Source organism: Bacillus halotolerans (assembly GCF_004006435.1).
In the GTDB taxonomy this organism is placed as follows: domain Bacteria; phylum Bacillota; class Bacilli; order Bacillales; family Bacillaceae; genus Bacillus; species Bacillus halotolerans.
Genome location: NZ_CP029364.1, coordinates 173,015 through 288,357, shown reverse-complemented (window position 1 = coordinate 288,357; position 115,343 = coordinate 173,015). Strand labels below are relative to the sequence as shown.

General features: G+C 42.6%; 105 protein-coding genes and 2 pseudogenes (2 of these 107 running past the window's edge). 104 read left to right on the top strand and 3 right to left on the bottom strand.

All coding sequences use genetic code 11. The annotated features are described in order from the left end of the window. The 83 genes from DIC78_RS01235 to DIC78_RS00830 all read left to right on the top strand — a co-directional run. A protein-coding gene (locus tag DIC78_RS01235; protein WP_024121399.1) for a MotE family protein crosses the window boundary here: on the top strand, positions 1 to 494 show its 3' portion. The gene continues 121 nt to the left of window position 1, outside the view; the window shows 494 of its 615 coding nt (coding positions 122–615); its start codon lies beyond the left edge, outside the window; its stop codon occupies positions 492 to 494. 11 nt (positions 495 to 505) lie between these two features. Then, positions 506 to 1,972 (top strand): flagellar hook-length control protein FliK, encoded by a 1,467-nt coding sequence (locus DIC78_RS01230; protein ID WP_127695229.1) that lies wholly within the window; start codon positions 506 to 508, stop codon positions 1,970 to 1,972. Next, on the top strand, positions 1,969 to 2,394 hold the full coding sequence (flgD, locus tag DIC78_RS01225) for a flagellar hook assembly protein FlgD (protein WP_024121401.1): 426 nt from the start codon (positions 1,969 to 1,971) through the stop codon (positions 2,392 to 2,394). The genes DIC78_RS01230 and flgD overlap by 4 nt, the downstream gene beginning before the upstream one ends. A 21-nt stretch (positions 2,395 to 2,415) precedes the next feature. Next, positions 2,416 to 3,210 (top strand): flagellar basal body rod protein FlgG, encoded by a 795-nt coding sequence (gene flgG / locus DIC78_RS01220; protein WP_024121402.1) that lies wholly within the window; start codon positions 2,416 to 2,418, stop codon positions 3,208 to 3,210. 39 nt (positions 3,211 to 3,249) lie between these two features. After that, the gene (gene swrD / locus DIC78_RS01215) at positions 3,250 to 3,465 is read left to right on the top strand and encodes a swarming motility protein SwrD (protein WP_010334253.1); all 216 of its coding nucleotides are present in this window, start codon (positions 3,250 to 3,252) and stop codon (positions 3,463 to 3,465) included. Continuing rightward, a complete protein-coding gene (gene fliL / locus DIC78_RS01210) occupies positions 3,462 to 3,884 on the top strand; it encodes a flagellar basal body-associated protein FliL (RefSeq protein ID WP_024121403.1) in 423 nt (140 codons plus the stop codon). The genes swrD and fliL overlap by 4 nt, the downstream gene beginning before the upstream one ends. Before the next feature lie 33 nt (positions 3,885 to 3,917). Beyond that, complete coding sequence (gene fliM, locus DIC78_RS01205; protein ID WP_010334255.1) at positions 3,918 to 4,916, top strand: flagellar motor switch protein FliM; 999 nt, start codon at positions 3,918 to 3,920, stop codon at positions 4,914 to 4,916. Beyond that, the gene (gene fliY, locus DIC78_RS01200; RefSeq protein WP_106020705.1) at positions 4,906 to 6,042 is read left to right on the top strand and encodes a flagellar motor switch phosphatase FliY; all 1,137 of its coding nucleotides are present in this window, start codon (positions 4,906 to 4,908) and stop codon (positions 6,040 to 6,042) included. Before fliM ends, fliY begins: the two co-directional genes overlap by 11 nt. Before the next feature lie 27 nt (positions 6,043 to 6,069). Further along, positions 6,070 to 6,432, top strand: coding sequence for a chemotaxis protein CheY (gene cheY, locus DIC78_RS01195; protein ID WP_010334256.1), 363 nt, complete (start codon positions 6,070 to 6,072; stop codon positions 6,430 to 6,432). 14 nt (positions 6,433 to 6,446) lie between these two features. Next, the gene (fliZ, locus tag DIC78_RS01190) at positions 6,447 to 7,106 is read left to right on the top strand and encodes a flagella biosynthesis regulatory protein FliZ (protein ID WP_044155883.1); all 660 of its coding nucleotides are present in this window, start codon (positions 6,447 to 6,449) and stop codon (positions 7,104 to 7,106) included. Then, positions 7,099 to 7,764 carry a flagellar type III secretion system pore protein FliP gene (gene fliP / locus DIC78_RS01185; RefSeq protein WP_024121406.1) on the top strand — a complete coding sequence of 222 codons (666 nt, stop codon included), beginning with the start codon at positions 7,099 to 7,101 and terminating at the stop codon, positions 7,762 to 7,764. The genes fliZ and fliP overlap by 8 nt, the downstream gene beginning before the upstream one ends. A gap of 14 nt (positions 7,765 to 7,778) precedes the next feature. Continuing rightward, positions 7,779 to 8,048, top strand: a complete 270-nt coding sequence (fliQ, locus tag DIC78_RS01180) for a flagellar biosynthesis protein FliQ (protein WP_127695227.1) — start codon at positions 7,779 to 7,781, stop codon at positions 8,046 to 8,048. A gap of 7 nt (positions 8,049 to 8,055) precedes the next feature. After that, the gene (fliR, locus tag DIC78_RS01175; RefSeq protein WP_024121407.1) at positions 8,056 to 8,835 is read left to right on the top strand and encodes a flagellar biosynthetic protein FliR; all 780 of its coding nucleotides are present in this window, start codon (positions 8,056 to 8,058) and stop codon (positions 8,833 to 8,835) included. After that, positions 8,835 to 9,917, top strand: coding sequence for a flagellar biosynthesis protein FlhB (flhB, locus tag DIC78_RS01170; RefSeq protein ID WP_127695225.1), 1,083 nt, complete (start codon positions 8,835 to 8,837; stop codon positions 9,915 to 9,917). Before fliR ends, flhB begins: the two co-directional genes overlap by 1 nt. Positions 9,918 to 9,949: 32 nt before the next feature. After that, positions 9,950 to 11,983 carry a flagellar biosynthesis protein FlhA gene (flhA, locus tag DIC78_RS01165; protein WP_127695223.1) on the top strand — a complete coding sequence of 678 codons (2,034 nt, stop codon included), beginning with the start codon at positions 9,950 to 9,952 and terminating at the stop codon, positions 11,981 to 11,983. Then, positions 11,983 to 13,080, top strand: a complete 1,098-nt coding sequence (locus DIC78_RS01160) for a flagellar biosynthesis protein FlhF (RefSeq protein ID WP_101863335.1) — start codon at positions 11,983 to 11,985, stop codon at positions 13,078 to 13,080. The genes flhA and DIC78_RS01160 overlap by 1 nt, the downstream gene beginning before the upstream one ends. Next, positions 13,071 to 13,967: a MinD/ParA family protein gene (locus tag DIC78_RS01155; protein WP_106020709.1), complete on the top strand. Its 897-nt coding sequence runs from the start codon at positions 13,071 to 13,073 to the stop codon at positions 13,965 to 13,967. The genes DIC78_RS01160 and DIC78_RS01155 overlap by 10 nt, the downstream gene beginning before the upstream one ends. 1 nt (position 13,968) lies before the next feature. Beyond that, positions 13,969 to 15,036: a protein-glutamate O-methylesterase CheB gene (gene cheB, locus DIC78_RS01150; protein ID WP_106020711.1), complete on the top strand. Its 1,068-nt coding sequence runs from the start codon at positions 13,969 to 13,971 to the stop codon at positions 15,034 to 15,036. A 5-nt stretch (positions 15,037 to 15,041) separates the two neighbouring features. After that, on the top strand, positions 15,042 to 17,054 hold the full coding sequence (cheA, locus tag DIC78_RS01145; protein WP_106020713.1) for a chemotaxis protein CheA: 2,013 nt from the start codon (positions 15,042 to 15,044) through the stop codon (positions 17,052 to 17,054). Positions 17,055 to 17,075: 21 nt separating this feature from the next. After that, positions 17,076 to 17,546: a chemotaxis protein CheW gene (gene cheW, locus DIC78_RS01140; protein ID WP_024121414.1), complete on the top strand. Its 471-nt coding sequence runs from the start codon at positions 17,076 to 17,078 to the stop codon at positions 17,544 to 17,546. Between the two features lie 18 nt (positions 17,547 to 17,564). After that, a complete protein-coding gene (gene cheC, locus DIC78_RS01135) occupies positions 17,565 to 18,194 on the top strand; it encodes a CheY-P phosphatase CheC (RefSeq protein WP_024121415.1) in 630 nt (209 codons plus the stop codon). Then, on the top strand, positions 18,191 to 18,691 hold the full coding sequence (cheD, locus tag DIC78_RS01130; RefSeq protein WP_106020715.1) for a chemoreceptor glutamine deamidase CheD: 501 nt from the start codon (positions 18,191 to 18,193) through the stop codon (positions 18,689 to 18,691). Before cheC ends, cheD begins: the two co-directional genes overlap by 4 nt. 22 nt (positions 18,692 to 18,713) lie before the next feature. Continuing rightward, complete coding sequence (gene sigD / locus DIC78_RS01125) at positions 18,714 to 19,478, top strand: RNA polymerase sigma-28 factor SigD (protein WP_010334270.1); 765 nt, start codon at positions 18,714 to 18,716, stop codon at positions 19,476 to 19,478. Between the two features lie 29 nt (positions 19,479 to 19,507). Then, entirely contained in the window at positions 19,508 to 20,011 is a 504-nt protein-coding gene (locus DIC78_RS01120) for a Swarming motility protein SwrB (RefSeq protein WP_106020717.1), read from the top strand. 143 nt (positions 20,012 to 20,154) lie between these two features. Further along, entirely contained in the window at positions 20,155 to 20,895 is a 741-nt protein-coding gene (gene rpsB, locus DIC78_RS01115) for a 30S ribosomal protein S2 (RefSeq protein ID WP_024121418.1), read from the top strand. Positions 20,896 to 20,994: 99 nt separating this feature from the next. After that, a complete protein-coding gene (tsf, locus tag DIC78_RS01110; protein WP_024121419.1) occupies positions 20,995 to 21,876 on the top strand; it encodes a translation elongation factor Ts in 882 nt (293 codons plus the stop codon). Positions 21,877 to 22,021: 145 nt separating this feature from the next. Beyond that, complete coding sequence (pyrH, locus tag DIC78_RS01105; RefSeq protein ID WP_010334275.1) at positions 22,022 to 22,744, top strand: UMP kinase; 723 nt, start codon at positions 22,022 to 22,024, stop codon at positions 22,742 to 22,744. A 1-nt stretch (position 22,745) separates the two neighbouring features. Further along, a complete protein-coding gene (gene frr / locus DIC78_RS01100) occupies positions 22,746 to 23,303 on the top strand; it encodes a ribosome recycling factor (protein WP_024121420.1) in 558 nt (185 codons plus the stop codon). A 130-nt stretch (positions 23,304 to 23,433) separates the two neighbouring features. After that, positions 23,434 to 24,216, top strand: coding sequence for an undecaprenyl pyrophosphate synthase (locus DIC78_RS01095; protein WP_024121421.1), 783 nt, complete (start codon positions 23,434 to 23,436; stop codon positions 24,214 to 24,216). Positions 24,217 to 24,219: 3 nt separating this feature from the next. Next, positions 24,220 to 25,029 (top strand): phosphatidate cytidylyltransferase, encoded by an 810-nt coding sequence (gene cdsA, locus DIC78_RS01090; protein ID WP_081638302.1) that lies wholly within the window; start codon positions 24,220 to 24,222, stop codon positions 25,027 to 25,029. A 60-nt stretch (positions 25,030 to 25,089) separates the two neighbouring features. Continuing rightward, positions 25,090 to 26,241, top strand: a complete 1,152-nt coding sequence (gene dxr / locus DIC78_RS01085; RefSeq protein WP_024121423.1) for a 1-deoxy-D-xylulose-5-phosphate reductoisomerase — start codon at positions 25,090 to 25,092, stop codon at positions 26,239 to 26,241. 6 nt (positions 26,242 to 26,247) lie between these two features. Next, positions 26,248 to 27,516, top strand: a complete 1,269-nt coding sequence (rseP, locus tag DIC78_RS01080; RefSeq protein ID WP_127695221.1) for an RIP metalloprotease RseP — start codon at positions 26,248 to 26,250, stop codon at positions 27,514 to 27,516. A gap of 32 nt (positions 27,517 to 27,548) precedes the next feature. After that, positions 27,549 to 29,243, top strand: coding sequence for a proline--tRNA ligase (proS, locus tag DIC78_RS01075; protein ID WP_127695219.1), 1,695 nt, complete (start codon positions 27,549 to 27,551; stop codon positions 29,241 to 29,243). A 107-nt stretch (positions 29,244 to 29,350) separates the two neighbouring features. Further along, positions 29,351 to 33,664, top strand: a complete 4,314-nt coding sequence (locus DIC78_RS01070) for a PolC-type DNA polymerase III (protein WP_127695217.1) — start codon at positions 29,351 to 29,353, stop codon at positions 33,662 to 33,664. 332 nt (positions 33,665 to 33,996) lie between these two features. Continuing rightward, entirely contained in the window at positions 33,997 to 34,467 is a 471-nt protein-coding gene (rimP, locus tag DIC78_RS01065; protein ID WP_024121427.1) for a ribosome maturation factor RimP, read from the top strand. A gap of 33 nt (positions 34,468 to 34,500) precedes the next feature. Beyond that, entirely contained in the window at positions 34,501 to 35,619 is a 1,119-nt protein-coding gene (gene nusA, locus DIC78_RS01060) for a transcription termination factor NusA (protein ID WP_095713844.1), read from the top strand. Between the two features lie 13 nt (positions 35,620 to 35,632). Continuing rightward, complete coding sequence (rulR, locus tag DIC78_RS01055; protein WP_010334283.1) at positions 35,633 to 35,908, top strand: RNase P modulator RnpM; 276 nt, start codon at positions 35,633 to 35,635, stop codon at positions 35,906 to 35,908. Position 35,909: 1 nt separating this feature from the next. After that, positions 35,910 to 36,212, top strand: coding sequence for a YlxQ family RNA-binding protein (locus DIC78_RS01050; RefSeq protein ID WP_101863326.1), 303 nt, complete (start codon positions 35,910 to 35,912; stop codon positions 36,210 to 36,212). Between the two features lie 19 nt (positions 36,213 to 36,231). After that, positions 36,232 to 38,382: a translation initiation factor IF-2 gene (infB, locus tag DIC78_RS01045; RefSeq protein ID WP_024121430.1), complete on the top strand. Its 2,151-nt coding sequence runs from the start codon at positions 36,232 to 36,234 to the stop codon at positions 38,380 to 38,382. Further along, positions 38,379 to 38,657 carry a DUF503 domain-containing protein gene (locus tag DIC78_RS01040; protein ID WP_003220950.1) on the top strand — a complete coding sequence of 93 codons (279 nt, stop codon included), beginning with the start codon at positions 38,379 to 38,381 and terminating at the stop codon, positions 38,655 to 38,657. Before infB ends, DIC78_RS01040 begins: the two co-directional genes overlap by 4 nt. Before the next feature lie 16 nt (positions 38,658 to 38,673). Then, positions 38,674 to 39,027 (top strand): 30S ribosome-binding factor RbfA, encoded by a 354-nt coding sequence (rbfA, locus tag DIC78_RS01035; protein ID WP_010334286.1) that lies wholly within the window; start codon positions 38,674 to 38,676, stop codon positions 39,025 to 39,027. Positions 39,028 to 39,111: 84 nt separating this feature from the next. Beyond that, positions 39,112 to 40,041, top strand: coding sequence for a tRNA pseudouridine(55) synthase TruB (gene truB, locus DIC78_RS01030; protein ID WP_059335786.1), 930 nt, complete (start codon positions 39,112 to 39,114; stop codon positions 40,039 to 40,041). Positions 40,042 to 40,059: 18 nt separating this feature from the next. Next, positions 40,060 to 41,010 carry a bifunctional riboflavin kinase/FAD synthetase gene (gene ribF, locus DIC78_RS01025; protein WP_106020724.1) on the top strand — a complete coding sequence of 317 codons (951 nt, stop codon included), beginning with the start codon at positions 40,060 to 40,062 and terminating at the stop codon, positions 41,008 to 41,010. Positions 41,011 to 41,166: 156 nt separating this feature from the next. Beyond that, positions 41,167 to 41,436, top strand: a complete 270-nt coding sequence (gene rpsO / locus DIC78_RS01020) for a 30S ribosomal protein S15 (protein WP_003154182.1) — start codon at positions 41,167 to 41,169, stop codon at positions 41,434 to 41,436. A gap of 173 nt (positions 41,437 to 41,609) precedes the next feature. Continuing rightward, a complete protein-coding gene (gene pnp / locus DIC78_RS01015) occupies positions 41,610 to 43,727 on the top strand; it encodes a polyribonucleotide nucleotidyltransferase (protein WP_127695215.1) in 2,118 nt (705 codons plus the stop codon). Between the two features lie 115 nt (positions 43,728 to 43,842). Beyond that, the gene (locus tag DIC78_RS01010; protein ID WP_024121435.1) at positions 43,843 to 44,802 is read left to right on the top strand and encodes a polysaccharide deacetylase family protein; all 960 of its coding nucleotides are present in this window, start codon (positions 43,843 to 43,845) and stop codon (positions 44,800 to 44,802) included. Between the two features lie 38 nt (positions 44,803 to 44,840). Beyond that, on the top strand, positions 44,841 to 46,070 hold the full coding sequence (locus DIC78_RS01005) for a M16 family metallopeptidase (protein ID WP_024121436.1): 1,230 nt from the start codon (positions 44,841 to 44,843) through the stop codon (positions 46,068 to 46,070). Positions 46,071 to 46,148: 78 nt separating this feature from the next. After that, positions 46,149 to 46,406, top strand: a complete 258-nt coding sequence (locus DIC78_RS01000) for a YlmC/YmxH family sporulation protein (protein ID WP_024121437.1) — start codon at positions 46,149 to 46,151, stop codon at positions 46,404 to 46,406. A gap of 191 nt (positions 46,407 to 46,597) precedes the next feature. After that, positions 46,598 to 47,491 (top strand): dipicolinic acid synthetase subunit A, encoded by an 894-nt coding sequence (gene dpaA, locus DIC78_RS00995; RefSeq protein ID WP_024121438.1) that lies wholly within the window; start codon positions 46,598 to 46,600, stop codon positions 47,489 to 47,491. Positions 47,492 to 47,493: 2 nt separating this feature from the next. Next, positions 47,494 to 48,096, top strand: coding sequence for a dipicolinate synthase subunit B (gene dpaB / locus DIC78_RS00990; protein ID WP_106020730.1), 603 nt, complete (start codon positions 47,494 to 47,496; stop codon positions 48,094 to 48,096). A gap of 125 nt (positions 48,097 to 48,221) precedes the next feature. Beyond that, positions 48,222 to 49,262, top strand: a complete 1,041-nt coding sequence (asd, locus tag DIC78_RS00985) for an aspartate-semialdehyde dehydrogenase (protein WP_024121440.1) — start codon at positions 48,222 to 48,224, stop codon at positions 49,260 to 49,262. Positions 49,263 to 49,353: 91 nt separating this feature from the next. Then, positions 49,354 to 50,568, top strand: a complete 1,215-nt coding sequence (gene dapG / locus DIC78_RS00980; protein WP_024121441.1) for an aspartate kinase — start codon at positions 49,354 to 49,356, stop codon at positions 50,566 to 50,568. Between the two features lie 30 nt (positions 50,569 to 50,598). Then, positions 50,599 to 51,471: a 4-hydroxy-tetrahydrodipicolinate synthase gene (gene dapA / locus DIC78_RS00975; protein ID WP_024121442.1), complete on the top strand. Its 873-nt coding sequence runs from the start codon at positions 50,599 to 50,601 to the stop codon at positions 51,469 to 51,471. 177 nt (positions 51,472 to 51,648) lie between these two features. After that, entirely contained in the window at positions 51,649 to 53,316 is a 1,668-nt protein-coding gene (gene rnjB, locus DIC78_RS00970) for a ribonuclease J2 (protein WP_101861229.1), read from the top strand. Positions 53,317 to 53,431: 115 nt separating this feature from the next. Further along, positions 53,432 to 54,169: a translocation-enhancing protein TepA gene (tepA, locus tag DIC78_RS00965; protein ID WP_127695213.1), complete on the top strand. Its 738-nt coding sequence runs from the start codon at positions 53,432 to 53,434 to the stop codon at positions 54,167 to 54,169. After that, positions 54,166 to 54,378 (top strand): YlzJ-like family protein, encoded by a 213-nt coding sequence (locus tag DIC78_RS00960; protein WP_024121444.1) that lies wholly within the window; start codon positions 54,166 to 54,168, stop codon positions 54,376 to 54,378. Before tepA ends, DIC78_RS00960 begins: the two co-directional genes overlap by 4 nt. A gap of 129 nt (positions 54,379 to 54,507) precedes the next feature. Next, entirely contained in the window at positions 54,508 to 56,877 is a 2,370-nt protein-coding gene (locus tag DIC78_RS00955) for an FtsK/SpoIIIE family DNA translocase (protein WP_127695211.1), read from the top strand. 133 nt (positions 56,878 to 57,010) lie between these two features. Then, complete coding sequence (locus DIC78_RS00950; RefSeq protein ID WP_059292764.1) at positions 57,011 to 57,736, top strand: GntR family transcriptional regulator; 726 nt, start codon at positions 57,011 to 57,013, stop codon at positions 57,734 to 57,736. A 134-nt stretch (positions 57,737 to 57,870) separates the two neighbouring features. Further along, positions 57,871 to 59,079 carry a bacillibactin exporter BcbE gene (locus DIC78_RS00945; RefSeq protein WP_240671156.1) on the top strand — a complete coding sequence of 403 codons (1,209 nt, stop codon included), beginning with the start codon at positions 57,871 to 57,873 and terminating at the stop codon, positions 59,077 to 59,079. A gap of 238 nt (positions 59,080 to 59,317) precedes the next feature. Next, entirely contained in the window at positions 59,318 to 60,595 is a 1,278-nt protein-coding gene (yfmF, locus tag DIC78_RS00940) for an EF-P 5-aminopentanol modification-associated protein YfmF (protein ID WP_127695209.1), read from the top strand. After that, a complete protein-coding gene (yfmH, locus tag DIC78_RS00935) occupies positions 60,592 to 61,878 on the top strand; it encodes an EF-P 5-aminopentanol modification-associated protein YfmH (RefSeq protein ID WP_044155844.1) in 1,287 nt (428 codons plus the stop codon). The genes yfmF and yfmH overlap by 4 nt, the downstream gene beginning before the upstream one ends. Positions 61,879 to 61,929: 51 nt before the next feature. Continuing rightward, a complete protein-coding gene (gene ymfI / locus DIC78_RS00930) occupies positions 61,930 to 62,658 on the top strand; it encodes an elongation factor P 5-aminopentanone reductase (protein WP_127695206.1) in 729 nt (242 codons plus the stop codon). A gap of 79 nt (positions 62,659 to 62,737) precedes the next feature. Continuing rightward, positions 62,738 to 62,995: a DUF3243 domain-containing protein gene (locus tag DIC78_RS00925; protein ID WP_024121451.1), complete on the top strand. Its 258-nt coding sequence runs from the start codon at positions 62,738 to 62,740 to the stop codon at positions 62,993 to 62,995. A 129-nt stretch (positions 62,996 to 63,124) separates the two neighbouring features. Next, a complete protein-coding gene (locus tag DIC78_RS00920; RefSeq protein ID WP_024121452.1) occupies positions 63,125 to 63,916 on the top strand; it encodes a DUF3388 domain-containing protein in 792 nt (263 codons plus the stop codon). Positions 63,917 to 63,934: 18 nt separating this feature from the next. Next, complete coding sequence (gene rodZ / locus DIC78_RS00915; protein WP_127695204.1) at positions 63,935 to 64,849, top strand: cell shape determination protein RodZ; 915 nt, start codon at positions 63,935 to 63,937, stop codon at positions 64,847 to 64,849. A gap of 49 nt (positions 64,850 to 64,898) precedes the next feature. Continuing rightward, positions 64,899 to 65,480, top strand: a complete 582-nt coding sequence (pgsA, locus tag DIC78_RS00910; protein ID WP_010334305.1) for a CDP-diacylglycerol--glycerol-3-phosphate 3-phosphatidyltransferase — start codon at positions 64,899 to 64,901, stop codon at positions 65,478 to 65,480. Between the two features lie 18 nt (positions 65,481 to 65,498). After that, positions 65,499 to 66,749 (top strand): competence/damage-inducible protein A, encoded by a 1,251-nt coding sequence (locus DIC78_RS00905; protein WP_101861306.1) that lies wholly within the window; start codon positions 65,499 to 65,501, stop codon positions 66,747 to 66,749. A 172-nt stretch (positions 66,750 to 66,921) separates the two neighbouring features. Further along, the gene (gene recA / locus DIC78_RS00900) at positions 66,922 to 67,968 is read left to right on the top strand and encodes a recombinase RecA (RefSeq protein WP_010334307.1); all 1,047 of its coding nucleotides are present in this window, start codon (positions 66,922 to 66,924) and stop codon (positions 67,966 to 67,968) included. Between the two features lie 173 nt (positions 67,969 to 68,141). Further along, entirely contained in the window at positions 68,142 to 69,320 is a 1,179-nt protein-coding gene (locus DIC78_RS00895) for a serine hydrolase domain-containing protein (RefSeq protein ID WP_127695202.1), read from the top strand. A 286-nt stretch (positions 69,321 to 69,606) separates the two neighbouring features. Beyond that, on the top strand, positions 69,607 to 71,169 hold the full coding sequence (gene rny, locus DIC78_RS00890) for a ribonuclease Y (RefSeq protein WP_010334309.1): 1,563 nt from the start codon (positions 69,607 to 69,609) through the stop codon (positions 71,167 to 71,169). A gap of 61 nt (positions 71,170 to 71,230) precedes the next feature. Beyond that, positions 71,231 to 72,025 (top strand): 2',3'-cyclic-nucleotide 2'-phosphodiesterase, encoded by a 795-nt coding sequence (gene ymdB / locus DIC78_RS00885; protein WP_003245138.1) that lies wholly within the window; start codon positions 71,231 to 71,233, stop codon positions 72,023 to 72,025. A gap of 199 nt (positions 72,026 to 72,224) precedes the next feature. Continuing rightward, positions 72,225 to 72,485 carry a stage V sporulation protein SpoVS gene (spoVS, locus tag DIC78_RS00880; protein WP_003154135.1) on the top strand — a complete coding sequence of 87 codons (261 nt, stop codon included), beginning with the start codon at positions 72,225 to 72,227 and terminating at the stop codon, positions 72,483 to 72,485. A gap of 261 nt (positions 72,486 to 72,746) precedes the next feature. Next, the gene (gene tdh, locus DIC78_RS00875; RefSeq protein ID WP_103671424.1) at positions 72,747 to 73,790 is read left to right on the top strand and encodes an L-threonine 3-dehydrogenase; all 1,044 of its coding nucleotides are present in this window, start codon (positions 72,747 to 72,749) and stop codon (positions 73,788 to 73,790) included. A 13-nt stretch (positions 73,791 to 73,803) separates the two neighbouring features. Further along, positions 73,804 to 74,982 carry a glycine C-acetyltransferase gene (locus tag DIC78_RS00870; RefSeq protein ID WP_024121458.1) on the top strand — a complete coding sequence of 393 codons (1,179 nt, stop codon included), beginning with the start codon at positions 73,804 to 73,806 and terminating at the stop codon, positions 74,980 to 74,982. Between the two features lie 143 nt (positions 74,983 to 75,125). Then, positions 75,126 to 76,655, top strand: a complete 1,530-nt coding sequence (miaB, locus tag DIC78_RS00865; RefSeq protein WP_024121459.1) for a tRNA (N6-isopentenyl adenosine(37)-C2)-methylthiotransferase MiaB — start codon at positions 75,126 to 75,128, stop codon at positions 76,653 to 76,655. A gap of 1 nt (position 76,656) precedes the next feature. Continuing rightward, complete coding sequence (gene ricA, locus DIC78_RS00860; RefSeq protein WP_024121460.1) at positions 76,657 to 77,088, top strand: regulatory iron-sulfur-containing complex subunit RicA; 432 nt, start codon at positions 76,657 to 76,659, stop codon at positions 77,086 to 77,088. A gap of 255 nt (positions 77,089 to 77,343) precedes the next feature. Next, positions 77,344 to 77,889, top strand: coding sequence for an outer spore coat protein CotE (gene cotE / locus DIC78_RS00855; protein WP_024121461.1), 546 nt, complete (start codon positions 77,344 to 77,346; stop codon positions 77,887 to 77,889). 131 nt (positions 77,890 to 78,020) lie between these two features. Beyond that, complete coding sequence (gene mutS, locus DIC78_RS00850; RefSeq protein WP_127695200.1) at positions 78,021 to 80,618, top strand: DNA mismatch repair protein MutS; 2,598 nt, start codon at positions 78,021 to 78,023, stop codon at positions 80,616 to 80,618. Positions 80,619 to 80,633: 15 nt separating this feature from the next. Then, entirely contained in the window at positions 80,634 to 82,517 is a 1,884-nt protein-coding gene (gene mutL / locus DIC78_RS00845; protein ID WP_127695198.1) for a DNA mismatch repair endonuclease MutL, read from the top strand. Positions 82,518 to 82,702: 185 nt separating this feature from the next. Beyond that, positions 82,703 to 82,849 (top strand): hypothetical protein, encoded by a 147-nt coding sequence (locus DIC78_RS21510; RefSeq protein ID WP_164848132.1) that lies wholly within the window; start codon positions 82,703 to 82,705, stop codon positions 82,847 to 82,849. Positions 82,850 to 82,889: 40 nt separating this feature from the next. Continuing rightward, positions 82,890 to 83,087: an XtrA/YqaO family protein gene (locus DIC78_RS00840; protein WP_106020749.1), complete on the top strand. Its 198-nt coding sequence runs from the start codon at positions 82,890 to 82,892 to the stop codon at positions 83,085 to 83,087. Between the two features lie 42 nt (positions 83,088 to 83,129). Continuing rightward, the gene (locus tag DIC78_RS21715; RefSeq protein WP_223203915.1) at positions 83,130 to 83,810 is read left to right on the top strand and encodes a hypothetical protein; all 681 of its coding nucleotides are present in this window, start codon (positions 83,130 to 83,132) and stop codon (positions 83,808 to 83,810) included. After that, entirely contained in the window at positions 83,716 to 83,979 is a 264-nt protein-coding gene (locus DIC78_RS00830) for a hypothetical protein (RefSeq protein ID WP_106020751.1), read from the top strand. The genes DIC78_RS21715 and DIC78_RS00830 overlap by 95 nt, the downstream gene beginning before the upstream one ends. A gap of 35 nt (positions 83,980 to 84,014) precedes the next feature. On the opposite strand, the gene DIC78_RS00825 is transcribed toward DIC78_RS00830, so the two are convergent. Then, the gene (locus DIC78_RS00825) at positions 84,015 to 84,281 is read right to left on the bottom strand and encodes a hypothetical protein (RefSeq protein ID WP_059292755.1); all 267 of its coding nucleotides are present in this window, start codon (positions 84,279 to 84,281) and stop codon (positions 84,015 to 84,017) included. Positions 84,282 to 84,738: 457 nt separating this feature from the next. On the opposite strand from DIC78_RS00825, the gene DIC78_RS00820 reads away from it, so the two are divergent. The 9 genes and pseudogenes from DIC78_RS00820 (at position 84,739) to DIC78_RS00785 (ending at position 90,225) form a co-directional block, all read left to right on the top strand. After that, positions 84,739 to 85,203: a hypothetical protein gene (locus DIC78_RS00820; protein WP_106020753.1), complete on the top strand. Its 465-nt coding sequence runs from the start codon at positions 84,739 to 84,741 to the stop codon at positions 85,201 to 85,203. 160 nt (positions 85,204 to 85,363) lie between these two features. Further along, a complete protein-coding gene (locus DIC78_RS22115) occupies positions 85,364 to 85,573 on the top strand; it encodes a poly-gamma-glutamate hydrolase family protein (protein WP_106020755.1) in 210 nt (69 codons plus the stop codon). Between the two features lie 139 nt (positions 85,574 to 85,712). Next, positions 85,713 to 85,842, top strand: a pseudogene (locus tag DIC78_RS22110) (hypothetical protein). 15 nt (positions 85,843 to 85,857) lie between these two features. Next, on the top strand, positions 85,858 to 86,307 hold the full coding sequence (locus DIC78_RS00810) for an ArpU family phage packaging/lysis transcriptional regulator (RefSeq protein WP_127695196.1): 450 nt from the start codon (positions 85,858 to 85,860) through the stop codon (positions 86,305 to 86,307). Further along, positions 86,307 to 86,849, top strand: coding sequence for a tyrosine-type recombinase/integrase (locus tag DIC78_RS00805; protein WP_127695194.1), 543 nt, complete (start codon positions 86,307 to 86,309; stop codon positions 86,847 to 86,849). Before DIC78_RS00810 ends, DIC78_RS00805 begins: the two co-directional genes overlap by 1 nt. A gap of 232 nt (positions 86,850 to 87,081) precedes the next feature. Beyond that, positions 87,082 to 87,819, top strand: a complete 738-nt coding sequence (locus tag DIC78_RS00800) for a hypothetical protein (protein WP_127695192.1) — start codon at positions 87,082 to 87,084, stop codon at positions 87,817 to 87,819. A gap of 235 nt (positions 87,820 to 88,054) precedes the next feature. Then, positions 88,055 to 88,759 (top strand): hypothetical protein, encoded by a 705-nt coding sequence (locus DIC78_RS00795; RefSeq protein ID WP_127695190.1) that lies wholly within the window; start codon positions 88,055 to 88,057, stop codon positions 88,757 to 88,759. 624 nt (positions 88,760 to 89,383) lie between these two features. Beyond that, on the top strand, positions 89,384 to 89,572 hold the full coding sequence (locus DIC78_RS00790) for a hypothetical protein (RefSeq protein WP_024121464.1): 189 nt from the start codon (positions 89,384 to 89,386) through the stop codon (positions 89,570 to 89,572). Positions 89,573 to 89,736: 164 nt separating this feature from the next. Then, entirely contained in the window at positions 89,737 to 90,225 is a 489-nt protein-coding gene (locus tag DIC78_RS00785) for a putative periplasmic lipoprotein (RefSeq protein ID WP_127695188.1), read from the top strand. A 423-nt stretch (positions 90,226 to 90,648) separates the two neighbouring features. Here the strand turns inward: DIC78_RS00785 and DIC78_RS00780 are convergent, their stop codons facing one another. Further along, entirely contained in the window at positions 90,649 to 91,095 is a 447-nt protein-coding gene (locus tag DIC78_RS00780; RefSeq protein ID WP_024121467.1) for a YrvL family regulatory protein, read from the bottom strand. Positions 91,096 to 91,343: 248 nt separating this feature from the next. Further along, the gene (locus tag DIC78_RS00775) at positions 91,344 to 91,901 is read right to left on the bottom strand and encodes a hypothetical protein (protein WP_095713862.1); all 558 of its coding nucleotides are present in this window, start codon (positions 91,899 to 91,901) and stop codon (positions 91,344 to 91,346) included. Positions 91,902 to 92,020: 119 nt separating this feature from the next. Between DIC78_RS00775 and DIC78_RS00770 the strand changes: the two genes are divergently transcribed. The 12 genes and pseudogenes from DIC78_RS00770 to DIC78_RS00720 form a co-directional block, all read left to right on the top strand. After that, positions 92,021 to 92,623 (top strand): TetR/AcrR family transcriptional regulator, encoded by a 603-nt coding sequence (locus tag DIC78_RS00770; RefSeq protein ID WP_024121469.1) that lies wholly within the window; start codon positions 92,021 to 92,023, stop codon positions 92,621 to 92,623. Positions 92,624 to 92,801: 178 nt separating this feature from the next. Continuing rightward, complete coding sequence (locus tag DIC78_RS00765) at positions 92,802 to 93,476, top strand: MBL fold metallo-hydrolase (protein ID WP_024121470.1); 675 nt, start codon at positions 92,802 to 92,804, stop codon at positions 93,474 to 93,476. Positions 93,477 to 93,653: 177 nt separating this feature from the next. Further along, positions 93,654 to 93,776, top strand: a pseudogene (locus DIC78_RS21710) (hypothetical protein); the annotation flags it as partial. A 73-nt stretch (positions 93,777 to 93,849) separates the two neighbouring features. After that, a complete protein-coding gene (gene fabD, locus DIC78_RS00760; RefSeq protein WP_127695186.1) occupies positions 93,850 to 94,716 on the top strand; it encodes an ACP S-malonyltransferase in 867 nt (288 codons plus the stop codon). A 450-nt stretch (positions 94,717 to 95,166) separates the two neighbouring features. After that, complete coding sequence (locus DIC78_RS00755; RefSeq protein WP_127695184.1) at positions 95,167 to 96,132, top strand: acyltransferase domain-containing protein; 966 nt, start codon at positions 95,167 to 95,169, stop codon at positions 96,130 to 96,132. Positions 96,133 to 96,137: 5 nt separating this feature from the next. Further along, positions 96,138 to 98,441 (top strand): ACP S-malonyltransferase, encoded by a 2,304-nt coding sequence (gene fabD, locus DIC78_RS00750; protein ID WP_127695182.1) that lies wholly within the window; start codon positions 96,138 to 96,140, stop codon positions 98,439 to 98,441. Between the two features lie 93 nt (positions 98,442 to 98,534). After that, on the top strand, positions 98,535 to 98,783 hold the full coding sequence (locus DIC78_RS00745; protein ID WP_024121473.1) for an acyl carrier protein: 249 nt from the start codon (positions 98,535 to 98,537) through the stop codon (positions 98,781 to 98,783). Next, positions 98,761 to 100,008 (top strand): polyketide biosynthesis malonyl-ACP decarboxylase PksF, encoded by a 1,248-nt coding sequence (locus DIC78_RS00740; RefSeq protein ID WP_127695180.1) that lies wholly within the window; start codon positions 98,761 to 98,763, stop codon positions 100,006 to 100,008. The genes DIC78_RS00745 and DIC78_RS00740 overlap by 23 nt, the downstream gene beginning before the upstream one ends. Then, positions 100,009 to 101,271 (top strand): hydroxymethylglutaryl-CoA synthase family protein, encoded by a 1,263-nt coding sequence (locus DIC78_RS00735; RefSeq protein ID WP_106020778.1) that lies wholly within the window; start codon positions 100,009 to 100,011, stop codon positions 101,269 to 101,271. It abuts the gene before it with no gap. Beyond that, a complete protein-coding gene (locus tag DIC78_RS00730) occupies positions 101,259 to 102,041 on the top strand; it encodes an enoyl-CoA hydratase/isomerase (protein ID WP_106020780.1) in 783 nt (260 codons plus the stop codon). The genes DIC78_RS00735 and DIC78_RS00730 overlap by 13 nt, the downstream gene beginning before the upstream one ends. A gap of 43 nt (positions 102,042 to 102,084) precedes the next feature. Next, complete coding sequence (locus DIC78_RS00725; protein ID WP_106020782.1) at positions 102,085 to 102,834, top strand: polyketide synthase; 750 nt, start codon at positions 102,085 to 102,087, stop codon at positions 102,832 to 102,834. Between the two features lie 63 nt (positions 102,835 to 102,897). Continuing rightward, positions 102,898 to 115,343 carry the 5' portion of a non-ribosomal peptide synthetase gene (locus DIC78_RS00720; protein WP_127695178.1) on the top strand. 2,707 nt of this gene lie beyond the right edge of the window, so the window shows 12,446 of its 15,153 coding nt (coding positions 1–12,446); its start codon is at positions 102,898 to 102,900; its stop codon lies off the right edge, out of view.

Sequence of the window (115,343 nt, the reverse complement as noted above, 5' to 3'; positions counted from 1 at the left end):
TAAAGCCGATACAGGAAGCTGCAGCCAAAACGCCAGTTCTTAAAGAATTGGTTCCTGAGACCGAAGATAAAAAAGATACATCATCAACAGCTAAGAATAACAGTAATACGGCGGCTCTGGAAAAAACCATTAAGGATCAAAAAAGTGAGATCAGTATATTGAATAAGGATTTGGATACAAGCAAATCTGAAATAGACAGGCTGAATCAAAAGATTCGTTCTCTTGAAAAAACAGCGGAAGACCAAAAAAAGACACCGAAGGATAACACAGAAGATTCATCAAGTTCTGATAAAGCTTCTGATGATAAAGTCATCAGTGTTTATAAAAGCATGGACAGCGGAAAGGCTGCCAAAATCATTGCCCAATTAAAGGAGAAAGAAGCGCTGAAAATATTGAATGGACTGAGCAAAAAGCAGCTTGCTGAAATTTTGGCAAAAATGACTCCTGAGCAAGCGGCAACATATACAGAAAAAATTGCTGCCAGCCAAGAATAGGGGGAATAAAGGTGAAGCTGCTTGAATTAGCCGGACCTCGGCTGCAAACTACAGCAGGGACAGCTGCTAAAACAATCAAAAATAGCCAGGGAGTTTTTCAAAATTGGCTTATGTCTGAAGCCGGCTCGAAAGAACCTTCATCACAAGGAAATGGGACTCTGACTGTCGATCAGCTTTTAAAAGATGCATGTAAAAAGATCAGTGATTGGCTAAATGCAACTCCTGAAAATCAAGACAAGGAAAAAGCCGATCTTCTGCAAACGTTAAGTAAACTAACAGGAAAACAGCTGGATGAATCCGCTCAGCAAATGTTACAGAATCTGCTGCAAGCAGTTGAATTAAAATTGGCTGACGGAACTGATCAACTGCACATGGGGCAAATACTTGCAGACAAAACCATTTCTGAAGAGAAAACTGCTCTGACTGCAAAGAATTCAGCTGGTGATGCCGCTACTAATGAACTCAAGTCTGACAGAGAGCAAGAAGTTCAGGAAAATGAGGCATCAGCAGAAGATGATAAAACGCTTATTCATATCCAAATGCTTATCAGTGAGCTTTTAGAAGGAAATAAAATGACTGACCGTGATCATCAAGCTCATACTGTCTACAAAAATGGAGATGAATTTCTTTCGGCATTAGAAAAAAAAGGCATATCTGAACAGCTTATTCAGGATCTTAAACAGCAGATAGTTACAAAAGACGAGTCAAGTTCAAAGCTTTATAAGATGTCAAAGTCAGAGCTGAAAAGTTTTCAAAGCTTAATGGAACAGATGTCAGTGCTTCCTCAAAAAGGGACGAAGGAATGGAATATAGCTGAAAGTCAGCTGAAAGCTTTTTTGTTATCGAAATCATCCGAATCGTCACTAGAGGTCGGAAAACGTGCCCTTTCGCCGGACACTCTGACGTCAGGTAATAAAAGTGCGGCAGATTCCTCTGTAAGTATTCAGCCTATTGATAGTAAGTCAGGAATTCAAATGATGTTTTCAGGCTACCGGAGCACCGGAGGAGTTCAGACACTCGATTTGCAGCTCTCATCTGATTTGCATGCAGCCGATACGAAAACGGTTGCTGATCAAGTGATCAGTGCATGGAAGCAGATGAAATATACACCCTTTGGGAGGTCAACCGGCAGTTTTACAATTCGGCTGAACCCTGAACATTTAGGATTTGTCACAATTAAGCTGACAAATGAAAATGGAATGTTCCAGAGTAAAATCATTGCATCCAGCCAATCTGCAAAAGAGCTGCTCGAACAACATCTGCCTCAGCTGAAGCAATCACTGCCGAATATGGCTGTCCAAGTTGACCGTTTTACATTGCCGATTCAAAGCGGAGACCAGCCGATATATGGCCAGCTTGCTGATGAACAGAAACAGCAGCAAGAGGGACAGAAGCAGCAAAGACAGAAAAAGCAATCAAACGAGTTTGGAGACTTGCTTGATGAAGTGTCAATGGTTGAATTGGAGGAAGAAGAATGACATCAATAAGCTCAGAATATAAATTGCCTGAAAAAACAAGCAGCACTGCCGCTGCAAGCAACAGCAGCCTTGGAAAAGACGAGTTTTTAAAAATATTAATGACTCAAGTCCAAAACCAAGATCCGCTTAATCCGGTTGATGACAAAGAATTTATCAGCCAGATGGCGACTTTTTCAAGCCTGGAACAGATGATGAATCTGAATACGACGATGACTAAATTCGTTGAAAACCAAGATCCGTTTACAACGTATGTTGATTGGATGGGAAAAGAAGTATCTTGGACTGATGGTAAAAGTGCAACAGATAAAACAGGCACCGTAAGCTCTGTTAAACATTCTAAAGGAAATTATTATCTTGTTCTTGATGATGGGACCGAGATCAGTCCGGCGAATGTCATGTCTGTGGGACAATCATCTAAATAAAAACATCTGGGGGAATATATTATGTTACGTTCACTTTATTCTGGAATCAGCGGTATGAAAAACTTTCAAACAAAACTTGATGTTATCGGCAATAACATTGCCAACGTAAATACAGTGGGATTCAAAAAGAGCCGGGTTACCTTTAAAGATATGGTAAGTCAAACGATTGCCGGCGGTTCTGCTGCTGGTGCAACAATCGGCGGAACAAACTCTAAGCAGATCGGTTTAGGTTCATCATCTGGCACAATTGATACCATCCATTCAACAAGCGCGACACAAAGCACAGGAAGAACGCTTGATTTAGCGATTGACGGAGACGGTTATTTTCAAATCGATACAGGTGATGGAACGGCTTACACAAGAGCCGGAAACTTCTATTTAGATAATACCGGAACATTGGTGACTGGTGACGGCTACCATGTGTTAAATATGACGGGAGGAACAATAAAAATTCCTCTAGATGCTCAAAGCTTTAGTATCGGATCTGATGGAAAAGTGTCAATTGTTGATGCTGGCGGTAAACCACAAGATGGCGGTCAGATCGGGATTGTTACTTTTGCAAACAGTGACGGTTTAGATAAAATCGGAAGCAACTTGTATCGTGAATCTTTGAACTCTGGAACTGCTAGTGCAGCTAATCAGCCTGGTGATGGCGGTACAGGTGCCTTGAAGTCAGGATTTATAGAAATGTCTAACGTTGATTTAACTGACGAGTTTACCGAAATGATTGTTGCTCAGCGCGGGTTCCAATCAAACTCCAAGATTATTACAACATCGGATGAAATCCTTCAAGAGCTGGTTAACCTTAAACGTTAAGGAGGGAGGGGAGGCGAGTAATCGCTTCTCCGCTGTTTTATGATTAAAGTAACCCGTTTAAATGGGCAGCCCTTTACGCTGAATGCGTTATTTATTGAACAGATTGAATGCTTTCCGGATACTACAATCACACTGTCGAACGGTAAGAAGTTTGTAGTAAAAGAAGATGAAGAAGCTGTTCTGGAGAAGATTGTGTCTTTCTATCAAAAAATACAAATATTTTCAATGGACCATGGAATAGAGGAACCGGAATGAAGAAAAAATTATTGATCATTTTACTAATTATTCTTATCGTAATTGGTGCTCTCGGGGCGGCGGCTTATTTTGTTTTAGGCGGAAAGTCCGAAAAAAGTGAGGCAAAACGAAGTATTGATGAAATCGTTGCATCTTCTGTTGATGTAGCAGAAATCACAACGAATTTAAAATCCGATAACATTATTCGCTTAGCGATTAAACTTGAAACTGACTCTGATAAATCAAAAGAAGAGCTTGAAAAACGTGATTTTCAAGTGAAAGATGCTGTTATATCACTGCTGGCTGATACGAATGCTGATGAGATTGAGGGAGACAAGGGAAAAGAAACCTTTAAGAAGGAACTAAAAGATAAAGTGAATAGCTACCTCCAAGAAGGAAAAGTAGAAAAAGTGTATATTACCTCTTTTAATCTGCAATAAAGCATAATTTGACAGAATACGGAGGTGAGGAAAATGTCAGGAGAAGTTCTCTCCCAAAATGAAATAGATGCACTGCTTTCTGCAATATCAACGGGTGAAATGGATGCTGAAGAGCTGAAAAAAGAAGAAAAAGAGAAAAAAGTAAAGGTTTATGATTTCAAACGCGCGCTGCGGTTTTCTAAAGACCAAATCCGCAGTTTAACAAGAATTCATGACAATTTTGCAAGACTTCTTACAACTCACTTTTCTGCTCAGCTCAGAACGTATATCCATATATCGGTCAGCTCTGTTGATCAGGTTCCATACGAGGAATTTATCCGATCCATACCGAATATGACGATCCTGAATTTATTCGATGTCCATCCGATGGAAGGCAGAATTATGATGGAGGTTAACCCGACAATTGCCTATACGATGATGGATCGTGTGATGGGGGGCATCGGGATCAGTCATAATAAGGTTGATAGTTTAACAGAAATTGAAACAAAAATTATTTCTAATTTATTTGAAAATGCACTGGGAAATTATAAAGAAGCTTGGCAGTCCATTGCTGATATTGAACCCGAAATGACTGAGTTTGAAGTGAATCCGCAATTTGTTCAGATGGTATCTCCTAATGAAACGGTTGTTGTTATTTCACTCAACACCCAAATCGGCGAAATCAGCGGTGTCATTAATCTTTGTATCCCGCATATCGTCCTCGAGCCGCTCATACCAAAGCTTTCGGTCCATTATTGGATGCAATCAGAAAGAAATGAACCGAAACCTGAGGAAACAAAGTCGCTTGAAAAACGTATCATGACAGCACAAATACCTGTCGTGGCCGAACTCGGCACATCTGAACTGACAATAGAAGAGTTTTTAAGTTTAGAAGTCGGAGACTGCATAACTTTGGACAAATCAGTAACAGATCCTCTTACTGTATTGGTCGGAGATAAGCCGAAATTTTTAGGACAAGCCGGCCGGGTGAATCGAAAACAGGCAGTGCAAATTTTAGACCACGACATAAGAGGTGAACAAGATGGAGAATAACAGATTATCTCAAGATGAGATTGACGCGCTTCTTAACGGCACGAGCAGCACACCTGACGAGCCTGAGGCTACGGAAGTGCATGACTTATCGGACATGGAGCGTGATGCGATCGGTGAAATCGGAAATATTTCATTCGGCAGTTCAGCGACAGCTTTATCCACGCTTTTAAATCAAAAAGTTGATATTACGACTCCAAACGTAACTGTCATCCCAAGAAGCAAAATCAGTGATGCGTTTCCTGAACCGTATGTTGCAATTGAAGTGAATTATACGGAAGGTTTCAGCGGCAGCAACCTGCTAGTCGTCGAACAAAGTGACGCGGCGATTATTGCGGACCTAATGATCGGGGGAGACGGGAAAGGTGCAGATCCTTCACTTGGAGAGATCCATTTGAGCGCGGTTCAAGAAGCGATGAACCAAATGATGGGGTCGGCAGCAACGTCAATGTCTACTGTATTCAGTAAAAAAATTGATATTTCACCCCCGCGTGTAGAACTGCTTGATGTAAATGAAGAAAAAGGAACAGACCGTATTCCTGCTGATGAAATGCTGGTTAAAGTTTCTTTCCGCTTGAAGGTGGGCGAGTTAATAGACTCTAACATCATGCAGCTATATCCGCTGACATTTGCTAAAGATTTGATCTCGAGCCTTATGAACACGGAGGAAAGTCCAGCTGAAGAAACAACGCCGGAGCCTGAGGTTACATATGAACAGCCGAAAGAGCCTGTGATGCCCGAGCCGCGGAACGAACCGCAGCAGCAAGCGCCGGCTAAAAGGCAGGGGAAACCGAAGAAAGCCGCGCCTGTTCAAGTTTCACCAGTGGAATTTTCATCATTTGATCCAAATGAGAGCTCACAAGCTCCTATAAACAATCTGGATATGCTTTTGGATATCCCGCTTTCGATCACTGTTGAACTCGGCAGAACGAAAAGAAGCGTAAAAGAAATTTTAGAACTTTCAGCCGGAAGTATTATTGAGCTTGATAAATTAGCCGGTGAGCCGGTAGATATTTTAGTGAATCAGCGTATCGTCGCCAAAGGCGAAGTCGTGGTCATTGAGGAAAACTTCGGAGTAAGGGTCACTGACATATTAAGCCAGGCAGAACGCATTAATAATTTAAAATAAAGAAACACGAGGAGAGAGAAAAAAATTATGGCACATAGAATTTTAATTGTAGATGACGCAGCATTTATGAGAATGATGATCAAAGATATTTTGGTAAAAAACGGTTTTGACGTAGTGGCAGAAGCCGAAAATGGCGCTCAGGCTGTAGAAAAATTTAAAGAGCATTCTCCTGACTTAGTTACAATGGATATCACAATGCCAGAAATGGACGGTATTACTGCACTAAAAGAAATTAAACAAATTGATGCTCAAGCTAAAATCATTATGTGTTCTGCCATGGGACAGCAATCAATGGTTATCGATGCTATTCAAGCCGGTGCTAAGGATTTTATCGTGAAACCTTTCCAGGCGGACCGTGTACTTGAAGCAATCAACAAAACATTAAGCTAAAGGGTGTACGACTGTTGAAAAAGAGTCAATGTTTCATTGCTTTTATATGTTTTTTCATTTTATTCAGTGTGCATCCGCTTGCTGCTGATGCGGCGGCATCTGATGATTCAACTGTAAACGAATGGTTTCAAAAGAAAGAGGAAAAGACCGCAGATAAGCCAGAGCAAAAGAAAGAAAAAACGACACAAACTGCTGATGAGACGGAGGGAGCTGCTGCTCCTTCTGTTTCAGCTTTTGATTTTGTGAAAATGATTTTCGCTTTATTGTTTGTCATCGCGCTGATTTACGGGCTTGTTAAGCTTATGAACAAAAGAAACCGGCTGCTAAAGCCTTTTCAATATGTTGAAAATATCGGCGGAACATCGGTTGGCCAAAACCGATCTATCCAATTGATTAAAGTCGGCAACAGTGTTCTCGTCGTTGGGGTAGGAGAGACGATCCAGCTCCTTAAAGAAATTGAGGATGAAAAGGAAATCGAAGTCATACTCAGCCAGCATGAAGAGGCGATGTCAAGCAAAATAGAGTGGCAAAAGCTTGTCAAACCCCTAAAGGGTTCTGAGAATCAGCCGCAGCAAAAGCTGCCTTCATTTTCAAAAGCATTAAAAGAGCAGCTTGAAGAGCTAAAACAAAACCGTTCAGAAGGAAAAAAGAAAGGCCCACGTCATCATGAATGAGTTTATAAATATTTTCAGTTCTAGCGATCCGGGTAACGTCAGTTCAACTGTTAAATTACTATTATTGTTAACTGTATTTTCAGTGGCGCCTGGAATATTGATTCTTATGACTTGTTTTACCCGCATCGTCATCGTTCTGTCGTTTGTCAGAACTTCACTGGCGACGCAATCAATGCCGCCCAACCAGGTCCTTATCGGCCTTGCGCTATTTTTAACATTTTTTATTATGGCTCCTACTTTTTCAGAGATTAATAAAGAAGCGCTGACACCATTGATGGACAATAAAATCAGTTTGGACGAAGCGTATACAAAAGCTGAGGAACCGATTAAAGAATTTATGAGTAAGCACACAAGGCAGAAGGATTTGGCACTGTTTATGAATTACGCGAAAATGGATAAACCCGAATCATTAAAAGATATTCCTCTTACAACGATGGTTCCCGCTTTTGCCATTTCGGAGCTCAAAACAGCGTTTCAAATAGGCTTTATGATTTTTATCCCCTTTTTAATTATTGATATGGTAGTGGCGAGCGTTCTGATGTCAATGGGGATGATGATGCTCCCTCCAGTTATGATTTCTCTGCCCTTTAAAATTTTACTTTTTGTTTTAGTAGACGGCTGGTATTTAATTGTGAAATCTTTGCTTCAGAGCTTTTAGGGTAGGTGCTAAACGTGAATTCAGAATTTGTAATTTCTATGGCGGAAAAAGCCGTATATGTAACGCTGATGATCAGCGCGCCTCTGCTTGCGATCGCTTTAGTGGTCGGATTAATCGTCAGCATCTTTCAGGCGACAACTCAAATCCAGGAACAGACTTTGGCGTTTATTCCCAAAATCGTGGCAGTCCTCTTGGCACTGATTTTTTTCGGGCCATGGATGCTGTCGACCATCCTTTCGTTCACAACAGAGCTGTTTTCTAATTTAAATCGTTTTGCAGGGTAATACAGTGATGAATTCGATTATTGATTTATTTCCTGCTTTTTTATTGGTTTTTATTAGAATCTCTGCTTTTTTTGTAACGGTTCCGCTATACGGCCACAGAAACGTTCCGGCTGTTCATCGTATCGGATTTGCTTTTTTTCTTGCAGTCATTTGCTTCAGCACGATTGATAAACCTCCGTCTTTGGAGGTTGACGAGCAATATATGCTGCTGGCGTTTAAAGAAGCTTTGGTGGGTCTGTGTCTTGGTTTGATTGCTTATATGATGATTGCTGCCGTTCAGATAGCCGGTTCATTTATTGATTTTCAGATGGGTTTTTCAATTGCGAACGTTATCGATCCGCAAACGGGCGCACAGAGTCCATTGATCGGCCAGTTTATCTATACGATGGCTCTTTTGTTTATGCTGAGTGTCAATGCGCATCATTTGCTGCTGGACGGTATTTACTACAGCTTTCAGTATATTTCGGTTGATCAGGCATTTCCGAATTTTGGCGATGAAAAGTTTGCTTATCTTATCGCCAAAAGCTTTAATGCAATGTTTATTATCGCATTTCAAATGTCGGCGCCGGTTGTGGCCAGTTTGTTTCTTGTGGATCTTGCATTAGGCATCGTGGCCCGGACAGTTCCGCAATTAAATGTATTTGTCGTCGGTCTGCCTTTAAAGATTGCCGTCAGTTTTATCATGCTCATCGTATGTATGTCCGTTATCTTCGTCGTTGTTCGGAATGTTTTCGGCTTAACGATTGAAACGATGCGGAATCTTTTAGCATTGGTCGGTGTTTCTTAATGAAGCTAAGAATTGACCTCCAATTTTTTGCGGGAGAAAAAACAGAGAAAGCCACTCCGAAAAAACGGAAGGATACTAGAAAAAAAGGGCAGGTTGCAAAAAGCTCTGATGTGAATACCGCCGCTTCATTATTAGTCATCTTCCTTTCGTTTATTGCGATCGGCCCGTATATGAGAGACAGGCTGCTGTCATTTATAGAGACATTTTACACGGAGTCACTCACAATGAAGCTCTCAGAATCAAATGTGCATATCCTGTTTATCAGCTTATTAAAGGATACTGGCATTGTACTTGCTCCGATTCTGCTTGTTGCCCTTGTTGCAGGAGTTGTAAGCAACTATATGCAGGTGGGATTTTTATTTTCTACGGAAGTGATCCAGCCTAAGCTTGAAAAATTGGACCCGATAAAAGGCTTTAAACGGATATACAGCATGAGGGCGATTGTAGAGCTGCTTAAATCGATACTGAAAATTGCTGTTGTAGGGTTTGCGGCGTTTGTTGTGCTTTGGATGCACTATGGAGAAATTCTCCGCCTTCCGCTTCTGACACCTGAAGAAGCACTTTCCTTTGTTTCAAAACTCACCCTGTGGATGGGGCTGAGCGGAGCAGGGGCTTTGTTGATTCTTGCCGGACTCGATTATTTGTATCAGAGATTTGACTATGAGAAAAATATCAAAATGTCAAAGCAGGATATAAAAGATGAGTACAAAAAATCTGAGGGAGATCCGATTATTAAGTCTAAAATTAAGCAACGACAGCGGGAAATGGCGATGAGGCGGATGATGCAGGAAGTGCCGAAAGCTGATGTCATCATCACAAACCCGACTCACTATGCGATCGCACTTAAATATGACGAAGAAAAAATGGACGCGCCATACATTGTTGCAAAAGGTGTTGACCACCTTGCATTAAAAATAAGGAAGATAGCTAAAGAGCATGATGTCATGATGGTAGAAAACAGGCCGCTTGCCCGTGCGTTATATGATCAGGTTGAAATTGACCAGGCAGTACCGGAAGAGTTTTTTAAAGTCTTGGCAGAAATCTTGGCTTACGTATTTAAAACGAAACAAAAAGTAAATTGAATTTTACGATTCAAAAGGAGAGAAAAAACAGCATGTCAACAAGAGATTTATCCGTTTTAATAAGTGTTGTCCTCATTGTGGCAATGCTGGTGATACCATTTCCTCCATGGCTGTTAAGTATTTTGATCATTATTAATATTTCTCTTGCGTTGATCGTGCTTCTCACCACAATGAATATGCAAGAACCGCTGCAGTTTTCGATTTTTCCGTCACTGCTGCTGCTTTTGACCTTATTTCGTCTGGGCTTGAATGTGTCAACGACGCGTTCGATCCTTTCGCACGGCGAAGGAGGGAAGGTTGTTGAGACCTTCGGTAACTTCGTTGTCGGCGGAAATGTTTTAGTCGGACTTGTTGTATTTATTATCTTAATTATTATTCAGTTTATCGTCATCACAAAGGGCGCGGAACGTGTTTCCGAGGTTGCGGCAAGATTTACGCTTGATGCAATGCCAGGGAAGCAGATGAGTATTGATGCTGATTTAAACGCAGGCATGATTAACGAACAGGAAGCGAAACACCGCCGTGAAAAAGTAGCTCGAGAAGCAGACTTTTACGGTGCGATGGACGGTGCCAGCAAATTTGTGAAAGGTGATGCAATTGCCGGAATTATTATTGTGATGATCAATATCATTTTCGGAATCATTATCGGTATGCTGCAGCAAGGCATGGCGATACAAGAGGCAGCCTCTCATTTTACGATGCTGACTGTAGGAGATGGAATTGTATCGCAAATTCCGGCGCTGTTAATTTCTACAGCTACAGGTATTGTCGTGACAAGAGCAGCCTCCGAAGGAAACTTAGGTCATGACATCACAGGCCAGCTGTTCGCTTATCCAAAGCTCTTATATGTTACAGCAGCAACTATTCTGCTTCTTGGCTTGTTTACTCCAATTGGTATTCTCCTAACAGGGCCGCTTGCAGGGCTGCTTGCTTTTGGCGGTTATACGCTATCTAAAACAGGTAAGGAAAAAGAAGAAGTGGAAGAGATTCTTGAGGAAGAGGCTGAAATTGACGAGCTCAAAAGCCCCGAAAGTGTTGTGCAGCTTCTGCATATAGATCCGATAGAATTCGAGTTTGGCTATGGTCTGATTCCGCTGGCGGATGCTAATCAGGGCGGGGATTTATTAGACCGAATTGTGATGATTCGCCGTCAGCTGGCGCTTGAACTTGGGCTTGTCATTCCTGTCGTGCGTATCAGAGACAATATCGCTTTGCAGCCTAATGAATACCGATTGAAAATTAAAGGAAATGAAGTAGCAAAAGGCGAGCTATTACTAGATCATTATCTAGCAATGTCGCCTACGCCTGAAGACGACCTGATTGAAGGGATCGAAACAGTAGAACCGTCGTTTGGACTTCCAGCCAAATGGATTGGCGAATCGGTGAAGGATGAAGCTGACATGCTGGGCTATACAGTTGTAGATCCGGCTTCAGTTGTCTCAACACATATTACAGAGAAAATTAAGCAGCATGCTCATGAATTAATCGGCAGACAGGAGACGAAACAGCTTATTGATCATTTGAAAGAAACGTATCCGGTCCTGGTGGAAGAGGTTACGCCAAATCCATTATCTGTCGGAGATATTCAGAAAGTGCTGGCTAAACTGTTAAAAGAAAAAGTTTCAATCCGCAATTTGGTAACCATTTTTGAAACGCTTGCCGATTATGGAAAACTGACAACGGACTCTGATCTTTTGACAGAGTACACAAGACAGGCACTTGCTAAGCAAATTACTGCCCAGTTTGCCAAAGAAAATGAAGTGTTAAAAGTGATCACTTGTTCCGGCCGTGTAGAAAAGGCAATTGCTGACGGTGTACAGCAAACAGAACATGGGAACTATTTGTCGCTTGAACCAGATGTGTCGGAAAGCATTGTGCGCTCTGTTGCAAAAGAAGCCGAACAGCTCTCAATACGGCAAGAGACTGCGATTCTTCTTTGCTCGCCTCCTGTAAGGATGTATGTGAAACAGCTTCTGGAACGATATTTTCCGGATCTTCCTGTTCTTTCTTATAACGAGCTTGAGGCTAATGTCGAAGTTCAAAGCATTGGAGTGGTGGATATTTAATGAAAATCAAAAAATTTACTGCTGCTTCAATGCAAGAAGCGGCACAGCTTATCAGAAAAGAACTAGGCAATGAAGCGGTTATACTAAATTCCAAAAAAATCAATAAGCGTAAATGGTTCGGGCTTTTAAAAAAACCGGCTGTTGAAGTGATTGCCGTATTGGATCAAGATTTTCTTGAGAAAAAAACAGCTGAAAAGGCAGCAGAGCCGAAACAAACGTCAAAACCTCCTGTCAGCAGTCCGAAAATAGAGGAGAGGATAATCCCTCAAATTCCGGCTCAATCTGAGCCAGGTGATTTTTCAGCATATCAATCCGTACTTCCTGAACCGCTCAGAAAAGCCGAACAGCTTTTGGGAGAAACCGGCGTTAATGAATCAATTAAGACCAGTACTATGAAAAAAATACTGCGATTCTCTGTTGAATCGGGCGGACTGACAGAAGAAAACGTGGCCGGTAAACTTCAGGATATACTGTGCGGGGCACTACCTCCAGCAGACAAGTGGCAGGAGCCCATTCGTTCGAAGTATATCGTGCTGTTTGGTTCGACGGGCGCGGGTAAAACAACAACGCTTGCAAAACTAGCAGCGTCTTCTCTGCTTGAAAAACAGAAAAAAATTGCTTTTATTACAACAGATACTTACCGGATTGCAGCAGTTGAACAGTTGAAAACATATGCCGAGCTGCTGCAGGCTCCTCTGGAAGTCTGTTATACCAAAGAGGAATTTCAGCGGGCGAAAGAATTATTTGCTGAATATGATCATGTATTTATCGATACAGCAGGAAGAAACTTCAGAGAACAGCAATATATCGATGAACTGAAAGAGACGATTCCTTTTGAAAGCAGCATTCAGTCATTTCTCGTTTTGTCAGCGACTGCAAAATATGAAGATATGAAACAAATTGTCAGACGTTTTTCATCTGTTCCTGTCAATCAGTTTATTTTTACGAAAATAGATGAGACTGCTTCCTTAGGATCTGTATTCAGTATACTGGCAGAATCAAAGATAGGCGCCGGATTTATCACAAACGGCCAGAATGTGCCGGAGGATATACAGACAGTCTCGCCGCGGGAGTTTGTAGGGATGCTGTGCAGATGAACAGATTTGACCAAGCAGCAACTTTACGGGCGAAAATGAAGAAGCGTGAGCGCGATCTGCCGATTGTTTTTGCACAGAAAGCTAAAACACTTGCAGTCATCAGCGGCAAGGGCGGTGTCGGAAAATCCAACATCACTTTAAATATGGCTCTTGCGCTGCAGGATAAAGGCAAGAAGGTACTGCTTATTGATCTTGATATCGGAATGGGGAACATTGATATATTAATGGGAAACTCGTCTTCCGCGACTATTATTGACGTTCTAACTGAGCGCAAGCCTTTTATGCAATCCATATCTACTGGGCCAAAGGGCCTTCGGTATATATCTGGCGGAACTGGGCTGGATGTGATGTTTCAGCTGGACCAGAAAAAATGGACCTTTTTTGCTAATGAGCTTTCTCATGCGTTAAGTCAGTTCGATTATGTACTGTTTGACATGGGGGCGGGCCTATCAAAAGACCAGCTGCCTTTTATTTTATCAGCAGAAGACATTTTGATCATAACAACCCCGGAGCCTACAGCCATTATGGATGCATACAGCGCTGTCAAACATTTAGCTTTGACAGGAAATCAGCTTTCAATGAAAGTAGCTGTCAATCGGTGCCGTGATCAAAAGGAAGGGCTTGACGCTTTTATCCGCCTTTCCCGGACCATTCACATGTTTTTAGGCGAAGCGGTTCAGTTTGCCGGTTCAGTCCCTGACGACGGGATCGTGAGCAAAGCAGTTGTCGAACAGGTTCCTTTTTTATTAAAAAGTCCTCAGGCAAAAGCCAGCCGGTCAGTCCGTCTCCTAGCGGACGCCTTGTTTGAAAGAGAAGAAACTAGACACAAAGAAGAAAAACAGACATTTATTGAGAAATTATCTTCTTTTTTAATGAGGAGGGCTTAATTTGATTCGTGTGCTTGTAGTTGATGATTCGGCTTTTATGAGAAAAATGATAAGTGATTTTCTAACCGAGGAAAAGCAGATAGAAGTAATCGGAACTGCGAGAAACGGAGAAGAGGCACTTAAAAAGATAGAATTGCTGAAACCGGATGTTATCACACTTGATATCGAAATGCCGGTGATGAATGGAACAGACACACTGCGGAAAATTATTGAGCTTTATCAGCTGCCGGTCATTATGGTTTCAAGCCAGACCCAGCAAGGAAAAGAGTGTACGATTAACTGTTTAGAGATAGGCGCCTTTGATTTTATCACAAAGCCATCTGGTTCTATATCTTTAGATTTATACAAAATTAAAGAACAATTAGTTGAGCGGGTCATCGCAGCCGGACTTTCCGGCCAGCAAAAAGCTGCGGCTCCGGCGGTCATTCGGCCTGAGCCTAAACGTATCGCTAAGCCTGTATTGAGTCAGTCAAAATCTGGCCCAGGCAGACATATTGTTTGTATCGGCACGTCAACGGGCGGACCAAGAGCGCTTCAAAAGGTGATACCAAAGCTTCCTAAGGATTTAAACGCGCCTGTACTCGTTGTACAGCACATGCCTGAAGGCTTTACTGCTTCTCTGGCTGATCGGCTGAACCATCTGTCTGACATTCGTGTAAAGGAAGCAAAAGATGGCGATGCAGCTCTTAACGGCTGTGTGTACATAGCTCCGGGGGGAAAAAACATATCCGTTATCAAAAACAGCGGCGGCCTTAAAATCGTTCTTGATAATCACGATACGCCAAGCCGTCATAAACCATCAGCAGACTACTTGTTCCGTTCTGTCGGCAAACTTACAGACTATGAAAAAGTAGCGGTCATTATGACTGGAATGGGAAGTGACGGTACTGCCGGTCTTAAGGACATGCTTGCGTCCGGCAATGTGAAAACCATTGCAGAGTCTGAAGAATCTTGTGTTGTATTTGGGATGCCGAAAGCAGCCGTTAAGGCGGGCCTTATTCATGAAATTAAACATGTGGAAGATATCGCAGCATCCATCACAAGCTGTGTGAAAAAAGAGAGGGTGTGATTCAAATGGATATGAATCAATATTTAGATGTCTTTATTGATGAAAGTAAAGAACATTTACAAACATGTAATGAAAAGCTTCTCCTTTTAGAGAAAGACCCGACAGACCTTCAGCTCGTCCACGATATATTCAGGGCTGCCCATACATTAAAAGGTATGAGCGCAACGATGGGGTATACGGATTTAGCCCATTTAACCCATCTGCTTGAAAACGTATTGGATGCTTTTCGAAACGGAGATATGGCAGTTACATCAGACTGGATGGATATCTTGTTTGAAGCGCTGGATCATCTGGAAGCAATGGTTCAGTCTATTATTGACGGCGGGGATGGTAAAAGAGACATCTCTGAAGTGAGCGCAAAGCTTGACGTGAACGGTGCGCATGCTGAGACTGCTGCTTCAGCGGAACCTGCTGAAGCGAAGGGTTCAGCATCTGATTGGGGATATGATGAGTTTGAACGAACAGTGATAGAAGAAGCGGAGGAGCAAGGTTTCAAACGGTATGAAATCACAATTTCTCTGAAAGAAGACTGTATGTTAAAAGCGGTTCGTGTATATATGGTTTTTGAGAAGCTCAATGAGATCGGAGAAGTAGCCAAAACAATACCGAGTGCGGAAGTGCTTGAGACGGAAGATTTCGGCACTGACTTCCAGGTGTGCTTCTTAACGAATCAAACGGCTGAAGACGTTGAACAGATCATCAACGGAGTTTCAGAGGTCGAGCATGTTGAAATTATTCAGGGCTCGCCTTTACAACCAGCTGAAAAACCGGAGGAGCCTCAGGTGGATACACCAGCTGCTGCACCTGTTAGGCAGGACAAACCAAAGCAGCCTGCTAAAAACGATGAACAGTCGAAGCATACATCAGGCGGGTCTAAAACAATTCGTGTCAATATCGACAGGCTTGATTCTTTAATGAACTTATTTGAAGAGCTTGTCATTGACCGCGGGCGTCTTGAGCAGATTGCAAAAGAGCTTGAGCACAATGAATTGACTGAAACAGTCGAGCGAATGACGAGAATTTCCGGCGATTTGCAGTCTATTATTCTCAATATGAGAATGGTTCCGGTTGAAACTGTTTTTAACCGTTTCCCAAGAATGATTCGCCAGCTTCAAAAAGAGCTGAATAAAAAAATCGAACTCTCCATCATCGGTGCGGAAACAGAACTCGATCGAACAGTAATTGATGAAATTGGAGATCCGCTCGTTCACTTAATCAGAAACAGTATTGACCATGGAATTGAGTCTCCGGAAACACGTTTGCAAAAAGGAAAACCTGAGTCTGGAAAAGTTGTGCTGAAAGCTTATCACAGCGGAAATCACGTCTTTATTGAAGTAGAGGATGACGGGGCAGGCCTTAATCGCAAAAAAATCCTTGAAAAAGCGCTTGAGCGCGGTGTCATTACAGAAAGAGAAGCTGAAACCTTAGAAGACAATGAAATTTATGAATTGATATTTGCTCCGGGGTTCTCTACTGCTGATCAAATTTCGGATATTTCCGGGCGGGGTGTCGGGCTTGATGTTGTGAAAAATAAACTCGAGTCACTCGGCGGTTCAGTCAGTGTGAAATCTGCAGAAGGACAAGGATCACTATTCAGCATTCAGCTTCCGCTTACACTGTCCATTATTTCAGTTCTGCTGATCAAATTGGAAGAAGAGACATTTGCGATTCCGATTTCTTCTATAATTGAAACGGCAGTTATAGACAGAAAAGATATTCTGCAAACGCATGACCGTGAAGTAATCGATTTTAGAGGGCATATTGTCCCTGTCGTTTATTTAAAAGAAGAGTTTAAAATAGAAGATACAAGACAAGATGCGGAACAGCTCCATATCATTGTCGTGAAAAAAGGCGACAAACCTACTGCATTTGTGGTGGACTCCTTTATTGGTCAGCAGGAAGTTGTGCTGAAATCACTCGGAGATTATTTAACAAACGTCTTTGCAATTTCCGGAGCTACTATTTTAGGAGACGGAGAAGTAGCGCTCATTATCGATTGTAATGCACTGATTATTTAACCATACGAGGAGGTGTCTCACATGACTGCAGAAATTAAAACAGGCGAAAAAATGATTGTCTTTATGGTAAATGGCAAAGAATATGCCATTTCTGTCACTCAGGTGAAATCAATTGAGAAATGGCAAAAGCCAACGAGAGTGCCAGGCGTTGAACCTTATATTTGCGGAGTGATCAATTTGCGCGGCGTGGTGACTCCGGTTATTGATTTAAGAAAGCGTCTCAGCTTGCCTGAGTATGAAATTACCGATGAAACACGAATTATCATTATTGCTTATCGTGATATTGAAGTCGGCTGGATAGTGGATGAAGCAAATGATGTTATAACAGTTCATGAAAGTGAAATAGAATCCGCTCCGGAAAGTGTTCAAAAAGACACGTATGTGTCGATCAAACAGATTGTAAAACAAGAGAACAGGCTCTTAAATATTATTGATGCAAATGCGGTTTTGGATAAAGAATCATCTCAGTCCGCTGTGCCCGATCAAGCTTAATCTTAAAGGGGTTATGACATGAGTATTTTTAATGGAATCAAAGAAGAGCAGATGGACATTTTGCGGGAAGTCGGCAATATCGGAGCCGGCCACTCTGCTTCTGCAATGGCCCAGCTGTTAAATAGAAAGATTGATATGGAAGTCCCGTTTGCAAAGTTACTATCGTTTGATGAACTTGTAGACTTTTTCGGCGGAGCAGAAATGCCGGTCGCCAGCATCTTTTTAAGAATGGAAGGCGATTTGACGGGCTCAATGTTCTTTATAATGCCTTTTTATCAGGCGGAGCAGTTTATCAGAGAGCTGATCGGCAACCCGGATTTTGATATAGAAAACCTGGGTGAAGATCATATGAGTTCTTCCGCTTTGCATGAACTGGGCAATATTTTAGCAGGATCATATTTAACGGCATTGGCTGATTTGACGAAACTCCAGCTTTACCCGAGTGTTCCAGAAGTTTCACTGGACATGTTCGGTGCTGTCATCAGTGAAGGTCTGATGGAGCTCAGTCAGGTTGGGGAACATGCAATTGTTGTTGATACGTCAATTTTTGACCAAAGCCATCAGCAGGAGCTAAAAGCGCATATGTTTATGCTGCCGGACTATGATTCATTTGAAAAGCTCTTTGTCGCCTTGGGTGCTTCATTATGAATACAACTGAGGCTGCTGTTGTAAAGGTTGGGATTGCGGACGTGAAGATCGCCCGCTTCCCGGATTCAATCCGGACGTCTGGCTTAGGGTCGTGTGTAGGGCTGGTGCTTTACGATAAAGAAAAGCAAACGGCGGGGCTTGTCCATGTCATGCTGCCGGATTCGACGTTATCAAAAACAGCTGAACTCAATCGGGCAAAATATGCCGATACCGCTGTAAAAGCTACGATTGATATGCTGGTAGAAGCGGGCTGCCGAAAGTTTGCGTTAAAAGCAAAGCTTGCCGGCGGATCAGAGATGTTTAAATTTAAAATGACGAATGATTTGATGAAGATCGGACCGAGAAATGTCTTAGCGATAAAGGAACAGCTGTCATTATATAATATTCCGATTATCAGTGAAGATACGGGAGGCTCAAGCGGCCGTACGATAGAATTTGAACCGAAGTCCTGTATGCTGCATATTCGAACTGTTAAACAAGGTGAAAAAACGATTTAATTAAGGTATTAGGGGGATAACAATGCAATCCTTGAATTATGAAGATCAGGTGCTTTGGTCGCGCTGGAAAGAGTGGAAAGATCCTAAGGCCGGTGATGATTTAATGCGCCGTTACATGCCGCTTGTCACATATCATGTAGGCAGAATTTCTGTCGGACTGCCAAAATCAGTGCATAAAGACGATCTTATGAGCCTTGGTATGCTTGGTTTATACGATGCCCTTGAAAAATTTGACCCCAGCCGGGACTTAAAATTTGATACCTACGCCTCGTTTAGAATTCGCGGTGCAATTATTGACGGGCTTCGTAAAGAGGATTGGCTGCCCAGAACCTCGCGTGAAAAAACAAAGAAGGTTGAAGCGGCGATTGAAAAGCTTGAACAGCGCTATCTTCGGAATGTATCGCCCGCAGAAATTGCAGAGGAACTCGGAATGACGGAACAGGATGTAGTGTCAACAATGAATGAAGGTTTTTTTGCAAATCTGCTGTCAATTGACGAAAAGCTTCATGATCAGGATGACGGGGAAAACATCCAGGTCATGATCAGAGATGACAAAAATGTCCCGCCGGAAGAAAAGATCATGAAAGATGAGCTGATTGCGCAGCTTGCGGACAAAATTCACGAACTCTCTGAAAAAGAACAGCTTGTGGTCAGTTTGTTCTATAAAGAGGAATTGACATTGACGGAAATCGGACAGGTATTGAATCTTTCTACGTCCCGTATATCACAAATACATTCAAAGGCACTATTTAAATTAAAGAATCTGCTTGAAAAAGTAATTCAATAAAGAATCCTCATGATTAGCGAGTGAAAAACATGTCAACACTATTATGGCTTTTAAGCTTCACGCTTCATGGCGTTCTTCTGTACGCTGTCATTATCCTGTATATGAGGCTCGCAGCTGTGAAAGAAACAGAAAAACAGCAAAAGAAGCTGCTGGAAGAGACGGAGAACACACTTGCGGCATTTCTTCTTGAACTAAAAGAAGAAAATGAGAAGTTGATAGACAACTTGGATGTACCTTCTGTTCAAACTGAAGAAAAACAGAAGGAAGAGCATCAGCAGGCTGAACAACATTCAGAGCGAGGTGCTGTTCAGGAAGAAGACAACGCTCTTCCCGAGCATATCGAAGGTCTGATCAACGAGGTTGAGAGGGCGGAAGAGAACGTAAACAGCGATGCCCGATCATTTGAAGATGAAGTTATGGCATTATACGAACAGGGATATTCAGCTGGTGAAATTGCTCAGAAATTGAAAAGCGGGAAGACAGAAATCGAGCTATTTTTAAAATTTCGCTCCAAAGCTGTAAAGGATTCTTGATTGTCGCATAAAGCTGTGTTATATTATGTCTTGGTGTTAAATACACACGCTTAACGATTTATGCAGAGGGTGCTGCAGGCGGCAGTTCTGCACAAAAATGACCTAAGCGGAGGAAAAAAACCATTATATTAGGAGGAAATAACATGTCAGTCATTTCTATGAAGCAATTGCTTGAAGCTGGTGTTCACTTCGGTCACCAAACACGCCGTTGGAACCCAAAAATGAAGCGTTACATTTTCACGGAGCGTAACGGAATCTACATCATTGACCTTCAAAAAACAGTCAAAAAAGTAGAGGAAGCTTACAACTTCACTAAAAATCTTGCTGCTGAAGGCGGAAGAATCCTTTTCGTCGGCACAAAAAAACAAGCTCAAGATTCTGTTAAAGAAGAAGCTCAACGCTCTGGCATGTACTATGTCAACCAACGCTGGTTGGGCGGTACATTAACAAACTTTGAAACAATCCAAAAACGTATTAAACGTCTTAAAGACATTGAAAAAATGCAAGAAAACGGTACGTTTGAAGTACTTCCTAAAAAAGAAGTCGTTCAATTGAAAAAAGAATTAGAACGTCTTGAAAAATTCCTAGGCGGAATTAAAGAAATGAAGGATCTTCCTGATGCATTGTTCATCATCGATCCTCGCAAAGAGCGCATCGCTGTTGCGGAAGCTCGCAAATTAAACATCCCTATCATCGGAATTGTAGATACTAACTGTGACCCTGATGAAATCGATGTTGTTATTCCTGCGAACGATGACGCTATCCGCGCTGTTAAACTTCTAACTTCTAAAATGGCAGATGCAATCTTAGAAGCGAAGCAAGGCGAAGAAGAAGCGGAAGTTGCTGAAGAAACTGCACCAGAAACTGAAACAACAACTGCGTAACCTATTCAAAAGGTGATAAGAGGGACTGCCTTTTATCACCTTTTTTCAAGAAAAATGTCATGATACATATCTTGTTTAAACATATAAGGAGGAATACAAATGGCTATTACTGCACAGCAAGTAAAAGAACTGCGTCAAAAAACTGGCGCGGGTATGATGGATTGTAAGAAAGCGTTAACTGAAACTGATGGAGATATGGACAAAGCAATTGACCTTCTTAGAGAAAAAGGAATTGCAAAAGCAGCGAAAAAAGCTGACCGTATCGCAGCAGAAGGTTCAACTCTTATTAAAACTGACGGCAACAAAGGTGTTATTTTAGAAGTAAACTCTGAAACTGATTTCGTTGCGAAAAACGAAGGCTTCGTAGAGCTTCTTAACACATTGGCTGACCACCTTCTTGCAAACACTCCTGCAGATGTTGAAGAAGCAATGGGCCAAAAAATGGACAACGGCTCTACTGTAGAAGAGTACATTACAAGTGCAGTTGCTAAAATCGGTGAGAAAATCACGCTTCGCCGCTTTGCTGTTCTTACAAAAGATGACAGCTCTGCATTCGGTGCTTACCTTCACATGGGCGGACGCATCGGCGTATTAACTGTTCTTAACGGTACAACTGACGAAGAAACTGCGAAAGATATCGCAATGCATGTTGCTGCGGTTAACCCTCGTTACATTTCTCGTGACCAAGTATCAGAAGAAGAAACAGACCATGAGCGTCAAATCTTAACTCAGCAAGCTCTTCAAGAAGGAAAACCTGAAAACATCGTAGCGAAAATGGTTGAAGGCCGTCTGAACAAATTCTTCGAAGAAATTTGTCTTTTAGACCAAGCATTCGTTAAAAACCCAGATGAAAAAGTGAAACAAGTTGTTGCAGCGAAAAACGCAACTGTTGAAACTTTCGTTCGCTATGAAGTTGGCGAAGGTATCGAAAAACGTCAAGAAAACTTTGCTGAAGAAGTAATGAACCAAGTGAAAAAATAATGGTGAAAAGATGTCGCGATCAAGTCGCGTCTTTTCAGGCAGTATAGGGGACACACTTTGTGTTCCCTATTTTTAAAACTATATTTACAAACCTTTTTTTCTCTTGCATAATAGAAAACGGCAATGTTTACACTTGGAGGTTATTATGGAAAAACCAAAATACAAACGTATCGTATTAAAGCTTAGCGGGGAAGCATTGGCAGGGGAACAGGGTAACGGAATTAACCCTACTGTCATTCAATCCATTGCAAAGCAAGTGAAAGAAATCGCTGAGCTTGAAGTCGAAGTGGCTGTTGTAGTAGGCGGCGGCAACTTATGGCGCGGAAAAACAGGAAGTGACCTGGGCATGGACCGCGCAACTGCAGACTATATGGGGATGCTGGCGACAGTGATGAACTCGCTTGCTCTTCAAGACAGCTTGGAAACACTCGGAATCCAGTCCAGAGTGCAAACATCCATTGAAATGAGACAAGTTGCTGAACCGTATATCAGAAGAAAAGCGATACGCCACTTAGAGAAAAAACGTGTCGTTATTTTTGCTGCGGGTACAGGAAACCCATATTTTTCAACTGATACGACAGCTGCACTGCGCGCTGCTGAAATTGAAGCAGACGTTATTTTAATGGCTAAAAACAATGTTGACGGTGTGTATAATGCTGATCCTAGAAAAGATGAATCAGCTGTAAAATATGAATCGCTTTCTTACCTTGACGTTTTAAAAGACGGCTTGGAAGTGATGGATTCAACAGCATCATCTTTATGCATGGATAATGACATTCCGCTAATCGTCTTTTCTATTATGGAAGAAGGAAATATTAAACGCGCCGTGACAGGCGAATCAATCGGAACGATCGTGAGGGGGAAATAACGTGTCAAAAGAAGTATTAACACAAACGAAAGAAAAAATGGAAAAAGCAATTGCTGCTTATCAGCGTGAATTGGCTACTGTACGCGCAGGCCGTGCGAACCCATCTTTATTAGATAAAGTAACAGTTGAATATTACGGAGCGCAGACACCTTTAAATCAGCTGTCTTCTATTAACGTGCCTGAAGCTCGTATGCTGGTCATAACACCATACGACAAGTCAGCAATCGGTGATATCGAAAAAGCAATTTTAAAAGCGGATTTAGGCTTAACGCCAACGAGCGACGGCAATATGATTCGCATTGCGATTCCTGCGCTAACAGAAGAAAGACGTAAAGAATTAGTCAAAGTTGTAAAAAAATATGCTGAAGACGCAAAAGTAGCTGTACGAAATGTACGCCGTGATGCGAACGATGATCTCAAAAAACTTGAGAAAAACGGAGACATCACTGAAGATGAGCTGCGTGCTTCCAATGAAGATGTTCAAAAACTGACAGATGAATATGTGTCAAAAATTGACAGTGTCACAAAAGACAAAGAAAAAGAAATCATGGAAGTTTAATGAAAAACTATGTACAATAGATAATAGTGAAAAGACCCTCTCATGTTTACAGGGGGTTTTTTTGTTAATACTGTTGATTACATTGGTTATCAGCAGGGAATGCAACCTTTTTGGGTGACGGAGGAATCTCATGCTCAACATACTCAAAAATTGGAAGAACCAGCAAACTGCGGCTTCCAACTTAGAACGCTATACAAAAGAAGACATACTTAAGGGAGAAATCCCCGAACACATCGCCATTATAATGGATGGAAATGGCCGTTGGGCTAAAAAACGCTCTCTCCCCCGAATTGCAGGCCACCACGAAGGAATGAAGGTGGTTAAAAGGACAACTAAGCTTGCTAACGAATTGGGTGTCAAAGTACTGACCCTGTACGCATTTTCAACAGAAAACTGGAAGCGGCCAAAAATGGAAGTTGATTTTTTGATGAAGCTTCCTGAAGAGTTTTTAAATACGTATCTACCGGAACTTGTTGAGGAGAATGTGCAGGTCCGGATTATAGGAGATGAATCAGCCTTGCCGCCGCACACAATGCGAGCGATTGAAAAGGCTGTAAAGGATACGGCGCAAAATGACGGGCTGATCCTTAATTTTGCTCTCAACTATGGAGGGCGTACTGAAATTGTCACTGCTGCAAAAACACTCGCGGAAAAAGTGAAGGATGGTTCTTTGAAAATAGAAGACATTGATGAATCGCTTTTTTCTAATCATTTAATGACTGAATCTTTGCAGGATCCTGAACTTTTAATTCGAACGAGCGGCGAGATTAGACTAAGCAACTTTATGCTTTGGCAGGTTGCCTACAGTGAATTTGTCTTTACTGACGTTCTGTGGCCTGACTTTAAAGAAAATCATTTCTTGCAGGCGTTAGGAGAATATCAGCAACGGGGCCGGAGGTTTGGCGGAATTTAGAGGATGGTGGACATGAAACAAAGAATTTTGACAGGTGTTCTGGCAGCAATTGTATTTTTATTTTTAGTTATTGTCGGGAATTTGCCGTTCACCATATTAGTTTATGCAATGGGCAGTGTAGCACTTTTTGAGCTTTTGCGGATGAAAAAACTTAAGCTTGTTTCACTGCCTGGATTGATCAGTCTTTTATTGTTATGGATGTTCTTAATGCCAAGCCAGTATTCTTTTTTTGAAGCGAATGGTATCTCGAAAATTGAAACGGCTTTGTTCGCAGTACTGATTTTACTGACGTACACAGTATTGGTGAAGAACACTTTTACCTTTGATGAAGTCGGCTTTATTACCCTTGCAACGATTTACATCGGAATGTGTTTTCATTATTTTATTGAAATCAGAAACCTTGATCAGCACGGGCTGACATACATTTTTTATGCCTGTGTCGTGATTTGGTCGACTGATTCCGGTGCATATTTTGTCGGGAAATCGCTTGGGAAACGAAAATTGTGGCCTGAAATCAGCCCTAATAAAACAGTTGAGGGATTTGTAGGCGGAATCGTCATTGCACTTGTACTTTCGACGATTTTTCAGCTTGTCGCAAACCTGCCGATCCCATACTTCTATCTGCTTTTGATCACACTGTTTTTGTCTGTTTTCGGACAGATTGGGGATTTAGTAGAATCCGCTCTGAAAAGACATTACGATGTAAAGGATTCTGGGAAGATCCTTCCCGGGCATGGCGGTGTCCTAGACCGTTTTGACAGTTTTTTGTTTGTCATGCCTTTCTTGTACTTTCTGCTTGCCCTTTTTTCATAAAAAAGTCTAATATGAATATGAGGTTGAATATGCAGCAAAAAGAATAGGAGTAGTGGCACTTTGAAAAATATTTGTCTTTTAGGAGCAACAGGATCAATCGGCGAACAGACTCTTGACGTATTGCGTACGCACCAAGACCAATTTCAGCTGGTATCTATGTCGTTCGGCAAAAATATTGATAAGGCCGTGCCGATGATAGAGGCCTTTCAGCCGAAGTTTGTATCTGTCGGTGATCTGGATACATATCACAAATTAAAACAAGTTTCTTTTTCATTTGATTGCCAGATCGGGCTTGGAGAAGAAGGCCTGATTGAAGCGGCAGTTATGGAGGAAGTCGATATTGTTGTCAATGCCTTGCTTGGAAGTGTCGGTCTCATCCCTACGTTAAAGGCGATCGAACAGAAAAAAACAATTGCGCTTGCAAATAAGGAAACTCTTGTCACTGCCGGGCATATAGTGAAAGAACATGCTAAGAAATACAATGTTCCGCTGCTGCCCGTTGACAGTGAGCATTCAGCCATTTTTCAAGCCCTACAAGGCGAACAGGCTAAAAACATTGATCGCCTTATCATTACGGCGTCCGGCGGAAGTTTTCGGGACAAGACGCGGGAGCAGCTCGAATCAGTTACAATTGAAGATGCATTACAGCACCCGAATTGGTCAATGGGTGCAAAAATTACGATTGATTCGGCTACAATGATGAATAAGGGATTAGAGGTGATTGAGGCGCATTGGCTTTTCGATATTCCATACGAACAAATCGATGTGGTCTTACATAAGGAGAGCATCATCCATTCCATGGTAGAGTTTCATGACAAAAGTGTGATTGCACAGCTCGGCACTCCTGATATGAGGGTTCCGATTCAATATGCGCTCACCTATCCCGACCGATTGCCATTGCCAGACGCCAAAAGGCTCGAGCTGTGGGAAATCGGCAGTCTTCATTTTGAGAAAGCTGACTTTGACAGGTTCCGCTGCTTACAATTTGCCTTTGAATCAGGTAAAATAGGGGGAACAATGCCGACTGTGCTAAACGCGGCAAATGAAGTGGCTGTCGCCGCCTTTTTAGCGGGCAAGATATCGTTTTTAGCGATTGAAGACTGTATCGAAAAGGCATTAAACCGCCATCAGCTTATTCAAAAGCCTAGCTTGGCAGACATTCAGGAAGTGGACAAAGATACCCGGGGATACGTCAATTCAATACTCACATAAGGTGGTATGTTCGTGAATACAGTTATAGCGTTTATCATTATTTTCGGAACGCTCGTTTTCTTCCATGAACTGGGCCATTTGTTGTTAGCCCAAAGAGCGGGAATTTTGTGCCGTGAATTTGCGATCGGTTTTGGTCCAAAAATCTTTTCATTCAAAAAAAATGAAACGGTGTATACGATCAGACTTCTCCCGGTCGGCGGATTTGTCCGCATGGCCGGCGAAGATCCGGAAATGATTGAGGTGAAACCTGGCTACACGATCGGGCTTCTTTTTAACAAAGAGGATCAGGTTGAAAAAGTCATCATCAATCAAAAGGAAAAATACCCGGATGCTTTAATTATCGAGGTGGAAACGGCGGACCTAGAGCATGACATGAAGATCACCGGCTATGAACAGGGGAAAGAGGATGAGCTTTCCAGCTTTAGTGTGAGTGAAACCTCCTTTTTCATTGTAGACGGAGAAGAAGTTCAGATCGCGCCGTATAACCGCCAGTTTGGTTCCAAACCTGTGTGGCAGCGAATTAAGGCGATTGCCGCAGGTCCGATTATGAATTTCATATTGGCTTATGTCATTTTAGTGATGCTTGGGCTGATTCAGGGTGTTCCGTCAAATGAGCCTATGCTTGGACAACTGACAGACAACGGACGGGCAGCCGAAGCAGGGCTAAAAGAAGGAGATTACATTCAAAGCATTAACGGAGAGAAGATGAGGTCCTGGACCGACATTGTCTCTGCGGTAAAAGAAAACCCGGAAAAAGAAATTGACGTTGAGGTAAAAAGAGATAACAAAACGCTCCACATTTCAGTTACTCCGGAAGCCGTTAAAGATGAGAACAAAAAAACAATCGGCCGCTTTGGTTCTTACGCGCCTACTGAGAAAGGCGTTCTCTCAGCAGTTGCTTATAGTGCAACATCAACTGTTGATGTTACAAAAGCGATATTAACAAATCTCAGTAAATTAGTGACAGGACAATTTAAAATTGATATGCTTTCAGGTCCTGTCGGCATATACGATATGACAGACCAAGTGGCAAAAACGGGAATCATTAATTTATTCCAGTTTGCTGCATTTTTAAGTATTAACCTTGGTATCGTCAACCTGCTTCCGATTCCGGCTCTTGACGGCGGAAGACTGTTGTTTCTATTTATAGAAGCCATTCGGGGCAAACCGATCAACAGAGAAAAAGAAGCCTTTGTGGTGTTTATCGGAGTCGCTTTCCTAATGCTTCTTATGCTGGTCGTTACATGGAACGATATCCAGCGGCTGTTTTTGTAAATGAAAAGTAAATCAATCAGAGGTGCGAAGAAATGAGACAAAGCTTGACGCTTATTCCTACGCTCCGTGAAGTTCCAGCTGATGCCGAAGCGAAAAGTCATCAGCTTCTTCTAAGAGCAGGATTTATCAGACAGAATACGAGCGGGGTATACAGCTATATGCCTCTTGCGTATAAGGTTATTCAAAACATTCAGCAGATCGTCCGTGAGGAAATGGAAAAAATCGACGCTGTAGAAATGCTTATGCCCGCGCTGCAGCAGGCTGAGACATGGCAGGAATCAGGCAGATGGTATACGTACGGTCCTGAACTGATGAGACTTCAAGACCGTCACGGCCGTGAATTTGCTTTAGGGGCAACGCATGAAGAAGTGATCACTTCACTCGTTCGCGATGAGGTTAAATCCTATAAGCGTCTCCCTCTGACTCTGTACCAAATCCAGTCTAAATTCAGGGATGAAAAACGCCCGCGCTTCGGTTTATTAAGAGGCCGCGAATTCATTATGAAGGATGCTTATTCTTTCCATGCTTCTGAAGAGAGCTTGGATGAAACATATCAAAAAATGTACAATGCGTATTCTAATGTTTTCGCCCGCTGCGGCATTAATGTAAGACCTGTTATCGCTGACTCAGGTGCCATGGGTGGAAAAGATACACATGAATTTATGGCACTTTCTGAAATCGGAGAGGATACCATTGCGTACTCTGATGAATCACAATATGCAGCCAATATCGAAATGGCTGAAGTTCTTTATCAGGAAGTCACTTCAAATGAAGAGCCTATCGCTTTAGAAAAAGTGCACACTCCTAATGTGAAAACGATCGATGAGCTGACTGCATTTTTACAGGTTTCAGCTGAAGCCTGCATTAAATCGGTATTGTTTAAAGCGGATGACCGTTTTGTTCTGGTGCTTGTAAGAGGGGATCACGAAGTGAATGATATTAAAGTGAAGAATCTCCTGCATGCAGAGGTTATGGAACTTGCTTCTCATGAAGAGGTCGTTCAGCAGCTTGGAACAGAGCCTGGTTTTGTCGGACCTATCGGTTTGAATCAAGAGATTGACGTCTATGCAGATTTCGCTGTTAAAGCAATGGTTAATGCTGTTGCCGGTGCGAATGAAGGAGATTATCATTATAAAAATGTCAACGTAACCCGTGATGCGCAAATTAAAGAATTTGCCGATCTTCGCTTTATTAAGGAAGGCGACCCGTCACCAGACGGCAAAGGCACGATCCGTTTTGCAGAAGGAATCGAAGTCGGACAAGTCTTTAAGCTTGGAACTCGTTATTCTGAAGCGATGAATGCGACATATTTAGATGAAAACGGACGAGCACAGCCAATGCTGATGGGATGTTACGGAATCGGTGTTTCCAGAACCCTTTCTGCTATTGCTGAACAGCATCACGACGAAAAAGGCTTAATATGGCCAAAAAGCGTCGCGCCGTATGATCTTCATATTCTTGCACTGAATATCAAAAACGATGCGCAAAAAGAATTGGCTGAAAAGCTGTACGCTGATTTAAAGGCGAAAGGCTATGAAGTGCTGTATGACGATCGTGCGGAACGCGCCGGCGTAAAATTTGCTGACTCGGATCTAATCGGTCTTCCAATCCGTATTACTGTCGGCAAACGGGCTGATGAAGGAATTGTGGAAGTTAAAATCCGCAAAACAGGTGAGTCAACAGAAGTTTCTGTTGATGAGTTATCTGCTTTTATCAGCAAGCAGTAAACACCATAACGATTTATCAAAAAACATGTTAAAATAGAAATAATAGAAGGTACCTCATTGCCTGAGGTACCTTCACTTATGATGTTTTTAGGGGGGATACTGTCTTAATGGAACAGTTATCAGTAAACAGAAGGCAGTTTCAAATTCTTCTGCAGCAGATTAATATGACAGATGATACCTTCATGACATACTTTGAAGATGGCGAGATTAAAAAGCTGACGATACACAAAGTATCTAAATCTTGGCATTTTCATTTTAAATTTAAATCTTTGCTGCCTTATCAAATATATGACATGTTAACCATGAGGCTGACGCAATCGTTTGCCCATATTGCAAAAGTGACGTCTTCAATCGAAGTGCATGATGCCGAGGTTGATGAAGGCCTCGTGCAGGATTACTGGACACGCTGCATTGAAGAGCTGCAAGGCATTTCACCGCCGATTATCAGTCTCTTAAGCCAGCAAAAACCAAAGCTGAAGGGCAACAAACTGATTGTCAAAACAAAAACGGATACAGAAGCATCTGCTCTTAAGAACAAATACAGTGCGATGATTCAAGCGGGATACCGTCAATTTGGGTTTCCAGATTTTCAGCTTGATGCTGAAATATTTGTATCTGATCAAGAAGTGCAAAAGTTTCGGGAACAAAAGCTAGCTGAAGATCAAGAACGGGCGATGCAGGCTTTAATTGAAATGGAGAAGAAAGATAAAGAAAGTGATGAAGATCAAGCTCCTTCAGGGCCTCTTGTTATCGGCTATCAAATTAAAGATAACGAGGAAATCAGAACACTTGACAGCATAATGGACGAGGAACGGAGAATTACGGTTCAGGGCTATGTGTTTGATGTGGAAACCAGAGAACTGAAAAGCGGGCGCACGCTGTGCATCTTCAAAATTACTGACTACACAAATAGTATCTTAATTAAAATGTTTGCAAGAGAAAAAGAAGATGCGGCCTTGATGAAGTCTCTGAAAAAGGGCATGTGGGTAAAAGCGCGCGGAAGCATTCAAAACGACACCTTTGTCCGAGATCTGGTCATGATTGCAAACGATGTAAATGAGATAAAAGCAAAAAACCGTGAAGACACGGCGCCTGAAGGAGAAAAAAGGGTAGAATTGCATCTGCATTCCCCAATGAGCCAAATGGATGCTGTAACAGGCATCGGAAAGCTTGTTGAACAGGCGAAAAAATGGGGGCATGAGGCGATCGCTTTGACTGACCATGCTGTCGTTCAATCCTTCCCAGATGCGTATTCTGCTGCCCAAAAACATGGAATTAAAATGATTTACGGAATGGAAGCAAATATCGTGGATGACGGGGTGCCGATTGCTTATAATCCCGCACACCGTTTGCTTGATGAAGAAACATATGTCGTTTTTGACGTCGAAACAACCGGACTTTCCGCTGTGTATGATACGATTATTGAACTGGCGGCTGTAAAAGTGAAAGGCGGGGAGATCATTGATAAGTTTGAGTCATTTGCCAACCCGCATCGTCCGCTTTCGGCGACAATCATTGAACTGACAGGCATCACTGATGATATGCTGGTCGACGCGCCGGATGTAATAGACGTGATAAGAGATTTCAGAGAATGGATTGGCGATGATATTCTCGTCGCCCATAATGCAAGCTTCGATATGGGATTTTTAAACGTTGCTTTCAAAAAGCTTCTCCAAGTTGAAAAAGCAAAAAATCCTGTCATTGATACACTGGAGCTCGGCCGTTTTCTTTATCCGGAATTTAAGAATCACCGGCTGAACACGCTGTGTAAAAAGTTTAACATTGAACTTACACAGCACCACCGCGCGATCTACGATACCGAGGCAACCGCTTATTTGCTTTTGAAAATGCTGGAGGATGCTGCTGAAAAGGGCATTCAGTATCATGACCAGCTGAATGAAAATATGGGTCAGTCCAACGCTTATCAAAGGTCAAGACCGTATCATGCAACAGTGCTGGCGGTGAACAGCACAGGCTTGAAAAACTTATTTAAGCTCGTTTCACTTTCCCATATTCATTATTTTTACAGAGTGCCGCGTATTCCAAGATCTCAGCTTGAGAAATACAGGGAAGGCCTTCTGATCGGTTCAGCTTGCGACAGAGGAGAGGTTTTTGAAGGCATGATGCAAAAGTCGCCGGAAGAGGTGGAGGATGTTGCGTCATTCTACGATTATCTCGAGGTTCAACCGCCTGAGGTGTACCGCCACTTGCTTGAGCTAGAACTGGTTCGCGATGAAAAATCGCTGAAAGAAATCATTACGAATATCACCAAACTCGGTGAAAAGCTTAATAAACCTGTTGTCGCAACAGGAAATGTTCATTATTTGAATGATGAGGACAAAATTTACAGAAAGATTTTAGTATCCTCTCAGGGCGGCGCGAATCCGCTGAACAGACACGAACTCCCGAAAGTGCATTTCAGAACGACAGATGAAATGCTTGAAGCCTTTTCCTTCTTAGGAGAAGAAAAAGCGAAGGAAATCGTTGTCACCAACACACAAAAGGTTGCGTCTTTAATTGAAGACATCAAGCCGATTAAAGATGATTTATATACGCCGAAAATCGAAGGCGCTGATGAAGAGATCAGGGAAATGAGCTATCAGCGTGCACGAAGCATTTACGGAGAGCAGCTCCCTGAAATCGTTGAAGCGCGTATTGAAAAAGAACTGAAAAGTATCATCGGCCACGGCTTTGCTGTTATTTATTTGATCTCTCATAAACTCGTAAAGAGATCTCTCGATGACGGGTATCTGGTAGGGTCACGGGGATCGGTAGGTTCTTCATTAGTTGCGACACTTACTGAGATCACAGAGGTGAACCCGCTGCCACCGCACTATATATGTGCTGAATGCCAGCATTCTGAGTTCTTTAATGACGGATCTGTCGGTTCAGGTTTTGACCTGCCTGACAAAATGTGTCCTCATTGCGGAACGCCTTTGAAAAAAGACGGGCACGATATTCCGTTTGAAACGTTCTTGGGATTTAAAGGGGATAAAGTACCTGATATCGATTTGAACTTCTCAGGGGAATATCAGCCGCAGGCCCACAATTATACAAAAGTATTGTTCGGAGAAGACAACGTATATCGTGCGGGAACGATCGGCACGGTTGCAGAAAAAACAGCCTACGGTTACGTAAAAGGCTATGCCGGCGACAATAATCTCCATATGCGCGGCGCCGAAATCGACCGGCTTGTGCAAGGCTGTACAGGTGTAAAACGGACGACCGGACAGCACCCTGGCGGTATTATCGTAGTTCCGGATTATATGGATATTTATGATTTCTCTCCGATTCAGTTTCCGGCAGATGCGACAGGTTCTGAATGGAAAACGACTCATTTTGACTTCCATTCCATTCATGACAACCTGCTGAAGCTTGATATTCTGGGGCACGATGACCCGACGGTAATCCGTATGCTTCAAGATTTAAGCGGAATTGATCCGAAAACGATTCCGACAGATGACCCTGAAGTAATGAAAATCTTCCAAGGAACCGAATCACTCGGTGTCACACAGGAACAGATTGGATGTAAAACGGGCACTCTGGGAATTCCTGAATTCGGAACCCGCTTTGTCCGGCAAATGCTTGAAGACACAAAGCCGACAACGTTTTCTGAGCTCGTTCAGATTTCAGGGCTGTCTCACGGAACAGATGTATGGCTCGGCAATGCGCAAGAGCTCATTCACAATAATATTTGTGAGCTGAGTGAGGTGATCGGCTGCCGTGATGACATTATGGTTTATTTAATCTATCAAGGGCTCGAGCCGTCACTGGCGTTTAAAATTATGGAATTTGTCCGTAAAGGAAAAGGTTTAACGCCTGAATGGGAAGAAGAAATGAAAAATAACAATGTCCCAGACTGGTATATCGATTCCTGCAAAAAGATTAAATACATGTTCCCGAAAGCCCACGCCGCGGCTTATGTATTAATGGCGGTCCGTATAGCTTACTTTAAAGTGCATCACGCGCTTCTGTATTATGCGGCTTATTTTACGGTTCGTGCAGACGACTTTGATATTGATACAATGATCAAAGGCTCCACAGCAATCAAAGCCGTAATGGAGGATATCAACTCCAAAGGGCTTGATGCGTCGCCGAAGGAAAAAAACCTTCTCACAGTATTAGAATTAGCGCTGGAAATGTGTGAAAGAGGCTATTCATTCCAAAAAGTCGATTTATACCGCTCCAGCGCAACGGAATTTATTATTGACGGCAACAGCCTGATCCCGCCGTTTAATTCTATTCCTGGATTAGGTACGAACGCCGCTCTAAATATTGTAAAGGCCCGTGAAGAAGGAGAATTTCTCTCAAAAGAAGATTTGCAAAAGAGAGGGAAAGTATCAAAAACGATTTTAGAGTATTTAGATCGTCACGGCTGTTTGGAGTCATTGCCGGATCAAAACCAATTATCGCTGTTTTAGCATATAAAAGCCGAATTTCTTAAGAAATTCGGCTTTTATGCATACATGAGCGGCAAAAGTGCAATCGTATGAGTAGAGCCCCTGTGATCAGCTTAACAGCGTAAAGGTAACGTATATCCATTTGCAATAAAAATATGGTTATGGTATAGTTTTATTGGAAATGCTAACGATTACCGAGGCAAAGAGTGGGGAAACCCGCTCTTTTGTATTGAACAAGACAATTTTGTCTCGACATGTTCATCGTTTACTTTAAAGCCCCTGCTCTTTTGAAGCAGGGTTTTTATGCAGAGTGACGAGACGAATATGATATCGACAGCACAAGGAGGAAGAACATGAGCAAAAAAGTGACTGACACCGTTCAAGAAATGGCTCAGCCAATCGTAGACAGCCTTCAGCTCGAACTCGTTGACATTGAATTTGTCAAAGAGGGTCAAAGCTGGTTCCTTCGCGTGTTTATTGATTCCGATGACGGTGTGGATATTGAGGAATGTGCCAAAGTAAGCGAAGCTCTAAGCGAGAAGCTTGATGAGGCAGACCCAATCAGCCAAAATTACTTTCTTGAGGTTTCATCCCCGGGAGCTGAGCGTCCATTAAAGAAAAAAGCCGATTTCGAAAAATCACTTGGGAAAAATGTATACATTAAGACCTATGAGCCGATTGACGGCGTAAAAGTGTTTGAAGGACAGCTGGCTGAATTCGATGGACAAACAGTGACAGTTGAGATGACAATCAAAACAAGAAAGAAACGGATCGATATTCCGTATGAAAAAATAGCTAACGCAAGATTAGCTGTAACATTCTAATGAATACAAGTTTTAAGGGGGGAGACCGTTAACATGAGCAGTGAATTATTAGATGCTCTCACCATTCTTGAAAAAGAAAAAGGCATCAGCAAAGAAATTATCATTGAAGCAATCGAAGCTGCTTTAATTTCTGCTTATAAGCGAAATTTTAATCAGGCGCAGAATGTACGGGTGGATTTGAACCGTGAAACAGGTACAATCCGTGTATTCGCAAGAAAAGATGTCGTTGATGAGGTATACGATCAAAGACTGGAGATCTCAATCGAAGAGGCGCAAAGCATCCACCCGGAATATATGGTAGGCGATGTTGTAGAGATTGAAGTAACGCCTAAGGATTTCGGACGCATTGCGGCCCAAACAGCGAAGCAGGTCGTGACACAGCGTGTGCGCGAAGCTGAACGCGGTGTGATCTATTCTGAGTTTATTGACCGTGAAGAAGACATCATGACTGGTATCGTCCAGCGCCTGGACAATAAATTTATCTATGTGTCTTTGGGCAAAATTGAAGCCTTGCTGCCGGTTAATGAACAAATGCCGAATGAAAGCTATAAGCCTCATGACCGCATTAAGGTGTATATCACAAAAGTAGAAAAAACGACGAAAGGCCCGCAGATTTATGTGTCAAGAACACACCCAGGCCTCTTGAAGCGTTTATTTGAAATCGAAGTGCCGGAAATTTATGATGGAACTGTAGAGCTGAAATCTGTTGCCAGAGAAGCAGGCGACCGTTCGAAAATTTCTGTTCGCACTGATGATCCTGATGTGGATCCGGTGGGCTCTTGCGTCGGTCCTAAAGGCCAGCGTGTACAGGCGATTGTCAATGAATTAAAAGGTGAAAAAATTGACATTGTCAACTGGTCGAATGATCCTGTAGAATTTGTCGCGAATGCGCTCAGCCCTTCGAAAGTGCTGGATGTCATCGTGAATGAAGAAGAAAAAGCGACAACTGTTATTGTTCCTGATTACCAGCTGTCTCTGGCGATTGGCAAAAGAGGGCAAAACGCACGCTTAGCTGCTAAATTGACAGGCTGGAAGATTGATATTAAGAGCGAAACAGACGCAAGAGAGCTTGGAATCTATCCGAGAGAACTTGAAGAAGACGACGAAGAGCCGCTCTTTACGGAGCCTGAAATTGCTGAATCGGATGAATAAGAGGTGACCTTAGGTGAATAAACACAAAAAGATCCCGTTACGCAAGTGTGTAGTGACTGGAGAAATGAAGCCTAAAAAGGAACTAATCCGAGTTGTACGTTCAAAAGAAGGCGAAATCTCAGTAGATCCGACCGGGAAAAAGAACGGGCGGGGTGCTTATTTAACGCTGGATAAAGAGTGCATCTTAGCAGCAAAAAAGAAAAACACTTTGCAAAATCAATTTCAATCACAAATCGATGACCAGATTTTCGAAGAATTGCTGGAACTGGCGGAAAAGGTGAAAAAATAAAATGTCTGGAATGGAATGGTTTCCCTTGCTGGGTCTGGCCAATCGAGCTCGTAAGGTCGTGTCAGGCGAGGACTTGGTTATTAAAGAAATCAGGAATGCGCGTGCGAAGCTTGTCCTGCTTACAGAGGATGCATCATCTAACACAGCAAAGAAAGTAACCGACAAGTGCAATTATTATAAAGTTCCTTATAAAAAAGTCGCGGATCGCGCGATTCTTGGACACTCTATCGGTAAAGAATCCCGTGTCGTTGTCGCCGTCACTGACCAAGGTTTTGCGAATAAGCTGATCAGCTTGCTCGATTAATATTTTTGGGGGTGAACGAATGGCTAAAATGAGAGTATACGAATATGCAAAAGCGTTAAATGTTTCAAGTAAGGAAATTTTGACCGCACTGAAGAACATGGATTTAGAAGTGAATAATCATATGGCCATGCTTGAAGAAAAGGCCATTAAACAGCTTGATGCCAAATTTAAAAAAGGCGGCGCAGCCGTTAAATCTCAAAAGCCTGCGGAAACGAACAAAAACAAACAGCCGCAAGGGGTAAATCAGCAGTCTGCTGGAAATCAACCAAATAAAATTCGAGACGGAAAGAAGAATGACGTGCAGAATAATCAATTTAACAAAAACAAGAAGAATAACAACAACAAAAAAAATAAACGCAACAATAACAACAACAGAAACCAACATCAGCAAAAGCCTGTGAAGCCGAAAAAAGAGCTTCCTGAAAAAATTACGTTCTCAGGCACTTTAACAGTCGGCGCACTGGCCGAAGAGCTTGGCAAAGAGCCTTCTGAACTCATCAAAAAACTGATGCTTCTTGGTGTTATGGCAACCATTAACCAAGAGCTCGATAAAGACACAATCGAACTGATTGCATCAGAATACGGTGTTGAAACTGAAGAAGTTATTGTCCTTGAAGAAACTGAATTAGAGAAATACGAAGAGCCTGACAAAGAAGAGGATCTTGAAATTCGTCCTCCTGTCGTTACAATCATGGGTCACGTTGACCATGGGAAAACAACGCTTCTTGACAGCATCCGTAAAACAAAGGTTGTTGAAGGAGAAGCTGGCGGAATCACTCAGCATATCGGAGCCTACCAAATCGAAGAAAACGGCAAGAAAATCACTTTCTTGGATACCCCGGGTCACGCCGCATTTACAACAATGCGTGCACGCGGTGCGGAAGTAACCGATATTACGATCCTGGTTGTAGCTGCGGATGACGGTGTAATGCCGCAAACAGTAGAGGCGATCAACCACGCGAAAGCGGCAGAAGTACCGATCATCGTTGCTGTGAATAAAGTTGATAAAGAAGCTGCAAACCCTGACCGTGTGATGCAAGAACTGACAGAATACGGACTTGTGCCTGAAGCTTGGGGCGGAGAAACGATTTTTGTTCCGCTTTCCGCTTTAACTGGAAAAGGCATTGATGAACTCGTTGAAATGATCTTGCTTGTCAGTGAGGTAGAGGAACTGAAAGCGAACCCGAACCGCCAGGCAAAAGGAACTGTTATTGAAGCGGAACTTGATAAAGGCAGAGGGTCAGTTGCGACATTGCTCGTACAGACTGGAACACTGCATGTCGGTGATCCGATTGTAGTCGGCAATACATTTGGCCGTGTCCGTGCAATGGTCAATGACATTGGTCGCCGTGTGAAAACAGCGGGACCGTCTACTCCGGTTGAAATTACCGGTCTAAATGACGTGCCTCAAGCGGGAGATCAATTCCTTGTCTTTAAAGATGAAAAAACAGCTCGTTCTGTTGGAGAAGCCCGTGCTTCCAAACAGCTTGAAGAGCAGCGCAGCGATAAAGCAAAGCTGAGTCTTGACGACTTATTCGAGCAAATTAAACAAGGTGATGTAAAAGACATCAACCTCATCGTAAAAGCTGACGTTCAAGGATCTGCCGAAGCTTTAACAGCCGCACTTCAAAAAATTGAAGTTGAAGGCGTTAAAGTGAAAATCATCCACACAGGCGTTGGTGCAATCACAGAATCTGACATTATTTTAGCATCTGCTTCCAATGCAATTGTTATCGGGTTTAATGTGAGACCGGACGGTAATGCTAAGAGTACGGCTGAAGCTGAAAACGTAGATATTCGTCTTCACCGTATTATTTACAAAGTAATCGACGAGATTGAAGCAGCTATGAAAGGTATGCTTGATCCTGAATATGAAGAAAAAGTAATTGGTCAAGTAGAAGTGCGCCAAACATTTAAAGTATCTAAAATCGGTACGATTGCCGGAGGATATGTTACTGAAGGAACGATTACGCGCGACAGCGGCCTCCGTTTAATTCGTGACGGCGTCGTAATCTTCGAAGGTGAAGTGGACGTTCTGAAACGCTTTAAAGACGATGTGAAAGAAGTTTCACAAGGCTACGAATGTGGTATAACGATTAAGAAATACAATGACATTCGTGAAGGTGACATCCTTGAAGCGTATGTCATGCAAGAAATTGAAAGAACGTGATCGGATTTGCGGAATGTGAATGCATCATTTATGATGCAGGATCGTTAAAAGAAAAGCGCGCCGTTCTGAAGCGGATCTTAACCAGGGTTCAAAATAAGTTCAATGTTTCGATTTCGGAGATTGGCTATCAGGACACATGGCAAAGAACCAGCTTTGGAATTGCCGCTGTTTCTTCCTCTCGCGTTCAGACAGAAAAAGAGTTGCAGCGTGTTCTTGCGTTTATCGACTCTTTTCCTGAAATTGAACGGACGATCACTAGAACAGAGTGGTTTTAACTTAGAGGTGATTGAATTGAGTATGAGAGCAAACCGTGTCGGCGAGCAAATGAAAAAAGAACTCGGTGATATTATCAGCCGAAAGCTGAAGGATCCGAGAATTGGTTTTCTGACAGTAACGGATGTACGTGTATCAGGTGATTTACAAATTGCAAAGGTGTATATTTCCGTTCTCGGAGACGAGAAAAAACGGGAGGAAGCACTGAAAGGGCTTGCTAAGGCGAAAGGGTTTATTCGCTCTGAAATCGGCAGCCGCATCAGACTTCGTAAAACGCCTGAAATTGAATTTGAGTTCGATGAATCAATTGATTACGGAAATCGAATCGAAACATTGATTCACCAATTGAATTCAGAGAACCCGTCTGAATAACAAATGAAGAGGATAGGCGTTCGTCGTCTGTCCTCTTTTCTGCGTTTTGAAGAAAATCCTCACAACAGAAGGAGTGAAAGGCATATGGTTAACGGAGTTCTCCTTTTACATAAACCGGTCGGCATGACATCACATGATTGTGTCATGAAGATCCGGAAGCTGCTAAAAACAAAAAAAGTCGGACATACGGGAACGCTTGATCCTGAGGTATCAGGTGTGCTTCCGATTTGTGTGGGCCGGGCTACAAAAATTGTCGAATATTTAACTGAGAAGTCTAAAACATATGATGCTGAAATTACGCTTGGTGTTTCAACGACGACAGAGGATCAAACCGGAGAAACCGTTGAAACAAAGCCAGTAGATCAAGCTGTTGATGAAGCAGAAGTAGAAAAGGTTTTAAACAGTTTAAAGGGACAACAAGAACAGATTCCCCCGATGTATTCCGCAGTAAAGGTAAACGGCAAAAAATTATATGAATATGCAAGAGCGGGACTTGAAGTAGAACGGCCAAAACGTCTTATTACCATTGAAGATATTGTGCTCACTACAGGGGTTAAACATAATGGAGAGACAGCGAGTTTCCGGTTTACAGTAACATGTTCAAAAGGAACCTATGTGCGGACACTGGCGGTTATGATTGGCGAAAAGCTCGGATATCCGGCTCATATGTCTCATTTGATCCGTACGGCATCCGGTGACTTTTCTCTTGATGAATGCTTTACGTTTGAAGAGCTGGAAGCTCAAGCCGAGTCCGGAACTGTAGCAGACCATACAGTCTCTATTGAACGTGCGCTCAATCATTTGCCGAAATGGATCATAAGTGATACATTAGCTAAGAAAGTAGAAAATGGGGCCTTGCTTGAAACACCAGAACAATTCTCGGATCTGACAAGTGACGACCGTCTCGCAGTCTATACGGAATCCGGAAGCTGTCTGGCGATTTATTTCCCTCATCCTACAAAACACGGGCTGTTAAAGCCGGCAAAAGTATTGATGCAAAAAAGCGAACAATAGAAAAAAGGTGACCGTTCTGTGAAGACGATACATATTACACATCCGCATCATTTAATAAAAGAGGAGCAGCCAAAGTCTGTGATGGCGTTAGGTTATTTTGACGGCGTTCATTTAGGGCATCAAAAGGTAATCGGCACAGCTAAACAGACAGCTGAAGAAAAGAATCTGACATTAGCTGTGATGACCTTTCACCCCCATCCTTCCCATGTGCTGGGCAGGGATCAGGAACCAAAGGATCTGATTACCCCTCTTGAAGATAAAATCAGCCAAATTGAACAATTAGGCACGGAGATACTGTATGTCGTTAAATTCAATGAAGTGTTTGCTTCTCTGACTCCTAAGCAGTTTGTTGATCAGTATATTTTAGGCCTTAATGTGCAGCATGCAGTGGCAGGCTTTGATTTTACGTACGGAAAATACGGCAAAGGAACAATGGAAACGATGCCGGTTGATTTAGATGGAAAAGCTGATTGCACAATGGTGGAAAAATTGACGGAGCAGGATAAAAAAATCAGCTCCAGCTATATTCGGACTGCACTTCAAAACGGAGACGTTGAACTGGCCAATGTCTTGCTTGGACAGCCCTACTTTATTAAAGGAATTGTCATTCACGGAGATAAAAGAGGGCGGACAATCGGGTTTCCGACGGCCAATATCGGCTTGAATAACAGCTATATTGTCCCGCCGACCGGTGTATATGCCGTCAAGGCGGAAATAAACGGCGAGATTTACAACGGCGTTTGCAATATCGGCTATAAGCCGACGTTTTATGAAAAACGACCGGAACAGCCTTCAATTGAGGTCAATTTATTTAATTTTGATCAAGAAGTATACGGAGCCGCTATAAAAATTGAATGGTATAAACGAATTCGGAGCGAGCGCAAGTTCAACGGCATTCAAGAATTAACAGAGCAAATTGAGAAAGATAAGCAGCAAGCGATCCGTTATTTCAGCAATTTGCGGAAATAACATGCAGCGCACACAAATTTTATTCTAAAATATTTGCATATAGGCTCGATTTTTAGTATGATAGTTTTCGTAGTCTTAAAACCTTTGCTTGGCAATCCGAAGTCACCGACGGTTGCTAGGTAACTGGGGCTAAATATTATTTGGAGGTGAAACAGGATGGCAATTACTCAAGAGCGTAAAAACCAACTCATCAGCGAGTTTAAAACACACGAATCTGATACTGGATCTCCAGAAGTTCAGATCGCTATCCTAACTGATTCAATTAACAACTTGAACGAGCATTTACGTACTCACAAGAAAGACCACCATTCACGTCGCGGTCTTCTTAAAATGGTAGGTAAGCGTCGTAATCTTCTTACGTATCTGCGTAATAAAGACGTAACTCGTTACCGTGAGTTAATTAACAAACTAGGCTTACGTCGATAATCGTAAAAAGCGGGAGGATTCCCGCTTTTTTATCGTATAAAAGCGAAAAATTTTTATAATCAATCATTGAAATCCTTTTACATACTACTTTGACATTGATATGTTCAATCCATTTCGTTCATAATAGGAGTAATTGATTATTTCACACAACGAAGAGAGGAGTTCGTAATCGTATGGGACAAGAAAAACATGTCTTTACCATAGATTGGGCCGGAAGAACGCTTACTGTTGAAACCGGCCAGCTTGCCAAACAGGCAAATGGTGCTGTTATGGTTCGCTACGGCGATACAGCAGTACTCAGTACAGCAACCGCTTCAAAAGAACCGAAACCGCTTGATTTCTTCCCGCTTACTGTAAACTACGAGGAAAGATTGTATGCGGTAGGTAAAATACCTGGCGGGTTTATTAAAAGAGAAGGACGTCCAAGTGAAAAAGCTGTTTTGGCGAGCCGTTTAATCGACCGTCCGATCCGGCCTTTATTCGCCGATGGATTCCGTAATGAAGTTCAAGTCATCAGCATCGTCATGAGTGTTGATCAAGACTGCTCTTCAGAAATGGCTGCTATGTTCGGTTCATCGCTTGCACTTTCTGTATCAGACATCCCGTTTGAAGGACCGATTGCAGGGGTAACTGTCGGACGCATTGATAATCAATTTGTTATTAACCCGACGGTTGATCAGCTTGAGAAAAGTGATATCAATCTTGTCGTTGCCGGAACTAAAGATGCAATTAACATGGTGGAAGCAGGGGCAGACGAAGTTCCTGAGGAAACGATGCTAGAAGCGATTATGTTCGGCCATGATGAGATTAAACGCCTGATTGCATTCCAAGAAGAAATTGTTGCAGCTGTCGGCAAAGAAAAATCAGAAATTAAGCTTTATGAAATTGATGAAGAGCTGAGTGAAAAAGTAAAGGCTTTAGCAGAGCAAGATCTGCTGAAAGCAATCCAGGTTCATGAAAAGCATGCCCGCGAAGATGCCATTAATGAAGTAAAAAACACAGTTGTGGCAAAATACGAGGATGATGAGCATGACGAGGAAACAATCAAACAAGTCAAACAGATTTTGTCCAAGCTTGTCAAAAATGAAGTGCGCCGCCTTATTACTGAAGAGAAAGTAAGACCTGACGGCCGCGGAGTCGATCAAATCCGCCCGCTTTCTTCTGAGGTTGGCCTCTTGCCGAGAACACACGGTTCCGGATTGTTCACAAGAGGACAGACCCAGGCTCTCAGCGTTTGTACGTTAGGTGCTCTCGGAGATGTGCAAATCCTTGATGGTTTAGGTGTCGAAGAATCGAAACGGTTTATGCATCATTACAACTTCCCGCAATTCAGCGTCGGGGAAACTGGACCGATGCGCGGACCGGGACGCCGTGAAATCGGACATGGAGCTCTTGGTGAGCGTGCGCTTGAGCCTGTTATTCCATCTGAAAAAGATTTCCCTTATACTGTCCGTCTTGTATCTGAAGTGCTTGAATCAAACGGTTCTACTTCTCAGGCAAGTATCTGTGCAAGCACACTTGCGATGATGGATGCCGGTGTACCGATTAAAGCACCAGTCGCAGGTATTGCAATGGGACTTGTCAAATCAGGCGAACATTATACTGTTCTGACTGATATTCAAGGCATGGAAGATGCGCTTGGAGACATGGACTTTAAAGTTGCCGGAACTGCAAAGGGCGTAACGGCGCTGCAAATGGACATTAAAATTGAAGGCCTCTCCAGAGAGATTCTTGAAGAAGCGCTTCAGCAGGCGAAAAAAGGAAGAATGGAAATCCTCAACAGTATGCTTGCTACATTAAGCGAATCAAGAAAAGAGCTTTCTCAATATGCGCCTAAGATTTTAACAATGGCTATTAATCCTGATAAAATCCGCGATGTCATCGGACCTAGCGGAAAACAAATCAATAAAATCATCGAAGAGACCGGTGTTAAAATTGATATCGAGCAGGATGGCACAATCTTTATTTCGTCGACAGTTGAAAGCAGCAACCAAAAAGCGAAGAAAATCATCGAAGACCTCGTCAGAGAGGTTGAAGTCGGCCAGCTTTACTTAGGTAAAGTGAAACGAATTGAAAAGTTCGGCGCTTTCGTTGAAATTTTCAGCGGAAAAGACGGTTTGGTGCACATTTCAGAGCTTGCGCTTGAGCGCGTAGGAAAAGTTGAAGATGTTGTCAAAATCGGAGACGAGATTCTTGTGAAGGTTACTGAAATCGATAAGCAAGGACGGGTCAACTTGTCTCGTAAAGCTGTGCTCCGTGAAGAGAAAGAAAAAGAAGAACAAAAATCTTAAATGAAAACATAAAAGGAGCCTGGGAGACCCGGCTTCTTTATTTTGACGCTTTAAAAAGCAAGCGGGTTCTACCTTGTCCTTCTCCTTCATAATGTGAGGTGAGGGGGGACAGAACATGTACAAAAAATTTGTACCGTTTGCCGTTTTTCTATTTCTTTTTTTTGTTTCTTTCGAGATGATGAAAAATCCGCACACACTTGATTATATAGGGGCAATGAAACAAGATACGGTGACCGTCTCGGCGTCCAAAGACCCGCTATATGAAGAATTGCTTCAAAAGGCGCCAGATTATGAAGTAAAGCCTCAGAATGCAAGAATAGACAAGGTGTGGAAAAGCATTCCCGGTTACAATGGTTTAAAGGTCAATATTGAAAAATCATATAAAAAAATGAAAAAGCACGGTGAGTTTCGGGAAAACGATTTAGTGTACAGTCAAGTAAAACCAAGCGTTCATCTTGAGTCTCTTCAGCCAGAGCCTATTTACAAAGGGAATCCGGAAAAACCGATGGTGGCTTTTTTAATTAATGTGGCATGGGGAAACGAATATTTGGAAAGAATGCTCCCTGTCCTTCAAAAGCATAACGTGAAGGCTACGTTTTTTCTGGAAGGCAATTGGGTGAAAAACAATGAACAGCTGGCTAAAAAGATTGCGGAAAAAGGACATGAAATCGGAAATCATTCATACAATCATCCGGATATGAGCAAACTGACTACAGGAAGAATTTCCGAACAGCTCGACAAGACGAATGAGCAAATAGAAAAAACGCTCGGCGTCAAGCCGAAATGGTTCGCTCCGCCAAGCGGGAGTTTCAGGAAAGCGGTTGTTGACATTGCAGCTGAGAAACATATGGGAACGGTGATGTGGACGGTTGATACAATCGACTGGCAAAAACCGGCTCCGTCTGCACTTCAAACCCGGGTGTTAAGCAAGATACATAATGGTGCCATGATTTTAATGCATCCGACCGATCCCACGGCGGAAAGTCTTGAAGCGCTGATTACAAAGATAAAAGATAAAGGATATGCGCTTGGAACAGTCACTGAACTAATGGATGAAACAAGACTGTTGAAGTAACAGGGCAGGCAGCTAGTCTTTGAATAGGAGGAACAAATTTGATTAAACGATATACGTGTCAAAATGGTGTAAGAGTTGTGCTTGAAAATAACCCGACAGTCCGTTCTGTCGCGATCGGCGTTTGGATTGGTACAGGCTCGCGGCACGAAACGCCGGAGATAAATGGGATTTCCCACTTTTTGGAGCATATGTTCTTCAAAGGGACGAGCACAAGATCTGCACGTGAGATAGCAGAATCTTTTGATCGTATTGGCGGTCAGGTCAATGCGTTTACCTCAAAGGAATATACCTGCTATTATGCAAAGGTGCTTGATGAGCATGCGAATTACGCACTTGACGTATTAGCAGATATGTTCTTTCATTCAACTTTTGATGAAAACGAGCTGAAAAAAGAAAAAAATGTGGTTTACGAAGAAATAAAAATGTATGAAGACGCGCCCGATGATATTGTCCATGATTTACTGAGCAAAGCCACGTACGGGAATCATTCTTTAGGCTATCCGATTCTAGGCACAGAAGAAACGCTTGATTCCTTTAACGGCGACTCTCTCAGACAATACATGCATGATTATTATACGCCGGACCGTGTCGTTATTTCTGTAGCGGGTAATATTTCAGAAAGCTTTATAAAAGATGTAGAAAAATGGTTCGGATCATATGAGGCAAAAGGAAAAGCGACAGGTCTACAGAAGCCCGGATTCCATACAGAAAAACTCACAAGAAAAAAAGAAACAGAACAAGCCCATTTATGTCTGGGATTTAAAGGGCTGGAAGTCGGTCATGAAAAAATTTATGATTTGATCGTCCTTAATAATGTGCTCGGAGGCAGCATGAGCAGCCGCCTGTTCCAAGATGTTCGTGAAGATAAAGGGCTCGCTTATTCTGTTTACAGCTATCACAGCTCATATGAGGACAGCGGCATGCTCACCATTTATGGCGGAACAGGTGCAAATCAGCTTCAGCAGCTGTCAGAAACCATTCAAGAAACCCTTGCAACATTAAAGCGCGACGGCATAACGCCGAAAGAGCTGGAAAACAGCAAGGAGCAAATGAAGGGAAGCTTGATGCTGAGCTTAGAAAGCACGAACAGCAAAATGAGCCGAAACGGTAAAAATGAACTGCTGCTCGGAAAACACAAAACATTAGACGAAATTATTAATGAATTAAACGCTGTAAACTTAGAACGTGTCAACGGTCTTGCCAGACAAATGTTTACGAATGACTATTCTCTGGCTCTTATCAGCCCTTCCGGCAATATGCCGTCATAAATCCGAAATGCCTGCCCTGAAACGGGGCAGGCATTTTTTTATCCTTTTGATCATACATAGTACAAGGGGGTGACAGAGATGCGGCTCAGTGAATTATCCGGGAAGGAAATTGTCGACATCAAAAGAGCTGAACGGCTGGGAGTACTGGGTCAGACCGATTTAGAAATCAATGAACAGGATGGTCAGATCACAGCGCTCCTCATTCCGACAGTCAAATGGTTTGGTTTGAGAAAACACGGTCAAGACATTCGTGTCCCCTGGGATCATATTCAAAAGATCGGATCAGATATGATCATTTTAGATGTCCCTGAGGAAATTTCTCCTCACCAAGAGTAACTATAGAAAAGGCCCAACTCTGCAGGTTATGGGCTTTCATGAAAACATCCAAACATCGGCTGAGTCAGCCGATGTTTTTTTGTGTGAAAAAAGCGTATGTTTTAATTCACCGCTATTTCCTTTTGATCATAAGATGAAGGGGAGCTTAACAGCTAGGGATCCAGTATATACAAAGAAGGTGAACGTTTAACATGTTAACCGGATTGAAAATTGCAGTTATCGGCGGTGACGCAAGACAGCTCGAAATTATTAGAAAGCTCACTGAACAGCAGACTGACATCTATCTCGTCGGTTTTGACCAATTGGATCACGGTTTTACCGGAGCTGTAAAATGCAACATTGATGAAATTCCTTATCAGCAAATAGACAGTATCATTCTTCCTGTGTCTGCGACAACAGGAGAAGGTGTCGTATCAACCGTATTTTCAAATGAAGAAGTTGTTTTAAAACAGGAGCACCTTGACCAAACGCCTGCACACTGTGTCATTTTCTCAGGGATTTCTAACGCCTATTTAGAAAACATTGCAGCTCAAGCAAACAGAAAACTTGTTAAGCTGTTTGAGCGGGATGACATTGCGATATACAATTCTATTCCGACAGTAGAAGGAACCATCATGCTGGCCATTCAGCACACAGATTATACGATACACGGATCTCAGGTGGCGGTTCTCGGGCTGGGACGCACCGGAATGACGATCGCCCGTACATTTGCCGCGCTTGGGGCGAATGTAAAGGTCGGGGCAAGAAGTTCAGCGCATCTGGCACGCATCACCGAAATGGGGCTCGTCCCGTTTCACACTGATGAACTCAAAGAGCATGTCAAAGATATAGATATTTGTATTAATACCATACCGAGCATGATTTTGAATCAAACTGTGCTTTCTCGCATGACACCGAAAACCTTAATATTGGATCTGGCTTCACGTCCCGGCGGAACCGATTTTAAATATGCTGAAAAACAAGGGATTAAGGCACTCCTTGCCCCTGGTTTGCCGGGGATTGTCGCTCCTAAAACAGCAGGGCAGATCCTCGCCAATGTCTTGAGCAAGCTTTTGGCTGAACTACATGCTGAGGAGGGGAAATAAGAATGTCGTCACTAAAAGGGAAAAGAATCGGATTTGGACTGACCGGCTCGCATTGCACATATGAAGCGGTGTTTCCGCAAATTGAGACGCTAGTCAATGAAGGAGCGGAAGTCCGGCCGGTTGTCACATTTACTGTAAAATCGACTGATACACGCTTTGGAGAGGGAGCGGAATGGGTTAAAAAGATTGAAGACCTTACCGGATATGAGGCAATTGATTCAATTGTAAAGGCTGAACCCCTCGGGCCAAAGCTTCCGCTGGACTGCATGGTAATTGCTCCTTTAACCGGAAACTCGATGAGCAAGCTCGCCAACGCCATGACAGACAGCCCTGTACTGATGGCTGCAAAAGCAACAATCAGAAACAATCGGCCGGTTGTTCTCGGTATATCAACAAATGACGCTCTCGGTTTAAACGGCACAAACCTAATGAGGCTCATGTCTACCAAAAATATCTTCTTTATTCCATTTGGGCAAGACGAACCCTTCAAAAAACCGAATTCAATGGTTGCCAAAATGGATCTGCTTCCTCAAACCGTTGAAAAGGCGCTGATGCATCAGCAGCTTCAGCCAATTCTCGTTGATAATTATCAGGGAAATGACTAAATATACAGAAAATCTTTCCCAAACAAAAAATTTCGGTCATCACCCGCATATTCTATGGTAAAATAAAACGTAAAATTATAGTCAAATCAATTCAATGAAGCTGATTGGCGGAAGGAGTTTTACAGATGGGAAGAGGTTTACACGTAGCTGTTGTCGGAGCGACAGGAGCTGTAGGACAACAAATGCTTAAAACACTTGAAGACAGAAATTTTGAAATGGACACACTTACATTGCTATCTTCAAAACGCTCTGCGGGTACCCAAGTCACATTTAAAGGCCAAGAGCTGACTGTACAGGAAGCTTCTCCTGAAAGCTTTGAAGGGGTAAATATTGCTTTGTTCAGCGCCGGCGGAAGCGTATCACAGGCATTGGCACCCGAAGCTGTAAAACGCGGCGCTATTGTTATAGATAATACAAGTGCGTTCCGTATGGACGAAAATACACCGCTTGTTGTGCCTGAAGTTAACGAGGCAGACTTGCACGAACACAACGGCATTATTGCCAACCCTAACTGCTCTACAATTCAAATGGTGGCTGCGCTGGAACCGATCCGCAAAGCTTACGGCTTAAACAAAGTTATCGTATCAACTTACCAAGCGGTATCAGGAGCGGGAAATGAAGCTGTAAAAGAGCTGTACAGCCAAACAGAGGCGATTTTGAACAACGAAGAAATCAAACCAGAGATTATGCCTGTAAAAGGGGATAAAAAACACTATCAAATCGCTTTCAATGCGATTCCGCAAATTGATAAATTCCAAGATAACGGCTATACGTTTGAGGAAATGAAAATGATAAATGAAACAAAAAAAATCATGCACATGCCTGAGCTTCAAGTAGCGGCTACATGTGTGAGACTTCCGATTGAAACCGGCCATTCAGAGTCCGTTTACATCGAGGTAGACCGAGATGACGCTACTGTGGAAGATATTAAAAATCTATTAAAAGAAGCTCCTGGCATTACACTTCAGGACGACCCGAGCCAGCAGCTTTATCCGATGCCTGCCGATGCAGTCGGCAAAAACGATGTGTTTGTAGGCCGTATCCGCAAAGACTTGGACAGAGCAAACGGTTTTCATTTATGGGTAGTTTCTGATAACCTATTAAAAGGCGCGGCATGGAACTCTGTTCAAATTGCAGAAAGCCTGAAAAAACTAAACCTCGTATAAAAGAAAGAATTTCCCAAAGACGAATAGAAGAGAGTAAGGCGCAAATAGCCTGCTCTCTTCTGTTACGTCCGAATAATTTGGAGTGAAAACAGTGAAGATAATTGTTCAGAAGTTTGGCGGGACATCTGTAAAAGATGACAAAGGCCGTAAACTGGCTTTAGAGCACATTAAAGAAGCAATCAGTGAAGGATATAAGGTTGTCGTTGTCGTTTCTGCGATGGGCCGGAAGGGTGATCCGTACGCAACAGACTCTCTGTTGGGACTGCTTTACGGCGACCAGTCTGCGATTTCCCCGAGAGAGCAGGATCTGCTTTTATCATGCGGAGAGACGATTTCTTCTGTCGTCTTTACGAGCATGCTGCTGGATAACGGTGTAAAAGCATCTGCGCTGACAGGGGCTCAGGCTGGGTTCTTAACGAATGATCAGCATACAAATGCGAAAATCCTTGAAATGAAACCGGAGCGTTTATTCAGTGTGCTTGCGAATCATGATGCGGTAGTCGTCGCAGGATTCCAAGGCGCTACTGAAAAGGGCGATACAACAACGATCGGAAGAGGGGGCAGCGATACGTCTGCAGCTGCACTTGGGGCGGCAATTGACGCTGAATACATCGATATTTTCACAGATGTTGAAGGTGTGATGACTGCTGATCCGAGAGTAGTGGAAAACGCGAAACCGCTTCCTGTGGTAACATATACAGAAATCTGCAACCTGGCGTACCAGGGAGCGAAAGTGATTCATCCGCGAGCTGTGGAGATTGCGATGCAGGCTAAGGTTCCGATTCGCGTCCGCTCAACATATTCCAAAGATAAAGGCACATTGGTGACATCACATCATTCTTCCAATGTCGGCAGTGATGTTTTTGAACGGCTGATTACCGGAATTGCCCATGTCAAAGATGTCACACAGTTCAAAGTGCCTTCAAAAATCGGTCAGTATAACGTTCAGACTGAAGTTTTTAAAGCGATGGCGAGTGCAGGAATCAGCGTTGATTTCTTTAACATTACACCTAGTGAAATCGTTTATACGGTGGCTGGGAACAAGACGGAAACAGCTCAGCGCATCTTAATGGATATGGGTTATGACCCGATGGTGACGAAAAACTGTGCAAAAGTTTCGGCGGTCGGTGCCGGTATCATGGGCGTCCCGGGTGTAACGTCTAAAATTGTGACAGCTCTATCAGAGAAAGAGATTCCTATTCTGCAGTCGGCGGACAGCCACACGACCATCTGGGTGCTTGTCCATGAAGAGGACATGGTTCCTGCTGTAAACGCTTTGCATGAAGTGTTTGAACTTTCTAAGTAAATGTGATTGAATCATGATGAGGTGAAAAAAATGAATTTCGGAAATGTGTCTACAGCTATGATTACACCTTTTGACAATAAAGGGAATGTAGACTTTCAAAAATTGTCTACACTGATTGATTACTTGTTGAAAAACGGAACAGATTCTTTAGTAGTAGCGGGAACAACAGGAGAATCACCAACCCTTTCAACAGAAGAAAAAATAGCACTATTTGAATATACGGTCAAAGAAGTGAACGGCCGGGTGCCTGTCATTGCGGGTACTGGCAGCAACAATACGAAAGATTCCATTAAGCTGACCAAAAAAGCTGAGGAAGCAGGCGTAGATGCGGTGATGCTTGTTACGCCGTATTATAATAAACCTTCACAAGAAGGAATGTATCAGCATTTTAAAGCTGTTGCTTCTGAAACATCTCTTCCGGTTATGCTGTACAATGTGCCGGGGCGCACCGTTGCTTCTCTTGCTCCTGAGACGACAATCCGTTTGGCGGCGGATATTCCGAATGTTGTTGCGATTAAAGAAGCGAGCGGAGATCTCGAAGCGATTACAAAAATTGTTGCGGAAACGCCTGAAGATTTCTCCGTTTATTCTGGGGATGACGCCTTGACGCTTCCTGTTCTGTCAGTAGGAGGAAGAGGTGTCGTTTCAGTCGCAAGCCATATAGTAGGCTCTGATATGCAGCAAATGATCAAAAATTATACAAATGGGCAAACAGCTAACGCGGCACTGATTCACCAGAAACTTCTGCCGATTATGAAGGAACTGTTTAAAGCGCCTAACCCGGCTCCTGTGAAAACAGCTCTTCAGCTGAAAGGCCTTGATGTCGGTTCGGTGCGTCTTCCTCTCATCCCATTAAACGAAGATGAACGTCTGAGCTTAAGCAGCGCGATCAGCGAACTGTAAGAAAAATTTCATACAGTGAAACAAACGCGGTCATTCTCATTCCACCTGAGTTTGACCGTTTCTTATACATATTGGTTTTCCCTAAACCTTCTGCTTTATCTTGTTTTCTAAATTTACTTTCAGTTATAATAGGAACAAGTGATGATGGACGGGTATGAGACTAGGAGGATATAGATTTTGAAAAAGAAAAATACAGAAAACGTTAGAATTATTGCCCTTGGCGGTGTCGGAGAAATTGGGAAGAACCTTTATGTCATCGAAATTGATTCAGACATATTTGTCGTTGATGCCGGCCTTATGCATCCAGAAAACGAAATGCTCGGTATTGATGTGGTGATTCCTGACATATCATATTTGATTGAACGATCTGACCGCGTTAAGGCTATCTTTTTAACACATGGGCATGATGAGAATATCGGCGGCGTTTTTTACTTATTAAACAAGCTTTCTGTTCCTGTATACGGAACAAAGCTAACGCTTGCACTATTAAGAGAAAAATTAAAGCAATACGGACATAACCGAAAAGCTGATTTAAGAGAAATTCACTCAAAATCTGTCATTACATTTGAATCAACAAAGGTATCGTTCTTTAATACGATCCACAGTATCCCTGATTCAGTAGGCGTCAGTTTAAAAACATCACTTGGATCTATTGTATGCACGGGAGACTTCAAATTTGACCAAACACCCGCACTTAATCAATCGTGCGACATTGGCGAGATTGCCAAAATCGGCAACAGCGGCGTACTTGCTCTGCTTTCTGACAGTGCTAATGCAGAACGTCCGGGTTACACCCCTTCGGAAGCTGCTGTCAGCGGAGAGATTTCGGACGCACTGTACAATTCAGAGAACCGGGTAATCATTGCCGTTTTCGCATCCAATATTAACCGGATTCAGCAAGTCATTCATGCAGCGGCTCAAAATGGCAGAAAGATTGCCATTGCCGGAAAAAACCTTCAATCGATCCTTCAGCTTGCAAGAAAGCTTGGATATATTGAAGCAGATGATGAACTGTTTATTTCAATTCAGGATGTCAAAAAATATCCGAAGCGCGAAGTAGCGATTGTAACTGCCGGCAGCCATGGTGAACCGTTGGCAGCTCTGACAAGAATGGCAAACAAAGCTCACAAGCAGCTGAATATCGAAGAAGGGGATACAGTTGTCATTGCATCCACTCCGATCCCTGGGCAGGAACTCATTTATTCTAAAACAGTAGATTTGCTTGCCAGAGCCGGCGCGCAAGTCATTTTTGCCCAAAAGCGTGTGCATGTATCTGGACACGGCTCACAGGAAGAGTTAAAGCTGATGATCAATCTGCTTAAACCAAAATATTTAATTCCTGTAAACGGCGAATACAGAATGCAAAAGGCTCATTCGAAAATCGCTGAAGATATCGGCATGAAGCGCAGTGATATCTTCTTAATTGAAAAAGGAGACGTTGTCGAGTTTCGCGGCCAAAACGTAAAGATCGGTGATAAAGTGCCATACGGCAATATTTTAATCGACGGTTTAGGTGTAGGCGACATCGGAAATATTGTGCTGAGAGACCGCCGCTTACTTTCACAAGACGGCATACTGATTGTTGTCATTACACTTGATAAACAAAAGAAACATCTTGTATCAGGTCCTGAGATTATCACACGCGGTTTTGTTTATGTAAGAGAGTCTGAAGGCCTTATCGTACAGGCTACTGAGCTTGTACGTTCTATCGTGACAGAAGCAACTGAAACATCAAACGTTGAATGGTCAACACTTAAGCAGGCAATGCGAGATGCTTTGAACCAATTCCTATATGAAAAAACAAAACGTAAACCGATGATCATCCCAATTATTATGGAAGTCTAATGTAAACGTAAGACCGGACCTGTTCCGGTCTTTATTTTTTTGCCTGTTAAGCCGGGATTGAATTGAAGATCTTTGTTCATAATACAAAGAGAAACTCGGAAAGGGTGAAAGCGAAATGGATCATCGTATGGAAAATACAGAAGAAGAACGTCCCGAAAAAAATGATGCGAAAGACAGCATTATGAATAAAATACAGCAGCTAGGGGAAACGACACTTCCGCAGCTGCCGCAAGATACAAATATCCATTGTCTGACCATTATCGGACAAATAGAAGGCCATGTTCAGCTGCCTCCGCAAAACAAAACAACAAAATATGAACATGTAATCCCGCAAATCGTTGCCATTGAGCAGAATCCAAAAATTGAAGGTTTGCTTATTATATTAAATACAGTCGGCGGAGATGTGGAAGCGGGTCTTGCAATTGCTGAAATGCTCGCATCTTTGTCAAAACCAACCGTCTCCATCGTACTTGGCGGAGGACATTCCATCGGTGTACCAATTGCGGTATCTTGTGATTACAGCTATATCGCTGAAACAGCTACCATGACGATTCATCCCGTTCGTCTGACGGGACTGGTGATCGGCGTGCCTCAAACCTTTGAGTACTTGGATAAGATGCAAGAAAGAGTCGTTAAATTTGTAACAAACCATTCAAATGTAGATGAAGATAAGTTTAAAGAGCTGATGTTTTCAAAAGGAAACTTAACACGCGATATTGGAACAAATGTCGTCGGCAAGGATGCCGTCGAGTATGGACTGATTGATCACGTCGGCGGAGTCGGACAAGCGATTCATAAATTAAATGAGCTGATCGAGGAAGCGAGAGAAGAAGAAGGACGGATGATTCAATGATTTTGTATACCACGATGCCGCAGGAAATTGTTTTCGCGGAACAGAACCAACAGCCAAGTGCACATGAGCAAATTGAGTATAGAGGTGTTCCGCTTCTTGTCGAGATGAAAGGCAATGAAGCAGAGGTTATTCAAGTCATGAGCACTAATCCTATGCACTTTCTGCATCCGGATATTTCTCCGGGACAAAAGCTAAAATTAAACGTATAAGATTCCGGCCCTTTTTTAAGGGCAAAATATGCTATAATAGGGGAATCCTACAGAAAAACGCAGCCAGTAAACGGCTGCTTTCTTCATTATGTATGAACTTACATTTTTTAACGCAGTAAGGTGATGAGTGTGGCAAAGAAAAAAAGAAAATCGAGAAAAAAACAGGCAAAACAGCTCAACATAAAATTTGAATTAAACGGATTGCTGTGCATTGCTATCTCAATTATCGCCATTTTACAGCTTGGTGTAGTGGGACAAACCTTTATCTACTTGTTCCGTTTTTTCGCTGGTGAGTGGTTTATTTTATGCTTGTTAGGCTTATTCGTTTTAGGGGTTTCACTATTTTGGAAGAAAAAAACGCCGAGTCTTTTAACGAGACGAAAGGCGGGGCTGTACTGCATCATTGCAAGCATATTGCTGCTTTCTCATGTGCAGCTGTTTAAAAATTTGACGAACAGAGGATCTATTGAGTCTGCCAGCGTGATCCGCAATACATGGGAATTATTTTTAATGGACATGAATGGGAGCTCTGCTTCACCTGATTTAGGCGGGGGAATGATAGGGGCGCTTCTGTTTGCGGCTTCACACTTTTTGTTTGCATCAACTGGTTCTCAAATTATGGCGATTGTAATGATTTTGATCGGGATGATTCTGGTCACGGGGCGTTCTCTTCAAGAAACGCTGAAAAAGTGGATGAGCCCGATCGGCCGTTTCATCAAAGAACAATGGTTTGCTTTTATTGATGATATGAAATCAGTCAAAACAAATATGAAATCATCGAAAAAAGCGAAAGCCAATACCAGTAAAAAACAAAAGCCGGCGCGCAAAAAACAGCAAATGGACCCCGAGCCCGCTACTGAAGAAGAGGAGCAGGAAATGGTATCGCCTCTCATTCATTCAGAGCCGATTATCTCAAGCTTTTCAGACCGGAATGAAGCGGAAGAGCCTCCGGCAGCTGCAGTAAAACGAATTGAGCCGGCCACAGAACCGCTTCAGGAAAATCAGTCCGAGGCTGAGCATAATGAAACGGCTGCTGCTCCGCCAATGACCTTTACAGAACTTGAAAATAAAGATTATCAGATGCCGTCATTAGATTTATTAGCTGATCCGAAGCATACCGGCCAGCAGGCTGATAAAAAAAATATTTATGAAAATGCCAGAAAGCTGGAACGCACGTTCCAAAGCTTCGGCGTAAAGGCGAAAGTGACACAGGTTCATCTTGGGCCGGCTGTCACGAAATATGAAGTGTATCCGGATGTCGGAGTGAAGGTAAGCAAAATAGTCAACCTAAGTGACGATTTAGCGCTTGCGTTAGCTGCAAAAGACATCAGGATTGAGGCGCCTATTCCAGGGAAATCTGCCATCGGAATAGAAGTTCCAAACGCGGAAGTGGCTATGGTATCGCTGAAGGAAGTGCTTGAGTCAAAACTTAATGACAGACCTGATGCAAAACTGTTAATCGGACTTGGCCGTAATATTTCGGGTGAAGCTGTGCTTGCTGAATTAAACAAAATGCCTCATTTGCTTGTCGCAGGCGCGACCGGGAGCGGAAAAAGTGTCTGTGTCAACGGCATTATTACAAGTATTCTGATGCGCGCTAAACCGCATGAAGTGAAAATGATGATGATTGACCCAAAAATGGTTGAACTGAATGTGTACAATGGGATTCCGCATTTGCTTGCGCCGGTGGTAACTGATCCGAAAAAAGCATCACAAGCTTTGAAAAAGGTTGTCAATGAAATGGAACGTCGGTACGAATTGTTTTCTCATACAGGAACAAGAAATATTGAAGGGTACAATGATTATATAAAACGCTCCAATAATGAGGGAGAGGCAAAACAGCCAGAGCTGCCGTATATCGTGGTCATTGTGGACGAGCTAGCTGATCTCATGATGGTAGCTTCATCTGATGTAGAAGACTCGATTACGAGATTGTCCCAAATGGCACGGGCTGCCGGCATCCATCTTATTATTGCGACACAGCGTCCGTCAGTTGACGTCATTACAGGGGTCATCAAGGCAAATATTCCGTCACGAATCGCATTCAGTGTCTCTTCACAGACGGACTCAAGGACCATTCTGGATATGGGGGGCGCTGAGAAGCTTTTAGGACGAGGAGATATGCTGTTTTTACCTGTCGGGGCTAATAAACCTGTCCGTGTACAAGGAGCATTTTTGTCAGACGAAGAAGTGGAGCAGGTCGTGGATCATGTCATTACGCAGCAAAAAGCTCAATATCAGGAAGAAATGATTCCTGAGGAAACAACGGAAACCCATACTGAGGTTACCGATGACCTTTATGATGAAGCCGTCGAATTAATCGTCGGCATGCAGACTGCATCCGTATCGATGCTGCAAAGAAGGTTCAGAATCGGGTATACGAGAGCGGCACGCCTGATTGATGCAATGGAAGAACGCGGCGTAGTTGGCCCGTATGAAGGCAGCAAACCAAGGGAAGTCTTAATATCAAAAGAAAAACATGATGAGCTCTCTTCTTAAATGAAGGGAGTTCAGTAACAATAATAACATTATGTAAACTGTACACCTTTTTATTTATTTTTTCGACAAAACATGATATAGTTGTCCCAATTGTTCAATAATTTTTATCGAAAGTGGTTTACGGAGGGGAAACATGTCTACAAAAGCTGATAATCGGCACTTGTATTTAAAAGTGATTGAACGAATAAAAGAGGATATTAAAAATGGAATCTACACTGAGAAAGAAAAGCTCCCTTCTGAATTTGAGCTTTCCAAAAAGCTTGGTGTCAGCCGGGCGACTTTGCGTGAAGCACTGCGGATATTGGAAGAAGAGCATGTGATTATCAGAAGGCATGGTGTAGGAACTTTTGTCCATTCTAAGCCGTTATTTCTTTCGGGCATTGAACAGCTGAACAGTGTAACCAAGATGATTGAACAGGCTAATATGATTCCAGGAACGATTTTTCTTTCATCTCAAGTGCTTATGCCGTCTGATGATGATATCAAGAGATTTCATCTGACATCAGGCCAGGAAGTTTTTTATCTTGAACGTGTCAGAACGGCAAACGGGCAGCCGATTGTGTATTGTATTGACAAAATTCCGATGGATATATTGCCGGATTCTTTTTCTCACCAGCAAGAGTCTATGTTTGACCTGCTTGAGAAAAATTCAGGCTCTGTGATCAGCTACGCTGTAACTGATATTGAGCCGATCGGCTATCATGATACGATTTCTCCAGTGCTGGAATGCGATCCGGAAACAGCTCTTTTGCTGTTAAAACAAACGCATTACGATCAGCATGATAAACCGGTGCTTTATTCATTAAATTATTTCAGAGCCGACAAATTCAGATTCCATGTTTTGCGTAAACGTTTCTAAAACAGACGCCTGTGATGTGTCTGTTTTTTTATTTGCCTGGTTTATGTTTCTTTGTACATACTTTTACTGCGGTTAACGCAAGATATAAAGGATGACAAAGTGAATGGGTGAAAATGTTGAAAGAAAAAATAGGAATGAAAAATATTATTGCTCTGGCTTCCGTACCGCTTGTTATGACATTAGGGAACTCCATGCTGATTCCCGTGCTTCCGATGATGGAGAAAAAGCTGTCGGTCAGTTCATTTCAAGTGTCATTAATTATCACTGTATATTCGGTGGTAGCGATCATTTGCATTCCGATCGCGGGGTACCTGTCGGATAGATTTGGCAGAAAAAAAGTACTGCTCCCATGCCTTATTATTGCGGGAATAGGGGGAGCTGTGGCTGCTTTTGCTTCGACATATATAGACAATCCTTACGCTATGATCTTGGCCGGACGGGTTCTTCAAGGCATCGGATCAGCGGGTGCAGCTCCCATCGTCATGCCGTTTATCGGCGATCTGTTTAAGGGGGATGATGAAAAGGTCAGTGCCGGTCTTGGCGATATTGAGACCGCTAACACCTCGGGAAAAGTGCTGAGTCCCATTCTGGGCGCCTTACTTGCCTCCTGGTACTGGTTCGTCCCGTTTTGGTTTATTCCGTTTTTCTGTTTGATCAGCTTTTTGCTCGTATTGTTTCTGGTCGAGAAGCCTGAAGAAGATGAGGATGCACCTACAATTTCAGAGTTCCTCAAGAATGTGCGGAAAATCTTTAAACAGGATGGACGCTGGCTCTACACAGTTTTTATTATTGGATGCGTCATTATGTTTTTATTATTTGGCGTATTATTTTACTTATCAGATACGCTAGAGAATAAATATACAATTGACGGAGTGGCCAAAGGCGGGCTGCTGGCGATACCTCTTTTATTCCTGTCCAGCAGTTCTTTTATAGCGGGTAAAAAGATCGGCAAAGATAAGGCAAGAATGAAATTTTGCGTCGTTACAGGGATGATTATGTTAAGCCTGTCTTTTATCGGCTTGTGGTGGAACCACAGTTTTTATTTTTTATTTATCTTTTTGAGTTTTGGGGGAATTGGAATCGGAATGGCGCTTCCTGCTTTAGATGCGCTGATAACAGAAGGGATTGAGAGTGAGGAATGCGGAACTATTTCCTCATTTTATAATAGTATGCGCTTTATTGGAGTAGCTCTCGGGCCGCCTGTGTTTGCGGCATTGATGTCTAATGCAAGCTGGCTTATCTTCATTCTTTCCGCGTTTTGCGGGATTATTTCCTTATTTCTGGCGCTCTTTAATGTAGATGCTAAAAAAAGTGAAGAAGAAAAAAACTTAGGGACGGTTTGACACACCGTCTTTTTTTTGCTGAGAAAAATAGCGAATCTCGGCAGAAAACTTGTGATTAAGAGGCATCAAGCAGGAAGCTCTTTTTTATTTCCAATAGCGGACGAACAATTAATACGTAAGAGGTTATTGTTTCCTTATAAATCCTACAGTTGCTATAATTACATGAAAGAGTGTTTCTGCGAATGCTGAAATTTGGTCATAATACATACTAATAAGAAATGAACGAAGGAGGTTTCACATGTCATATGTCAATGAAGTCAAAACAAAGCACGGCGGTTTAACCGCACATATTGTAGAAACAGAAAAATTTAAAACCGTCTCGCTTATCTTTAAAATGCTGGCGCCCTTAACAAAGGAGCAAGTTACGAAAAGAGCGCTGTTCCCGCATGTGCTGCTTCGAGGAACAGAAAGCCGTCCGAAAACTGCAGAATTGCGTTCTTATCTGGATGAACTGTACGGCACGTCTGTTTCGGCTGATCTCTCGAAAAAAGGTGAACAGCATGTAATTACATTCAGACTTGAAATTCCGAATGAAAAATATTTAAAAGATCAGACGCCGCTCCTTGAAAAAGGTCTGCAGCTTCTCGCAGAAATCGTCTTTTCACCTGCTTTGGAAGCAGGCGTTTTTCAATCGCAATATGTGGATCAAGAAAAACGAACGCTGAAGCAAAGAATTCAAGCAGTTTATGATGATAAAATGCGTTACTCTAATCTAAGGCTTATACAGGAAATGTGTAAAAACGAGCCTTACTCGCTGCACGTCAATGGTGAGATCGACGATGTTGATGCCATTACGGCCGATCAATTATATGAAACATACCGACACGCGATCCAAAAAGACCAGCTTGATTTATATGTCGTCGGCGATGTTGACAGGAAACAAGTGCAAGCTGCTATTGAACAATATTTTCACACAGAGGAACGCACCCTGGAAGCATTTGTAAACAATCATGCTGAACAACCTGAGCCCAAAGAAGTCATTGATGAAGAAGACGTCAAACAAGGCAAGCTGAATATTGGCTATCGGACCAATATTACCTTTACGGATCAGGATTATTCAGCTTTACAAGTTTTTAACGGAATGTTCGGCGGCTTTTCTCATTCAAAGCTTTTCATTAATGTTCGGGAAAAAGCCAGTCTCGCTTATTACGCAGCCTCGCGTATCGATAGCTTTAAAGGTTTATTAATGGTGATGTCAGGAATTGAAGTGAAAAACTACAAACAAGCCGTCTCTATTATTGCCGAGCAATTTCAGGCTATGAAAAACGGGGAGTTCAGTGAGCAAGACATCTCACAGACGAAAGCCATGATTCGGAATCAGGTGCTGGAAACAATTGATACTGCGTACGGTTTATCTGAATTTCTATATCAGCAGGCCGCTGCCCAAGTCGATATTCCGATCGAAGATTTCCTTGCCAATATTGAGCGGGTGACAAAAGAGGATATCATTAAAGTCGGCGAAAAGATTCAGCTTGATACAACTTATTTCTTAAAAGGGACGGAGGGTGCATCTTGATAAAACCAATCGAATTTGAACAGCTTCAGGAGACGCTGTATCATGAAAAAATGTCAAACGGCCTGGACGTATACGTTTTGCCGAAAAAAGGCTTCAACAAGACGTATGCGGTATTCACAACAAAGTACGGGTCTATAGATAATCAGTTTGTCCCTCTTGGGAAAGACGAGATGGTTCAAGTTCCGGACGGGATTGCCCATTTTCTTGAACATAAGTTGTTTGAAAAAGCTGATGGAGATGTTTTTCAAGATTTCAGTAAACAGGGCGCCTCTGCCAATGCGTTCACGTCATTTACAAGAACGGCTTATCTTTTCTCAAGCACGTCAAATGTGGAACGCAATTTGGAGACATTGATTGATTTTGTGCAGGACCCTTATTTTACAGAAAAAACGGTGGAAAAGGAAAAAGGGATTATCGGCCAGGAAATTAACATGTATGATGATAACCCTGACTGGAGGCTTTACTTCGGGGTGATTGAAAACATGTACAAAGATCATCCTGTCAAAATTGACATAGCCGGGACGGTCGAAAGTATATCCCATATCACAAAGGACCTTCTTTACGAATGCTATGAGACGTTTTATCATCCGAGCAACATGCTCCTCTTTATAGTCGGCCCTGTTGATCCTGAAGCGATCATTTCTCAGGTAAGAGAAAATCAGGAAAGAAAACCGTATACAGATCAGCCGGAAATTAAACGGGAAGAAGTAAAAGAGCAAGAAGCTGTTTTCCGGAAAGAAAAAGAAATTAAAATGAATGTTCAGGGACCGAAATGTCTCGTCGGACTGAAATCAAAGCATCCGTATAAATTAGGGAAAGAGCTGCTCAAGCATGAACTTACAATGAACCTATTGCTTGAATCTTTGTTTGGCAAAAGCTCTGCCCAATATGAGTCCCTTTATGAAAAAGGGTATATAGATGAAACGTTCAGCTTTGATTTTACGGCTGAATATGGGTTCGGTTTTGCGGCCATTGGCGGGGACACGCCTGAACCGGATAAATTGGCTGAAGACATTTCAGGCAATCTGCTTCGTGCCGGTGAAATCATCACCGCTGAGAAGATTGAACTTGCGAGAAAGAAAAAAATCGGGTCATTTTTAAAGGCATTAAACTCACCTGAATACATCGCTAACCAATTCACTCGCTATGCATTTTTGGAGATGAGCCTGTTTGATATCGTAACTGTTCTCGAGCAGATCACCCTTGAGGATGTGCAGCAAATCATACAAGAGGAAATTGCTGAGGACAGACTGACTGTCTGCAAAGTGGTTCCTAAATCTTAACATGCATCCCTCCAAGTGAGGGGTGTTTTTCTGCGGAAAGAAGGAAAGAGGATGAAAAAAACAGCATTAGTCACCGGGGCGAGCGGCGGTATCGGCAAAAGCATAAGTGAATCGCTTGCAGCAGAGGGATATGATCTGCTTTTGCACTACAATCAGAATGAAAGCGCGGCTGCAGAGCTTGCTGAAAAACTGAAACGGTCATTTGGCATATATGCTGATATTTTGCAAGGAGATCTCTCCACTCCCAATGGCGCTGATGAACTAACAAAATCAATTGTTCAGCCGGTTGATGCGATCGTTTTAAACAGCGGCAGAAGCCATTTTGGACTGATTACTGATGTAGATAATGCTACGGTACAGGAAATGGTTCAGCTGCATGTGGCAAGTCCTTACATGCTGACGAGAAACCTTCTTCCAGGCATGATCCGTAACAAATCGGGAGCGATCGTGGCGGTCAGCTCTATTTGGGGAGAGACTGGCGCATCGTGTGAGGTGCTGTACAGCATGGCAAAGGGAGCGCAGCACTCGTTTGTAAAAGGACTGGCTAAGGAGCTGGCCCCAAGCGGTATCAGGGTCAACGCAGTAGCGCCGGGTGCTGTAGATACAAACATGATGAATCAATTCAATCCGGATGAATTAGAAGAGATCGCTGATGAAATCCCGATCGGCAGGCTTGCACAGCCGAAAGAAGTTGCCGAGGCGGCAGCATTTCTCCTGTCTGAAAAAGCTTCCTATATTACTGGACAGATTCTGTCAGTTAACGGCGGCTGGCACTGCTGAAGCAAAATAAAATGTGTATAGTTTCTTTTAAGAAGGACAAAATAATTTTGTAACTTCACATGAAATGGAGGAAACTCACATGTCAGTATTAGAAAACTGGGATAACTGGAAGAATTTCCTTGGTGATCGTTTAAACTATGCGCAAGAAAAAGGCATGAGTCAGGACACCATCACTGACCTTGCTACAGAAATCGGCGGTTACCTGGCTAATGAAGTGGATTCTAAGAACGAGCAGGAAAAAGTGCTGGCAGATCTTTGGAGCGTAGCATCTAAAGAAGAACAGCACGCCATTGCCAATATGATGGTTAAGCTTGTTGAAAATAACAGCACTCATTAAGAAGAGAGGAGATTCTTCCTCTCTTTTTTATGTTTTCCCCATCACAGCAACATTCTTCTTTCTAATTAGAGAAAAATGCTTTATGATAAAGGAAGGTAAAATTTTGCCACAATGAAGGGGGTATATCATTTGGCAAAGCTCGAATGGTATTTTGAATATGAAATTCAAGTGAACCGCCCCGGACTGCTCGGGGATATTTCATCTCTTCTCGGGATGCTTTCTATTAACATCGTAACGATAAACGGCGTCGATCTTTCCAGAAGGGGAATGCTGCTCAGGTGCCGCCATATAGATCAAATTAAACGATTAGAATCAATCTTAAAAACGATGGAAACAATTAAAGTAACGAAGCTGAGAGAACCAAGGCTTCGCGACCGCCTCGCCGTGCGTCACGGCCGGTACATCCAGAGGGATGCCGATGATAAGAAAACATTCCGCTTTGAACGGGACGAGCTGGGCTTATTAGTCGATTTTATGGCCGAACTGTTCAAAAAAGAAGGCCATAAATTAATCGGGATCCGGGGAATGCCGCGCGTCGGGAAAACGGAGTCAATCGTAGCTTCCAGCGTATGCGCCAGCAAAAGGTGGCTGTTTGTGTCATCTACCTTGCTGAAACAGACAATCAGAAGCCAGCTGATTGCCGATGAATACAGCACTGAAAATGTCTTTATCATTGACGGTATTGTATCGACAAGAAGAGGATCAGAACGCCATCTGCAGCTGGTGAGGGAAATCATGAGGCTGCCTGCTACAAAAGTGGTGGAGCATCCGGACATATTCGTTCAAAATACAGAGTATACACTAGATGACTTTGATTATATTATTGAACTGAGAAATGATCCTGATGAGGTTATTACATATGAACATGCTGAAGAACCCCAAATGTTTGATCAATCCGGGTTTTCAAGCTTTGATTTTTAAAATTGGAAGGTGTTTGTTGTGACTGAACTAGGAATCCGGCTGAAAGAAGCCAGAGAGGAAAAAGCAATGTCATTGGATGATCTCCAAGCGGCAACTAAGATTCAAAAAAGGTATTTAACCGCCTTGGAGGAAGGAAATTATGACATTATTCCGGGTAAGTTTTATGTCCGGGCTTTCATCAAGCAATATGCGGAAGCCGTCGGGCTTGATGCTGACCAATTGTTTGAGGAGCATAAAAAAGATATCCCGAATACGTATCATGACGATGTGTCTGAAAAAATCTCCGGCATGAATCTCCAGAAGGAAATGCCGAAGCCTGCTTCTAAGGCGCTGGAATTGCTGCCTACAATACTTGTGATTCTCGGCGTGATTGTCGTGATCGCCATTGTTTACGCTATAATTCAGTTTGCGAATCATAAAAACGATGATAATAGCAATGCGGCATCAGAAAAATCAATCGCGAAAAGTGAAAGCAAGTATGAGATCCCTAAAGATTCAACGCTGAAAGAGAATCAAACCAACAGCTCTGAAAAAGAGACAGACACGAAAAAAGAAACGAAAGACAAAGAAGATAAAAAAGAAGACAGTGACAGTGACAATTTAGAGGTGAAAGCAACTGGCACTGAAGGATCTGTAACAACTTATGAAGTGTCCGGCGCTGATAAAATCGAGCTTGAGCTGAAGGCTTCAGACAACTCTTGGATTCGAGTGCGCGATGAAAACAGCAGCTCTCTTAAAGAGGGTACACTGAAAAAAGACGAAACGTATAAAAAAGACATAACTGATCAGAAACAAGTTGAAATCCGCACAGGATATGCACCTAACCTGAAAATAAAAATCAACGGTGAGGTTCTTTCATATAAACTTGATCCTAAAGAAGTGATGGCACAAACAATAAAGATTGTAAATAAAAAGGAAGAAAAGTCATCTTAATCACCAGATGACTTTTCTTCACGTCCGAGTATGAAACTGGAGGGGCTTTATGTTTAACTTACCGAATAAAATCACACTAGCAAGAATTGCATTAATCCCAATCTTCATGATTATCATGCTGGCGCCGTTTGACTGGGGCAGGCTCGAATTTGGAGACGAATCCATTCCGGTCACACACTTGGCGGGCGCTATCTTGTTTATTATTGCATCGACGACAGATTGGATAGATGGTTATTATGCCCGCAAACTGAACCTTGTTACAAACTTTGGGAAATTTCTCGATCCGCTTGCGGACAAACTTCTCGTATCAGCAGCGTTAATTATCCTTGTTCAATTTGATCTTGCTCCAGCTTGGATGGTCATTGTGATTATCAGCCGGGAGTTTGCCGTAACAGGTTTAAGGCTTGTATTAGCCGGAACGGGAGAAGTAGTAGCTGCGAATATGCTTGGTAAAATTAAAACCTGGGCACAAATCATTGCAGTATCTGCATTGCTTCTTCACAATCTTCCATTTGAGCTTGTGTCATTTCCGTTCGCTGACCTGGCGTTATGGGTAGCCGTATTCTTTACCGTTGTATCAGGTTGGGACTATTTCGCTAAAAACTGGGAAGCGCTAAAAACATCTAACTAAGAAAGAAGGACATACATGATGGAATTTCCAAAAAAAGCAGAGATTATTGCAGTCGGTTCAGAGCTCTTACTCGGTCAGATTGCTAATACAAATGCTCAATTTATCAGCAAACAGCTGGCAGAAATCGGAGTAAACGTATTTTACCATACAGCAGTCGGTGATAATCCGGAGCGGCTGAAGCAGGTCATCCGCATTGCTGAAGAGCGCTCTGATTTTATTATTTTTTCAGGAGGGCTCGGACCGACAAAAGATGATTTAACAAAAGAAACAATAGCAAATGTGCTGGGACGTCCGCTCGTTTTAAATGATGAGGCGTTTCAATCCATTGAGGATTATTTCAAACGAACAAAACGCACGATGTCACCTAATAACCGAAAACAGGCGCTTGTCATCGAAGGATCTGACGTACTGGCGAATCACTTTGGAATGGCGCCGGGAATGCTTACAGAGCATGATTCGCGCTTTTATATGCTTCTTCCCGGGCCGCCAAGCGAATTGCGTCCGATGTTTGAAAATGAGGCAAAACCGCTTCTTCTTAAAAAGATGGGCTCCAATGAAAAAATTGTATCAACTGTTCTTCGCTTTTTCGGTATCGGCGAATCTCAGCTTGAAGCTGATTTAGAAGATATCATTGATGCACAGACGAACCCGACGATCGCTCCGTTGGCAGCGGACGGAGAGGTGACGCTTCGCCTGACAGCAAAACATGCCGATGAAAAAGAAACAGAGCGTTTGTTAAAAGAAACAGAAGCCGTTATTTTAGAACGTGTCGGTGAATTTTTCTATGGCTACGACGATACATCGCTTGTGAAAGAGCTATCTAAAGCATGCAAGGAAAAAGGCATCACGCTTTCTGCCGCAGAAAGCTTTACCGGCGGGCTGTTTTCCGAATGGCTGACAGACCTTAGCGGCGCTTCAGCATTGTTTTCCGGCGGCGTTGTTTGCTATTCAAACGAAGTGAAGCAAAATGTCCTCGGCGTCAAAAAGGAAACATTGGACCGTTTCGGCGCAGTCAGCGAGGAATGCGCATCTGAGCTTGCAAAGGGTGTTCAGCAGCTCACTGGAAGCGATATTGGCATTAGCTTTACCGGTGTTGCCGGCCCTGATACTCAAGAAGGCCATGCACCTGGACATGTGTTTATCGGTATTTTTGCAAACGGAAAAGAAGAGGTTCACGAGTTTCACTTTGCAGGCTCCAGAACAGGAATCAGAAAACGTGCTGCTAAATATGGCTGCCATTTAATTTTAAAACTGTTAGAGCAAAAATAATGTTTTCAGCACACTATCCTCCTCAAAAAACATGATTTCTCTGACTCATTATGATATTTTGGTAGAAATCAGGCCAAGAAAAAATCCGAATATGCGTTCGCTTTTTTCTTGGCAAATCCCTTCAAACAGGGTATAGTATATGTAGTGGTAACATAAAGGAGGAAAAAATAGAATGAGTGATCGTCAGGCAGCCTTAGATATGGCTCTTAAACAAATAGAAAAGCAGTTCGGCAAAGGTTCCATTATGAAACTGGGAGAAAAGACAGATACAAGAATTTCTACTGTTCCAAGCGGCTCCCTCGCTCTTGATACGGCATTGGGAATAGGCGGGTATCCCCGCGGACGGATTATTGAAGTATACGGTCCTGAAAGCTCAGGTAAAACAACTGTGGCGCTTCATGCAATTGCTGAGGTTCAGCAGCAGGGAGGACAAGCTGCGTTTATCGATGCGGAGCACGCGCTAGACCCGGTATACGCACAAAAACTCGGTGTCAATATCGAAGAGCTTTTACTGTCTCAGCCTGACACAGGCGAGCAGGCGCTTGAAATTGCAGAAGCGTTGGTTCGAAGCGGTGCAGTTGACATCGTTGTTGTCGACTCTGTAGCGGCGCTCGTTCCGAAAGCAGAAATTGAAGGCGACATGGGAGATTCACATGTCGGTTTGCAGGCACGTTTAATGTCTCAAGCGCTTCGTAAGCTTTCAGGGGCTATCAACAAATCGAAAACAATTGCGATTTTCATTAACCAAATTCGTGAAAAAGTCGGCGTTATGTTCGGAAACCCGGAAACGACTCCCGGCGGTCGTGCGCTGAAATTCTACTCTTCCGTTCGTCTTGAAGTACGCCGTGCTGAACAGCTGAAACAAGGCAACGACGTTATGGGGAATAAAACGAGAATTAAAGTCGTGAAAAACAAGGTGGCTCCTCCGTTCCGTACAGCTGAGGTTGATATTATGTATGGAGAAGGTATCTCAAAAGAAGGCGAAATCATTGATCTCGGAACTGAACTTGATATCGTGCAAAAAAGCGGTTCATGGTACTCTTATGAAGAAGAGCGTCTTGGCCAAGGCCGTGAAAATGCCAAACAATTCTTAAAAGAAAATAAAGATATCATGCTGATGATTCAGGAGCAAATTCGTGAACATTACGGCTTAGATAATAACGGAGTAGTACAGCAACAGGCGGAAGAGACACAGGAAGAACTTGAATTTGAAGAATAAAAATAAAATGAATTTGAAATGATAAAAAAGGCAGAGTGAAAACTCTGCCTTTTTTTCTTTTATATTTTCTGCAAAATAAAGATAAATAAATTGGTTTTTTTGACAACTTTTATAGTGCTTCATACGTCTAACAAAACGTGTGTATTTGAAATTAGATTGGGAGGATAAAATGAATGACAAGCCCCACTCGCAGAAGAACTGCGACGCGCAGACGGAGAAAACTAAATAAAAGAGGTAAACTTTTGTTTGGTATGTTGGCCGCAATCATTTGTTTCACGATTTGGAATGCCATTCATCGAGAGGATGAAGAAGCCGAACCATCTCAAGAAGCTGCGGCGGTTTCTGATACCGGTCAGAAGCAAGCTGATCAGAAGAAAAACAAAGCCAAAAAAACAGAGGAACAAATAAAAGCAGTGGACCGCAATCAAAAAATCAGCAGTTATTTAAAAGAGATCGGCTTCAGCGGGACAGCCATGATCGTCAGAAATGGAGAAGTCGTAATCAATAAAGGTTTTGGTTACGCGGACCGCGAGCATCATATAAAAAACAATCCTGCGACATCCTTTTATGTCGGATCGTCACAAAAAGCGCTGATAGCAACCGCTATTTTGCAGCTTGAGGAAAAGGGAAAGCTCCAGACAAGTGATCCGGTCAGCACGTATTTATCCCATTTTCCCAACGGAAAGAATATTACATTAAAGAATCTGCTTACTCATACATCGGGGATAAACGGACATGTTGAAGGGAATGGCGAGATCACTCCGGATGACTTAATAAAAGACATAGAGCAGCAAGGAATCAAACGCCAGCCTGGAATATGGGACTATCAGGATTCTAACTATACAGTTCTCGCTTATATTGTTGCTGAAGTGAGCGGTGAGTCTTATGAACAATACATAACCAATCATATCTTTAAGCCTGCAGGGATGACGCATTCGGGTTTTTACAAGACATACGATAAGCAGCCTTATCCAGCTGTCGGCTACAAGCTAAAAGGCAGCAGGGCCGTCACACCGTATATGCCTGATTTATCTCAGCTTTATGGAGCAGGCGATATATATATGAGTGCTGCCGATATGTACAAATTTGACAAAGCACTGATAGACGGCAAGCTCTATTCGCAAGAAAGCTATGAAAAAATGTTCACGCCAGGGAGCAGTTCCACATACGGGATGGGATTTTATGTTGCTCCCGGAAGCTATTCAAACCACGGAGTCATGCCGGGCTTCAACGTATTGAACAGCTTCAGCAAATCCGGACAAACCGTTGTTGTTTTGTTGTCAAACATTCAAAATAACGCTAAACTTGGACAAGTGAACAATAAAATATACCAGCTTCTAAATCAGGAGTAATTTACGATCTGTTTTTTCAAAAGATTGGCGGATTCACGTTCGGCACGATAAATAGGGGCGGCTCGGCAAACGTTAAGCTGGCAAGCTTGACAAGTATTTCCGACACAATTACAATGAAGTTGTAACATTTGTTTTTTTAACATGATTGTTAAACCATTTAAACTTGACAAGGGCGATGAAACTTTCATTCCCTGTGAAGGTTCTGTATGTTGAGAAAACTAGACAATGTACATGCCGACACTTATTTTGAGCAACAACCAAGTTCATAGCAAGAGGAGGTGAAAGTATGACCCCAATTATGATGGTTCTCATCTCCATTTTGCTGATTCTACTCGGTTTAGTTGTTGGCTACTATGTTCGTAAAACCATTGCCGAAGCGAAAATTGCAGGCGCACGCGGTGCAGCCGAGCAAATTCTTGAAGATGCAAAGCGTGATGCTGAAGCACTGAAAAAAGAAGCTCTGCTTGAAGCAAAGGATGAAATCCACAAACTTCGAATAGATGCTGAACAAGAAGTTCGTGAAAGACGAAATGAGCTTCAAAAACAAGAAAACCGTTTACTCCAAAAGGAGGAAAACCTTGATCGCAAACATGAGGGAATTGATAAACGGGAAGCGATGTTGGAGAAGAAAGATCATTCTCTGAATGAACGACAACAACATATTGAAGAGATGGAAAGCAAAGTGGATGAGATGATTCGTATGCAGCAGTCAGAGTTGGAACGAATTTCGAGTCTGACTCGTGACGAAGCGAAACAAATCATTCTTGACCGGGTTGAAAACGAGCTTTCACATGACATCGCCATCATGACAAAAGAAACTGAGAACCGTGCGAAAGAAGAGGCGGATAAAAAAGCGAAAAACATTCTTTCACTCGCCTTACAGCGCTGCGCAGCGGATCACGTTGCCGAAACAACGGTATCAGTTGTCAATCTTCCAAATGATGAGATGAAAGGACGTATCATCGGCCGGGAAGGGCGTAACATTCGTACGCTTGAAACGCTGACAGGTATTGACCTGATTATCGATGATACCCCTGAAGCTGTCATTCTGTCCGGATTTGATCCGATCAGACGTGAGACAGCAAGGATTGCTCTTGATAAACTCGTTCAAGATGGCCGTATTCATCCGGCACGGATTGAAGAAATGGTTGAAAAATCTCGCCGCGAGGTCGATGACTACATTCGTGAGATGGGTGAGCAAACGACATTTGAGGTTGGCGTTCACGGCCTCCACCCAGATCTGATCAAGATTCTCGGCCGCTTAAAGTTCCGTACAAGCTACGGTCAAAATGTGCTTAAGCATTCCATGGAAGTCGCATTCTTGGCTGGGCTGATGGCATCGGAGCTTGGAGAAGATGCAAAGCTTGCTAAACGGGCGGGACTTCTTCATGACATCGGAAAAGCGATTGACCATGAAGTAGAAGGAAGCCACGTTGAAATCGGAGTCGAGCTTGCGACTAAATATAAAGAGCACCCAGTCGTAATTAACAGTATTGCATCACACCATGGGGACGAGGAGCCGACTTCCATTATCGCTGTGCTGGTAGCTGCAGCAGATGCGCTTTCCGCTGCAAGACCTGGCGCAAGAAGTGAGACGCTCGAGAACTACATTCGAAGACTTGAAAAGCTCGAAGAAATTTCTGAGTCCTACGAAGGTGTTGAAAAATCATTTGCGATTCAGGCTGGACGTGAAGTGCGTATTATGGTGAAGCCGGATTCAATAAATGATCTTGAAGCTCATCGCCTGGCGCGAGATATCCGAAAACGAATTGAGGACGAGCTCGATTATCCAGGTCATATTAAAGTGACAGTCATTAGAGAAACTCGAGCCGTAGAGTATGCAAAATAAAGTGATGCGCTAAGCATCACTTTATTTTTTTGACGGCTGAGGAATAGAAAGGATTTACAAAATGAGAATTTTATTTATCGGAGATGTTGTCGGGTCACCGGGCCGCGACATGGTAAAAGAGTATGTGCCAAAGCTGAAAACAAAATACAAGCCTCATTTTACCATTATAAATGGCGAAAATGCCGCACATGGAAAAGGCTTAACAGAAAAAATCTATCACAGTTTAATACAGTCTGGCGCAGATGCGATCACGATGGGAAACCATACATGGGACAAAAAGGAAATTTTTGATTTTATCGACGATGTTCCGAACTTAGTCCGTCCCGCAAACTTTCCGGAAGGAACACCGGGAAAAGGGATCACATATGTGAAAGCAAACGGTAAAGAACTAGCTGTTATCAACTTACAAGGCCGTACGTTTTTACCGCCGCTCGATGATCCGTTTTTAAAAGCGGATGAATTAATTGCCGAAGCTGCTAAAAGAACACCGTACATTTTTATCGACTTCCATGCGGAAGCGACAAGTGAAAAGCTTGCACTCGGCTGGTACACGGATGGACGGGCATCTGCTGTAGTAGGAACTCACACTCACGTGCAAACAGCGGATAACCGCATTTTGCCGAAGGGCACGGCATATATTACTGATGTAGGAATGACCGGCCCATATGACGGTATACTGGGGATGGACAGAGAAACGATTATCAAACGTTTCAAAACAAACCTTCCTGTGCGCTTTACTGTCGCTGAAGGAAAAACAACCCTGAGCGGAGTCGTCATCGATATAGACGATCAAACGAAAAAAGCCGTTAAAATCGAACGTATTTTAATCAATGATGATCACATGTTCTTTGAATAATTGATCACATGGTTATTTTATAAAAATATTAAAAAGAAAAGCAGGAATATAGCAACTCCTTAGTGAATATAGTAAAAATGGAAGGTAGCCCGCTATTTTTGAAAAGCATTGTGGGGATGGCTTTTTGGATAGCAACATCTAATAATGATTGTTCTAATGAACACTCACTTATCCATTGTAAAACTAAGGGGGAGCAGAAATGGAAATCTTAAAAGTTTCAGCAAAATCGAGTCCAAATTCAGTGGCAGGTGCGCTTGCAGGTGTGTTAAGAGAGCGCGGAGCCGCCGAGATTCAAGCAATTGGAGCGGGTGCTTTGAACCAAGCTGTAAAAGCTGTGGCAATCGCCAGAGGATTTGTGGCGCCAAGCGGGGTTGATTTGATTTGTATTCCGGCTTTTACTGATATTCAGATCGATGGTGAAGAAAGAACAGCGATTAAATTAATCGTGGAGCCTCGCTAAGAAAATTAAAGTATTCACAACCTGTTTGCATATGCAAGCAGGTTGTTTTTCATTTATTGTGATATTTTCTCTCAATAGTATTTTTATAATATAAATGAACCATATGTCATGTGTAAAAACGATTCTGGCTTTTTATAAAAAAATTTAGCCCATTTTTCAAGACGGATACTTTTGTCTTTTCTAGGAGGACACAGCTGTTTACGATGATTCCAGATCATGGTACAATCCGGTTATAACAAGACTTTTAAAGGAGGATTGTACATGCAGAGTGGAAAGATGAAAGCTGTAATGAAAAAACACGGTGCTTTCGGCGCTGTGCTGGCTGAAGTTCCCATTCCTGAAATCGATAAGCATGAAGTTCTTATAAAAGTTAAGGCAGCTTCCATTTGCGGCACGGATGTGCATATTTACAATTGGGACCAATGGGCACGGCAGAGAATAAAAACTCCTTGTGTCTTCGGCCATGAGTTCAGTGGTATTGTTGAGGCTGTAGGCGAGAATGTCAGCAGTGTAAAAATTGGGGAGTATGTTTCTGCGGAAACACACATTGTATGCGGCACATGCGTCCCTTGTTTAACAGGAAAGCCTCATGTATGTAAAAATACGGCCATTATCGGAGTGGACACGGCAGGCTGTTTTGCGGAGTATGTCAAAGTGCCGGCCGAAAACGTTTGGAAGAATCCCGCGGATATGGACCCGGCGATTGCTTCCATTCAAGAGCCTTTAGGAAATGCCGTTCATACAGTTCTTGAGAGTCAGAACGCCGGAGGAACGACTGCTATTATCGGATGCGGGCCGATCGGACTTATGGCGGTAGCGGTCGCAAAAGCAGCAGGTGCAGCGCAGGTGGTCGCCATTGACAAAAATGAGTACAGATTAGCTCTCGCCAAACAAATGGGAGCCACAAGCACGGTCTCCGTCGAAAAAGAAGATCCGCTCAAAATTGTAAGCGCTTTAACGGGCGGGGAAGGAGCTGATCTCGTTTGTGAGATGTCGGGTCACCCTTCAGCTATCGCGCAAGGCCTAGCAATGGCTGCAAATGGCGGGAGATTTCATATTCTCAGCCTGCCGGAACATCCGGTTACCATCGACTTGACGAATAAAGTCGTGTTTAAAGGCCTTACCATCCAAGGGATCACAGGGAGAAAGATGTTTACGACATGGCGGCAGGTTTCACAATTGCTTAGAACAAACACACTGGATCTTTCACCTATTGTTACCCATCAGTTTCCATTAGAAGAGTTTGAGAAAGGGTTTGAACTGATGAGAAGCGGACAGTGCGGAAAGGTTATTTTAATTCCATAAAAGGGGGATCAACATGACAAAAGAATTTGAGTTTCTAAAAGCAGAGCTTGAAAGAATGAAAGAAAACCACACATGGCAAGACGTTAAACAGGTAGAATCAATGCAGGGCCCTTCTGTTACAGTGAATCATAAAAAAGTTATTCAGCTTTCTTCTAATAATTACCTCGGATTTACTTCACATCCAAGACTCATCAAAGCTGCACAGGAAGCTGCTCAGCAATTTGGAGCCGGAACCGGTTCAGTCCGGACAATCGCCGGAACGTTTACAATGCACCAAGAATTGGAGAAAAAACTGGCAGCCTTTAAAAAAACAGAGGCGGCACTAGTCTTCCAATCAGGCTTTACAACAAACCAAGGTGTACTTTCCAGCATTCTTTCAAAAGACGATATTGTCATTTCTGATGAATTGAACCATGCCTCTATCATTGATGGAATCAGATTGACTAAGGCGGATAAAAAGGTTTATCAGCATGTAGATATGAGTGATTTAGAGAAGGTGCTGAGAAAATCAATGAATTACCGCATGCGCTTGATTGTCACTGACGGCGTATTTTCAATGGATGGAAATATTGCTCCTCTGCCTGACATTGTGGAGCTCGCTGAGAAATATGACGCTTTTGTGATGGTTGATGACGCCCACGCATCCGGAGTGCTTGGCGAAGACGGCAGAGGGACGGTAAATCATTTCGGTCTTGACGGAAGGGTTCATATTCAAGTCGGAACGTTAAGCAAGGCAATCGGAGTTTTAGGGGGATACGCTGCCGGTTCAAAGGTGTTAATCGACTATTTGCGTCATAAAGGCCGTCCATTTTTATTTAGCACGTCACATCCTCCGGCTGTAACTGCAGCTTGTATGGAAGCAATTGATGTCTTGCTGGAAGAGCCGGAGCATATGGAGCGTCTGTGGGAGAATACACATTATTTTAAATCAATGCTTGTCCAAATGGGTTTTACTCTCACACAGAGCGAGACGCCGATTTTGCCTATTTTAATAGGTGATGAGGGGGCAGCGAAGCAATTTTCTGATCAGCTTCTGTCACAAGGTGTTTTTGCCCAAAGCATCGTTTTCCCGACTGTTGCAAAAGGAAAAGCCAGAATACGCACAATTATTACAGCTGAGCACACCAAAGAAGAACTGGATCAGGCGCTTGATGCCATTGAAAAGACAGCAAAGGAGCTTCAGCTATTGTAAGGAGAAGGGAACACTCTTCTCCCTTTCATTCCTTATTGATTATTATTCTCAATGAGTGTACAATGATAGGTTGCCAGTTGTGCAGAGCTTCAATAACCTTTATACTGGAGGGTGGAAGTTTGGTTTGAAAGGAGAAATATCATATGAATGAAAAGCAAAAATTAGAGAGCGGACAAGTTAATCCATCGGACAAAAAATCCGAGAAGGATTACAGCAAGTACTTTGAAGCTGTCTACATTCCGCCTTCTTTAAAAGATGCGAAAAAACGCGGCAAAGAAGCCGTTACTTATCATAATGACTTTAAAATTTCTGAAGAATTCAAAGGCATGGGTGAAGGAAGAAAATTCTATATCCGGACGTACGGCTGCCAAATGAACGAACATGATACAGAAGTAATGGCAGGGATCTTTATGGCTCTTGGCTATGAAGCGACAAACTCTGTTGACGATGCCAATGTCATTCTGTTAAATACATGTGCGATCCGTGAAAATGCGGAAAACAAGGTATTCGGTGAGCTTGGACACTTAAAAGCACTCAAAAAAAATAACCCGGATCTTATCTTAGGCGTTTGCGGCTGTATGTCACAAGAGGAATCAGTCGTTAACAGGATTTTGAAAAAACATCCGTTTGTCGATATGATTTTCGGTACGCATAATATCCATCGTCTGCCGGAGCTTTTGTCTGAAGCATACCTTTCAAAAGAAATGGTCATAGAAGTTTGGTCCAAGGAAGGCGATGTCATTGAAAACCTTCCGAAAGTCCGCAACGGAAAAATTAAGGGTTGGGTCAACATCATGTACGGCTGTGACAAGTTCTGTACGTATTGCATCGTCCCGTATACACGCGGAAAAGAAAGAAGCCGCCGTCCGGAAGAGATCATTCAGGAAGTAAGAAGACTTGCAAGCGAAGGCTATAAGGAAATTACACTTTTAGGCCAAAACGTAAACGCGTACGGAAAAGACTTTGAAGATATGAACTACGGCCTTGGTGATTTGATGGATGAGCTGCGCAAAATCGATATCCCGAGAATCCGTTTCACAACGAGTCATCCGCGTGACTTTGATGATCACCTCATTGAAGTGCTTGCAAAAGGCGGCAATCTGCTCGATCATATTCATCTGCCGGTCCAATCAGGAAGCTCAGAGGTCTTGAAACTGATGGCACGCAAATATGACAGAGAGCGTTACATGGAGCTAGTCAGAAAAATCAAAGCGGCTATGCCAAACGCTTCTTTAACAACTGACATTATCGTCGGCTTCCCTAACGAAACGGACGAACAGTTTGAAGAAACGCTGTCATTATACCGTGAAGTGGAGTTTGACAGCGCCTATACGTTTATTTACTCTCCGCGTGAAGGCACACCTGCAGCAAAAATGAAAGATAACGTTCCGATGAGAGTGAAAAAAGAACGCCTGCAGCGTCTGAACGCATTGGTTAATGAAATTTCTGCTAAAAAAATGAAGGAATATGAAGGCAAGGTTGTCGAAGTATTAGTTGAGGGCGAAAGCAAAAACAACCCTGAGGTTCTTGCCGGCTACACTGAAAAAAGCAAGCTTGTGAATTTCAAAGGACCAAAGGAAGCGATCGGCAAAATCGTTCGCGTGAAAATCCAGCAAGCGAAAACGTGGTCGCTTGACGGAGAAATGGCAGGAGAAGCAATCGAGGTGAAATAAGATGACGCTCTACTCTAAAAAAGACATTGTGCAGCAAGCACGAAACCTTGCAAAAATGATCTCTGAAACAGAAGAGGTTGATTTTTTCAAACGGGCTGAAGCGCAAATTAATGAGAACGCAAAAGTGTCTGTAATCATTAATCAGATTAAAGCCCTGCAAAAACAAGCTGTTAATCTGAAGCATTACCAAAAACTCGAAGCGCTCAAACAAGTAGAAGAAAAAATTGATGCGCTGCAAGAGGAGCTTGAAGACATTCCTGTCATCCAGGAATTCAGAGATTCTCAGGTTGAGGTGAATGACCTTCTGCAGCTCGTGGCGACCACCATTTCCAACCAGGTCACAAATGAAATCATTACATCAACCGGAGGCGACCTTCTAAAAGGAGAAACCGGTTCGAAGATGAAACATTCAAATAACAGCTGTTCTCTTTAAACACGGTGCCTTTTCAGGCCCGTGTTTTTTTATGTTAAACTATCAACAGAACTAAATGAACTATGTACTAAATATTCATTATGTTTTGCCGCCTTTAGCCAAATAAACTTTATCGCACTTATGAGTAAAGTTTCTAGGCACCCCTGCATACAATGGAACAGAAACTTTGTATTTTTATATTTTATTTATAAAAATGCACACTAGACGAATGCCCAGCATAAGATAACACGAAGAAGAACAAGGAGGCATGCCGGAATGTCTGAATACAGGGAAATTATCACGAAGGCGGTAGTAGCGAAAGGCAGAAAATTTACACAGTGCACCAATACCATCTCCCCTGAGAAAAAACCGAGCAGCATTTTGGGCGGTTGGATTATCAATCACAAGTATGACGCAGAAAAAATCGGAAAAACCGTAGAAATTGAAGGGTATTATGATATAAACGTATGGTACTCTTACGCAGACAATACAAAAACAGAGGTTGTCACAGAACGAGTGAAGTACGTCGATGTGATTAAACTCAGATACAGAGATAACAATTACTTAGACGATGAGCATGAAGTGATTGCAAAAGTGCTTCAGCAGCCAAACTGCCTTGAAGTCACCATATCTCCAAATGGCAATAAAATTGTTGTGCAAGCGGAGAGGGAATTTTTGGCGGAAGTGGTAGGGGAAACAAAGGTTGTTGTAGAAGTGAATTCTGATTGGGAAGAGGATGACGAAGAGGATTGGGAAGACGAACTTGATGAAGAGCTGGAGGACATCAATCCTGAATTTTTAGTTGGAGATCCTGAAGAATAAAAAAGAGACTAGGGGAGTTGGTACCCCAAGTCTCTTTTTTATATAGACATATCATTCTTTTAACACTTTCTGTTTATGTTATAATGAAGGCTGGCAAATAGAAACGTTGATACATAGTGAGGGATTAAACAATGGCTACTTATACGCCTATGATACAGCAATATTTAAAAATAAAGGCAGAGCATCAGGATGCCTTTTTATTTTTTCGTCTCGGTGATTTTTACGAAATGTTTTTTGAGGACGCTAAAAAAGCGTCACAAGAGCTGGAAATTACGTTAACAAGCAGAGACGGAGGCGCCGCTGAAAAAATACCGATGTGCGGTGTTCCGTATCATTCTGCTTCGGCTTATATCGAGCAGCTTATTAAAAAAGGATACAAGGTGGCCATATGCGAACAAACGGAGGATCCAAAGGCTGCAAAGGGCGTCGTCAAACGTGAAGTCGTTCAGCTGATTACCCCTGGAACTGTAATGGACGGAAAAGGCATCCATGAATCAGAAAACAACTTTATTGCATCAGTTTCGGCCTGCTCAAACGGATACGGGCTGGCGCTGTCCGATTTAACAACGGGTGAAAATTTGGCTGTTTTAATTGAACGGCTGGAAGACGTCATATCAGAAATTTATTCAGTCGGCGCGCGGGAAATTGTCGTAGCGGGAAGCCTTGATGAAAAGACGGTTGCTCAGCTGAAGGAGCGGTGCGGCGCTACCATTTCGATTGAAGATGGTGAAACGGATGAGCACGTTCAGATTATTGAGCATTTGCAGAATTCGGACGTAACGAAAACATTTCTCCGTTTATATACGTATCTGAAAAGGACTCAGAAACGGAGCTTAGATCACCTTCAGCCTGTACAAGTGTATGAGCTTGAAGAAGCCATGAAAATCGACTTATACTCGAAGCGGAATTTAGAGCTGACTGAAACGATCCGTTCAAAAAATAAAAAAGGCTCCCTGTTATGGCTGCTTGATGAAACAAAAACTGCGATGGGAGGGCGGCTGCTGAAACAGTGGATTGACCGTCCGCTTATCAGAGTGAATCAAATTGAAGAGCGTCAAGAAATGGTGGAAACATTAATGTCCCATTTCTTTGAACGGGAAGATCTGCGTGAGCGTTTAAAGGAAGTCTATGATTTAGAACGCCTCGCAGGCCGTGTCGCATTCGGAAATGTCAATGCACGGGATCTCATTCAGCTGAAAGAATCATTAAAGCAAGTGCCCGGCATTAAACAGCTTGTTGCTTCACTGGCTCATAAGAAAGCGAAGGAACGTGCGGAGCGGATTGACCCGTGCGGTGATGTTCTAGAATTACTGGAAGGAGCCCTGTACGAAAACCCTCCGATATCAGTAAAAGAAGGGAACCTGATCAAAGACGGGTACAATCAAAAACTCGATGAATACCGCGATGCTAGCAGAAACGGGAAAGACTGGATTGCCCGCCTTGAACAGCAGGAACGTGAATATACAGGCATTCGGTCATTAAAAGTCGGCTTCAATAAAGTATTTGGCTATTATATTGAAGTGACAAAGGCGAATTTGCACCTTCTTGAAGAAGGGCGCTATGAGCGGAAACAGACGCTAACAAATGCAGAACGCTACATTACACCTGAATTAAAAGAAAAAGAAGCGCTCATTTTGGAAGCGGAAAATAACATCTGCGAGCTGGAATACGAGCTGTTCACCGAGCTGCGTGAGAAAGTGAAATTGTATATTCCGCGTTTGCAGCAGCTCGCCAAACAGATGAGTGAGCTCGATGCGCTGCAATGCTTTGCGACAATCAGTGAAAATCGTCATTACACGAAACCTGAGTTTTCTAAAGATGAAGTTGAGGTCATAGAGGGCAGACACCCGGTTGTTGAAAAAGTAATGGACAGCCAGGAATACGTGCCTAACAACTGTGTGATGGGCGATAACAGACAGATGCTGCTCATTACCGGTCCGAACATGTCGGGGAAAAGCACATACATGAGACAAATCGCGCTCATCTCCATTATGGCGCAAATTGGCTGCTTTGTGCCCGCGAAAAAAGCTATGCTTCCGATTTTCGATCAAATTTTCACCCGAATCGGCGCGGCGGATGATTTGATTTCTGGACAAAGTACATTTATGGTGGAAATGCTTGAAGCCAAAAATGCGATTGTAAATGCAACCAAAAACAGCCTCATTTTGTTTGATGAAATCGGGCGGGGAACGTCCACATATGACGGCATGGCCCTTGCGCAAGCGATTATTGAATATGTTCATGACCATATTGGCGCCAAGACGCTGTTTAGTACGCACTATCATGAGCTGACGGTTCTTGAAGAAAAGCTTCCGCAGCTGAAAAATGTCCATGTTCGTGCTGAGGAATATAATGGAACGGTTGTCTTTCTTCATCAAATTAAAGAAGGGGCAGCTGACAAAAGCTACGGTATCCATGTCGCCCAGCTGGCTGAGTTGCCGGAAGATCTGATTTCGCGTGCTCAAGACATTCTAAAAGAACTTGAGCATTCAGGGAACAAACCGGAAGTGCCAGTGCAGAAACCTGAGGTACCAGTGCAGAAACCTGAGGTAAAAGAAGAGCCGGCACAGCTGTCCTTCTTTGACGAATCGGATAAACCGGCGGCATCACCAAAGCTTTCTAAAAAAGAAAAGCAAGTGCTTGATATCTTTAAATCTCTGAATATACTTGATATGACACCGCTGGAAGCGATGAATGAAATGTACAAGCTGCAAAAGAAATTACATTAAAACGGGGTGATGAATGTGGCAAAAGTCATCCAGCTGTCAGATGAACTTTCAAATAAAATTGCGGCGGGCGAGGTTGTGGAACGGCCCGCCTCAGTCGTGAAGGAATTGGTGGAAAATGCCATCGACGCTGACAGCACAGTCATTGAAATCGACATTGAGGAAGCGGGTCTTGCATCCATTCGTGTTCTGGATAATGGAGAAGGAATGGAAAATGAAGATTGCAAGCGTGCCTTCCGCCGCCACGCAACAAGTAAAATAAAAGATGAGAATGATTTATTCAGAGTGAGAACACTTGGCTTTAGGGGAGAGGCACTGCCGAGTATTGCGTCTGTCTCCCATCTGGAGATTACGACAAGCACGGGAGAAGGAGCGGGAACGAAGCTCATGCTTCAAGGCGGAAACATCATTTCTGAATCGCGTTCCTCAAGCAGGAAGGGAACCGAAATTGTCGTTTCCAATCTGTTTTTTAATACACCGGCCCGCTTGAAATATATGAAAACCGTTCATACAGAGCTTGGGAATATTACGGATGTGGTCAACCGGATTGCGCTGGCACATCCGGAGGTATCGATCCGCCTTCGCCATCATGGAAAAAATCTTCTCCAAACGAATGGAAATGGAGATGTGCGCCATGTCCTTGCCGCGATTTACGGTACGGCTGTCGCTAAAAAAATGCTGCCTCTTCATGTCAGCTCACTGGATTTTGAAGTGAAGGGATATATCGCTCTGCCAGAGATTACACGGGCATCGAGAAATTACATGTCGTCTGTCATCAATGGCCGTTATATTAAAAATTTCCCGCTCGTCAAGGCGGTGCACGAAGGATATCACACACTTTTGCCAATCGGACGCCATCCGATCACATTTATAGAAATCACCATGGACCCGATTTTAGTCGATGTCAACGTGCACCCTTCGAAGCTTGAGGTACGGCTCAGCAAGGAAACAGAGCTGCACGACTTAATTCGTGACGGCATAAAAGATGTATTTAAACAGCAGCAGCTGATACCGAGCGCACAGCTTCCGAAAAAGTCAGCACCTGTGATCAAAAATGAGCAGCAGTTCATGACCTTTGATGAAAAACCTGCTGAAAGAAAAGTGCCGGAAAAAGCGCCTATGCCTTCGTATTCACCAATGAAGCTCAGTTCAGTTGTCAAAGAACCAGTTGAGATAGAAGACGAATTGCCTTCAGAGCAGCTTGAAACTCATTCTGTGGCTGAAACAAAACAAGATATTGCAGAGCCTGCTGTTTCAGAGGAATTGCCTGAAGCATTCGAACAGGAGCCCGCTCAGGAACTTCAGCAGCCATCATCTGAACGTGTGCCGATCATGTACCCGATCGGCCAGATGCATGGGACCTATATATTGGCGCAAAACGAAAACGGCTTATATATTATCGACCAGCATGCCGCCCAAGAGCGTATTAAATACGAATATTTTCGTGAAAAGGTTGGGGAGGTTGAGCCTGAGGTGCAGGACATGATTGTGCCGCTGACGTTCCATTATTCCACGAACGAGGCACTCATTATCGAACAGCATCTACAAGAGCTCGAAAGCGTAGGTGTCTTTTTAGAGTCTTTCGGCTCGAACAGTTACATCGTTCGCTGCCACCCGGCTTGGTTTCCAAAAGGAGAAGAAGCCGAGCTGATAGAAGAAATCATTCAGCAGGTGCTCGATTCGAAAAACATTGATATCAAAAAACTGCGCGAGGAAGCGGCGATTATGATGAGTTGCAAAGGTTCAATCAAAGCAAACCGCCACCTCAGAAACGATGAGATCAAAGCGCTCCTGGACGATCTCCGGAGCACATCAGACCCATTTACATGCCCGCACGGCCGTCCGATCATCATTCACCACTCGACATATGAGATGGAAAAGATGTTCAAACGCGTGATGTAGCAGGGTTTGGTGAAGGGGAATACACCCTTTTCCATATTTTGCCCATGCATTTCAAGCATTGAGATATTCTTCGGAATCACTCAATGCTTTTTTTATTGTGTTTTTTCAGTAATATGAATTTAAACATTTGAAGTCATCTTGACTGTAGAAAATAAAAACTTACGTCAGCATAGGGAAGTCATTACATGGATTATGACGAAAGAGGAGCGTTTGGAGTATATAAAAAAACATCCAATCATTTCAACAGAAGAACCACAGACAAAGCTGCAAGTTTTCCCGATGAACGATTGGATGTGATGACAGTCATTAGACGTCACCCGTATGGAAAATAGAAACTCAACACTTTTATTATACCATACGGGGGCGTTTATAGTGAACTGTCCAAAACATATAGAAAATCTGGAACAGGTACTTAATCAAATTGAAAATGACAAAAATTACGTCATTGTGATTGACGGAAACAATAAATCATTCAAGTTAACGGAAATGCCAGAGCACTGGAAAACCTTCGTGCAAACGTCAAAAGGCAATCTTTCCAGAATTGATTTTGAGATCGGATATAAAATGTGACGCAGAGGGGCCGGTCCTCTCTGCAATATGGGAGGAACGGACATGGATAAATTGCAGGAAATTATAAGTGACTTGTCATTGTGGCAATTAGCTTCTGAGGAGGAGCTGCAGCCATGTGATATAAACGCAGGGCCTTGCTACATCATCGAAAAGAGATATGTCAAAGAAATTATGATCGGCTTCATGAAAAAGCAGCAGGCAATCATCGAGGAAAACAAGCGCCAGCAGGAAATAATGGTCCATCAATTCCGGCAGGCTCAGGAAGAGATTCAGCGGCTAAAAGGAGAATTAAAGCAAGCTCACGAGAAATGCGAAATGAAAGAGTATCTGATTTTAACCACTAGACATAGAGATATGACTTTCGGCGGCAGTGTTCATTTGTTTTGGGGAATCAACAGTAGCGGATATACAGCGATTCTACAGCGTGCGGGGCTTTATACAAAAGAAGAGGCCTTTAAAATCGGTAAGCATTCTGAGGGTCAGGACATACCGGTTCATTTCTCACAATTTGGATTTGACCGTGCTTTCTTTGAAACAAAAGAACGTTTTGTACAAATACTGTTCTGTATTCAATATCTGAGGAGTCTAAAAAGATCATTGCTGACTGGAAAAAGGATGGTGCTGCTGAATGATTCCTTTACAAGTAGAGCTTCAGCGGGCAGTCAAAGCTACGAAGGACGAAGCGATGACCATTTACGAGGCGGCCGAACACTTAAAGGTTAATGTCGAGGAAGTGCCTATGATCGTTGCTCAGGCTGACGATCTGAAAATGGTTGGTAAGGACGCAATTATTGCAAAAAGAGACAAGACAAATGGCTGGCTGATTGGGGTGATTGCAGTGGTTTTATTCCTTACGATTGCCGTTCTACCGGGAGTGATTGGGAGTAACTAGGCTAGGGGAAGAGGAGGCTCATAGCCTCCTCATAGTTAACTTGAATAGTAGGCGGTATAAGATCCATCAGGATAAAAAGTAACATTGTCTAAATAATATGTTGTTCCGTTTATAGTGATTGTTGGACCTGGCTCTGGATCAGAAGGTAATCCACGAACAACTAGGGTTCCTAATGCAGATACTTCCTTTGTTGTACTTTCTTCAGAATGAGTATTAGTAGGGCTTGCAGCAAAGGCAGGAGCAGCGGAAACGAGTAAAGCAAGGGACAATGCAGAACCAGTTAAAACTTTTTTCAATTTCATTTTAAACACTCCTTTTGTTTTTAGTACAACTGTATTATTACATGAAATGAAAAAATATCCAAGGGAATTTTTGTTAGTAATTTGTGAACTTAGTTTAAATATATAAATCCGCCCAGATGCCAGCTGCCCGAAATGCGGCTGCAGCTTGGGCGTTGAGGAGGAATTTGTGTGATGGATTACAGGCAAGTTCATAAGCTGAAAATCTTGCCGGAATACTTCAAGTAATATCCCTTGTGGCTCTAGCGCCATCCCACTTTTTGGTTGTGCGAATAAAGTCGTACTTTTGGTGATTTTGTACGAATAAGATCGTATTCATTATCAATTATATATTTGTAATCGAGAATAGAAAACAAATAATCTAGTAGAAAATAAAATAAAGCCCAAAAATATAATTTACATTAATTTACTAATATGTTAATATTTTTATTGTGCGAAACAACAATATGGGGGGAATAAAATGGTGAAAAAGATTCTTACTTTGTTTAGCGTACTTATTTGCTTGGCGATCAGTCCGTTTGCAACGGCGAATGCATCATCATTGAACTCTGAAAAACCGACTGCGAATTCTGTAACCCCGGCTGCTTCGTGTTATGACTCTTACGATTTTGACTTTGAATTTTTCACTAAACTCACGGGAATAACCAGAGCCCTTTGTGCAGGAACCTTGAATGTTTCAGGAGAAATTTATGCTACTGGATATGAATCGGAAGACAAAACGACAGTATTAGTTGAGATTAAAAAAGATGTATTGGGCACTGACCCAGTGATCGACAGTTTTACAATAGATGTTGCAGATGGTGAAACCACCTATTTTGATGAGGATTTAGTAGATATACCAGCAGGAAATTATTATATAGTCATGAAAAAACAATCAGGTTCATATTGGTATTTTGAAGGATCTGGAACAATTTCAACTTATTAAATACAAAAATATGCCCACACCTCTTCTGGTGTAGGCATATTTTTGTAGAAAAGTGTTTACATCGTAAACAGTCTAGCATGTTAAAGTTGGCGGCACTGATCGAGTAAGAGCGCAGAAATTAACGGATGTACTTAACCAAGCCGGATTTTCTGCGTAGTTATTGGCGGAAGACAGCCGACCTGCAGGAACTGACCCGGAAAATATCGCAAATAGAAATAGAACTGGTAAGAGTATTCAGCTTGAACTTAGTACCGGTTTAAGAAAGGCTATGTTCAATAAATTTAATCTCTTTGACCGTTATGTATCACAAAATGAACAGTTTTATAAATTTACAGAATTAATTTCTAAATTCGCGGATAAAAATTATTAGAATAATAGATAAAATAGAAGTATGAATATAAACGTAATTAAAATTAAATAAGTCCAAGACGGAAAGCCTGCGGACACTGAACTTACAGCATTAAAGCTGTTTGTTTGGTGTCCGTTTTTTATTTGAACGGAGGGATGGCATGAAGAAGAGGAAGAAAAAGCCCAATAAAAACGCACAGGAGCGTTCTGAACGGTTTTGGCGGCAAATGATGGGTGCAAGATAGGCAAACATTGAAAAGAGGCAAAGGCGGGGCTTTAAGACGCAAATAAACGGGAGGTAAAACTATCAATCAATTAACATTAAACATTCCTCAGATTGACGAAGAAGCGACTAAATTAAAAGCAGAGAAGCTGCTTGATCAATACCGGTTATATCTCTTACAGGTGCCAGATGATTTTTTGCCAAAGGTTACACCTACTTACAGCATTGTTCCACCAAGTATCACGAATGAGTTTCATTCCTCAACGGAAGATGCAGCATTAAAGCGTCTTGATTGGGAGATTCAGCGTGATAAATTCTTAAAAAGGATTCAAAGGGCTGTTAACCGGCTTTCTCAAAGAGAACGGCAGATCATCGTCATGCTCTATATGCAACTGGAAGAAATGTATGATTATGAGGTATATGCAGAAATGGGAATGAGCCAGCGCAGCTATTATCGTGTAAAGGCAAAAGCTCTCTATAGGCTGGCGTTTGCTCTAAGAGAAGAAGTCTACAAGAAAGGGGCAGCTTCTTAATGGATTTTTTTCAGCCTATACGTGATCCGGAATGCATCTTTTACATCAAGAGGTTTTTAAAAGAGCAAAACATGAGGAATTACATGCTATTCGTGACCGGTATCAATTCAGGGCTCCGCATATCAGATATTCTGCAGCTGAGAGTGAGAGACGCGAAACGGCCATACTTCAATCTCATAGAGAAGAAAACGAAAAAGAAAAAGAGAATTGATATGACGCCAGCTCTTCAAAGAGAATTTAAGGCCTATGTCGAAAGGAAAGAGGATCATGAATTTCTCTTTAAAAGCCGTGAAGGGATTAACAAGCCAATATCCCGGTCGATGGCATACAAGATTCTCAGGGCGGCTGCTGAGTATGTTGGTTTAGATGACATCGGCACTCATACATTGAGGAAAATATTTGGCTATCACTTTTACAAACAAACGAAGGACGTTGCCATGCTGCAGGAGATATTTAATCACTCGGATCAACGGACAACCCTGCGGTATATTGGAATCAATCAAGACGCCATGAACAACGCTATGAAGAAATTCAAAATATAACCCGGCTCATCCAAAACAACAAGGATGGGCCTTTTTCTTTGCATTTTTCGTCAATTCCTCAAAAATAACAGGTGTGTAATTCATTTTAGGGATATTGGTTAAAAACAGAGAGGACAAGGGGTTGGCCAGTTCGACGAGTTGCACAGTATAAAACATATGGGTAATTCAATATTGATAATATGCCGATAAGTAAGTACATTATAATATATGAATAATTTGGGAGATGTGATGTGTGCTTAACTTATTAAATCAGGGATGGATTGGTTCATTAATAGGACTTTTCGGTATTTTATTTGCAATTTATTCTCATTATAAAAACAGAAAAGTAAATGAACTGACATATACATTCAAAAGTGAAAGAGTAGTTGGAAAAAACGATAAAGCTCCGGAAGATATAGAAATTATTTTTAAGGGGAAGTCTGTTGAAAGAGTAACCAACACTCAAATGACTGTTTGGAATAGTGGAAATGTTACTATTGAGGGGAAAAACATTGTAGAAAAAGATCCTGTTAGAGTAGTAATTAGTGAGGGACAAGAAATTATTTCTGCAACCATATTGGAAAAAAGCAGTGATGCAAATGATTTTATAATTAAAATAGACGAAAAGAACCCTAACATTCTAGAAGTGAAATTTGATTATTTAGATGCTTCGGATGGTGCTGTAATAGAAATATTGCATACAGATGATAAAAATTTTTATAAATTAAAAGGGTCAATTAAGGGGCTAAAATCATTTTACTCTTTCTCAACACTTGAAGCACCCTCTGTACGTTTATTACCTTTTTTCACCTTACTGGTAGTGAGTCTTTTGGGGGTAGCGTCAGCTTATGCAATAATCGACATTGTCTCTTCCGATACCTTTTCTATTATTATGTTAATAATTAATATATTGGCATTGTTATTTGCAACTATTAATTTTGTTTTTTTAAGAAACAAGAGAAGGAAGAAACCGAAAAAACTTATAATTTAAAAAAATGGCATAAACTTGGCAGGATAACGGCACTCCATTTTCTTTAAAGTGAGTTATTATGGTAATAGGTAATAGATCAAGGAAGCGGCACTGCTGATAAGCGGGGTCGCTTTTTTTATTCTCTGCAAACTGCATCGGTTAACAGTTATTTGAATCACAGAAAACGTTCGACAAATTTTGCAAATTGTTTCTTTGTTCATTCCCTTTACCGATAATAAGGTAGAGGTGAAACAGTGTGGACGAAATTATAAAAACTTTTGGTGTACTACCCACAGCATTAACAGCTGCAGCAGCTATTATAGTACCATTTATTACTTTTATTTTAGGTAGAATCAATGAAGATCATAAAGTTAAGTTTGAATACAGAACTTTTATGGTGATGGATGAGATAACAGGAAAATACCATCTTAAAAATGCTCCTTTTGTAAAGGAGGGGGCCAAGTTATTATTGCCTAATAGCTACGAGAGTTTAGAGAGATTAATAATAGGAAAAAGACTTGATCAAGATGCGAATTTCACTGATGTATCTAGATTTAACTATTTACAGGTAAGGACTGTAGGAAAAAGTATTATTACAGGCGGATACATTAAAATAAAATTAGGTAACGATGATAAGAGCATAATAGAAACATCTTTGCCATTTATGCTTCCCGATGATGAGGTTTATATACCACTGGATATAAATTATGGGAATGTTACGAATCGCAAATATGGAATTAAAAGAATAGATGTTTGGTATCAATTGCAAACAGGACAACGGATGAAATATAAAAGTGTAAGATCATTTAAAGAGGAAGAAAACGAGACAATCATTGAAGATAGCCATAGTGTAAAAAAATTTCATTTATATTACTGGAGGATACAAAATTTAAGAGGAAAGAATATGGGATGGTATTATCTAAATTTAAATAAAGACGAACAAAAGAACCCTTCTAACTGAAGGGTTTATATTCTCTGTAAACTGCTTCCGGTAAATCTCAGAATAGACAATTGGGGTTAACGGTTTGAGCGAGCGCGGTGGCAGTTTAGAGGGAATATTATTTAATGAAACCAATATTTCATTAAGAACGTATCAATATTAGTGCCGTATTTGATTAGCCTTATTTGACAGATTACTTTTATGAAAGTGGTGATATGATGGATTGGCCTTGGTATGCTGCAATGATTATTGCATTGGCAGTTGCATTTGGTTTATTTGATAGTAAAAAAGAAAAAATATAGAAAAAAATGAAGTATGTAGTGAATGGTATTGATGTGTAAAGCCTTGCGTATATTAATTAAAGATTGAATGGGTCTAACGCAAGGCTTTAACTAAGCGCAAATAAAGTGTTGAAGGTGTTACGCTCAGATAAAATTATTATCTTAAATTTTATTTTATATTCGTTAAGGCGCTTTTTATATTCTCTGTAAACTGCTTCCGGTAAATCTTACGATAGACAATTGGCGGTACGGTGGCAGTTTAAAAAGAATAAATATGTGATTTAAAGGGAATCGTTCGACAAATTTTGCGAACTGTTTCATTTCTAGAACACTTGTCTGATAATAAAGCAAGAGGTGAAAGTTTATGAAATTTGAAGTTGTTTTTTGGTTTGATAATGAAAATTTAAGAACAGCTAAAGTAATTGCAGAATCTGAGAAAGCACTTATAAAAGAATTGCAAGAATGTGAACATTGGTATGAGTTTGAAGATGGTAAGCGTATAGCAAATGTTAATATGCGACTTGTCACGCAATTTGATGTAAAAAGAAAATAAAAAAGCATCCCTCGGGGTGCTTTTTTATTTGGGTAGTTGCGCGATGCAGGTGCACATGTGAACAGAGGAAAGGAACGTATGGGGGAGGGATTAACTTTTGTCTATTAAAAAGTAGTTTGAAACAATCATGTAAGGTATACTCTTCTCATAATGGAGGGAGTTACATGAAATACATAATAATTACTTTGATATCTATTGGACTGCTTGCTGGCTGTTCAACCAGCAATGAAACGAAAAACAATGACACTACGAAACAGAATGAAATAAACAAGGAATCAAACACAGATGGGTTGTCTATAGTTGATGCTGGTGTTACTCAAGAAGACGAGTCTACAGACACAGCACGGACAGAAGTTAACGAAACAGTAAAGGAAATTGCTACTCAAGCATCATACGAAGAATTAAATGTAAACGATCCACCAGTTGATAAAGTTGTGAAGATAACTGGCACAGTCGAGAGTGTAATGGATGAAGGTGGTGCTTTGGATTCGTTTATAATTTCTCAGGAAGAAGATGGTGAAAAGTGTTTGTATCAAGTGATGAACATGAGTTACTTAACATTAACTAAGGGTGATAAGCTTTCAGCTTACGGCCCTGTGCAAGAAGGTGAAGAGACACCGGTGATTACAGGCGTTCTAGTAGAAAGAGAGTAAGACATCCGGTTGGGTGTCTTTTTATATTGGCAAAGGAGAGTATGAATAGGATACAAAATATTCGAAGGAGAATTAAAGATGACTAAGCAATTCATCAAAAAGATTTCATATGTATCTTCACTCGCGAATGAAAGGACAAAGAGTGAGGGCTATGCCCTTAAGCCTATGAGAATATGAACCGCCTCTGGTTGCCCGATCCTGCCTCACCCGTAGCCGGGGCTGTGATGCACACTAGACACAGCAACAAGAAGAAACGAAACCATAACAAGTTTTTAGACATATTTTGATTTTTGTTTTGCATTTCAGGTTTCATTCCTCTAACTGTTTTACACTTTCTCGTTGACTATATAGGAAAGTGAGGCGACGAAAATGTCATTACAGCATAAAACCGCTTGAATCAATCACAAGCGGTTTTTTATCGGTTTATGTTTTAGGCCGATCATCAAATGCTAGTTCAGTGAACGCCATAAATGCTGATATGACAAAGAGTAATGCGTCCGGAATATAAATAGAATCCATAAAGTAATCTACTAAACAAATTGTTATGAAATTAGCGATGAAATAAAAAACAAATGTGAAAAGTGCTGTTTTTCTGATAGAAAGTGAATGGATCATTATCAAAGAAACGACTTTTGTTAGAGGGTCTATAACCAGTCCAGCAGCAAAGCATCCCAATATAAAAAACAATAAGGTTTGATTGGAATCGTATGTGATGCCGAGGATGGCAAATAGCCCTTTCATGCCGAAGAAATAACCGCCGAAGATCACAGCAGCTGCAATTGTGATAAGGAGGGCAATGGATACAATCACTATTATTTTTGAGCTTGGTTTTAAGTCTTTAAATGGCGTGTCGTGTTCTTTCTGGCTCACGTATTACACTCCTTACATGTTAGTGATTCACAATACAGCAGAACTCATAAAATAATAATAAAAACAGGATATGTTTCCTAGGCAAGTGCCTAATGAAAAAAGCGAAAATCCGACAGGTATACTGAGAAAGCAGAGGCTTATTTCATATAAGCTCCTTATCTAGATGACTTGCATAAAGTGTAACATACATTTACAAAAGTGAAAAAATCCTTTTTCTATTGAAAAAGGATTTTTTAGCGAGACTAATTTTAACTTCTGAGATTTTTTGAAGCTTTCGCTTTTTTCGGCCAGATAAAATAACTGGCGGTGATCAGGCAATCAATGCCCAGAATGACTGTCCATAGCTTTAAAACACTGCTCAGCGCTTCGGTACGGGCAGCATCATTAATAAAATAAATCATCCCGGCCAGCAGCCCGGCACCAATAAGATAAGCGAGCACATGTCTGATCAAGCTTTTCGCATAATGTTTCGCATGATCCATTCCATAGCGCACAAGCGGTTTTGAGCCTTGCTTTGTTACATAATAACGGAATTTTTCATCCGCCCATTGGATCATTTGCTTGCCGAAAGCAATCGATACGCCGATGTACACTGCAGCAATCGCGTGTGCAGTAGTCGCAACGGCTCCGCGGTATAAGTCCGCAGACGTCATTATTAACAAAATCAGGTCAATGACAGGGGTTAAGGCAAAAAGAAACAGCCCTAATTTATCTTGTTTAAATAGATAGCGTACGACAAGGCCTAACACTATTACAACCCAAAATCCTATTTCGCAGAAGACAATCATCCAAGCGACACTGTTCAATCTGTTCCCCTCTTTCTAATACAGTTGTATTATTTAATATGATTTTACCATCTGCGTTTTTATAAAACAACTGTATTATAAAAATTGCTCTCTGATTTTTTTCTTGGTAAAATAAAGATATGCCAAAACAAATTGACCATGAAAAAAGAAGAAAACACATTGCAGAAGCGACATGGCGGGTGATTTTAGAACGAGGGATGGAGGGGGCCTCAGTCAGAAACATTGCCAAAGAAGCAGGACTGTCGTTAGGTGCGCTTCGCCATTATTTTTCAACTCAGGATGAATTGCTTGTTTTTGCAATGAAACTTGTCAAAGAAAAGGTGACAGCCCGCATTAATAAAATTGCTGCCCTTGATTTGCCGCCTAAAGAAAAAGTGTTACACATACTGCTTGAAATTGTCCCGACAAATGCTGAAACGATTAGAGAGATGGAGGTATGGTTTGCTTTTACTGTTTATGCGAGACATAAAGACAATATGTTTGATGCGGGACATGATGAGATTTACAAAGCAATTCGAAATCTGATCGACTACTTGGACCAGCTTCATTTATTGCAAAAACATGCTGATAAAGAAATAGAAGGAGAGAGGCTGTACGCTTTAATCGATGGTTTGGCTTTACATGCGATGTTTGACCCTCGCCGTGTGAATAAAGAACGGATCAAACGTGTTATGATGCAGCATTTACAATCTATATGCGTTGATGAATCAGCCCAAGAGTGAATAGGTCACTGCAAAAAGTTATTCTTAATGGACAAGTCTCCAAAAAGAATAACTTTTTTTATGTGAATCAAGCCGTAACTGCAAGAATGAATTGAAGAATGGAAAAGCCGCATACCGTTTGGTAAAGTGGGAATGGAAGAGAGAATGAAAGAACTTCATATTGATAGGAATGGTGAAAATGGTTACTTATGCGGTACATACGATCAAAACATTTCATCAAGGGTGGACTAACTATTGTTACATCATTGAAGATATTGTAAGCCGATCTGCGATAGTTGTTGATCCATCATGGGAATTGAGTAAACTAACTAATAAACTTTCTGAGCTGGAGGTTGATTTATCAGCAATTCTTTTAACGCACTCTCATTATGATCATGTAAATCTTGTTGAGCCGCTCACGGCATTATTTCATCCTCAAGTGTATATGTCGAAAACAGAAATCGACTTTTACCAATTCAGATGCAAAAACTTAATTGCTCTTCAAGACCGTGAAACCATCAGCATAGGAATGACGAAAGCGCAATGTCTGCTTACACCTGGGCATACAGCCGGCGGGATGTGTTATTTGTTTTCAGAAAGTATATTCACAGGAGATACGATTTTTACGGAAGGATGCGGGATATGTGAAGATCATGGCAGTTCCGCAGATGATATGTTCGATAGTGTTCAGAAGATAAAATCCATCGTTTCCCCAGAAGTGCGGGTTTATCCGGGGCATTCATTTGGTCAAACACCAGGGCAAACAATAGGTGAGCTTTTAAAACATAATATTTATTTTCAGATTGATAAAAGAGAATACTTTGTGAAATTCCGCAATAGAAAAAACCAAAGAGGCATTTTTGATTTTAAATAAGTTTTTCCGAAATCATTCTATTAGACTATTTTCTTTCTGCATCCGAAAGATTTGCCTTTTGAAAAATGATGACAAAGCACGGGTTGATTTTATTAAGTAATGAAATGAAGCTTATGTATCATCATCTTTTGGCACGAGTGATATGCAGGTCTATTTTCTTATGTTTTACAGCATGTCCTGATTCTTTATACCTTTATGGAAAAATGCAGAGAAAAAACGATGGAAAGTGTAGGAAAAATTAACTTGACGGATAATATTTACAGAGGTTACCATCAACATGAACATGCTACTATTTATCCGGGGCAATACTTATATTTTCTATAACGTAAGTCAGCAGGTAATTATATATGCGGGGAAGGGTGGCTTTAATAGAATGATCACATATGTTTTTCCGGGACAGGGTTCACAGAAACAGGGAATGGGCAGTGAGTTATTTGATGAGTTTAAAGAACTGACGGCACAAGCAGATGAGATCTTAGGGTATTCTATCAAACGCCTATGCATAGAAAATCCTTATTCAAACTTAAACAAAACGCAATTTACTCAGCCGGCCTTATATGTAGTGAACGCATTAAGCTACCTGAAAAAAATACAGGAAACAGACATAAAACCCGATTTTGTTGCCGGGCACAGCCTTGGAGAATACAATGCGCTATTTGCGGCTGAAGCCTTTGATTTTGAGACGGGGTTAAAGCTTGTCAGAAAAAGAGGCGAGCTGATGAGCATGGTAAGCAACGGCGGTATGGCGGCCGTTATGGGACTAAATGAAGAACAGGTTTCAGAGGTTTTGATAGATCATCATTTACATGCGATTGACATTGCGAATGTAAATGCTCCTTATCAAATTGTGATTTCAGGTCAAAAAGAAGATATTGACAAAGCCGTACCCATCTTTGAAGCCAAGACAGACGTTACGATGTTTCTCCCCTTAAACGTCAGCGGTGCGTTTCATTCCAGATACATGAATCATGCAAAGCAGGAGTTTGAACAGTTTCTTGACACTTTTCATTTTGCTCCTTTATCTATTCCGGTTATTTCTAATGTATATGCCAGACCGTACTCTTCTGAAGTAATTAAGCCGACACTGGCGGATCAAATCAACCATTCGGTAAAATGGACTGAAAGTATACGCTTTTTAATGGAAAAAGGTCAAATGGAGTTTGAGGAAATAGGACCGGGAAATGTGTTAACAGGATTGATCCGCCGCATTGAAACAGATGCGGAACCTATGACACGCTAAACCGATTTCTATACCAAAAGGCCTCAAATTCGGGTCTAAAGTATACGTCATGCATGATTCGATAGACACTGTTAAAACTGAAAGAATTTATATACTGTTACATAAAGAGGCTCATAAAAAAAGTTCGCTCTCTAGCGGACATTTGCACTATCGCAGTCAGTTTTTATATTACGATAAACCATCGCTCTCCTTTCAAGAGAACCGCCCTTTATTTCAAAAACATCTAAGTCATAATAGAGTCGATGTTTTTGGCGATGCCAAAATGATTCACATCAAATTCAGATACTTCCAAGATCACTTCATTAACGAGCTTCTACATCCAGAACAACAAAACCAAAGCATTTTTCCATTCATGTTATAAACCATAAAACGAGGCTTTTCTCACAGGCAGCCAGCATTATCATATTTCCGTAACTCACCTTTAAATACATAAAAAAGAAGGTTATACAAATGAATGAACCACTCGTTTTTATGTTTTCCGGACAAGGCTCTCAGTACCATCATATGGGAAAAGAATTATTCAGCAAAAACACCGTTTTTCGCCAATGTATGCTTGAAATGGATGCCATTGTCTCTGGGCGAATCGGCATATCTATAGTCAATGAAATGTATCATTCCGCTAAGCGTGTATCGGAACCGTTTGACCGTGTCCTTTATACGCACCCCGCTATCTTTATGGTTGAGTATTCTTTATATCGGGTTTTCGCAGAAAAGGGAATCCAGCCTGATTACGTGCTGGGGGCAAGTCTGGGAGAATTCGCGTCAGCTGCTGCTTCCGGTGTTTTAGACGCAAAAGAGATACTGGAATGCATACTTGAACAGGCTACCGTCATCGAAAAATACTGCGATAAAGGAAAAATGCTGGCTATACTCGACAAACCGCAACTATTACTTGATCATCCGCAGCTATTTGAAAATAGTGAATTAACCTCCATTCATTATGATTCGCACTTTGTCATTTCGGGAGAAAGTGAAAACATACAGCAGATCACTGATGTCCTGAGAGAGAACGGGATTCTCTGCCAGCCGCTGCCTGTATCCTACGGATTTCATTCTTCCCTTATTGATCCTGCAGAAGATGTATATAAAGAATTTTTAAGATCAAAATCTTTTAAACACCCTTCAATCCCGTTGGTATCCTGTTTAACGGGAAGGAGCATTCGCGAGATTCATAACGATTTCTTTTGGGATACTGTAAGAAGACCAATGAGATTTCGAGAAGCTATTCAATTTTTGGAAAGTCAGCATACGTGCCATTTCATTGATTTGGGGCCTTCAGGAACCTTAGCTGCGTTTGTTAAACAATTAATCTCGGGAGATTCAGCGAATCGCTGTTATTCAATCATCACACCATTTCATCAGGAGCTGAAAAATCTGGAGATGGTTGAGCGTTTACAGAAACTAGAAAGGAAGTAAACAAGATGATTACATATGTTTTTCCAGGACAAGGCTCCCAGCAAAAAGGAATGGGACAAGGACTTTTTGAGCAATATCAGCATTTGACGGACCAAGCAGATCAAATACTTGGATATTCAATCAAAAAACTCTGTACTGAAAAAGGCTATTTCGATGTCAATCATACTCAATATACTCAGCCTGCTTTATACGTGGTCAATGCACTCAGTTATTTGAAAAAGCAGGAGGAGATCGGCGAAAAACCTGATTTTGCGGCGGGGCATAGCTTAGGAGAATACAACGCGCTGTTTGCAGCAGGCGCATTTGACTTTGGGACAGGCTTAAAGCTGGTGAAAAAAAGAGGCGAGCTGATGGGACGGGTTACTGGAGGCGGTATGGCTGCGGTGATCGGTTTAGATAAGGAACAAGTTGCAGCCGTATTAGAAGAACATCATTTACATACGATTGATGTGGCAAATGAGAATACACCTCGGCAAATTGTGATTTCCGGGCAAAAAAAAGATATTGAAAAAGCGGGAGCTGTTTTTGAAACCATCCAGGATGTAAAGCTGTTCCACCCGTTAAACGTAAGCGGAGCTTTTCATTCCAGGTATATGGATGAAGCAAAACAAGAATTTAAGCAATTTATAGAAACATTCCATTTTGCGCCTTTGTCTTTTCCGGTTATCTCGAATGTATATGCAGAGCCTTATCAACAGGAAAGGCTGAAAGAGACCCTGTCTCAACAAATGAACAGCACGGTTAGATGGACAGACAGCATTCGTTTTCTTATGGGAAGAGGAGCAATGGAGTTTGAAGAAGTCGGTCCTGGAAAGGTGTTAACCGGCTTAATTACCCGCATAAAAAATGAAGCGGAGCCGTTAACACATCATGCTGATTCAACAGAGAAAAATGTCTTTCCCGGCCAGCAAAATGAACAAGCAGAAACTGACGCCCATTCAGCTCGAATTTCTGCTGAGATTACAGCTCATTCATTAGGAAATGCCGAGTTTAAAAAAGACTATCAACTTACATATGCTTATCTTGCAGGAGGAATGTACCGCGGAATTGCTTCGAAAGAAATGGTTGTAAAGATGTCAAAAGCGGGGATGATGGGGTTCTTTGGCACGGGCGGTTTGGATCTGAATGACGTTGAGGATGCGATTCTGTCTATTCAAGGCGAATTGGGGCAGGGACAAGCCTATGGCATTAACCTTGTGCACAATATGAAGCATATTGAATCAGAAGAAAAAATGATTGATCTTTTATTGAAACATAATGTGAGACATTTGGAAGCCTCCGCATTTCTAAGTGTCACTCCTGCTTTAGTTAGATATCGCGCCAAAGGATTGAAACGGCGTCCAAACGGTGAAGTGATATGTTTAAATCGAATGATAGCGAAAATCTCAAGGCCTGAGGTTGCCGAATCCTTTATGAGTCCTGCGCCGGAGAATATGGTAGAAAAGCTTTTAAGAGAAAACAAAATCACAACTAGTGAAGCTGAGTTATTGCGGGAGATCCCTGTGGCAGAGGATATTTGTGTGGAAGCAGACTCAGGCGGTCATACGGACGGCGGTGTTGCATACAGCTTGATGCCGGCGATGACATTATTAAGAGACGAAATGATGAAAAAGTATCGATATAACAAAAAAATACGCGTCGGTGCGGCAGGCGGGATAGGGACTCCTGAGGCGGCGATGGCTGCCTTTATGCTCGGTGCTGATTTTATCTTAACCGGCTCAATTAATCAGTGTACGGTTGAAGCGGCCACAAGTGACAGAGTGAAAGATTTATTGCAGCAAATGAATGTTCAAGATACGGCGTATGCGCCAGCGGGTGATATGTTCGAATCGGGCAGCAAAGTGCAAGTGCTAAAAAAAGGTGTGTTTTTTCCGGCGCGAGCCAGCAAGCTGCATGAACTTTACCAGCGATTTGGATCATTGAGTGAGATCGATCAAAAGACCTTAACTCAGCTAGAGGAGAAATATTTTAAACGCAGTATCGAAAAAATATATGAAGATATTAAATTACACTATCCATCGGCAGAGATTGAGAAGGCTGAACGGAATCCGAAACATAAGATGGCATTGATTTTCAGATGGTACTTTAGGTATAGCTCGCAATTGGCGATCAGCGGAAGCGAAGAGTCTAAAGTCGATTATCAAGTTCACTGCGGCCCTGCGTTAGGGGCTTTTAATCAATGGGTCAAAGGCTCAGAATTAGAGAGCTGGCGGAACCGTCATGTGGATGACATCGGGAAAATATTAATGACAGAAACCGCAAAGTTACTTAACGACAGAATTGCATTATTTTCTCAAAAGGCGCTTTAAAGTCTATTGTGCAATAATAAAAGATTGAATATTGCGAAAAAAATGGTTGAAGCCTGAATGTTTAACATTCCATTTAAAGGAGAGACAAACGTTATGAATAAACAGAAAGTCTTCGAAGTATTGATTACTAATATTTGTGAGGTTCTTCCAGAATTGGACGGACACCGTTTTGAGCCTGAAGATCGATTAGCTGATTTAGGGGCTGATTCTGTAGACAGGGCTGAAATTATAACCATGGTGCTTGAGGATTTATCATTAAAAATCCCTCGTGTCGAGCTGTCTGGTGTGAACAACATCGGCGAATTAGCTGAGGTGCTTTATGACAAAGTACAATCCGCCTGAGATTCTGGTGACCGGTGTCGGAGTAACGGCAGCGATCGGCCAAGGGAAAGAGGCTTTTGTTTCTTCGTTATTGTCTGGGAGGCATGCCTTTGAAGTGATGCAGCGCCCTGGCAGACAAAAAGACAGCCGGTTTATTGGAGCTGAAATTCCTTCGTTATCTTATCCGGACCGTCTTTCTAAGAAACTGCTAAGAAAAGCGTCATTTTCCAGCCGGGCTGCTTTGGTTACTCTCTCAGAAGCCTGGGAGGAGGCGAAGTTAGACGATGTTGGTTCCGCACGTATCGGGCTGGTAGCAGGAGGATCGAACTTTCAGCAAAGAGAGACCCTCCAGCATTATGAGAATTATAGGGACCGCTCTGGTTTCATGTCGCCAGCATATGCACTGTCTTTTATGGATAGCGATCTTTGCGGTCTTTGTACAGAACAGTTTGGAATCACCGGTTTAGCTTATACGGCGGGAGGTGCTTCCGCAAGCGGCCAGTTAGCGGTGATTCAAGCAATTCAGCAAGTCCTGTCAGGAGAGGTAGATATTTGCATCGCACTGGGGGCGTTAATGGATATTTCCTATATGGAATGTGAGGCGCTTAGGGCTTTAGGCGCTATGGGAACGGATAAATATGCTGATGAGCCGGAAAAAGCGTGCCGTCCCTTTGACAAGAACAGAGATGGATTTATTTATGGAGAATGCTGCGGCGCATTGGTGATAGAACGAAAAGATACGGCTGTCCGCCGGGGCGTAAAACCCTATGCTGCATTGTCAGGATGGTCAATCAAAGTAGATGGGAACCGCAATCCTGATCCTTCTTTAGAAGGGGAGATCTATGTCATACAAAAGGCATTGGAGCGAGCCGGTCTCACACCTGAAGAAATTGATTACATAAACCCTCATGGCACGGGTTCTTTCATTGGAGATGAAATTGAATTGAAGGCGCTGCATGCTTGCGGTCTTTCTCATGCTTATATAAATGCAACAAAATCAATAACCGGGCATGGGCTCAGTGCAGCAGGCATTGTTGAGATTATTTCTGTACTGCTTCAAATGAAAGAATCACGCCTGCATCCGAGCCGGAATTTACATGATCCAATTGATCCTTCCTTGCATTGGGTGACGGATCAATCAATTTCACACGACATAAAAAACGCGTTGAGTTTAAGCATGGGTTTTGGCGGAATGAATACCGCTGTTTGTATACAAAACATTGAAAAATGCGGAGGCGAATCATAAATGGTTTCTGCTGGAATAGAAGCGATGAATGTCTTTGGCGGAACGGCATACCTTGATGTCATGCAATTAGCCAAGTACAGACATTTAGATACTGCTAGATTTGAAAATTTATTAATGAAGGAAAAAGCGGTAGCACTGCCTTACGAAGATCCTGTGACCTTTGGAGTGAATGCGGCTAAACCGATTATTGATTCACTAAGTGACGCAGAGAAGGACAGGATTGAATTGCTGATCACCTGTTCCGAATCTGGGATCGATTTTGGAAAATCATTAAGCACCTATATCCATGAATATTTAGGGCTCAATCGCAACTGCCGTTTGTTCGAAATAAAACAAGCCTGTTATTCAGGAACTGCCGGATTTCAAATGGCAGTGAATTTTATATTATCCCAGACGTCTCCGGGTGCCAAAGCACTGGTCATCGCCAGTGATATTTCCCGTTTTTTAATCGCTGAAGGCGGAGACGCTTTAAGTGAGGATTGGTCCTATGCCGAACCGAGTGCCGGAGCGGGAGCAGTGGCTGTTTTGATAGGCGAAAATCCCGAGGTGTTTCAAGTTGATCCCGGGGCAAACGGCTATTACGGCTACGAAGTGATGGATACGTGCCGTCCCATTCCCGACAGTGAGGCGGGAGATGCTGACCTGTCTTTAATGTCATATTTGGATTGCTGTGAACAAACGTTCTTGGAATATCAAAAACGTGTACCCGGGGCTCATTATCAAGATACGTTTCAATATCTAGCCTACCATACGCCTTTTGGCGGGATGGTGAAAGGGGCGCACCGGACGATGATGCGTAAGATGGCAAAGGCGAAAACGGCCGAGATAGAAACTGATTTTTTGAAACGGGTACAGCCTGGATTGCTCTACTGCCAAAGGGTCGGAAACATTATGGGAGCCGCATTGCTTCTGGCGTTGGCTAGCACTATTGACAAAGCGCAGCTTGACTCGCCTAAACGAATCGGCTGTTTCTCCTATGGTTCAGGCTGCTGTTCTGAATTTTACAGCGGAATAGCAACGCCTCAAGGCCAAAAACGCCAGCGTTTATTTGAAATCGAGAAGCACTTGGACAATCGATATCATCTTTCAATGGATGAGTATGAAACGCTGTTCAAGGGAAGCGGGATGGTCCGGTTCGGAACTCGTAATGTCAAGCTGGATCTTGAGATGATTCCGGGGGTATTGCAGTTTCATCAAGAAAAGCCGAGGCTGTTTTTAGAAGAAATTTCTGAGTTTCATCGCAAGTACAGGTGGATGTCGTGACATACCAAACGATTAAGGTCCGGTTTCAAGAGTCAATTTGCTATCTAACCTTTCATCGTCCTGACGCTAATAATACGATCAATGACCAATTAATCGATGAATGTTTACAAGTGATGAATCAATGTGAGACAGCTTCCGTTACGGTCATTGTTTTAGAGGGGCTCCCGGAGGTATTTTGTTTCGGAGCGGATTTTCAAGAAATATATCAGGAGATGAAAAGCGGCAGAAAACAAGCGAGTTCTCAAGAACCTCTCTATGATTTGTGGCTGAAATTGCAGACTGGTCCTTTTGTCACCATTTCACATGTGCGGGGAAAAGTAAATGCCGGAGGTCTTGGATTTGTGGCTGCCAGTGATATTGTCATAGCGGATCAAACTGCATCATTCAGTCTGTCCGAGTTATTATTTGGTCTTTATCCAGCTTGTGTGCTGCCATTTCTGATTCGCAGGATCGGCTATCAAAAAGCGCATTATATGACATTAATGACAAAACCGATTTTTGTTCAGGAAGCCATGGAATGGGGCTTGGTAGATGCCTATGACGCTCAAAGCGAGGTCCTGCTGAGAAAGCATTTATTGCGCTTACGGCGGTTAAATAAAAAGGCAATTGCGCGGTATAAACAGTTTATCAATTCATTGGATGACCGCCCGCGGCGTACGAAATCCATGGCTTTAACTGAAAATCAAGACATGTTTTCCGACCCTCAAAATCAAATGGGAATCATAAGGTATGTTGAAACGGGGCAGTTCCCTTGGGAGAAGAGCCCGTAAACTGTGTGAAATACATACAATCAGAAACCGTTAGGAGGACATCATGACGCATTCTGTTGTAGAGCTTTTTAAAATCGAGCCCGCTATTATTCAGGTCAAGATGCATGACCGTGCTCATAAAAACGCGTTTTCGCAAGAACTCACAGACGGATTAATTCAAGCGTTCGAATTCATTCGCAATCAACAAAGCTATAAAGCAGTGATTTTAACGGGATACGACAATTATTTTGCTTCAGGCGGAACACAAGAAGGTTTGCTGAGAATCCAGCAAGGAATCACTAAGTTTACTGATGACAATCTCTATTCTCTGGCACTTGATTGCAGAATTCCCGTCATTGCTGCCATGCAGGGTCACGGAATTGGGGGCGGCTTTGTCATGGGGCTCTTTGCTGATTTTGTTATTCTGAGCAGGGAGAGCGTGTATACCACTAATTTTATGAAATACGGGTTTACACCGGGTATGGGAGCTACTTTTATCGTTCCCCAAAAACTCGGGTTCAGCTTGGCGCAGGAGTTATTAATGAATGCAGGCAATTATCGGGGAGCCGATCTCGAAAAAAGAGGAATACCCTTTAAAGTCCTCCCTCGATCTGAAGTTTTGGAGTATGCTGTGGAGCTGGCGCGTGAGCTGGCGGAAAAACCGAGAAACTCCTTAATTACACTAAAAGACCACTTGGTTGCGCCGCTTCGCGAGCAGCTTTCCAGCGTGATAGAACAGGAGCTCGTTATGCATGAGAAAACATTTCATCAAGACGAAGTCAAAACGAGAATCACAGGTTTGTATGGGAATTAATTGAAAATAAAAATGATCGTCGTGTGATACATAAAAATGTGCAGGTGAAATGGAGGCAGCTCTATGAGAAATGATGTGAATACCCGCGGATTAGCTAATCCCTCTGTCAGCTATGGGGAGCCATTACATATATCCGAAGATCAACCGGCTACAATACCCGAGGTTTTATACAAAACTGCAGCGGAGCTTGGAGAAACAAAGGGGATCATTTATCTGCAGCAGGATGGAACTGAGATTCAGCAATCTTACGGCCGTTTATGGAAGGATGCGCTGCGTATTGTGAAGGGGCTCCGTCAATCTGGCCTGAGAGCAAAGGACAATGTGATCTTGCAGCTTGGTGACAATTCACAATTTATCCCTGCTTTCTGGGGCTGTGTTTCAACTGGAATTGTTCCGGCGCCTTTAGCTGTTGCCCCGACGTACACAGAGTCGAACAGCGGGACTCAAAAGCTGAAAGACGCATGGACACTTCTTGACAGGCCGCCGGTGATTACGAGTCGAGAATTGCTTCAGGAAATGATTGATTGGGCAAAAGAGCAAGAACTTGAAGGTTTTCGCGCCTTGGCTGTCGAGGATCTTTACCGTGATGAGATGGAAACCGACTGGCATCAAGCTCATCCTGAAGATTTGGCGCTTCTGCTGCTGACTTCAGGGAGTACGGGCACTCCCAAAGCAGTCATGCTCAATCACAAAAATATTTTAAGCATGGTGAAAGGCATTATTCAAATGCAAGGTTTTACAAGAGAGGATATCACGTTTAACTGGATGCCGTTTGATCATGTCGGAGGCATTGGGATGCTTCATTTGCGGGATGTCTATCTTGGCTGCCAAGAAATCAACGTCGCAAGTGAAACGATTTTGATGGAACCTCTAAAATGGCTTGATTGGATTGATCATTACCGTGCTTCTGTTACGTGGGCGCCGAATTTTGCTTTCGGACTTGTCACTGATTTTTCTGATGAAATGAAAAATCGAAACTGGGACCTGTCATCCATGCGCTATATGCTCAATGGCGGTGAAGCGATGGTCGCTAAAGTCGGGCGCAGAATGCTAGAGCTTTTAGAACCTCACGGATTGCCTGGTGATGCGATTCGCCCTGCATGGGGCATGTCTGAAACTTCATCCGGCGTGATTTTCTCTCGTGAGTTTACCCGTGCCGCAACAAGCGATGATGATGGTTTTGTGGAAATAGGCTCCCCGATTCCTGGATTCTCCATGAGGATTGTGGATGACCATAATGAATTGGTTGAGGAAGGCGAGATCGGCCGTTTTCAAGTCTCTGGCCTCTCTGTTACCAGCGGATATTATCGGCGCCCGGATTTGAATGAGAGTGTGTTTACGGAGGATGGCTGGTTTGAAACTGGCGATCTCGGTTTTTTGCGCAATGGGCGTCTAACCATTACGGGCCGTACGAAAGATGCGATTATTATTAATGGTGTCAATTACTACAGCCATGCGATTGAATCCGCAGTTGAAGAATTAGCGGAAATCGAAACTTCTTATACTGCCGCTTGTGCTGTCCGTGTGAATAACAATACAACGGATCAGTTGGCTATCTTCTTTGTTACTTCCGCCCAGATGAATGATGATGAAATCGTTCAACTTCTTAGAAACATACAGTATCATGTCACGCAGACAATCGGTGTGACTCCCGAATTTTTGCTTCCGGTGCATAAAGAAGAGATTCCGAAAACAGCTATAGGAAAGATTCAGCGCACACAGCTGAAAACGGCATTTGAAAATGGGGAGTTCGACCACTTGCTTCACAAACCGAACCGTATAAACGGTGAGGGAGAGACACAAGAAGCAGATGATGCCAAAAGAATAAGAGAAGAAATACAGGAATATCTGCTCAGCTGTTTTACTGATGAGCTTCATGTTTCCCGCAATTGGATTGAGCCCAACACCAATATCCAAAGCCTCGGTATTGACTCTATTAAGATGATGAAGCTTATTCGGGCGGTCGAGAAAAAATACCGCATCAGACTCACAGCCAGAGAGTTATATAAGTATCCTGCAATCGAATCACTGGCAAACTATCTGTCTGAAAAAGAAGATTTGCGGAGCAGCCTGTCTGGTGACAAAGATAGCATTAACACACCCCAATCAGAAGAGGCGGAAAAAAAGCAAGCAGCCTTTCAACCTCTTTCTGAAGTTCAAAAAGGTTTGTGGACATTGCAGAAAATGTCACCTGAAAATAGCGCTTATCACGTACCTCTCTGTTTTCGATTTACGTCAGCGCTTTACCTTGAAACTTTAAAGCAAGCTTTTCACCATGTGCTGAAACAGCATCCGATATTAAAGCATGTGATTCAAGAAAAAGACGGAGTGCCTTGCCTCAAAAATGAGCCGGTGCTATCTCTTGATATCAAAACAGAAGACATTTCGGGTATGAAAGAGTCTGACACGACTGCTTATCTTAGAAAACAAGTAAAAGAACCGTATGTAAAGGAAAACAGCCCGTTAATGCGCGTCCGTGTTTTTTCCAGATCAGAAGAAGAGCACTTTTTGCTTGTGGTTATTCACCATATTATTTTTGACGGGATTTCTTCCCTGACGTTTATTCGCAGCCTTTTTGACAGCTATAAGCTTCTATTAGAAGGACAGGAGCCGAAAGAGTCTGTTTCACCGGCCGTTTATCACGATTTTGCCGCTTGGGAACAGAACATGCTTGCCGGTGAAGACGGCGAGAAACATCGTTCGTACTGGCGGAAACAGCTATCGGGCACATTGCCGAATCTTCAGCTGCCGGCTGTAAGCACCAGTACGTCCGTTTCAGAGTTTAAGGAAGACACATACGCTCGGCGGCTGCCCAGCAGTTTAATGAAGCGTGTCAGATCGTTTGCCAAAGAGCATTCTACAAATGTTTCAACGGTATTGCTGAGCTGCTATATGATGCTGTTAGGCCGTTATTGCGATCAGAAAGAACTGATCGTCGGCATGCCTGCGATGGTGAGACCTGAAGAGCGATTTGATTCCTCTATTGGGCATTTTCTCAATATGCTGCCTATCCGGGGTGAACTGAAAGCGGCAGAAACTTTTTCTGAGTTCGTTTCGAGATTGCAATTCACAATCCTCGATGGACTGGATCATGCGGCTTATCCTTTTCCAAAAATGGTGCGGGATTTGAATATTTCTCGCCAGCAAGCAGGTTCACCTGTTTTTCAGACAGCTTTTTTCTATCAGAATTTTCTTCAAACTGGAAGTTATCAAAGTCTGTTGAGTAAATTTAAGGATTCCTTTTCTGTTGATTTCGTTGAGAGTATTCATCAAGAGGGTGAATACGAATTGGTGTTTGAGCTATGGGAAGAAGAAGAAAAAATGGAGCTGAACATCAAATACAATACTGGGCTGTTTGATACCGTTACTATTTCCGCTATGTTCGATCATTTTGTTTATTTAACAGAACAGGCTGTTGGGAGTCCTTCTCAGACTTTAAAAGAGTATTCCTTATTAACTGACGAAGAGGAACAAATGATTCTCAGAACGTGGAACGCTACTGACAAGAATTATCCACATGCGTGTTTTCATGAGTTATTTGAGCAGCAGGCGAAAAAGACGCCTAATCGGGCGGCTGTCAGCTATAAAGGTGAAACATTGACGTATCGGGAGCTTGATGAAAAAAGCACACAGCTGGCCATATATTTGCAGGCGCATGGAGCGGGGCCGGATCGCTTGGCAGGTATCTATGTGGATCGATCGCTGGAAATGATTGTGGGTTTATTGGCGATTCTCAAGGCAGGAGGAGCATATGTGCCGTTAGACCCGTCTTATCCGGCTGAGCGATTGGAATACATGCTGAAGGACAGTGAAGTCTCCATTACACTGACTACTTCCGAATTGGCCAATACTTTAAGCTGGAATGGGGTTCAGACAGTTTTGTTAGATCAGGACTGGGATGATGTCACTCAAGCCGCTTTTGATCGACGTGTTCTTTCGCGCACCGTCAAGCCGGAAAACTTGGCTTATGTCATTTATACGTCCGGCAGCACAGGGAAGCCCAAAGGTGTCATGATTCCGCATAAAGCGTTGACAAACTTTCTCGTTTCTATGGGTGAGACGCCCGGTCTTTCATCAGCGGATAGCCTGCTTGCTGTGACAACCTACTGTTTTGATATAGCTGCTTTAGAGCTATATCTCCCTTTGATAAAGGGGGCGCAGTGCCATATTTGCCAAACTGAACATACAAAAGACGTTGAAAAACTGAAGCGCGACATACAAGATTTGAGACCGACAATCATGCAAGCAACACCTGCGACATGGAAAATGCTCTTTTATTCAGGCTGGAAAAATGAAGAGGGAGTCAAGATTCTATGCGGAGGCGAAGCCTTACCTGAAAAACTAAAGCGGCATTTTCTCAATACGGACAGCGAAGCCTGGAATATGTTCGGACCTACGGAAACAACAGTCTGGTCTGCGGTCCAGCGTGTGAATGAAGAAAGATCTCACATCACGATAGGCCGGCCTATCGCAAATACCCGGATTTATATTACCGATTCGCAGCTTACGCCTGTCCCGGCTGGTGTCCCGGGAGAGCTTTGCATTGCGGGGGACGGAGTGGCAAAGGGCTATTACAAACAGGGTGAATTGACGGATGAAAGATTTATAGACAGCCCTTTTGAGCCTGGGTCAAAGCTTTATAGAACAGGTGACAAGGCACGCTGGCTTCCGGGAGGCAGGATTGAATATATCGGACGCATCGACAACCAGGTGAAAATACGCGGATTCCGCATTGAGCTTGGCGATATTGAAAGCCGGCTTAATGAACATCCGGCTATTCAGGAAAGCGTCATTCTGGCAGCTGAACAGGATGGAGACGAGAAGCTCGCTGCCTATTATACAGGGAAAGATGCAAATTTATCTCTATCATCAAGGGAGCTGCGGAATTATTTAAAAAACAGTTTACCAGCCTATATGGTGCCTTCTTATTTTACCCAGCTTGACCATATGCCGTTAACACCGAACGGCAAGATAGACAGAAATACTCTGAAGAAACAAAAAGTGACAGCGAAGCAGCCAAGGCAAGGGAATATTGCTTCTATGAAAATACAGGAAACTATTTTATCTATTTGGCAAGATGTACTGAACGTTTATGACATTGAGCAGGAAGACGGATTTTTCGATGTGGGAGGCGATTCGCTTCTCGCTGTTACGGCTGCCGAACGCATCAAGCATGAACTATCCTGTGAGTTTACTGTCACAGACTTGTTTGAATACTCAACGATCAAAGGCATCAGTAAATATATCACTGAACAGCAAATGGCGGATACTGGTTTCTCTTTGACTTTAGCATCAGCGGAAAAGTCAGATAAGCCTATTCACATGCAAAATGTTACTGGTGATCTTCCGGATTATTATGAGGACAGTGTAGCGATTATTGGGATATCGTGTGAATTTCCAGGTGCGAAAAACCATGCTGAGTTTTGGGAGAACCTTAGAGACGGCAAGGAAAGTATTAAATTTTTCAGTACAGAAGAGCTTCGGAGTTTTGGTGTTTCAGAGGAACTGACTGAGAGCTCACGGTATGTCCCGGCTAAATCCTCGATTGAAGGGAAGGACGAGTTTGACCCAAGCTTCTTTCAAATATCACCTAAAGATGCTGAATTTATGGATCCGCAGCTGCGGATGCTCATGACTCACTCCTGGAAAGCGATAGAAGATGCCGGTTACGTGTCCAAACAGATTCCGGAAACGAGTGTTTATATGTCAGCAAGCAATAATTCATATCGCGCGCTCTTGCCAAAAGAAACAACGGAGAGCCTTGAAACGCCGGACGGTTATGTATCGTGGGTGCTTGCACAGAGCGGAACCATTCCGACGATGATTTCTCATAAGCTCGGATTGAAAGGGCCTAGCTATTTCGTTCATGCCAATTGTTCTTCTTCTTTAATCGGATTGCATTCTGCCTATCAAAGCCTGATGTCTGGTGAATCTAATTATGCTTTGGTCGGCGGAGCGACATTGCACACCGAGTCAAATATCGGATACGTGCATCAGTCAGGTTTGAATTTTTCAAGTGATGGGCATATTAAGGCATTTGATGCCTCTGCCGACGGAATGATTGGCGGTGAGGGCGTTGCCGTTGTATTGCTCAAAAAAGCGGCGGATGCCGTAAAAGACGGCGACCACATCTATGCGTTGTTAAGAGGCATAGGTATAAATAACGATGGAGCTGACAAAGTCGGCTTTTATGCTCCAAGTGTAAAAGGACAGGCGGACGTGATTCAAAAGGTCATGAATCAAACGAATATTCAGCCTGAATCCATCAGCTATGTGGAAGCGCACGGTACAGGTACGAAGCTTGGAGATCCAATCGAGCTGTCAGCGTTGACGGCAGTTTACAGGCAGTATACAAATAAAAAACAATTTTGCGGAATCGGATCGGTCAAATCCAATATCGGACATGCTGATACGGCCGCCGGGCTGGCAGGCTGCATTAAGGTGGTGATGAGCCTTTACCATAATGAGCTTGCTCCTAGCATCAATTATAAGGATCCGAATCCAAATACAGACTTAGCTAATTCTCCTTTTTACGTCGTCGATCAAAAGAAAGCATTGAGTAATGAAATAAAAACGCACAGGGCTGCACTTAGTTCGTTCGGGCTTGGCGGGACAAACACTCATGCGATTTTCGAGCAATACAAAACAGTTTCTGCTGATCAGAAACAAACAGGGGCCTGCATCATTCCGATATCGGCAAAAAATAAAGAGCGGCTGCATGAGTATGTACATGGCATTTTGGTTCATTTGGAAAGAAGAGGGCTTGAAAGCGGCCATCTGGCTGATTTTGCTTATACCCTTCAGGTCGGGCGAGAAGCAATGGAATATCGGGTTGCCTTTATCGCTGATCATGTGGATGAGTTAAAACAAAGGCTGGCTGATTTTATCAATGGAAATTCACCAATAGAAGGCTGTTATCAAGGAGAGAAGCAGCAAGCCAAGGATGTTTCATGGCTGACAGAGGATGAAGACAGCGCGGAACTGATTGGGAAGTGGATCGCAAAAGGAAAAGTGAACAAGCTGGCGGAGATATGGAGTAAAGGAGCGCATATTGATTGGCTACAGCTTTACAAAGATGTGCGTCCAAACAGAATGAGTTTGCCGACATATCCTTTTGCAAAGGAACGATACTGGGCATCACAGGATGATCACAAGCTTTCGGGAAGAATGTCCGCTAAACAGACAGGCGTCAGTGCATTGCATCCGCTGCTTCATCAAAATACGTCAGACTTTTCTGAGCAGAGATTCAGTTCAGTTTTTACAGGTGAGGAATTCTTTCTGACAGATCATGTGGTGAGAGGGAAGCCGGTGCTCCCTGGGGTTGCCTACCTTGAAATGGCGCAAATGGCTGTAAACAAGGCTACAGGCAGCATAAACGAACAGGATGTCAGAATCAAATTAAATCACGCCGTTTGGGTTCAGCCTGTAGTGGTCGAGAGTCAGCCGGTTCATGTGCATATCAGTCTCTTTCCAGAAGAGGATGGGAAAATCACATATGACATTTACAGTACCGGAGAAGGGTCAGGCTCAGCCATACACAGTCAAGGCAGTGCGGAACTGATAACTGCAGCAGAAAAGCCGGCTTGGGATCTTGGTGAATTACAGCGCCGCTGCAGCCGGAAGGAGCTTTCGCCTCACCAATTTTACGAGGAAGGCAGAAGCAGGGGAATGTTTCATGGTCCGGCATTCCAAGGAATTCAGAAAGTGAATATCGGAAACAGAGAGGTTTTGGCACGATTGCAGCTGCCAGCATCTGTTTCTGACACACAGGAACGTTTTGTGCTGCATCCAAGTATGATGGACTCCGCTGTTCAGGCTGCCACAATCTGTATCATGCAGGAATTTACTGAGCAAAAATTGATTTTGCCGTTTGCGCTTGAAGAACTTGAAGTGATCAAAGGATGTACGTCTGCGATGTGGGCATATGCCCGGTTAAGTGACGGTGATCACGGCGGAGATATGGTGCAGAAAGCGGATATCGATTTGTTTGACGAGACTGGGGACGTATGCGTAAGGATGAAGGGATTTTCAACAAGAGTGTTGGAAGGAGAAGTTCATTCGCCAAAACCTGCAGTTACACATGAGCGGTTAATGCTCGAGCCGATTTGGAATAAGCAGGATGAGGTGATCGCTAAAGAGGTGACATCTTACGGAGAGCATCTCGTTGTCTTCTGTGAAACCGAACGAAAGGTCAGCGACGGCATTGCATCCCGCATGCAGAATGTGCATGTCATTACTCTGAATGAAACTGAGGGGAATATCGCTGAACGTTTTCAAAGCTATACACAGCAGGTTTTTGAACTCATACAAAAGAAGATTCGCTCTAAAGCTAATCTGATCATTCAAGTGATTGTGCCGGGGAAAGGCGAGAAGCAATTGTTTGCGGGAATGTCCGGATTACTCAAAACAGCAGAATTGGAATACAGCAAACTTACAGCTCAGGTCATTGAGGTCGAGAATCCGGAAGAGATCATTGGCCTTCATCAAAAGCTGATAGACGACAGTCAGAGGCCTGATGACAAACAGATCAAATATGAAGCTGGTGACCGCTTTGTCAAAGGCTGGAGTGAAATAGCGCGTCCGGCAGCTGCTGAGCTTCATATGCCATGGAAGGATAATGGCGTTTACCTTATCACAGGTGGAGCGGGGAGCTTAGGCCTTTTGTTTGCAAAAGAAATTGCCAATCGAGCCGTTCATCCGGCCATCATTCTTACGGGACGCTCAGTCTTAAGTGAGCATAAGGAGCAGGAGCTTGAGGCTCTCCGAAAGTTGGGTGCAGAGGTTATCTATAAACAGGCTGATGTTGGAGATCAAAAGGCGGTCTCACGGCTCATGGATGAAATCAAAGAGACGTACGGCCATCTCAATGGAATTCTTCACGGTGCAGGCATCATAAAAGATCACTTCATTGTGCACAAAACAAATAAAGAGTTTCAAGAAGTATTACAGCCAAAAGTGAACGGTTTGTTTTATCTAGATGAATGCAGCAAAGATTGGCAGTTGGACTTTTTCATCTTGTTTTCTTCTGTGTCCGGATGTTTAGGAAACACTGGACAAGCAGACTATGCAGCAGCCAATACATTTATGGATGCATTTGCCGTGTACAGAAACGCGCTTGCCGTGTCTAAGAAGCGGAACGGCACAACCATTTCCTTCAACTGGCCGTTATGGAAAGAGGGCGGTATGCAAGTTGATGCTGAAATTGAAAAGAGTATGTTGAAAAACGCAGGAATGGTCCCGATGCAAAGTGATCACGGCATTAAAGCCCTTTATCAAGGAATCGCTTCAGAAAAGCCGCAAGTATTCGTGATGGAAGGTCAGCTTGCGAAAATGAAGCAAAAATTGCTCTCTTCCGGGTCTAAAATCAAACGGACGGATCATAAAAGCGCAGATAAACATAACAGCCAAACCCGTAAATTGGAACAGTCTTTCATCCAGATGGTCGGAGAGATTTTAAAAGTTAACACTGAAGATATTGATATCAATACAGAACTCAGCGAGTACGGATTCGATTCGGTTACGTTTACTGTATTTACAAACCGGATTAATGAAGTGTACCAATTGGAGTTAGCGCCGACCATTTTCTTCGAATATGGAAGTATACGAAGCCTGGCTGAATATGTAATGTCTGAGTATCAGGATGAATGGCTGCCTCAAGATGTAGCCGTCAGCGGGACTGATGAACCATCCAACTCTTTATCTGCTGCAGACAGCCTGCAAGCTTCATTGAGTCACATGGTCAGCGTCATTTTAAAAGTGAACGTTGAAGATATCGATATCAATACAGAGCTGAGTGAGTATGGCTTTGATTCAGTTTCATTCACTGTATTTACGAATCAGATTAACGAAGCATATCAATTGGAATTGACGCCGACCATTTTCTTTGAATATGGAAGGATTCAAAGTTTGGCTGACTATCTGATAGATGAATACAAGGAGGCTTTTGCTGAGGAGAACGTAATATCATCGGTTCCTGAAAAAGATGAAGAAACAGCTCCTGCGGCTCCAAGCATGACAAAGAGGAGAAAACAGCGCTTTAAACAGACTGTTATGCCAAAAGAGGAAAGAAACACAAATCAGGCTGCCGATTATGAGCCGATCGCCATTGTCGGCATCAGCGGCCGATTCCCTGGAGCCAATGACATAGATGAATTCTGGAGAAATCTTGAGGAAGGCAAAGACAGTATCACGGAAGTCCCGAAAGACCGTTGGGATTGGCGGGAGCATTTTGGAAATCCTGACTCAGAAGCCAATAAGACTGACATCAAATGGGGCGGATTTATTGATGGTGTAGCAGAATTTGATCCGTTGTTTTTTGGGATATCACCCCGTGAAGCCCATTATGTAGATCCTCAACAGAGGCTGTTAATGGAATATGCATGGAAGGTGATAGAAGATGCTGGATGCTCGCCGCAGAGCCTTTCAGGTACAGGGACAGGCATCTTTATCGGCACAGGAAATACAGGATATAAAGATTTATTTACTAAAGAAAATCTCCCGATTGAAGGACATGCCGCAACAGGCCATATGATTCCTTCGGTAGGTCCGAATAGAATGAGTTATTTCTTAAATACCCATGGTCCAAGTGAACCGGTAGAAACGGCTTGTTCAAGCTCGCTTGTTGCGATTCACCGTGCTGTGACTGCTATGCAAAGCGGCGACTGTGAGATGGCAATCGCAGGAGGCGTGAACACGATATTAACCGAGGAGGCGCACATTAGCTACAGCAAAGCTGGCATGCTGAGCAAAGACGGTAGATGTAAAACATTCTCTGCTGATGCGAATGGTTATGTCAGAGGAGAAGGTGTCGGAATGGTCATGCTGAAAAAACTGACAGATGCTGAGCGCGATGGGAATCATATTTACGGCGTCATTCGGGGTACGGCAGAAAATCACGGAGGAAGAGCCAATACTCTGACATCTCCTAATCCGAAAGCGCAAGCTGATTTGCTGGTGCGTGCATATCGCCGGGCAGGCATAGATCCAAGTACAGTCACATATATCGAAGCGCACGGAACGGGGACTGAATTGGGAGATCCGATAGAAATAAACGGGCTGAAAGCCGCGTTTAAAGAACTGTCTAATAGGGATGAGCACACACAGCCGGAAGTTCCGGATCATCGATGCGGGATCGGCTCAGTTAAAAGCAATATCGGTCATTTGGAGCTGGCAGCGGGTATTTCTGGCCTGATTAAGGTACTGCTGCAGATGAAGCATAAAACCTTGGCCAAAAGCCTGCATTGCGATACGCTCAATCCTTACCTGCAGCTTACTGACAGTCCATTTTACATTGTTCAAGAAAAAGAGGAATGGAAGGCTGTCAAAGACCGGAACGGAAACGAAATCCCGCGCCGGGCAGGAATAAGTTCTTTTGGGATTGGCGGAGTAAACGCCCATATTGTGATTGAAGAATACATTCCAAAAGCAGGTTCCCGACATGCGCTTACTGAACATCCGAACATTATTGTGCTGTCGGCTAAAAATAAACAAAGGCTAATGGATCGGGCTGCACAATTGCTGGGTGCCATTCGTGACAAAAAGTATACAGATCAAGATCTGCACCGTATCGCCTACACGCTTCAAGTCGGGCGGGAAGAAATGGATGAACGCATGGCTTGTATTGCGGGCACAATGCAGGAGCTTGAAGAAAAACTGCAAGCGTATGTTGACAGCGAGGAAGGGACTGAAGGGCTCTTCCGCGGACAGGCGAATCGAAACAAAGAAGCGTTGGCCATTTTTTCTGCTGATGAGGACTTGGCAATGGCTATTGAGGCTTGGATCAGAAAAAGGAAATACGCCAAGCTTGCGGATTTATGGGTCAAAGGTGTCGCGGTCAATTGGGCTAAACTGTATGGCGGGGCGGCCAAACCGCGTCTAATGAGCCTTCCTTCATATCCGTTTGCGAAGGATTACTATTGGCTTCCGGCAGAGAAAAGTCTTTCAGAACCGGACAACATAGAGTTCGTTGATCATAGTGAAAAGCGGACCTCATGTGTTTTGACAAAACAATGGAGCGCAAGTCCGATTGCCACAAAAACGCCGGGGACAAGGGCTGTTGCGATTCTCAGCAATGAAGAGACGGCAGACTTGGCAGCTGAAGTATCAAAGCATTTCCCGAAACATCTCATATTAAATGTGAGCCGGATTGACAATGAACAGTTAAGTAATGATTGGAAACAGTTTGACGGCCTTGTGGATTTAATCGGTTGCGGCGGACACGAGGAAGAACAGCTACATTGGATTAGCTGGATTCAAAGGCTGGTTGAAGACGGGCATAAAGAGGGAATCATGCTGCTTTGTGTGACGAAAGGGCTGGAATCATTCCAAAACCCTTCCGTGCAGATGACAGGAGCCTCCCGTGCTGGCTTGTATCGTATGCTTCAAAGCGAATACAGCCATTTGAGATCAAGGCATATGGATGCGGAAGACTCTGTTCATCCTCATATTCTCGCGAAGCAGATCGCTGAGGAGTTTTATTCCGATACTGAGGAGACGGAGGTTTGCTACAG

Bases quoted from the DNA above. Each gene is read 5' to 3' on its own strand.
- yfmF (WP_127695209.1), top strand. From the start codon at position 59,318: ATGTCATATGTCAATGAAGTCAAAACAAAGCACGGCGGTTTAACCGCA.
- DIC78_RS00770 (WP_024121469.1), top strand. From the start codon at position 92,021: ATGCCAAAACAAATTGACCATGAAAAAAGAAGAAAACACATTGCAGAA.
- nusA (WP_095713844.1), top strand. From the start codon at position 34,501: ATGAGCAGTGAATTATTAGATGCTCTCACCATTCTTGAAAAAGAAAAA.
- ricA (WP_024121460.1), top strand. From the start codon at position 76,657: ATGACGCTCTACTCTAAAAAAGACATTGTGCAGCAAGCACGAAACCTT.
- DIC78_RS00745 (WP_024121473.1), top strand. From the start codon at position 98,535: ATGAATAAACAGAAAGTCTTCGAAGTATTGATTACTAATATTTGTGAG.
- DIC78_RS01000 (WP_024121437.1), top strand. From the start codon at position 46,149: ATGCGGCTCAGTGAATTATCCGGGAAGGAAATTGTCGACATCAAAAGA.
- sigD (WP_010334270.1), top strand. From the start codon at position 18,714: ATGCAATCCTTGAATTATGAAGATCAGGTGCTTTGGTCGCGCTGGAAA.
- DIC78_RS00755 (WP_127695184.1), top strand. From the start codon at position 95,167: ATGAATGAACCACTCGTTTTTATGTTTTCCGGACAAGGCTCTCAGTAC.
- DIC78_RS00945 (WP_240671156.1), top strand. From the start codon at position 57,871: ATGAAAAATATTATTGCTCTGGCTTCCGTACCGCTTGTTATGACATTA.
- tdh (WP_103671424.1), top strand. From the start codon at position 72,747: ATGCAGAGTGGAAAGATGAAAGCTGTAATGAAAAAACACGGTGCTTTC.
- cheY (WP_010334256.1), top strand. From the start codon at position 6,070: ATGGCACATAGAATTTTAATTGTAGATGACGCAGCATTTATGAGAATG.
- flhA (WP_127695223.1), top strand. From the start codon at position 9,950: ATGTCAACAAGAGATTTATCCGTTTTAATAAGTGTTGTCCTCATTGTG.
- rimP (WP_024121427.1), top strand. From the start codon at position 33,997: ATGAGCAAAAAAGTGACTGACACCGTTCAAGAAATGGCTCAGCCAATC.
- DIC78_RS00790 (WP_024121464.1), top strand. From the start codon at position 89,384: ATGAAATTTGAAGTTGTTTTTTGGTTTGATAATGAAAATTTAAGAACA.
- rpsB (WP_024121418.1), top strand. From the start codon at position 20,155: ATGTCAGTCATTTCTATGAAGCAATTGCTTGAAGCTGGTGTTCACTTC.
- spoVS (WP_003154135.1), top strand. From the start codon at position 72,225: ATGGAAATCTTAAAAGTTTCAGCAAAATCGAGTCCAAATTCAGTGGCA.
- dapA (WP_024121442.1), top strand. From the start codon at position 50,599: ATGAATTTCGGAAATGTGTCTACAGCTATGATTACACCTTTTGACAAT.
- DIC78_RS00870 (WP_024121458.1), top strand. From the start codon at position 73,804: ATGACAAAAGAATTTGAGTTTCTAAAAGCAGAGCTTGAAAGAATGAAA.
- flhB (WP_127695225.1), top strand. From the start codon at position 8,835: ATGAAGCTAAGAATTGACCTCCAATTTTTTGCGGGAGAAAAAACAGAG.
- pnp (WP_127695215.1), top strand. From the start codon at position 41,610: ATGGGACAAGAAAAACATGTCTTTACCATAGATTGGGCCGGAAGAACG.
- DIC78_RS01010 (WP_024121435.1), top strand. From the start codon at position 43,843: ATGTACAAAAAATTTGTACCGTTTGCCGTTTTTCTATTTCTTTTTTTT.
- DIC78_RS01120 (WP_106020717.1), top strand. From the start codon at position 19,508: ATGTCAACACTATTATGGCTTTTAAGCTTCACGCTTCATGGCGTTCTT.
- DIC78_RS21715 (WP_223203915.1), top strand. From the start codon at position 83,130: ATGGATAAATTGCAGGAAATTATAAGTGACTTGTCATTGTGGCAATTA.
- cheD (WP_106020715.1), top strand. From the start codon at position 18,191: ATGAATACAACTGAGGCTGCTGTTGTAAAGGTTGGGATTGCGGACGTG.
- swrD (WP_010334253.1), top strand. From the start codon at position 3,250: ATGATTAAAGTAACCCGTTTAAATGGGCAGCCCTTTACGCTGAATGCG.
- asd (WP_024121440.1), top strand. From the start codon at position 48,222: ATGGGAAGAGGTTTACACGTAGCTGTTGTCGGAGCGACAGGAGCTGTA.
- rpsO (WP_003154182.1), top strand. From the start codon at position 41,167: ATGGCAATTACTCAAGAGCGTAAAAACCAACTCATCAGCGAGTTTAAA.
- fabD (WP_127695182.1), top strand. From the start codon at position 96,138: ATGATTACATATGTTTTTCCAGGACAAGGCTCCCAGCAAAAAGGAATG.
- tsf (WP_024121419.1), top strand. From the start codon at position 20,995: ATGGCTATTACTGCACAGCAAGTAAAAGAACTGCGTCAAAAAACTGGC.
- truB (WP_059335786.1), top strand. From the start codon at position 39,112: ATGGTTAACGGAGTTCTCCTTTTACATAAACCGGTCGGCATGACATCA.
- pgsA (WP_010334305.1), top strand. From the start codon at position 64,899: ATGTTTAACTTACCGAATAAAATCACACTAGCAAGAATTGCATTAATC.
- ymdB (WP_003245138.1), top strand. From the start codon at position 71,231: ATGAGAATTTTATTTATCGGAGATGTTGTCGGGTCACCGGGCCGCGAC.
- DIC78_RS00825 (WP_059292755.1), bottom strand. From the start codon at position 84,281: ATGAAATTGAAAAAAGTTTTAACTGGTTCTGCATTGTCCCTTGCTTTA.
- DIC78_RS00950 (WP_059292764.1), top strand. From the start codon at position 57,011: ATGTCTACAAAAGCTGATAATCGGCACTTGTATTTAAAAGTGATTGAA.
- fliL (WP_024121403.1), top strand. From the start codon at position 3,462: ATGAAGAAAAAATTATTGATCATTTTACTAATTATTCTTATCGTAATT.
- cheC (WP_024121415.1), top strand. From the start codon at position 17,565: ATGAGTATTTTTAATGGAATCAAAGAAGAGCAGATGGACATTTTGCGG.
- DIC78_RS00740 (WP_127695180.1), top strand. From the start codon at position 98,761: ATGACAAAGTACAATCCGCCTGAGATTCTGGTGACCGGTGTCGGAGTA.
- DIC78_RS00735 (WP_106020778.1), top strand. From the start codon at position 100,009: ATGGTTTCTGCTGGAATAGAAGCGATGAATGTCTTTGGCGGAACGGCA.
- DIC78_RS00905 (WP_101861306.1), top strand. From the start codon at position 65,499: ATGGAATTTCCAAAAAAAGCAGAGATTATTGCAGTCGGTTCAGAGCTC.
- dpaA (WP_024121438.1), top strand. From the start codon at position 46,598: ATGTTAACCGGATTGAAAATTGCAGTTATCGGCGGTGACGCAAGACAG.
- mutS (WP_127695200.1), top strand. From the start codon at position 78,021: ATGGCTACTTATACGCCTATGATACAGCAATATTTAAAAATAAAGGCA.
- rny (WP_010334309.1), top strand. From the start codon at position 69,607: ATGACCCCAATTATGATGGTTCTCATCTCCATTTTGCTGATTCTACTC.
- cheW (WP_024121414.1), top strand. From the start codon at position 17,076: ATGACTGCAGAAATTAAAACAGGCGAAAAAATGATTGTCTTTATGGTA.
- ymfI (WP_127695206.1), top strand. From the start codon at position 61,930: ATGAAAAAAACAGCATTAGTCACCGGGGCGAGCGGCGGTATCGGCAAA.
- DIC78_RS01070 (WP_127695217.1), top strand. From the start codon at position 29,351: ATGGAACAGTTATCAGTAAACAGAAGGCAGTTTCAAATTCTTCTGCAG.
- fliR (WP_024121407.1), top strand. From the start codon at position 8,056: ATGAATTCGATTATTGATTTATTTCCTGCTTTTTTATTGGTTTTTATT.
- infB (WP_024121430.1), top strand. From the start codon at position 36,232: ATGGCTAAAATGAGAGTATACGAATATGCAAAAGCGTTAAATGTTTCA.
- cotE (WP_024121461.1), top strand. From the start codon at position 77,344: ATGTCTGAATACAGGGAAATTATCACGAAGGCGGTAGTAGCGAAAGGC.
- rseP (WP_127695221.1), top strand. From the start codon at position 26,248: ATGTTCGTGAATACAGTTATAGCGTTTATCATTATTTTCGGAACGCTC.
- DIC78_RS01050 (WP_101863326.1), top strand. From the start codon at position 35,910: ATGTCTGGAATGGAATGGTTTCCCTTGCTGGGTCTGGCCAATCGAGCT.
- DIC78_RS00820 (WP_106020753.1), top strand. From the start codon at position 84,739: ATGGTGAAAAAGATTCTTACTTTGTTTAGCGTACTTATTTGCTTGGCG.
- DIC78_RS01095 (WP_024121421.1), top strand. From the start codon at position 23,434: ATGCTCAACATACTCAAAAATTGGAAGAACCAGCAAACTGCGGCTTCC.
- recA (WP_010334307.1), top strand. From the start codon at position 66,922: ATGAGTGATCGTCAGGCAGCCTTAGATATGGCTCTTAAACAAATAGAA.
- DIC78_RS00725 (WP_106020782.1), top strand. From the start codon at position 102,085: ATGACGCATTCTGTTGTAGAGCTTTTTAAAATCGAGCCCGCTATTATT.
- fabD (WP_127695186.1), top strand. From the start codon at position 93,850: ATGATCACATATGTTTTTCCGGGACAGGGTTCACAGAAACAGGGAATG.
- miaB (WP_024121459.1), top strand. From the start codon at position 75,126: ATGAATGAAAAGCAAAAATTAGAGAGCGGACAAGTTAATCCATCGGAC.
- DIC78_RS00805 (WP_127695194.1), top strand. From the start codon at position 86,307: ATGGATTTTTTTCAGCCTATACGTGATCCGGAATGCATCTTTTACATC.
- pyrH (WP_010334275.1), top strand. From the start codon at position 22,022: ATGGAAAAACCAAAATACAAACGTATCGTATTAAAGCTTAGCGGGGAA.
- fliP (WP_024121406.1), top strand. From the start codon at position 7,099: ATGAATGAGTTTATAAATATTTTCAGTTCTAGCGATCCGGGTAACGTC.
- tepA (WP_127695213.1), top strand. From the start codon at position 53,432: ATGGATCATCGTATGGAAAATACAGAAGAAGAACGTCCCGAAAAAAAT.
- DIC78_RS01160 (WP_101863335.1), top strand. From the start codon at position 11,983: ATGAAAATCAAAAAATTTACTGCTGCTTCAATGCAAGAAGCGGCACAG.
- DIC78_RS00785 (WP_127695188.1), top strand. From the start codon at position 89,737: ATGAAATACATAATAATTACTTTGATATCTATTGGACTGCTTGCTGGC.
- DIC78_RS00960 (WP_024121444.1), top strand. From the start codon at position 54,166: ATGATTTTGTATACCACGATGCCGCAGGAAATTGTTTTCGCGGAACAG.
- DIC78_RS21510 (WP_164848132.1), top strand. From the start codon at position 82,703: ATGGATTATGACGAAAGAGGAGCGTTTGGAGTATATAAAAAAACATCC.
- flgG (WP_024121402.1), top strand. From the start codon at position 2,416: ATGTTACGTTCACTTTATTCTGGAATCAGCGGTATGAAAAACTTTCAA.
- dpaB (WP_106020730.1), top strand. From the start codon at position 47,494: ATGTCGTCACTAAAAGGGAAAAGAATCGGATTTGGACTGACCGGCTCG.
- fliY (WP_106020705.1), top strand. From the start codon at position 4,906: ATGGAGAATAACAGATTATCTCAAGATGAGATTGACGCGCTTCTTAAC.
- cdsA (WP_081638302.1), top strand. From the start codon at position 24,220: ATGGTGGACATGAAACAAAGAATTTTGACAGGTGTTCTGGCAGCAATT.
- DIC78_RS00765 (WP_024121470.1), top strand. From the start codon at position 92,802: ATGGTTACTTATGCGGTACATACGATCAAAACATTTCATCAAGGGTGG.
- DIC78_RS00830 (WP_106020751.1), top strand. From the start codon at position 83,716: ATGATTCCTTTACAAGTAGAGCTTCAGCGGGCAGTCAAAGCTACGAAG.
- DIC78_RS00925 (WP_024121451.1), top strand. From the start codon at position 62,738: ATGTCAGTATTAGAAAACTGGGATAACTGGAAGAATTTCCTTGGTGAT.
- fliM (WP_010334255.1), top strand. From the start codon at position 3,918: ATGTCAGGAGAAGTTCTCTCCCAAAATGAAATAGATGCACTGCTTTCT.
- DIC78_RS00895 (WP_127695202.1), top strand. From the start codon at position 68,142: ATGACAAGCCCCACTCGCAGAAGAACTGCGACGCGCAGACGGAGAAAA.
- flgD (WP_024121401.1), top strand. From the start codon at position 1,969: ATGACATCAATAAGCTCAGAATATAAATTGCCTGAAAAAACAAGCAGC.
- proS (WP_127695219.1), top strand. From the start codon at position 27,549: ATGAGACAAAGCTTGACGCTTATTCCTACGCTCCGTGAAGTTCCAGCT.
- cheA (WP_106020713.1), top strand. From the start codon at position 15,042: ATGGATATGAATCAATATTTAGATGTCTTTATTGATGAAAGTAAAGAA.